The sequence below is a fragment of the Sphingobium ummariense RL-3 genome, assembly GCF_000447205.1.
Taxonomy (GTDB): Bacteria; Pseudomonadota; Alphaproteobacteria; order Sphingomonadales; family Sphingomonadaceae; genus Sphingobium; species Sphingobium ummariense.
Map to the genome: position 1 here is coordinate 1 of NZ_AUWY01000100.1, position 82,427 is coordinate 82,427.

General features: G+C 65.1%; 75 protein-coding genes, 3 tRNA genes and 2 pseudogenes. 42 read left to right on the plus strand and 38 right to left on the minus strand.

Annotated elements, in window-relative coordinates:
- The first annotated feature begins 62 nt into the window (after window positions 1-62).
- A protein-coding gene (locus M529_RS0124805; RefSeq protein WP_408021264.1) for an IS3 family transposase occupies window positions 63-1,114 on the plus strand; the annotation gives its coding sequence in 2 pieces (ribosomal slippage) (window positions 63-315 and window positions 315-1,114; 1,053 coding nt in all).
- A gap of 29 nt (window positions 1,115-1,143) precedes the next feature.
- Here the strand turns inward: M529_RS0124805 and M529_RS38460 are convergent.
- Window positions 1,144-2,315 (minus strand): IS3 family transposase gene (locus M529_RS38460; RefSeq protein WP_152522521.1). Its coding sequence is split into 2 segments (ribosomal slippage): window positions 1,144-2,063 and window positions 2,063-2,315, totalling 1,173 coding nucleotides; the frame shifts between segments, so codons are not numbered across the junction.
- A gap of 96 nt (window positions 2,316-2,411) precedes the next feature.
- Here M529_RS38460 and M529_RS38470 point away from each other — a divergent pair.
- Together M529_RS38470 and M529_RS38475 are read left to right on the plus strand one after the other, a co-directional pair.
- Window positions 2,412-3,206 (plus strand): hypothetical protein, encoded by a 795-nt coding sequence (locus tag M529_RS38470; RefSeq protein ID WP_152522612.1) that lies wholly within the window; start codon window positions 2,412-2,414, stop codon window positions 3,204-3,206.
- Window positions 3,207-3,243: 37 nt separating this feature from the next.
- Window positions 3,244-4,044, plus strand: coding sequence for an AbiJ-NTD4 domain-containing protein (locus M529_RS38475; RefSeq protein ID WP_021318599.1), 801 nt, complete (start codon window positions 3,244-3,246; stop codon window positions 4,042-4,044).
- A gap of 9 nt (window positions 4,045-4,053) precedes the next feature.
- On the opposite strand, the gene M529_RS38480 is transcribed toward M529_RS38475, so the two are convergent.
- Entirely contained in the window at window positions 4,054-6,390 is a 2,337-nt protein-coding gene (locus M529_RS38480; protein WP_021318600.1) for a type I restriction enzyme HsdR N-terminal domain-containing protein, read from the minus strand.
- A 499-nt stretch (window positions 6,391-6,889) separates the two neighbouring features.
- A tRNA-Met gene (locus tag M529_RS38485) sits at window positions 6,890-6,966 on the minus strand.
- Between the two features lie 253 nt (window positions 6,967-7,219).
- Between M529_RS38485 and M529_RS38490 the strand changes: the two genes are divergently transcribed.
- The 5 genes from M529_RS38490 (at window position 7,220) to trxB (ending at window position 12,411) form a co-directional block, all read left to right on the plus strand.
- Window positions 7,220-8,629 carry a circularly permuted type 2 ATP-grasp protein gene (locus M529_RS38490; protein ID WP_021318601.1) on the plus strand — a complete coding sequence of 470 codons (1,410 nt, stop codon included), beginning with the start codon at window positions 7,220-7,222 and terminating at the stop codon, window positions 8,627-8,629.
- Between the two features lie 133 nt (window positions 8,630-8,762).
- The gene (locus tag M529_RS38495) at window positions 8,763-9,695 is read left to right on the plus strand and encodes an alpha-E domain-containing protein (protein ID WP_021318602.1); all 933 of its coding nucleotides are present in this window, start codon (window positions 8,763-8,765) and stop codon (window positions 9,693-9,695) included.
- A gap of 15 nt (window positions 9,696-9,710) precedes the next feature.
- The gene (locus tag M529_RS38500) at window positions 9,711-10,583 is read left to right on the plus strand and encodes a transglutaminase family protein (protein WP_021318603.1); all 873 of its coding nucleotides are present in this window, start codon (window positions 9,711-9,713) and stop codon (window positions 10,581-10,583) included.
- Window positions 10,584-10,609: 26 nt separating this feature from the next.
- Window positions 10,610-11,347: a peptidase gene (locus M529_RS38505; RefSeq protein ID WP_021318604.1), complete on the plus strand. Its 738-nt coding sequence runs from the start codon at window positions 10,610-10,612 to the stop codon at window positions 11,345-11,347.
- Between the two features lie 101 nt (window positions 11,348-11,448).
- Entirely contained in the window at window positions 11,449-12,411 is a 963-nt protein-coding gene (trxB, locus tag M529_RS38510) for a thioredoxin-disulfide reductase (protein ID WP_021318605.1), read from the plus strand.
- 25 nt (window positions 12,412-12,436) lie between these two features.
- Here the strand turns inward: trxB and M529_RS38515 are convergent, their stop codons facing one another.
- Complete coding sequence (locus tag M529_RS38515) at window positions 12,437-12,727, minus strand: acyl carrier protein (protein WP_021318606.1); 291 nt, start codon at window positions 12,725-12,727, stop codon at window positions 12,437-12,439.
- A 27-nt stretch (window positions 12,728-12,754) separates the two neighbouring features.
- Window positions 12,755-13,762 carry a GNAT family N-acetyltransferase gene (locus M529_RS38520; RefSeq protein ID WP_021318607.1) on the minus strand — a complete coding sequence of 336 codons (1,008 nt, stop codon included), beginning with the start codon at window positions 13,760-13,762 and terminating at the stop codon, window positions 12,755-12,757.
- A 49-nt stretch (window positions 13,763-13,811) separates the two neighbouring features.
- Between M529_RS38520 and M529_RS38525 the strand changes: the two genes are divergently transcribed.
- The 14 genes from M529_RS38525 (at window position 13,812) to M529_RS38590 (ending at window position 32,060) form a co-directional block, all read left to right on the plus strand.
- Complete coding sequence (locus M529_RS38525) at window positions 13,812-15,359, plus strand: acyl-CoA ligase (AMP-forming), exosortase A system-associated (RefSeq protein ID WP_021318608.1); 1,548 nt, start codon at window positions 13,812-13,814, stop codon at window positions 15,357-15,359.
- Window positions 15,356-16,588, plus strand: coding sequence for a pyridoxal-dependent decarboxylase, exosortase A system-associated (locus tag M529_RS38530; protein WP_021318609.1), 1,233 nt, complete (start codon window positions 15,356-15,358; stop codon window positions 16,586-16,588). The genes M529_RS38525 and M529_RS38530 overlap by 4 nt, the downstream gene beginning before the upstream one ends.
- A 131-nt stretch (window positions 16,589-16,719) precedes the next feature.
- Window positions 16,720-17,364, plus strand: coding sequence for an XrtA/PEP-CTERM system exopolysaccharide export protein (locus M529_RS38535; protein ID WP_021318610.1), 645 nt, complete (start codon window positions 16,720-16,722; stop codon window positions 17,362-17,364).
- Between the two features lie 2 nt (window positions 17,365-17,366).
- Window positions 17,367-18,887, plus strand: coding sequence for an XrtA system polysaccharide chain length determinant (locus M529_RS38540; RefSeq protein WP_021318611.1), 1,521 nt, complete (start codon window positions 17,367-17,369; stop codon window positions 18,885-18,887).
- A gap of 13 nt (window positions 18,888-18,900) precedes the next feature.
- The gene (locus M529_RS38545) at window positions 18,901-19,815 is read left to right on the plus strand and encodes an AAA family ATPase (protein WP_021318612.1); all 915 of its coding nucleotides are present in this window, start codon (window positions 18,901-18,903) and stop codon (window positions 19,813-19,815) included.
- Window positions 19,812-21,413, plus strand: a complete 1,602-nt coding sequence (locus M529_RS38550; RefSeq protein ID WP_021318613.1) for a hypothetical protein — start codon at window positions 19,812-19,814, stop codon at window positions 21,411-21,413. Before M529_RS38545 ends, M529_RS38550 begins: the two co-directional genes overlap by 4 nt.
- Before the next feature lie 47 nt (window positions 21,414-21,460).
- Window positions 21,461-22,891 (plus strand): XrtA/PEP-CTERM system-associated ATPase, encoded by a 1,431-nt coding sequence (locus M529_RS38555; RefSeq protein WP_021318614.1) that lies wholly within the window; start codon window positions 21,461-21,463, stop codon window positions 22,889-22,891.
- A 21-nt stretch (window positions 22,892-22,912) separates the two neighbouring features.
- The gene (locus M529_RS38560; protein WP_021318615.1) at window positions 22,913-23,758 is read left to right on the plus strand and encodes an XrtA system polysaccharide deacetylase; all 846 of its coding nucleotides are present in this window, start codon (window positions 22,913-22,915) and stop codon (window positions 23,756-23,758) included.
- Window positions 23,755-24,822, plus strand: a complete 1,068-nt coding sequence (locus M529_RS38565; RefSeq protein ID WP_021318616.1) for a FemAB family XrtA/PEP-CTERM system-associated protein — start codon at window positions 23,755-23,757, stop codon at window positions 24,820-24,822. Before M529_RS38560 ends, M529_RS38565 begins: the two co-directional genes overlap by 4 nt.
- Entirely contained in the window at window positions 24,819-26,045 is a 1,227-nt protein-coding gene (locus M529_RS38570) for a TIGR03087 family PEP-CTERM/XrtA system glycosyltransferase (RefSeq protein ID WP_021318617.1), read from the plus strand. The genes M529_RS38565 and M529_RS38570 overlap by 4 nt, the downstream gene beginning before the upstream one ends.
- Entirely contained in the window at window positions 26,042-27,577 is a 1,536-nt protein-coding gene (xrtA, locus tag M529_RS38575) for an exosortase A (protein WP_021318618.1), read from the plus strand. Before M529_RS38570 ends, xrtA begins: the two co-directional genes overlap by 4 nt.
- Before the next feature lie 12 nt (window positions 27,578-27,589).
- Window positions 27,590-29,485 (plus strand): XrtA/PEP-CTERM system amidotransferase, encoded by a 1,896-nt coding sequence (locus tag M529_RS38580; RefSeq protein WP_021318619.1) that lies wholly within the window; start codon window positions 27,590-27,592, stop codon window positions 29,483-29,485.
- A 92-nt stretch (window positions 29,486-29,577) separates the two neighbouring features.
- Entirely contained in the window at window positions 29,578-30,927 is a 1,350-nt protein-coding gene (locus M529_RS38585) for an exopolysaccharide biosynthesis polyprenyl glycosylphosphotransferase (protein ID WP_031295101.1), read from the plus strand.
- A gap of 2 nt (window positions 30,928-30,929) precedes the next feature.
- Entirely contained in the window at window positions 30,930-32,060 is a 1,131-nt protein-coding gene (locus tag M529_RS38590) for a glycosyltransferase family 2 protein (protein ID WP_021318621.1), read from the plus strand.
- Window positions 32,061-32,087: 27 nt separating this feature from the next.
- Here the strand turns inward: M529_RS38590 and M529_RS38595 are convergent, their stop codons facing one another.
- The 7 genes from M529_RS38595 to miaA all read right to left on the minus strand — a co-directional run bounded on the left by M529_RS38595 (window position 32,088) and on the right by miaA (window position 38,403).
- Window positions 32,088-32,699 (minus strand): YceI family protein, encoded by a 612-nt coding sequence (locus M529_RS38595; protein ID WP_021318622.1) that lies wholly within the window; start codon window positions 32,697-32,699, stop codon window positions 32,088-32,090.
- Between the two features lie 9 nt (window positions 32,700-32,708).
- Entirely contained in the window at window positions 32,709-33,326 is a 618-nt protein-coding gene (locus tag M529_RS38600) for a YceI family protein (RefSeq protein ID WP_031295102.1), read from the minus strand.
- A gap of 168 nt (window positions 33,327-33,494) precedes the next feature.
- A complete protein-coding gene (ilvC, locus tag M529_RS38605) occupies window positions 33,495-34,514 on the minus strand; it encodes a ketol-acid reductoisomerase (protein ID WP_021318624.1) in 1,020 nt (339 codons plus the stop codon).
- 221 nt (window positions 34,515-34,735) lie between these two features.
- On the minus strand, window positions 34,736-35,251 hold the full coding sequence (gene ilvN, locus M529_RS38610) for an acetolactate synthase small subunit (protein WP_021318625.1): 516 nt from the start codon (window positions 35,249-35,251) through the stop codon (window positions 34,736-34,738).
- Window positions 35,251-35,598: a hypothetical protein gene (locus M529_RS38615; protein ID WP_021318626.1), complete on the minus strand. Its 348-nt coding sequence runs from the start codon at window positions 35,596-35,598 to the stop codon at window positions 35,251-35,253. Before M529_RS38615 ends, ilvN begins: the two co-directional genes overlap by 1 nt.
- A gap of 10 nt (window positions 35,599-35,608) precedes the next feature.
- Window positions 35,609-37,357 carry an acetolactate synthase 3 large subunit gene (locus M529_RS38620; RefSeq protein ID WP_021318627.1) on the minus strand — a complete coding sequence of 583 codons (1,749 nt, stop codon included), beginning with the start codon at window positions 37,355-37,357 and terminating at the stop codon, window positions 35,609-35,611.
- Window positions 37,358-37,458: 101 nt separating this feature from the next.
- Window positions 37,459-38,403, minus strand: coding sequence for a tRNA (adenosine(37)-N6)-dimethylallyltransferase MiaA (miaA, locus tag M529_RS38625; RefSeq protein WP_021318628.1), 945 nt, complete (start codon window positions 38,401-38,403; stop codon window positions 37,459-37,461).
- Here miaA and serB point away from each other — a divergent pair.
- A complete protein-coding gene (serB, locus tag M529_RS38630; protein ID WP_021318629.1) occupies window positions 38,402-39,280 on the plus strand; it encodes a phosphoserine phosphatase SerB in 879 nt (292 codons plus the stop codon). The genes miaA and serB overlap by 2 nt on opposite strands.
- Window positions 39,281-39,311: 31 nt before the next feature.
- Here serB and M529_RS38635 read toward each other — a convergent pair whose 3' ends face one another.
- The 3 genes from M529_RS38635 to hslV form a co-directional block, all read right to left on the minus strand.
- A complete protein-coding gene (locus M529_RS38635; protein WP_021318630.1) occupies window positions 39,312-41,432 on the minus strand; it encodes a S9 family peptidase in 2,121 nt (706 codons plus the stop codon).
- Between the two features lie 123 nt (window positions 41,433-41,555).
- Window positions 41,556-42,857: an ATP-dependent protease ATPase subunit HslU gene (gene hslU / locus M529_RS38640; RefSeq protein ID WP_021318631.1), complete on the minus strand. Its 1,302-nt coding sequence runs from the start codon at window positions 42,855-42,857 to the stop codon at window positions 41,556-41,558.
- 93 nt (window positions 42,858-42,950) lie between these two features.
- Entirely contained in the window at window positions 42,951-43,517 is a 567-nt protein-coding gene (gene hslV / locus M529_RS38645) for an ATP-dependent protease subunit HslV (RefSeq protein WP_040600931.1), read from the minus strand.
- Between the two features lie 174 nt (window positions 43,518-43,691).
- On the opposite strand from hslV, the gene M529_RS38650 reads away from it, so the two are divergent.
- On the plus strand, window positions 43,692-43,880 hold the full coding sequence (locus M529_RS38650; protein ID WP_021318633.1) for a hypothetical protein: 189 nt from the start codon (window positions 43,692-43,694) through the stop codon (window positions 43,878-43,880).
- Between the two features lie 17 nt (window positions 43,881-43,897).
- Here M529_RS38650 and M529_RS38655 read toward each other — a convergent pair whose 3' ends face one another.
- Entirely contained in the window at window positions 43,898-44,026 is a 129-nt protein-coding gene (locus M529_RS38655) for an entericidin A/B family lipoprotein (protein ID WP_021318634.1), read from the minus strand.
- A gap of 117 nt (window positions 44,027-44,143) precedes the next feature.
- Here M529_RS38655 and M529_RS38660 point away from each other — a divergent pair.
- Window positions 44,144-44,218, plus strand: a tRNA-Val gene (locus M529_RS38660).
- A 119-nt stretch (window positions 44,219-44,337) separates the two neighbouring features.
- On the plus strand, window positions 44,338-46,566 hold the full coding sequence (locus tag M529_RS38665; RefSeq protein ID WP_408021291.1) for a S9 family peptidase: 2,229 nt from the start codon (window positions 44,338-44,340) through the stop codon (window positions 46,564-46,566).
- Window position 46,567: 1 nt separating this feature from the next.
- Here the strand turns inward: M529_RS38665 and M529_RS38670 are convergent, their stop codons facing one another.
- The 3 genes from M529_RS38670 to M529_RS38680 form a co-directional block, all read right to left on the minus strand.
- The gene (locus M529_RS38670) at window positions 46,568-47,686 is read right to left on the minus strand and encodes an aldose epimerase family protein (protein WP_236617694.1); all 1,119 of its coding nucleotides are present in this window, start codon (window positions 47,684-47,686) and stop codon (window positions 46,568-46,570) included.
- A gap of 70 nt (window positions 47,687-47,756) precedes the next feature.
- Complete coding sequence (locus M529_RS38675; RefSeq protein ID WP_051184062.1) at window positions 47,757-50,579, minus strand: TonB-dependent receptor domain-containing protein; 2,823 nt, start codon at window positions 50,577-50,579, stop codon at window positions 47,757-47,759.
- A gap of 242 nt (window positions 50,580-50,821) precedes the next feature.
- Window positions 50,822-51,544, minus strand: a complete 723-nt coding sequence (locus M529_RS38680) for a class I SAM-dependent methyltransferase (protein WP_236617695.1) — start codon at window positions 51,542-51,544, stop codon at window positions 50,822-50,824.
- Between the two features lie 166 nt (window positions 51,545-51,710).
- On the opposite strand from M529_RS38680, the gene M529_RS38685 reads away from it, so the two are divergent.
- From M529_RS38685 to M529_RS38695, 3 genes and pseudogenes are all read left to right on the plus strand, one after another.
- Entirely contained in the window at window positions 51,711-52,736 is a 1,026-nt protein-coding gene (locus M529_RS38685; protein ID WP_021318639.1) for an aspartate-semialdehyde dehydrogenase, read from the plus strand.
- A 9-nt stretch (window positions 52,737-52,745) separates the two neighbouring features.
- Window positions 52,746-53,444 carry a DUF2238 domain-containing protein gene (locus tag M529_RS38690; protein ID WP_021318640.1) on the plus strand — a complete coding sequence of 233 codons (699 nt, stop codon included), beginning with the start codon at window positions 52,746-52,748 and terminating at the stop codon, window positions 53,442-53,444.
- 76 nt (window positions 53,445-53,520) lie between these two features.
- Window positions 53,521-53,715: pseudogene (locus M529_RS38695) on the plus strand (Sir2 family NAD-dependent protein deacetylase); the annotation flags it as partial.
- Window positions 53,716-54,041: 326 nt separating this feature from the next.
- Here M529_RS38695 and M529_RS47810 read toward each other — a convergent pair.
- The 12 genes from M529_RS47810 to M529_RS38760 all read right to left on the minus strand — a co-directional run bounded on the left by M529_RS47810 (window position 54,042) and on the right by M529_RS38760 (window position 63,360).
- Window positions 54,042-55,592, minus strand: a complete 1,551-nt coding sequence (locus tag M529_RS47810; protein WP_152522613.1) for a hypothetical protein — start codon at window positions 55,590-55,592, stop codon at window positions 54,042-54,044.
- Between the two features lie 112 nt (window positions 55,593-55,704).
- Entirely contained in the window at window positions 55,705-56,019 is a 315-nt protein-coding gene (locus tag M529_RS38705; protein ID WP_021318644.1) for a phage tail assembly protein, read from the minus strand.
- On the minus strand, window positions 56,016-56,309 hold the full coding sequence (locus M529_RS38710) for a hypothetical protein (protein ID WP_021318645.1): 294 nt from the start codon (window positions 56,307-56,309) through the stop codon (window positions 56,016-56,018). Before M529_RS38710 ends, M529_RS38705 begins: the two co-directional genes overlap by 4 nt.
- Window positions 56,310-56,344: 35 nt before the next feature.
- Complete coding sequence (locus M529_RS38715) at window positions 56,345-56,926, minus strand: hypothetical protein (protein ID WP_021318646.1); 582 nt, start codon at window positions 56,924-56,926, stop codon at window positions 56,345-56,347.
- 40 nt (window positions 56,927-56,966) lie between these two features.
- The gene (locus tag M529_RS38720) at window positions 56,967-58,043 is read right to left on the minus strand and encodes a phage protease (protein WP_021318647.1); all 1,077 of its coding nucleotides are present in this window, start codon (window positions 58,041-58,043) and stop codon (window positions 56,967-56,969) included.
- Window positions 58,044-58,102: 59 nt separating this feature from the next.
- Entirely contained in the window at window positions 58,103-58,723 is a 621-nt protein-coding gene (locus tag M529_RS38725; RefSeq protein ID WP_152522614.1) for a hypothetical protein, read from the minus strand.
- A 106-nt stretch (window positions 58,724-58,829) separates the two neighbouring features.
- The gene (locus M529_RS49295) at window positions 58,830-59,510 is read right to left on the minus strand and encodes a hypothetical protein (protein ID WP_152522615.1); all 681 of its coding nucleotides are present in this window, start codon (window positions 59,508-59,510) and stop codon (window positions 58,830-58,832) included.
- Window positions 59,511-60,088: 578 nt separating this feature from the next.
- On the minus strand, window positions 60,089-60,325 hold the full coding sequence (locus M529_RS38740; protein WP_021318651.1) for a hypothetical protein: 237 nt from the start codon (window positions 60,323-60,325) through the stop codon (window positions 60,089-60,091).
- 153 nt (window positions 60,326-60,478) lie between these two features.
- Entirely contained in the window at window positions 60,479-61,453 is a 975-nt protein-coding gene (locus M529_RS38745; RefSeq protein ID WP_152522616.1) for a lysozyme family protein, read from the minus strand.
- Between the two features lie 842 nt (window positions 61,454-62,295).
- The gene (locus tag M529_RS38750; RefSeq protein ID WP_021318654.1) at window positions 62,296-62,619 is read right to left on the minus strand and encodes a hypothetical protein; all 324 of its coding nucleotides are present in this window, start codon (window positions 62,617-62,619) and stop codon (window positions 62,296-62,298) included.
- A gap of 1 nt (window position 62,620) precedes the next feature.
- The gene (locus tag M529_RS38755) at window positions 62,621-62,926 is read right to left on the minus strand and encodes a hypothetical protein (protein ID WP_021318655.1); all 306 of its coding nucleotides are present in this window, start codon (window positions 62,924-62,926) and stop codon (window positions 62,621-62,623) included.
- Window positions 62,923-63,360: a hypothetical protein gene (locus M529_RS38760; protein WP_236617696.1), complete on the minus strand. Its 438-nt coding sequence runs from the start codon at window positions 63,358-63,360 to the stop codon at window positions 62,923-62,925. The genes M529_RS38755 and M529_RS38760 overlap by 4 nt, the downstream gene beginning before the upstream one ends.
- A gap of 57 nt (window positions 63,361-63,417) precedes the next feature.
- Between M529_RS38760 and M529_RS50335 the strand changes: the two genes are divergently transcribed.
- A complete protein-coding gene (locus tag M529_RS50335) occupies window positions 63,418-63,633 on the plus strand; it encodes a hypothetical protein (RefSeq protein WP_236617697.1) in 216 nt (71 codons plus the stop codon).
- A gap of 17 nt (window positions 63,634-63,650) precedes the next feature.
- Here M529_RS50335 and M529_RS38765 read toward each other — a convergent pair whose 3' ends face one another.
- On the minus strand, window positions 63,651-63,941 hold the full coding sequence (locus M529_RS38765; RefSeq protein WP_021318657.1) for a helix-turn-helix domain-containing protein: 291 nt from the start codon (window positions 63,939-63,941) through the stop codon (window positions 63,651-63,653).
- A gap of 41 nt (window positions 63,942-63,982) precedes the next feature.
- On the opposite strand from M529_RS38765, the gene M529_RS49300 reads away from it, so the two are divergent.
- From M529_RS49300 to M529_RS38780, 3 genes and pseudogenes are all read left to right on the plus strand, one after another.
- Window positions 63,983-64,522 (plus strand): helix-turn-helix domain-containing protein, encoded by a 540-nt coding sequence (locus tag M529_RS49300; protein ID WP_152522617.1) that lies wholly within the window; start codon window positions 63,983-63,985, stop codon window positions 64,520-64,522.
- A 44-nt stretch (window positions 64,523-64,566) separates the two neighbouring features.
- The gene (locus M529_RS49305) at window positions 64,567-65,019 is read left to right on the plus strand and encodes a hypothetical protein (protein ID WP_152522618.1); all 453 of its coding nucleotides are present in this window, start codon (window positions 64,567-64,569) and stop codon (window positions 65,017-65,019) included.
- Between the two features lie 543 nt (window positions 65,020-65,562).
- Window positions 65,563-66,069, plus strand: a pseudogene (locus M529_RS38780) (Sir2 family NAD-dependent protein deacetylase); the annotation flags it as partial.
- 27 nt (window positions 66,070-66,096) lie between these two features.
- On the opposite strand, the gene M529_RS38785 reads toward M529_RS38780, so the two are convergent.
- The 3 genes from M529_RS38785 to M529_RS38795 form a co-directional block, all read right to left on the minus strand.
- Window positions 66,097-67,122: a FecR family protein gene (locus M529_RS38785; RefSeq protein WP_021318662.1), complete on the minus strand. Its 1,026-nt coding sequence runs from the start codon at window positions 67,120-67,122 to the stop codon at window positions 66,097-66,099.
- On the minus strand, window positions 67,040-67,645 hold the full coding sequence (locus M529_RS38790) for a sigma-70 family RNA polymerase sigma factor (RefSeq protein WP_031295110.1): 606 nt from the start codon (window positions 67,643-67,645) through the stop codon (window positions 67,040-67,042). The genes M529_RS38785 and M529_RS38790 overlap by 83 nt, the downstream gene beginning before the upstream one ends.
- 180 nt (window positions 67,646-67,825) lie before the next feature.
- The gene (locus M529_RS38795) at window positions 67,826-68,017 is read right to left on the minus strand and encodes a hypothetical protein (RefSeq protein WP_021318664.1); all 192 of its coding nucleotides are present in this window, start codon (window positions 68,015-68,017) and stop codon (window positions 67,826-67,828) included.
- A gap of 123 nt (window positions 68,018-68,140) precedes the next feature.
- On the opposite strand from M529_RS38795, the gene M529_RS38800 reads away from it, so the two are divergent.
- The 6 genes from M529_RS38800 (at window position 68,141) to M529_RS38825 (ending at window position 76,147) form a co-directional block, all read left to right on the plus strand.
- Window positions 68,141-68,225, plus strand: a tRNA-Leu gene (locus M529_RS38800).
- Between the two features lie 70 nt (window positions 68,226-68,295).
- Window positions 68,296-69,915, plus strand: a complete 1,620-nt coding sequence (gene tig / locus M529_RS38805) for a trigger factor (protein WP_021318665.1) — start codon at window positions 68,296-68,298, stop codon at window positions 69,913-69,915.
- A 141-nt stretch (window positions 69,916-70,056) separates the two neighbouring features.
- On the plus strand, window positions 70,057-71,034 hold the full coding sequence (locus M529_RS38810; RefSeq protein ID WP_021318666.1) for a glycosyltransferase family 2 protein: 978 nt from the start codon (window positions 70,057-70,059) through the stop codon (window positions 71,032-71,034).
- An 89-nt stretch (window positions 71,035-71,123) separates the two neighbouring features.
- Window positions 71,124-71,759 (plus strand): ATP-dependent Clp endopeptidase proteolytic subunit ClpP, encoded by a 636-nt coding sequence (gene clpP, locus M529_RS38815; protein ID WP_021318667.1) that lies wholly within the window; start codon window positions 71,124-71,126, stop codon window positions 71,757-71,759.
- 133 nt (window positions 71,760-71,892) lie between these two features.
- Entirely contained in the window at window positions 71,893-73,161 is a 1,269-nt protein-coding gene (clpX, locus tag M529_RS38820; protein ID WP_021318668.1) for an ATP-dependent Clp protease ATP-binding subunit ClpX, read from the plus strand.
- Between the two features lie 361 nt (window positions 73,162-73,522).
- Complete coding sequence (locus tag M529_RS38825; protein ID WP_021318669.1) at window positions 73,523-76,147, plus strand: TonB-dependent receptor; 2,625 nt, start codon at window positions 73,523-73,525, stop codon at window positions 76,145-76,147.
- A 114-nt stretch (window positions 76,148-76,261) separates the two neighbouring features.
- Here the strand turns inward: M529_RS38825 and mtgA are convergent, their stop codons facing one another.
- Both mtgA and M529_RS38835 read right to left on the minus strand, forming a co-directional pair.
- Window positions 76,262-76,957, minus strand: coding sequence for a monofunctional biosynthetic peptidoglycan transglycosylase (gene mtgA / locus M529_RS38830; RefSeq protein ID WP_021318670.1), 696 nt, complete (start codon window positions 76,955-76,957; stop codon window positions 76,262-76,264).
- Between the two features lie 45 nt (window positions 76,958-77,002).
- Entirely contained in the window at window positions 77,003-78,292 is a 1,290-nt protein-coding gene (locus tag M529_RS38835; protein ID WP_021318671.1) for an MFS transporter, read from the minus strand.
- Between the two features lie 80 nt (window positions 78,293-78,372).
- Here M529_RS38835 and M529_RS38840 point away from each other — a divergent pair, with 80 nt between their 5' ends.
- Window positions 78,373-78,930: a TetR/AcrR family transcriptional regulator gene (locus tag M529_RS38840; protein WP_021318672.1), complete on the plus strand. Its 558-nt coding sequence runs from the start codon at window positions 78,373-78,375 to the stop codon at window positions 78,928-78,930.
- 1 nt (window position 78,931) lies between these two features.
- On the opposite strand, the gene M529_RS38845 is transcribed toward M529_RS38840, so the two are convergent.
- Complete coding sequence (locus M529_RS38845) at window positions 78,932-79,759, minus strand: helix-turn-helix transcriptional regulator (protein ID WP_021318673.1); 828 nt, start codon at window positions 79,757-79,759, stop codon at window positions 78,932-78,934.
- 96 nt (window positions 79,760-79,855) lie between these two features.
- Between M529_RS38845 and M529_RS38850 the strand changes: the two genes are divergently transcribed.
- Together M529_RS38850 and M529_RS38855 are read left to right on the plus strand one after the other, a co-directional pair.
- Window positions 79,856-80,740 (plus strand): SDR family oxidoreductase, encoded by an 885-nt coding sequence (locus M529_RS38850; protein ID WP_021318674.1) that lies wholly within the window; start codon window positions 79,856-79,858, stop codon window positions 80,738-80,740.
- 169 nt (window positions 80,741-80,909) lie between these two features.
- Window positions 80,910-82,259 (plus strand): IS1380-like element ISSp1 family transposase, encoded by a 1,350-nt coding sequence (locus M529_RS38855; RefSeq protein WP_013039775.1) that lies wholly within the window; start codon window positions 80,910-80,912, stop codon window positions 82,257-82,259.
- The last annotated feature ends 168 nt before the right edge of the window (window positions 82,260-82,427 follow it).

Sequence of the window (82,427 nt, forward strand, 5' to 3'; positions counted from 1 at the left end):
TGACGTGAGCCCCTGAAATGTGACCGATTTTAGGTAGAGTCCGACGAAAGGAGTCGGACGGAATGAAGCGCAGCAGGTTCAGCGAAGAGCAGATCATCGCGATCTTGAAGGAGCAGGAGGCTGGCATGGCGACGGCAGATGTGTGCCGGCGTCACGGGATCAGCTCTGCGACGTTCTACAAATGGAAGTCGAAATATGGCGGGCTAGAGGTGTCGGAGGCCCGGCGCCTGCGGACGCTGGAGGAGGAGAACTCCCGGCTGAAGAAGCTACTGGCCGAGGCGATGCTCGACAATGTCGTATTGAAGGATCTGGCGTCAAAAAAATGGTGACGCCCGGCGCGAAGCGGGAAGCGGTCGCCCATGCTCGTGAACATCACGGGCTGAGCGAGCGTCGGGCGTGCAGTCTGGTTGGCGTGAGCCGCAGGGTGATCCGGTATCAACCGACAAGGGTTGATGATGCGCCCTTGCGGGCGCGGTTGCGTGAGCTGGCGGCGGAACGCCGCCGGTTCGGCTACCGTCGCCTGGGCTATCTTCTGGCGCGAGAGGGTATGACGCCCAACCACAAGAAGCTGCGGCGCATCTACCGCGAGGAGAACCTGCGCGTGCGCCGTCGTGGTGGCCGTAAGCGGGCCTTGGGCACGCGAGCGCCGATGCTGTTGCCGGACGGGCCGAACCAGCGCTGGTCGCTGGACTTCGTCTCCGACACGCTGACGTGCAGCCGTCGCTTTCGCATCCTGTGCGTGGTCGATGATTACACGCGGGAATGCCTCGCGCTGGTGGCCGACACGTCGCTGTCGGGCGTGCGGGTCGCGCGGGAGCTGACGCGGCTGATCGGACTGCGCGGCAAGCCGCATACGGTGGTCAGCGACAACGGCACCGAACTGACCTCGTCGGCCATCCTGCGCTGGTCGCAAGAGCGTCGGGTCGAGTGGCATTACATCGCGCCGGGCAAGCCGATGCAGAACGGCTTCGTCGAGAGCTTCAACGGCCGGCTGCGCGACGAGTGCCTCAATGAGACGCTGTTCACCTCACTGGCGCATGCCCGCTTTGTGCTCGACGCTTGGCAGCACGACTACAACCACGTCAGGCCGCACTCGAAACTGGGCGGGAAGTGACGTGACCCCTTGGTTTCCACCAGCAGCAATTAGAGCCCGGCGGCTTTGTTGCGCATGAGCGCGGGTTGAGCAATGGCCTGCGCAGCGGAGCCCGTAGGGCGTAGCGAAGCAGGCCATTGCTTATGCAGTTCAGCGGCGAAGGCCGCTGGGGTCTCGTATCCAAGGGCTGAGTGCGGGCGCTCCTGGTTGTAGTCCTCCGCCCATGCGGCGATCACCACACGGGCATGGTCTAGGCTGAGGAACAGCGTCTCGTTTAGCAGTTCGTCCCTCATGCGGCCGTTGAAGCTCTCGACGTAGCCATTCTGCATCGGCTTGCCGGGGGCGATGTAATGCCACTCCACGCCGATCTCCGCGCACCAGGCCAGGACCGCGTTCGACGTCAGCTCGGTGCCGTTATCGCTGACGATCATGCCTGGCTTGCCGCGCTCGGCGATAAGATCGGTTAGCTCGCGCACGACCCTGCGCCCCGAGATCGAGGTGTCCGGTACCGCGCGCAGGCACTCGCGGGTCACGTCATCGACGATGTTGAGCACCCGGAACCGGCGTCCCGACGCCATCTGATCGTGCACGAAGTCAAGGCTCCAGCGCTGGTTGGGCAACGCCAGCACGGGCGCTGGCGCCCGCGCGCCGATGGCACGGCGGCGGTTGCGTCTTCGTCGGACCGCCAGGTTCTCCTCGCGGTAGAGCCGCTGGGTCTTCTTGCGGTTGATCACCACGCCCTCCCGCCGCAGCAGGATGTGCAGCCGGCGATAGCCGAAACGGCGGCGCTGCTGCGCCAGCTCGCGCAGCTTCGACCGAAGGTCGGAATCATCATCCCGCTGCGACCGGTAACGCATGCTCTTCCGGTCAGCGCCGATGACACGGCACGCCCGCCGCTCGCTCATCCCCAGGACCGCCTGGAGACGAGCGACCGCCTCTCGCTTGGCAGCGGGCGTCACCAATTTTTTGCGAGAAGGTCCTTCAGGCCAGCATTGTCGAGCATCGCCTCGGCCAGGAGCCGCTTGAGCTTGGCGTTCTCGTCCTCGAGCGCCCGCAGCCGCTTCGCCTCGGAAACCTCCAGGCCGCCATACCTGGCCTTCCAGTTATAGATCGTCGCTTCAGACACACCGTGCCGCCTCGCCAGATCGCCGGTCTTGGCGCCAGCCTCGGCCTCCTTCAGCACCGCAATGATCTGCTCTTCCGTGAACCTTGTACGCTTCATCGTCCGTCCTTCTATCAGGCCGGACTCTAATCACACTTGGAGGAAAATCAGGGGGTCACGTCACTGCGCATCAACGGCGCTGTGTTCTGCGCCTCGATGATCGACCTGGCCGACCACACTGTCGAGGATATCGCCCAGCACCGTGCACGGCGCAGCGCGGGCCTCGCCGCCAACCTCACCGACGGCCATACCCAGGAACTGCGCGATAGCGTCGCCGCGCTGCAGGCGCGCATGGCCGACTTCTCCGACCAGCTCTACGTTCAGGGCGCCGTGACGATCGACCTCCTCTACAATGTCATGCAGGACATGATCGTCTATCACTGCCAGCGCTTCCCTAAGGAGCTCGGCGAATTCCACTGGGTCATCGACGCCAAGAACCCCGGTGCCGTCACGAACTGGGAGGACTGGTGGTCCAAAACGCTAGTGATCTGGCTGCAGGCGATGTCGCTTGTGAAACCCGGCGCGATGTTGCCTGGTGGCGATTACCGCCATTTTCGCCGTTTCATATTTGACGAGCTCCCTGAATATCTACGCGACGTCGCGCCGTACGCCGATCGCAGCGGGGGCGCCGGCATCGACCTGCAGAAAATGTACGGCGAGAGCTTTCGCTTCTCAAGCGAACCGGAGCCCGGCCTCGAGTTGGTCGATATCGTGACAAATGCGCTACGCCGCGGCTTGATTGGCAATCTCGGCGAGCCCGGATGGCTGCCGCTGCGCGGCCTCATGATCCACCGCAGCGACGTCTATGTGAGCCCCGTTGGGCTGCTTCCGCCCGATCGCAAGCTGGCCCGCGCGCTGCTGCCTACAATGAACAAATTCCGCCTGGGCGGTCGGATCATGGCGACGCCTAGCCTTGCCTGGCCCGAGGACGAACCGGCCGCCGCCAAATAGGCCGAGATCTCGCCGGCGAATCTGATAATGCTGCCGCATGAACGGTTCCGGCTCCTCCTTCTCCGATCGCTTCGGCTACCAGGCTCCAGAAGCCGAAATCACGACCCGAGAAGACGCGCCGACTTCGGTCCGCGATGGTATCCTGATGGCGGGATACGGTGCTGACATTGGCCCCGGCGTGATGCGCGACCTTCTGTGCCAGGTCCTGCTGCAGCGGCCCGATCAGAACAACTGGTCGGCGAGCAATGTCGAGCGCGAGGTGTCGGGGCTTATCGACGAAGCGCCATGGTATCGCGTGTACGACTTTGCCGAACGCCTCTACACCGAAATCGGCGCGCGCGACTTCACCGGCAGGCAGCAGGCCCGCTTCGAAGCACAGCTCAACCAGCTTTTCCGCGAGCGGGGTGTAGGCTGGGAGATGAAGCATGGGACCTTGGTCGCGCGCGGGTCGGAGGCCTTCGCGCTCGCCACCGGACATGCAACCGAAGTGATGCGGAAGCACGGCGCGCCGACAGCCGCGAACGAGATCCATGAAGCGTTGCGCGATATCTCACGTCGACCCCATGCCGATATTACCGGCGCGATCCAGCACGCCATGGCGGCGCTGGAATGCGTTGCGCGCGAGGTGGGGGAGACGACGGACACGCTCGGGCCGGCCATCAGGCGGCTGAATTTGCCTGCGCCGCTCGATCAGGCGGTCGAGAAGCTCTGGGGGTTCACGTCGCAGCAGGGGCGCCACATCCTCGAAGGGCGCCAACCGCAATTCGACGAGGCCGAGCTGGTGGTCACCGCCGCCAGCGCGCTCAGCGTCTATCTCCTACGCCGTCGGGCTGGGTGATCCTGCCCTTCAACCGACTTCGACCCCATGCCGGCGGAGCAGTGGGACAATGACCGAGCCGATCTTCTCCTCCGCCCACGCAGGCAACCCCGGAATAGCCGAGGTTTCGAGCGCATTCAGCGCGTGGTGAACGCGGACTGTCAGCGGCAACGAAAAGTCCTCAGCAAGGCGCTCGAAGAATGAATCGAGGTCGCGCCACTCTCTTGCGAAAAGCGCGTACATGGCTGAGGTCAGAGGTTCGGCCATTGCGTGATCCTTTGCTAGAACGCTGCCGTCTCCGTCGAGAGAAAGGGTCAGCCGCGGCTTGAGCATAGAGACATCCTCGCTGCCACGGATTAGCGGGAAGGACGCTCGCCCGACCCAGAGCATGATGTCGATGTCGAAGCGGTGCCTCATGGTCTCGCCGTAAGCGGTGCGCACGCCGGAAAGCTGGGACAGGATCAACCAGGACGTGACATTGCCCAACATAGTGCCGGCATCGTCATCATCGAGTGGTGTGTAGGGGCCGATCTGGTTGCCCTGCGCGTCGATCTGCGCGATCTCGTGATGCTCGTTGAAGCGGAAATTGGCGATCGTGCCGTCAGCCATCTGCAGCCCGATCGTCTTGCCAGCGACGCTCTCACATTCGGGCCGGTCGTTCATCAATGGACCAATGAGGGATTCCGGCAGGCCATGACGCTTCTGACCGAGGTCGACCAGCGCTTGAGCGCCAACGAGGTCGCCGAGGAAGAACCGCTCAGCCTGACCGACGAGCAGCCGCCACGCGTCTTCTGGCTTTTCCGCAATCGCTTTGTCGATGAGCGCGGCAAGCTCGAAGGCAAGCTCACTTATGAAAAGGTCGGGAACCCGAAATCCGATGACATCTTCGCCCGCCGGATGGCGGTAGAAGGTGATCCAGCCCTGCGCCTCGAGGCGGACCGCGGCGCTTTCGCCGCCAGCGCTGAGTGCATCGCGCCTGATGACGAAGGCGTTTGCGCTCGCCAGCGCGAGCGCCGCGTCCGGCACCTCGTCGTCGTTGAGCGCATCGCGCGCGAGAAGGCGATGGTCGCGGGCGACCTCAACATAGTCTTTGAAGCGCGCTCGTGCGGCGTGGACCAGCGCAAGGCCCATCGTTGCCGGGATGAAGCTGACCACGTCTTGCCGCTCGGGGGATGCACCGTTCGCTAGGACCGCGCGAAGCAGCCAAGGGCGGCGGTATTCGGCGGCCAGCTCCGCGCCAGGATAAAAGAGAATCCGCCTCTCCCCGAGCTGATCTGTGAGAGCAATGAACTCTCCATCATCGAGGGGTTCTACCGTCACGACTTCGGCAATCGCCGCCAGCGCCGTGTCGCCACGACCCGTGGTATCGCGCAGAACATCGCCCGCGCGGTCTGTAGCGCCGACGAGACGCAGGCCGGGTCCGAACCCGGATTCTGCCAATTCCTCGAAATCTTGGGCGACAGCAGAGCCGGACCGCAATCCGTCCACGACGAGCACCAGCGCCGGAGATCGGGTGGAGTGCGACATGCGCCGCAGCCACGTGCGGACATCGTCGGCGCTCAGCTTCCACTCGAGCGCTTGCCCGAGGACATTCGCCAGGCGCTGGAACAGCCCCGTACTGGCGGTGGCGCCGTTTACCATGAGCATCGCCCAATCGCGCGATCGGCGGGTCGAAACCGCAAAATCACGCAACACATTGCTCTTCCCGGCGAGTGGAGGGCCCTCGATTATAATGGCCCGCGCGCCGGCTTCCAACCTTGCCGCGACGGCGGCGGTGGTGCGTCGCTGGAAGAGGATACCCCGGGCGAACGGCTTGCGCAGGTCAGAGGGATCTCCGCTTTGCCGCTCGACGAGCTCTTCGGTGCGCAAGCGCACCGCCTCCGCCCAGACATGGGTTTCAGGCCCCATAAGGACTTCGATGGCCCAGCTGTTATTGGCTGCGGCGAGCTTTCCGACATTTGCGAAAATCTTCTCGATGACCTCGGCGTCGGCGTCCTTGGGAAGCTCAGCGCCATCGTCAGTCTGCCGCACCCAAGTGTCTTTGCCGTTGCTCACGATGATCAAGGGCGGACGCGGGAAGAGGGCCGCCGTGTAGCTTTGGCCTTGTTGGAAATCCTGTTCCTTGAGGACCATGTCCTCGCGCTTCAGCTCGAACAGAGCGAGGGGGCGCTCCTGGTGAAAAACCAGGAGGTCCGCGCGCCCCTGTGCTTCCCAGTAGAGCGTCCCGTCGTGGTCGTGCAGATTGTGACCGAACCGCAATGTGAAGTGCTTCTCAACACGGAAACTTTCTGCCGGCAGGTGCGCAAACGCGTCGCGGGTCAGGTTAAGAACATAAGTTTGCAGCTGGGCTTCGGGAACGACGGTCATTCATCCTTCTACAATCTGCGCTGTGCTGGTCGCCTGAAAATGGCGCCAAGCATGAACAATAGGCGAAGGGTCATTTTGGGGTTGAACGAAAATTGTATTTCCGGAGCCGAGAACCCGGTCGGGAACGGCATGATTGAAGTGCACTTCCGTTCGGTTGCTCGAATGCGCACTAAGGCGGGTTCCGGCGTGATCGGACGTTTACGCGCCGAGCGCGGAATGACTTGAATTGGTCGGGAGGTGACGGCATGGAACGACAGCTATCCAAGCGTCCGAACCCCAAACCAGTCAGTCGCCTATCGGCCAAATTTGCACGGCTAAAAGATTATTTCCATTTACCGGAGTTCACGCTTGAGAACTGCCAATTAGAAAGGCCCGGCTGCGTCCCTTGATGTTTCGAATCATGCCATAGCGGCTCAATCTAAACGTGGGAACAAAAGTGGTTTTTTCTTGAGGGGGTCCGGGGTTTATCGTGTAAAAGCAACACGATAAACCCCTTGACTGGTAGCGGAGGAGGGACTTGAACCCCCGACACGCGGATTATGATTCCGCTGCTCTAACCAGCTGAGCTACTCCGCCCCATGGGCAGCCGCGGGCGGCGTCGCGCCGCGGTGAGGGCGCGCTATACGCAGCAGCAGCGGACCGGTCAACGGGGTTCGCGGCGATCGCGAGATTTTCCCGCCGGCCCCGTTCCGGCGCGGGGAAGGAGGCTGTCCCGATGCCGGGCATGAGGCAGCGGGATTGCGCGATTTTTTAGCTTGCAATCGTCCCGCCGGAGCGCACTAATGTTGCGACGCAAAACCGGCCGTCCTGGCCGAGGGAGGATCACCGCTTGCCCTTCCACGAGATGTTCGAGCCCGACGGTTCGGTACGCCCCTGTTACGACGAAGTGCAGAAATGGGTGGAGCGGACCGGCATTGCCGGACTCAACCGTCGGCTGGACGAGGCGGAGGCGATCTTCCGGCGGATCGGTATCACTTTCGCCGTCTATGGCGAGGGGGGCGATCCGGAGCGGCTGATCCCCTTCGACCTGCTGCCGCGCATCTTCACTGCGCAGGAATGGCGCATCCTGGACAAGGGCATCCGCCAGCGCGCCCGTGCGCTCAATGCCTTCCTGCACGACGTCTATCATCGGGGCGAGATCGTGAAGGCGGGCATCATGCCGGCCGACATCATCTATCGCAACAGCGCCTATCTGGCCGAGATGGCCGACTTCACCCCGCCGGGCAAGGTCTACAGCCATATCGTCGGCATCGACATCGTGCGCACCGGCCCGACCCGGTTCGAGGTGCTGGAGGACAATTGCCGCACGCCGTCGGGCGTCTCCTACATGCTCGAGAACCGCGAGATCATGACCCGCATGTTCCCCGAGCTGTTCGGCCAGGGTCTGGTGGCCCCGGTGGATGACTATCCCGCCGAGCTGCTCAAGAGCCTGAAGGAAGTCGCGCCGCCTGCCTGCAAGGGCGAGCCGGTGGTGGTCGTGCTGACGCCTGGGTCTCTGAACAGCGCCTATTATGAGCACAGCTTCCTTGCCGACCTGATGGGCGTGGAACTGGTGGAGCCCGCCGACCTGTTCGTCGATGACGATCGGGTGTGGATGAAGACGACGCTCGGCCCGAAGGCGGTCGACGTCATCTATCGGCGCATCGACGACGAATATATCGACCCGCTGGTGTTCCGCCCCGACAGCCTGCTGGGCGTGCCGGGCATCTTCAACGTCTATCGCAACGGCGGCGTGACGCTGGCGTCGGCGCCCGGTTCCGGCATCGCGGACGACAAGGCGGTCTATATCTACGTGCCGGAGATGATCCGTTTCTACCTGGGCGAGCAGCCGATCCTGGACAATATCCAGACCTGGCAATGCGGCAAGCCCGACGAATGCGCCTATGTGCTGGAGCATCTGCATGAGCTGGTCGCCAAGGAAGTGCACGGGTCGGGCGGCTACGGCATGCTGATCGGCCCCAAGTCCACCCGGGACGAGGTGGAGGCCTATGCCGCGCGCATTCGCGCCAATCCGGGCGAGTTCATCGCCCAGCCGACGCTGGACCTGTCGACGGTGCCCACCCTCGGCCCGGCGAGCGTTGTCGGGCGCCATGCGGACTTCCGCCCCTATTGCCTGGTCGGCCAGCAGATCCGGCTGGTGCCCGGCGGGCTGACCCGCGTGGCGCTGACCGAAGGATCGCTGGTGGTCAATTCCAGCCAGGGCGGCGGGGTCAAGGACACCTGGGTGATGCAGGATTGATGATGAACGGGACTTCCATCTTTCCACCGTTCGTCCTGAGCTTGTCGAAGGACCGTTCTTCTCTTCTGGAAGGGCAGGGGAAGGCTTCGACAGGCTCAGCCCGACCGGACTATCTTTGCCGGGAAATTCCTCCATGCTGAGCCGGACCGCCGAAAACCTGTTCTGGATGGCGCGCTACATGGAACGCGCGGAGGCCACGGCGCGGCTGCTGACCATGGGGCAGCGGATGGCGATCCTGCCCGGCGCGCATCACCGCGACGAATGGCGATCCGTCGTGCGCGCCACCGGCTGCGATCATATGTTCCCCGAAGGCAAGCAGGTGACGGAAAGCGACGTCGTTTCCTACCTGATGCTCGACCTCGACAATGCGAGTTCGATCCGGTCCTGCCTGCTGAAGGCGCGCTCGAACGCCAAGTCGGCGCGCACCATGCTGACGCAGGACATGTGGGAGGCGCTGAACGAAGGCTGGCGCAAGCTGGACAGCTATGACGTGGCCGAGGCTCGGCAGCAGCTGCCGGCGCTGATCGACTGGGTGAAGACCCGCGTCATGACCTTCCGCGGCGCTGCCGATTCCGGACAGCTGCGCAACGAGGGGCATGATTTCCTCCGCACCGGGGCGGCGCTGGAGCGGGCGCAGATGACCTTGCGCCTGCTGGACGTCAAATATTATGTCCTGCTGCCGGAAACCGAGGTGATCGGCGGCAATCGCGACCATTATCAATGGACGTCGGTGCTTTACGCCCTGTCGGGCGCGCGTGCCTATCACCATGTCTATGGCGGCACCTACACGCCCTGGCAGATCACTGACTTCCTGATCCTCAACACGCTGTTCCCGCGCAGCGTCGCCTTCTGCTACCGGCAGCTCGCCTACCGGCTCAACCGGCTGGCCGGGTGGCACGATGCGCGGGGAGCGTGCCACGACACCATCGAGGAGATGGTGCTTGCGCTCGAGGAGCTGGACAGTGGCGAGATTTTCCGGCGCGGCCTGCATGAAACGGTGCAGAACGGCATCAGAATGACCAACCGGCTGGGGGTGGAAATCGCCCAGACCTATCATTTCGGCTGATCGGGGACGGCGGAGATGAAGCTGCTCGTCCGCCACCAGACCGTCTATCGTTACGCGGCCTCGGCCGGGCGGGTCGCGATGCGGCTGAAGCTGATGCCGGTCGATACGCCCCAACAGACGGTGCTGGACTGGCGGGTGAGCGTCAATGACGAGCCGCTCGCCGGCTTCCGCGCCAACAGCTATGGCGAGAAGGAAGCGATCTGGATCCGCCACGACCGGCTCGATCATGCCGTGATCGTCGCGGAGGGGCTGGTGGAGACGCGCGAGACCCATGGCGTCGTCGGCCATGTGCGGTCCAGCGTGCCGCCCCATTTCTTCCTGCGCGACACGCCGCTGACCCGTCCGTCGGAGCCCATCGCCACCATGGCGCGCGCGGTGCCGGATGACGGCGGCCCGCTCGCCCGGCTGCACGGCCTGTCCGCCGCCGTCAGCGACGCCGTGCAGTATCGCGCGGGCGTCACCACATCGGAAACCAGCGCCGCCGCTGCGTTCGCCCTGGGGGCAGGCGTGTGCCAGGACCATGCGCAGATATTCATCGCCGCTGCGCGGACGCTGGGGGTGCCGGCGCGCTACGTGTCCGGCTATCTGCTGGCGGCCGGGGAGGACGCGCTGCATGAAACCCATGGCTGGGCGGAGGCCTGGCTGCCGGACCTCGGCTGGATCGGCTTCGACCCATCCAACCGGGTCTGCGTCACCGAGCGCTATCTGCGCGTGGCGAGCGGCCTCGACGCCGACGAGGCCGCGCCGATCCGTGGCTCCGTCACGGTGGCGGGCGATATCTGGATTGACGCCGACGTTCGTATCGCGCAGGCGGAGGAGGGAGTCGAGGAGCGGCAGCTGCAACGACAGCAACAACAGACAATTCCGCTAGTCGGCTCAAAGGGTTAGAACAGGAATCGGGAGCCGCGAGGCCAATGACCTATTGTGTGGCGGTGCGCGTCGACCAGGGACTGGTGATGCTGTCCGACACCCGCACCAATGCGGGCATGGATAATATCGCGCGCTTCCGTAAGTCCTTTACCTACATCAATCCGGGCGAGCGGGCGATCACGCTGCTGTGTTCGGGCAACCTGTCCATCACCCAGGGGGTGAAGGCGATGCTGAGCCGGGCGATCAAGGATTCGGAACTCGATCCGGAGGTCGAGACCATCCTTAACTGTCCCACCATGCACCGCGTCGCGCAGATTGTCGGCGACGCGATGAAGGTGATGCAGGGCCGCTATCGCAGCACGATCGAGATGCAGGGATCGGGCGCGGACGCCTCCATCCTGATCGCGGGCCAGAGATGCGGTGGCAAGCCGCGCCTCTACCTCGTCTATTCGGCAGGCAACTTCATCGAGGCGACCGCCGATACGCCCTTCTTCCAGATCGGCGAGCATAAATATGGCAAGCCCATACTGGATCGCATCATCAAGCCGGAAACGAGCCTGGAGGACGCCGTGAAGGCGGTGCTGGTGTCGATGGATTCGACGCTTCGTTCCAACCTGTCGGTCGGCATGCCACTGGACCTGACGGTGATCGAGCGCGACGCGTTCGACTTCCGCGTGCGCACGCGGATCGAGGCGGATGACGAGCAGTTCGCGATGATCTCCCACGCCTGGTCTGCCGCGCTGCGCAAGGGGTTCGAGGACCTGCCCAATGTGCTCGACTGACAGCCCCGCTTAGGGGGCGCAAAGCAAATCCTTCGCTTGCGCGAGGGGCGTGCGGCCCTATCTCCATTGCCCACAGACGAATCGAAGCCGGAAAGACGCTGATGACCGCCACCCATTCCACCCGCATGCTGATTCTGGGCTCCGGCCCCGCAGGGCTCTCCGCCGCCATCTATGGCGCGCGCGCCGGGCTGGCGCCGATCGTGGTTCAGGGGATGCAGCCGGGCGGGCAGCTGACCATCACGACCGATGTCGAGAATTATCCGGGTTTCCGCGACGTCATCCAGGGTCCCTGGCTGATGGAGCAGATGCAGGCGCAGGCCGAGCATGTCGGCGCGCAGATGATGTACGACCTTATCGTCGACGTCGACCTGTCCGAACGGCCGTTCCGCCTGAGGGGCGACAGCGGCACGCTCTACATCGCCGACAGCCTGGTGATCTCCACCGGCGCGCAGGCCAAGTGGCTGGGCGTCGAGGGCGAACAGCTCCTCCAGGGCAAGGGCGTTTCCGCCTGTGCGACCTGCGACGGCTTCTTCTACCGCGGCAAGAAGGTGGTGGTGATCGGCGGCGGCAACACCGCGGTCGAGGAGGCGCTGTACCTGACCAACCACAGCCATGACGTGACCCTGATCCACCGCCGCGATTCCCTGCGGGCGGAAAAGATCCTGCAGCAACGGCTGTTCGCCCATCCCAGCATCAAGGTCGTCTGGAACCAGGCGGTTGAGCGCTTCGTGGGTGGCGGCGATCCCGAGGGGCTGGTCGGCGTCGATCTGGTCGATACCGTGACAGGCCACAGGAGCCACATCGCCGCCGACGGCGCCTTCGTGGCGATCGGCCACCATCCCGCGACGGAGCTGTTCGCCGGCAAGCTGCCGATGGACGAAGGCTATCTGGTGGTGGAGCCCGGCAGCTCGCGCACGTCGATCCCCGGCGTGTTCGCGGCGGGCGACGTCACCGACAAGATCTATCGCCAGGCGGTGACGGCGGCGGGCATGGGCTGCATGGCCGCGCTGGACGTCGAGAAATTCCTGGCCGAGGCCGATTTCGAGGCGCTGGCGGCGGAGTAGATCCGCACCACTTTCCGAAGGTCGGTCAGCCCGCGATCTTCGCCTTCGCGAAGGCGGTCAGCGTGCCGAAGGTTTCGAAGGTATCGCCGTCGATGTCCTCGTCCTCGATGAGGATGCCGAAGCGGTCCTCCATCTCCGTCAGCAGCCCGGCGACCGCCATGGAGTCGAGCTCCGGCAGCGCGCCGAACAGCGGCGTGTCGGCGTCGAACGCATCGACGCGATCCTGGGAAAGGGAAAGCACGTCGCGCAGCAGGCCGCGCATCAGGCTTTCGGCGTCAGTGGTCCGGTCGACCGGTCGCGTATTTTCGGCCCGCATGATGCCGGCTACCTAATGTGTCGCGGCCTAGCCTACAAGCGCGGAAATGGCGGTGCGGGCCGCGGGCAGCCACGAGGAGGCGAAGCGCGGATTGAAGCAGTCGACCCGGTAGAGCGTTTCGCGCGTTTCCATCCATTCGGCCTTATAGGCATTGTCGCCGGTGCCGTAGTCGATCGTCTCCACCCGATCGACATCGATCGCATGGGCGAACATGGCATGGCTGAGCAGGGTGCCGGGCGACGCGTCGTCATAGGCGCTGTCGTGGGACAGCTTGTGGATGAGGGCGATGCCGTTTTCGACCGTCCAGAGTTGCGCGGCGACGGCGCGTCCCTCCGCCCGCGCGAAGCCGAGCCGCAGCGTGCCGGCCGCGCTTTCCCGCTCCGCAAGGGCGCGCAGGAAGGACAGGCCCGGCTCGGGCTCCTTCCAGCTGCGGTCGTGGACATCGACATAGTCCTGCCAGAGCGCGTCGCTCAGGCGATCGGTGATGGAGATTGCGAAGGGATTGCCGCGTCCCTTGCGCCGCACCTGGTTACGCAGCCGGCCGGGTCGGGCGCCCCACCAGGCCGCGAAGCCCCTTCCGTCGAGTTGAAGGAGATGGCGCGCGCCCATCGGCCTGCGCACGGCCAGCCATCCCGCCCGGCGAAAGGAAGCGAGCAGCATGTCCGCGTCGCCTTCCATCGGGTAGATATCGATCTGCGCTTCGTCGCGGAGCAGGTGCTGGGCGATCACCTCGATCAGGCGCTGGCGTGTCCGTGGATCGGGATCGCCGGTGAAGACCGGCGCCCAGCGGAAACTGTACCAGTTGGCCAGCGCCGACAGCCGGCGGGGGGCCGGAGCGAGGAAGAAGAGCCAGGCTTCAGGCCCATCCTCCGCCGCGTGGAGCACCCGGAGCGGCCGGTCGCCAAAGCAGTGGGCATGCAGCGATTCGAACCAGTCGAGACGATCAAAAAGGCTGGGGACGCACGTGCGGTCGAGCCGGGCGGCCGCAGCCGCCCGGACTTCCGGCAGGCTTCGATATTCCCTCAGGCGCAGCAAACCATTATCTCCGCAACAGAGTGCAGGCACATAAGAGGTAATTCTGGAGATGGGGTTAAGCGACGCCTTGCCCGCGGACCGGCCGACTGTCGACGGCGTCGCGCTGCGCCCGATCGACCATGTGCTGCTGCGTGGAGACCCCGGTAGCCTGGCGCTGGACGGGCGGTCGGGCCGTTACAGCTATGCCGAGCTGGAAGAGACGCTCGGGCGGCTCGCCGGATGGCTGGCGGGATTCCGGCTGTCGGAGGGCGCGCGAGTCGCGAGCTGGGTGGCCAAGGGGCCCGTCGCCGCGCTGATGCCGCTGGCTGCACCGCGCGCGGGGCTGGTGCATGTGCCGGTCAACCCGCTGCTGAAGCATGCGCAGGTCGCCCATATCCTGGCGGACAGCGGAGCAGAACTGCTGATCGGCACCGCCAGCCGCCTGGCGACGCTGGAGGAGGGCGATGTGCCGCCCGGCTGCCAGATCCATCGCGAGGACGATGCGGCCTGCGGCATGAGCGGCGGTCCCGCCCTGGGGCCATCAGACGCGTCAGCCGACGCGCTGGCGGCGATTCTCTATACCAGCGGTTCCACCGGGCGGCCCAAGGGCGTGATGCTGAGCCACGCGAACCTGTGGCTGGGGGCGGTCGCGGTAGCGGACTATCTGCGCCTGGCGCCGCAGGACCGGACGCTGTGTGTGCTGCCCTTCAGCTTCGACTATGGGCAGAACCAGCTGTTTTCCACCTGGCACGCGGGCGGATGCGTCTATCCGCTCGATTATCTGACTCCGCGCGACGTCATGAAGTCGGTGGATCGCCGGGACATCACCACGCTCGCGGGCGTGCCGCCGCTCTGGGTGCAACTGGTCGAACTGGACTGGCCGGCCGAGATCGCGGCGAAGCTGCGGCGCCTGACCAACAGCGGCGGAGCGCTGACCCGGTCGCTGGTGGCGAAGCTGCGCGCGCTGTTCCCGCAGGCGGACCTTTATCCGATGTATGGCCTGACCGAAGCGTTCCGCTCGACCTATCTGCCGCCCGCGCTGGTGGACAGCCATCCCGACAGCATGGGCAGCGCCATCCCCTTCGCCGAGATCCTGGTCGTCCGGCCCGACGGAAGCGTCACCGACGATGACGAGCCGGGCGAGCTGGTCCATTGCGGGCCGCTGGTGGCGCAGGGCTATTGGCGCGATGCCGCGCGAACGGCGGAGCGGTTCCGTCCCGCGCCGGCAGCGTCGCGCTATGGCGGAACGGCGGTCTGGTCGGGCGACACAGTGCGGCGGGATGCCAACGGGCTGCTCTATTTCGTCGGACGGGACGATGCGATGATCAAGTCCGCCGGCAACCGCATCAGTCCCACGGAGATCGAGGAGGCGGCGGCCGCGGTCGACGGCGTGGCGGAGGCGGTGGCGATCGGTGTGCCCGACGAGCGGCTGGGGCAGGCCGTGCTGCTGCTGTTGCGCGGCGGCGAGCCCGAGGCGAAGGACAGGGTGGAGGCGAGGCTGAAGGCGGAGCTGCCCAATTTCATGCACCCGCGCGAGATACTGATGCTGAACGAATTTCCCCGCAATCCCAACGGCAAGATCGACCGAGTTGCGATCGCGAAGGAGCATGGCGCATGAAGCCCATGGGCCCCATCCCGACCTGGTTCGCCGCCGAGGAGGGCATGCTGCTGATCGGCGGCTGCGGCGCGGCGAGCCTGGTGGACGAAGCGGGAGACACGCCGCTGTTCGTGTACGACATGGGTATCGTAGAGGCGCAGGTGCGGCGGTTCCGCGAAGCGATTCCAGCGGCGGTGGCACTGCATTATGCCATCAAGGCCAATCCCTTTCCGTCGCTGCTGGCGCGGCTGGCGGCGCTTGTCGACGGGTTCGATGTCGCTTCGGGCGGGGAACTGGCGCGCGCCCTGCAGGCGGGCGTCGACCCGGCGCATGTCAGCTTTGCCGGCCCGGGCAAGCGCGACGACGAGCTGGAGGCGGCGATCCATGCCGGCGTCACGCTCAACCTCGAGTCGGAGGGCGAGGCGCGCCGGGCGCTGGCGATTGCCGACAGGCTGGGCCGCACGCCGCGCCTGGCGGTCCGGGTCAATCCCGACTTCGACCTGAAAGGGGCCGGCATGCGGATGGGCGGCGGCGCCAAGCCCTTTGGCGTCGATGCCGAGCGGGCCGCGGCGCTGGCAAAGTCGGTGATCGGCGCGGGGGCGGACTGGCGCGGCTGGCATATCTTTGCGGGCAGCCAGAATCTGGACCCGCTGGCCATCATCGAGACCCAGGCGGCGACCATCGCGCTGGCAGCCCGGCTGTCGGAGGAAGTGGACGCGAGCCCGCCGCTGGTGAACCTGGGCGGCGGTTTTGGCCTGGCCTATTTCCCCGGCGACGAGCGGCTGGACATCCGCCCGATCGGCGTGGCGCTGGACAGCGCGCTCGAAGCTCTGCCGGACGTGCTGCAGGGCAGCGCCTTTGCGCTGGAGCTGGGCCGCTGGCTGGTGGGGGAGGCGGGCGTCTATCTCACCCGGGTAATAGACGTGAAGAAAAGCCAGGGCGAAACCTTCGTCGTGGTGGACGGAGGCCTGCACCACCAGCTGGCCGCCAGCGGCAATTTCGGCACGGTCGTGCGGCGCAACTATCCGATGGCGGTTGCCAACCGCTTCGGCGCGGCGCTGGCCGAGGAAGCCGTAACGGTGGTGGGGTGCCTGTGCACCCCGATCGACCGGCTGGGAGACAGGGTCGCGCTGCCCCCCGTGGCGGAGGGCGACCTGATCGCGATCTTCCTCGCCGGAGCCTATGGCGCGACCGCAAGCCCCGCCGCTTTTCTTGGTCATCCAAGTCCAGCCGAGCTTTTACTTGGCTGATTATTAAGCCTGGTAATTCCTAACCCTATCTTTACCCTTTCCCGGCAAGAAGGGGCCGAAGCCACGCGCTGACGGTTCCGCCTTACCTCTCCGGCGGTCCGTGGGCGCCTGGGCCATGAAGAGGTAAAGACATGCGTTTCCAGCGGATTTCCAAGCTCCTGATCGGCGCATCCCTGCCCGCCCTCGCTCTGTCGGGCTGCGCGAGCACGGGCACAGGCCCGCAGCTGCCGCCCGCTTCCTTCGTCTCGACGCAGGAGGGGCCGGGCGAGGAATATGTGATCGGGCCGCTCGACGACCTCACCATCTTCGTCTGGCGCAATCCCGAACTGGGCGCGAAGGTCCAGGTGCGGCCCGACGGGCGCATCACCACGCCGCTGATCACCGACATGCCGGCCGTGGGCAAGACGCCCAAGATGCTGGCCGACGACATCAAGATCGCGCTTTCCCAATATATCGAAAATCCGCTGGTGTCGGTGATCGTCAACAATTTCAGCGGCACTTTCAGCCAGCAGGTCCGGATCGTCGGTGCCACCGACAAGCCGGCTTCCATCCCCTATCGGGCGAACATGACGCTGCTGGACGCGATGATCTCCGTCGGGGGGCTGTCCGAGTTTGCGGCGGGCAACCGCGCGCGGCTGGTCCGCTTCGACAAGGCGAGCGGCAAACAGAAGGAATATCAGGTGCGCCTGAACGACCTGCTGAAGAAGGGCGACACGCGCGCCAACGTGCAGCTGGCGCCCGGCGACGTCATCATCATCCCCGAAAGCATGTTCTGACCATGGCGGGACTTCTCGACGAGTTGCTGGTCGTCCTGCACGGCATCTGGACGCGGCGCTGGCTGGCACTGGCGGTCGCATGGGGCGTGTGCCTGCTGGGCTGGCTGGGCGTGGCGCTGATCCCCAACGCCTATCAGTCGAAGGCGCGGGTCTATGTGAATACCCAGTCGCTGCTGGAGGACAAGGTGGGCATCACCCAGGTCCAGTCGCAGCAGGACCTCGATCGCCTGCGCAGCACGCTGGCGAGCACGGACAATCTGGAGAAGGTGGTGCGCGACACCGACCTCAGCCAGACGGTATCCGGGCCGCACGACATCGCCGCGAAGATCACGACGCTGCGCGAGAACATCACGGTGATGGCACAGGCCGACCCCAGCATGATCGACATCACCGCCACCTCGGCGGATTCGAGCCTGTCGGACGGCGCCAATGCCCGCATCGCCCGGCAGGTCGTGCAGAAGCTGATCGACATCTTCCAGGAGGAGAATCTGTCCGGCGATCGCAACGAGACCCGACAGAGCATCGCCTTCCTCGACCAGCAGATCGGCGAGCGCGGCAAGCAGCTGGCGGCGGCCGAGCAGCGCCGCGTCGAGTTCGAACAGCGCTATGCCGGCGTGCTGCCGGGCGCGGGTTCGATCGGGCAGCGCATGGACGCGGCCCGACAGGAGATCAACAATATCGATTCGCAGCTGGTCCAGGCGCAAAGCGCGCTGACCGCGATGAACGGGCAGCTCGCCGGCACGCCGCCGACTCTGCCGGGCGTCGGCGGCAATGGCGGGCCGACCGCGCTGGCGCAGGCGCAGGCCGACCTGGCCGCCATGCGCGCACGCGGCTGGACCAGCAGCCATCCCGACGTGATCGCCCAGGTCCGCCAGGTCGAGGCGCTGCGTAAGGCGGGCGGTGGCGGCGGTGGCGGTGCGGGATCGACGCCCAACCCAGCCTATCTGTCGATCCGTTCGATGCAGGCCGAGCGCGCTGCGACGGTGCAGGCGCTCCAGACCCGCAAGGCGCAGTTGCAGGCCGACCTCAGCACGATGACCAGCCGCCAGACGTCCGAGCCCGGCCTCGCCGCCGAGCAGGAGAAGCTGCAGCGCGACTATGATGTGCTGAAGACCCAATATGACAAGCTGCTGGCGGATCGCGAGGAGATCCGGCTGCGGGGCGACGTGAAGACGGAAACCGGGTCCGCCCAGTTCCGCGTTATCCAACCGCCGAGCGCGCCCACCGCGCCCACCGCGCCGAACCGGCCGCTGCTGCTGATCGGCGTGCTGGTGCTGGGCATCGGCGCCGGGATCGGCACCGCCTTCGCCATGGGGCAGCTTAAGGGCACCTTCCCGACCGCAGCGCGGCTGGAGCGAGCCGTGGGCATGCCGGTGATCGGCTCCATCAGCCAGACGGTGAGCGTTGCGCAAATCGCGATCGAAAAGCAGCGGCGCAAATGGTTCGCGGGGGCGAGCGGGGGACTGGCTGCGCTGTGCCTGGTGCTGATCGCCATCGAATTCGTTCAGCGCGGCACCGCCTGAGGAGGAACTGAGGATGAACAAGCACAGTTCCATGTCCGGCCGGGGATCGCTGATCGAGCGGGCGACCCAGGTCTATGATTTTTCCGCCGCGCTGCGCGGCCGTGCGGCCCCGCCCGTATCGGTGCCCGCCGACGCATTACCCATCCCGCAACCGGTGGCCGAGCCTATGGCGCGGGACGTCGATGTCCGCGCTCCGGCCTGGACCGGGCCGGTGCAGCCGATCGACCGGGAAAAGCTGGCCGAGGCCGGCTATCTGCTTCCCGGCGGGACGGTGACGGCGATGAGCGAGGAATTCCGACTGGTGAAGCGCGACCTGCTGTCGCAACTCGCCGGCCATCCGCGCGGCAACCGCATCCTGATATGTTCGGCGCACAGCGGAGAGGGCAAGACCTTCTGCGCGATCAACCTGGCGTTGAGCCTCGCTGCGGAGAAGGATCGCGAGATCCTGCTGGTCGACGCCGATTTCGGCAAGCCGGGCATCCCGCAGGCGCTGGGGCTGACCAGCGGTCCTGGCCTGATGGACGCCCTTGCCGACCCGTCGCTGCCGATCGAGCAATGCGTGCTGCGCACCGACATTCCGTCGCTGTCCATCCTGCCGGCGGGGACGCGGAGCAACAACGACACCGAATATCTGGCCTCTGCGCGCACCGATGCGGTGCTGCGGCGGCTGACCGAGGGGCGGCCCGACCGGGTCATCCTGTTCGATTCGCCGCCGCTGCTGGCGGCTTCGGCTGCCGCCGTTCTGGCCAGCCATGCCGCGATCGCGTTGCTGGTGGTTCGCGCCGATCGCACCGCCGAAAGCGCGCTGCGTGACGCAGCCGGCATGTTGAAGGGGGCGGGCGCCGTGCAGCTACTGCTCAACGGCGTGCGATTCTCCGCCGGAAGCCGCCGCTTCGGCAGCTATTATGCCAAGGGGGACCAGGCGTGACCATCCGTGCTTTCATTTCCTGCACGGCGCTGGCCGCGGGGCTGGCGGGGGCCGCACCGGCCCTTGCCCAGTCGTCCGAAAAGGACCAGCGCCTGGACGTCGTGCCCTATATCGGCGTCGACCAGGTGGTCATGGGGCCATTGAAGGGCGGCGGCGACGTGCTGACCTATACCAACGTCAACGCTGGCCTGACTGCGGAAGTGCACAATCGCCGGGTCGAGGCGGTCGTGGACGCGGAATATAACCATAGCTTCGGCTGGGGGAACCAGGCGCCCGACCAGGACGTGCTGAGCGGTATCGCCAGCGCCCGCGTCAATGTCGCGAAAGGCCTGTCGATCGCTGCGGGCGGCATCGCGACGCGGGTGCGCACCGACGGCCTGTCCGGCGCCGCGACGCTGAACGACAGCTACACCAGCCAGGCCTATGCCGGCTATATAGGCCCCAGCTACACGACCAAGGTCGGGGACCTGGACGTCAACGCCTCCTATCGCCTGGGCTATGCCCGGCTGGAGGACGATATCGACGCTGATGCCCCTGGAGCGCGTAACGCCGGTTCGTTCGCCGACAGCTGGTCGCACCTCGTCACCGGATCGGTCGGCTTCGGGCCGGGCACGGTCCTGCCAGTCGGCTTGGTCGCCAGCGGCGGTTATGCCCGTGAGGATGCCAGCCAGCTCGACCAGCGGTTCGAGGATGCCTGGGGCCGGGTGGACGCCACCCTGCCCGTGTCGCGTAGCGTCGCGCTGGTCGGCGGCATCGGTTACGAAGACATCCAGATCAGCCAGCGATCGCCGGTGCTCGACGCGGAGGGCGTGCCGGTCATCCGCAACGGCCGCTATGTGACCGACAAGAGCTCGCCGCGTGCGCTGGTCTATGAGTTCGACGATATCATCTGGGACGCGGGCGTGCTGTGGCGGCCGAGCCGCCGCACCGCGCTCGAGGCGCGGGTCGGCGAGCGCTATGGGTCGATGACCTATCAGGGCAGCTTCATGTGGCAGGGCCATGACAGCAGCTTCGGCGTAATGGTGTTCGATGGCATAGACAGCTTCGGACGCCTGCTGACATCCGACGTGGCGGCGCTGTCGGGCAGCAGCCTGAACATCGCGCGCAACCCGTTCACCGGCGACATCACCGGCTGTGCCTTCTCCGTCACCGGCGGCGGCCAGTGCTTCAACGACGCGCTGGCGGGCATCACCGATGCCAATTTCCGCTATCGCGGGGTTGCAGCCCAATATTCGGCCCGGCGCGGGCCGTGGGGCTGGGGCGTGGGCGCGGGCTATTCGCAGCGCAAGTTCATCACACCGTCGGGTGAGGCCGTCTATATTCGCGGCTCGCGGGACGAGAACTGGTACGGCAATGCCTCGCTGACCTACGCTTTCAACGACCGCGACAGCCTGGATACCGTCCTCTACTTCAATCATTTCGATGCCAGCGGCGGCCGTCCGGACGTGACCAATTACGGCGCTTTCACCAGCTATTACAAGGGCCTGACCCGTCGCCTGTCAGCGTCGGCGTCGGTCGGTGTGGACGGGGTCAACGCCGACGACCTCGACACCATCATCAGTGCGATGGGCCAGGTCGGCCTGCGTTACAGCTTTTAAGGGAGTCCGGGCTACAGCGAAGGCTCGAGCCGGGTGGAGACGAAGAGATGTATGACCAGTTCTACGGATTTGCGGGCCGCCCGTTCCAGCTGACGCCGGACCCGCACTTCTATTTCGAGAGCGCGACGCATCGCAAGGCGCTGTCCTATCTGGGCTATGGCCTGGCGCAGGGCGAGGGCTTCATCGTCATCACCGGCGACATCGGCGCGGGCAAGACCACGCTGGTCGGGCATCTGATGGCGACGATCGACCCCGCGCGCCTGACCGCCGTCAAGATCGTGTCGACCCAGGTCGAGGGCGACGACATGCTGCGGCTCGCCGCGCAGAGCTTCGGCCTTGCCGTCGACGGCCAGCCCAAGGCGCAGATCCTGCGCCAGATCGAAGGCTATCTCCATGACCAGGCGCGGTCCGGCCGGCGCACGCTGCTGATCGTCGACGAGGCGCAGAACCTGCCCGTCTCCGCGATCGAGGAACTGCGGATGCTGTCCAACTTCCAGCTGGGCGGGCAGTCGCTGCTGCAGATCTTCCTGCTCGGCCAGCCCGAGTTCCGCGACCTGATGAAGTCGCCGCAGCTTGAGCAGCTGCGCCAGCGCGTCATTGCGACCCATCATCTCGATCCGATGATGCCAAGCGAGCTGGAGCCCTATATCGTCCACCGGCTGTCGGTGGTCGGCTGGCAGGGCGATCCGGCCTTCACGCCCGATGCCTATGTCGCGCTCTATGCCGCGACCGGCGGCGTGCCGCGTCGCGTCAACGCTCTGATGAGCCGCGTGCTGTTGCTTGGCGCGATCGAGCAGCTGCATGTGATCGATGCCGATGTCGTGCATGCGGTGGTGACCGACATGGGGCTGGATATCGACGCGATGCCCGAGCCGCAGGCGCCTTCCGCGCTCGACAGCGTCGAGGAACCGGTTACTCCGGCCCCGATGCGTGCTTTCGAGGAGCCTGCCGCGCCGGTATCCGAGCCGACCGTCGAGGAGCCCGTTGCGGCGGAATCGTCGCAGACCTTCGACGAGCCCATCGCCCCCGCTCCGGTGCGATCGTTCGATGCGCCGGCCTCCGTCGCCACCGCGGCCGAGGAAAGAGTGGAGGAGCCGTTGCCGGAATCGGAAACGGAAACGGAAACGGAAACGGAAACGGTCCACGCGGCCGAGGAACCTTATCTTCCCGCGGAAGAAGATATGTACGAGACCCCGTCCGTCGCCGTGCTGGAAGAAATTGCCGAGCTGCGGGCCGAGATTGCGTCCTTGCGCGCGATGCAGGCCAGCCCGGCGCTGGGTTCCACCATCGATCCCGAGGCGCTCAAGGATTGCTTCATGCTGATCGAGGAACGCCTGGGCGGACTCGAAAGTCGCGCCGAGGAGCAGGACCGGGCGCTGCGCCGGGTGCTGAGCCTGTTGGTCGACTGGATCGAACGCGACGACCGCATGGGTGACCGGCCCGAGCTTGCCGCCCTCTCGGGCTTGCCGCGAGGCTAAGCCTCGGCCAGGGATAGCAACATGCGAAACGCCCTGTCGGTCGATGTGGAGGACTGGTTCCAGGTCGGCGCGTTCGAGCGCACGATCCGCCGTGCCGATTGGGACGGGCTGGCCCACCGGGTCGAACGCAACACCGACGCCGTGCTGGCGCTGTTCGCCGAGGCGGGCGTCACCGGCACCTTCTTCACCCTGGGATGGGTCGCAGAGCGCTATCCGGCGCTGATGCGGCGGATCGCCGATGCCGGCCATGAAGTGGCGAGCCATGGCTATGACCATGCGCGCGTCTTCACCTTCACGCCGGAGGAGTTCCGCGCCGACCTGCGCAAGGCGCGCGCCATCCTGGAGGATGCGAGCGGGCAGCAGGTCAACGGTTATCGCGCGCCGAGCTTTTCCATCGACGCGCGCACGCCCTGGGCGCATCCGATCCTGGCGGAGGAGGGCTATGCCTATTCCAGCAGCGTTGCCCCGGTGCGGCACGACCATTATGGCTGGCCCGAATCGCCGCGCTTCGCCTGGAGGCCGATCGCGGGATCACCCCTGGTCGAGCTGCCGGTCACTACTGCAAAGCTGGGCGGGCGGACGCTGGCGGCGGGGGGCGGGGGCTTTTTCCGGCTGCTGCCCTACGCCTTTTCTCGCTGGGCGATCCGGCAGGTGAATGGCGAGGCGCAGCACCCAGCGATCATCTACTTCCACCCCTGGGAGATCGACCCGGACCAGCCGCGCGTGGCCGACGCCCCGCTGCGCTCGCGGGTTCGGCACTATACCAATCTCTCCGTCATGGCGGGAAAGCTGCGGCGGCTGGTCCGGGACTTTGCCTGGACTCGAGTCGACGCGGTTGCGGCGCAGGAACGGGAGCGCGTGGCATGATGGCGGGCAATCGCGCCGATCTGGCGATCACCATGCTGGACCTGCACGACGGGGCACAGGCGGAAGCCGCTGACGCCTTCGTAATGGCGCAGGCGGCGGGCACGCCCTTCCACCGCCCGGCCTGGATGCTGGGGGTGGAACGGGCCACCGGCAACCATGCGCACATGTTGGCGGCCGTCGGCCCTTCCGGGCAGATCAGGGGACTGCTGCCTCTGCACCATGTGAAGAGCATGCTGTTCGGCCAGGCGCTGGTGTCATCGGCCTTCGCGGTCGATGGCGGCATCCTGGCCGACGATCCGGCGACCGTCGCGCCGCTGGCGGCCGCCGGGCAGGCGTTCGCGCGCAATATGGGCGACCTGTCGATCGAGCTGCACGGCGGCCCTTCGCCCGGGGAGGGGTGGCAGGCCTATAGCGAACATCTTGGCTTCGTCCGGCCGCTGGCGGCGGATGACGATGCCGAGTTGCTTGCCGTGCCGCGCAAGCACCGAGCGGAACTGCGCAAGGCGCTCGCCAACCCGTCCTTGAGGGTAGAGACGGGACGCGGCAGCAAGCTGGTGCGCGACCATTATCGCGTCTATGCGACCAGCGTTCGCAATCTGGGCACCCCGGTCTTTCCCGCGCGCCTGTTCCGCGAGATGCTGGACCGCTTCGGCGATCAGGCGGACATCATGGTCGCCTATGACGGCGATCGTCCCGTCTCGGCGGTGCTTACCCTCTATCATGGTGGGACGGCGATGCCCTATTGGGGCGGAGGCATCCATGATGCCCGCCGGCTGCGCTCCAACGAGCTTATGTACTACCGCCTGATGGGCCATGCGCGGGCGAAGGGCATGCATAGCTTCGATTTCGGCCGTTCCAAGCGCGACAGCGGCCAGGCGGCGTGGAAGAAGAGCTTCGGCTTCGAGCCGCGTCCGCTGCTCTATCACACCTGGTCCCCGGACGGGAAAGCGCGCGACATCGACCCGCGCAGCGACAAATATCAGCGCCGCATCGACCTGTGGAAGAAGCTGCCGCTGCCCGTCGCCAACCTGATCGGCCCGTTCATCGCCCGGGGCCTGGGGTGACGGGGGAAGTCCTGTTCCTGTGCCATCGCGTTCCCTTTCCACCGGATCGGGGCGACAAGATCCGGTCGCACCACCTGCTGCGCCGGCTCGCGGAGGTTGCGCCGGTCCATGTCGGATGCTTCGCCGATGACGCGCGCGACATGGATTTCGCCATGGAAATGGAGGGAGTCGCTGCCAGCCAGTGCGTGCTGCGGCGGGATCGCTCCCGGATCGCGGCGGGCGTGCGCGGGCTGGCGAAGGGCCAGCCGCTGCTGGTCACGCTGTTCGATCATCCCGGTCTGCACCAATGGGTCGCCAGAACGCTGGCGCAAAGGCCGATCCGCGCGGTCTTCGCCTATTCGGCGCAGATGGCGCATTTCGTCCCCACGCTGCCGATGGCAACGCATTTCTTTATGGATTTCGTCGATTTCGATTCGGCCAAATATGCCGCCTATGGCGCGGAAGGGTCCGGCCCGATGGCCTGGGTCAACCGGCGCGAGGGCCGCAAGCTGTTCGATTTCGAGCGCGCCGTCGCGGAGCGGGCGACGCTGTGCAGCTTCGTGAGCGAAGCGGAGGCGGCGCTGTTTCGCGCCGCGACCGGACTAGGCCCTGGGCGCGCGATCGCGATCGAGAATGGCGTGGCGACCGACTATTTCGATCCGGTGGCGGATTTTGCACCGGTAGAGCAGGGGGAAGGGCCTTTGCTCGTCTTCACCGGGCAGATGGACTATCGTCCCAATGTCGAGGCCGTGGAAAGCTTTGCGCGCGAGACGCTGCCGGCGATCCGCGCTGCCCGGGCCGATACGCGCTTCGCCATTGTCGGGCGCAATCCCGTAAGGGCGGTGCAGGCGCTCGCCGCGCTGCCGGGCGTGATCGTGACCGGGGGCGTGCCGGACGTGCGCGGCTGGCTGGCGGCGGCGGACGTCGTCGTCGCGCCGCTGCGGATCGCGCGCGGTATCCAGAACAAGGTGCTGGAGGCGATGGCGATGGGCCGTCCCATCGTCGCCTCGCCGCAGGCGGCCGAGGGCATCGACGCGACGGACGACGAGCACCTGTCGATCGCCGCCGATCCGGGGGCAGAGGCGGAGGCGATCCTGGCGCTGCTCGCCGATCCGGATCGCGCCGCCCGCCTGGGTGCCGCTGCGCGGGGGCGGGTCGAGCAGCGCTATCGCTGGGCGGCGACGCTGGACCGACTGCCTGACCTGGTGCTGGGCCGCCGCACCATGCGGGGATGCATGGGATGAGCGAGGGAGCGCTTCCGCTGGCGCAGGCGCCGCGGCTCGACTTCACCGGCTGGCGCGGGCATCTGACGGCGCTGGCCATCATCGCCATGGCCGTGCTGACGCTGTTCTTCGCCGATGTCCGCAGCATGGTGTCGATCTGGTGGAACGCGTCCACCTTCGGCCATTGCCTGTTCATTCCCTTCCTGATCGCCTGGCTGGTGCAGCAGCGCCTGCCGGGCCTGCGCCAGCTGCAGCCGCAGACATGGACGCCGGGGCTGCTGTGGCTGGGTCTCGGCGCGCTTGCCTGGATGCTTGGCGAGGCGGCGGGCGTGGCCGTCGTGCGGCATGGCGCGCTGATCGTGATGCTGCAGGGCGCCGTGATCGCGCTGCTGGGACCGGCGGTTGCGCGTGCGCTGACCTTCCCGCTGTTCTACGCCTTCTTCATGGTGCCCTTCGGCGAGGAACTCGTGCCGCCGCTGCAGCTGGTGACGGCGCGCCTGTCCATGCTGTTCCTCGGCCTGTCGGGCGTGCCCGCGCACATGGAAGGCATCTTCATCACCACGCCGACCGGCTATTTCGAGGTGGCGGAGGCCTGCTCGGGCGCGAAGTTCCTGATCGCGATGACGGCCTATGGCACGCTGGTCTGCAACGTCTGTTTCAAGAGCTGGCCACGCCGGATCCTGTTCATGACCGGCGCGCTGACCCTGTCGGTGCTGGCCAACGGCGTGCGCGCCTTCGCCACCATCCTGGTCGCGCACCTGACCACGGTGGATGCGGCGGTGGGGTTCGACCATGTCGTCTATGGCTGGGTGTTCTTCGCCATCATCATGATCGTGGTGATGGCGACCGCCTGGCCCTTCTTCGACCGCAAGCCCGGCGATCCCTGGTTCGATCCGCGGGCGCTGCAGGGCGCGGTGGCGGCCGGGGGACATGCAGGACGGATGGCGGGTATCGCCCTTGCGCTGATCGTCGCCGCTCCGCTCTGGCTGGCGGCAAGTGCGGCGACGGGGCATCCGCTGCCCGACAGGATCGACCTGCCGCGCGTTCAGGGCTGGTCGCGCACCGCGATGCCCCAATCCTATCCGTGGAAGCCGCGGTTCGACGGGGCGGATCATTTCGTCATGGGGCGCTATGCGGACGCAGCGGGGCATGTCGTCGATGTTGCCATCGCCGCCTATGACCGGCAGGAGGAGAAGCGCGAGATCGTCGGTTACGCGCAAGGGGCCGCCGATCCCGACAGCCAGTGGGTCTGGTCCTCGCCGGCGCCGGCGCCGGCCAATGCCAGGGGCGAACAGATTACCGCCCCCGGACCGGTGGTGCGGCATGTGGTCAGCTATTACCGGATTGGCGCCAACGATCCCACCGGCAGCAAGTCGCGCGTCAAGGTGGAGACGATGCTGGCCCGGCTGCTGGGGCGCGACCAGCGCGCGATCGCGATCCTGGTGTCGGCGGAGGATGGGGACGGCCGCCCGGCCGATCCGGCAATCCGCGCCTTCCTTGGCGACCTCGGCCCAGTGAAGGATTTGGCTGACCGCGGCATCGGCATCCGCTAGAGGGGGGCCGATATGTGCGGCATAGCGGGCATCTTCCACCTCGAAACGGCCAAGCCCGTTGATCCGGCGCGGGTGCGCGGGATGCTGGACGTCATGCCCCATCGCGGGCCGGACGGCAGCGGCATCTGGACCGCGCCGGGCGTGGGTCTGGGCCATCTGCGCCTGTCCATCATCGACCTGGGCGGCGGCGCCCAGCCGATGCTGACCGAGGACGAGAGCCTGGCGGTCGTGTTCAACGGCGAGATCTACAATTTCGCCGAGGTGCGCGCGGAGCTGGAGGCCAAGGGGCATGTGTTCCGCACCCACAGCGACACCGAGGTCATCCTGCACGGCTACCGCCAATGGGGCGAGGAGTGCGTGCACCGCTTCAACGGCATGTTCGCATTCGCCCTGTTCGACGCGCGGGCGCAGGCCCTGTGGATGGTGCGCGACCGGCTGGGCGTGAAGCCGCTTCATTATGCGCTTCTTTCCGACGGCAGCCTGATCTTCGGGTCGGAACTGAAGGCGCTGCTCGCCCACCCACTGCTGCGGCGAGCGCCGGACCTGAGCGCGGTGGAGGACTATATGGCCTATGGCTATGTCCCCGACGACGCCTGCCTGGTGGCCGGCGTGCGCAAGCTGGGGGCGGGCGAGACGCTCCGTCTGGTGCGCGGCCGCCCGCTGCCCACGCCGCAGCGTTACTGGGACGTGAGCTTCGCCGACCGTTCGAAGGCGAAGCCCGAGGCGCTGGAGGAGGAGCTGGTCGCGCTGATGCGGCAGGCGGTGCGTTCCCGCATGGTGGCGGACGTGCCGCTGGGCGCCTTCCTCTCGGGCGGCGTGGACAGCTCCAGCGTTGTTGCGCTGATGGCCGAGGCGTCGAGCAAGGCGGTCAATACCTGCACCATCGGTTTCGACGTCGCCAGCCTGGACGAGACCGCCTATGCCGACCGCGTCGCCCGCCGCTTCGCGACCGACCATCGGACGCGGATCGTGTCGCCCGACGATTATGGATTGATTGACCGCCTCGCTCTCCACTTCGACGAACCTTTCGCCGACGCTTCAGCCCTGCCGACCTTTCGGGTGTGCGAACTGGCGCGCGAGCAGGTGACGGTGGCGCTTTCCGGCGACGGCGCGGACGAGGCCTTTGCAGGCTATCGCCGCCACCGCTTCCAGATGCAGGGCGAGCGCTTCCGGGCGCTCATCCCCGCCTCGGTGCGCCAGCCGCTGTTCGGCACGCTGGGACGCTATTATCCCAAGGCGGACTGGGCGCCGCGCCCGCTGCGCGCCAAATCCACCTTCCTCGAACTGGCGGGGGAGGGCGGGGACGCTTATGCCGCGTCCGTCGGGGTGACGCCGCATGCGCTGCGCCAGCGGCTGTTCAGCCAAGAGATGAAGAGCCGCCTGGGCGCCTATCGCGCTGAGGATCGCTATGTGAAGGCGATGGCGGACGCGCCCGCGCGCGATCCGCTCGACCGCGCCCAATATGCGGACATCCGTATCTGGTTGCCCGGCGATATCCTGACCAAGACCGACCGGATGAGCATGGCCGTCAGCCTGGAGGCGCGCGAGCCGCTGCTGGACCATCGCCTCGTCGAATTCGCCGCCCGCCTGCCGGTGGCGCAGCGCATTCGCGGGAACAGCGGCAAATATCTGCTGAAGAAGGCGATGGAGCCCTATCTGCCGCAGGACATCCTCTATCGCCCGAAGATGGGTTTCGTGACGCCGATCAGCGCCTGGTTCCGCGGTGCCCTTGCCGGCGAGGCGACGGCGATCGCGGGCGGCTCCGCGCTGGCGAAGACAGGTTGGTTCGACACGCGGGCGCTGGCGAAGGCGGCGGCGGACCACAAGGCGGGCGTGGCCGACCATGGCCGGCTGCTCTGGCAGCTGCTGATGCTGGACAAGGCGCTGGGGCGGTTGTTCGGGGCGTGAGGCCCCTTCGCGGGGCGTGTGGAAAATGCTTCCCCTTGCAACCCGCATCCGCCGGTGCCAACGGGGCACATGAGGACAAGCAGGGCGCGCCAGTGACAGTCTCCAAGGAAATCGTGCGGCTGCGGCTCTATCTGCTGTGCCTGGCGGGGGACATGGCGGGGCTCTTCGTCGCCTTCCTGCTCGCCAACCTGTTCGTGTTGGGTGCATTATGGGGCGAGCCGGGCAAGCCGCACGGGCTCGTCATGTTCGCCATGATCGCGCCGCTTTACGCCATCCTCGGCATCCAGGGCGGTGCCTATGGCATCCATGTGCTGGAGAATGTCCGGCGGGGCGTCTTCCGCGCGTTGCTGGCTCTGGCGCAGGCGGCGCTGCTGATGCTGCTGATCGTCTATCTGGGCAAGATCGCCGAGCAGCTGTCGCGACTGACCTTCGTCACCGGACTGGTGCTGGGCGCCGTTGCGGTGGCGCTGGTGCGGATCGCCGTGTCGCGTCTGTCCGAGCGGCTGCTGGGGGAGGTGCCGCACCTCACCGCCGTCATCATGGACGGCGTCGCGATCGACACCGGTCCGCACATGCTGGTCATCCCTGCCGAGGCGGCGAACCTGCGTCCGGAGCGACACGACGCCGAGATGGCGGCGCGGCTGGCGGCTGTGGTCGGTCTAGCGGAGCGCGTGATCGTCGCCTGCCCGCTGGAGCGGATGGACGACTGGTCGATCGCGCTCAAGTCGCTATCGGCACGCGGCGAAATCGTGGTGCCGGAGCTGCTGCGCTTCGCCCCGGCGCGGATCGACGCGTTCGCAGGCCAGCCGACCATCGTTGTCGCCGGCGGCCCTCTCCAGTTCCGCGACCGGATCATCAAGCGGCTGTTCGATTTCGCCGTCGCGGCGGTGGCAACGATCCTGCTGTTCCCCGTGCTGCTGGCGGCCGCGCTGGCGGTGAAGCTGACCAGTCCCGGCCCGATCCTCTTCCGCCAGCCCCGCATCGGCAAGGATGCCCGGCCCTTCAACATCTACAAGTTCCGGTCGATGCGCGCGGAGGCAAGCGACCGAAAGGCCGACAAGCTGACCACCCGCGACGACGACCGGGTGACGCCAATCGGCCGGTTCCTGCGCAAGACCAGCATCGACGAACTGCCGCAGCTCTTCAACGTACTGAAGGGCGACATGAGCATCGTCGGCCCCCGTCCCCACGCCGCCGCGGCCAAGGCAGGTGACAGCCTCTACTGGGAAGTCGACGCCCGCTATTGGGAGCGCCATTGCATCAAGCCAGGCATGACCGGTCTCGCCCAGGTGCGCGGGCATCGTGGGTCGACCGACCATCATCAGGACCTGATCGACAGGCTCCAGTCGGACCTCGAATATGTCAGCGACTGGTCGATCTGGCGCGACCTGCGGATCATCGTCGCGACCCTGGGCGTGCTCGTCCATCACAAGGCCTATTGAGCATGGCGACGAACCTGATCCTGGGCGCGGTACTGCTTGCCTGCCTCGTGGCCGTCGCCTGGCCGTTTCTTTTCTATCCGCTCATCCTGCGCATGCTGCCGACGCGGCCGGAACAGCCGGCGGCGGGGCCAACGCCCAGCGCATCGCTGCTTTTCTGCGCCTATAACGAGGCGGCGGCGATGCCGGAAAAGCTAGCCAACCTGGCGATGCTGAAGGCGCGTTATCCAAGCCTGGAAATCCTGGCTTTTGACGACGGATCGTCGGACGAAACGGCTGCGCTGATCGAGGCGAAGGGCGACCTCGTCACCCTGCTGCGCGGGCCGGGGCGCAGCGGCAAGGCGCATGGGATGAAGCAACTCGCCGCGCGAGCGACCGGCGAGGTGCTGATCTTCACTGATGCCAATGTGCTGCTGGACGAGGATGCCATCGGCAGGCTGCTGGCGCGCTACGCCGATCCGCAGGTCGGGGGCGTGCTGGGATCGCTGCATTATGTGGGCGAGGGGGAGAGTGCCACCGCCTCGGTCGGGTCGCTTTACTGGCGGATCGAGGAGCGGCTGAAGGATGAGGAGTCGCGCACCGGCAACGTGCAGGGGGCGGACGGCTCGATCTTCTCGATCCGGCGCGCGCTCTATCCCGATTTCCCCGACAGCGTGCTCGACGACCTGACCGTGTCGATGGCGGTGGTCTTCGCTGGTCGCCGACTGGTCAAGGCGAAGGATGCGATTGCCCGCGAAAGGCTGGTGACCGCCCGCAAGGACGAATATCGCCGCAAGGTGCGGATCGCCGCCCGATCCTGGCATACGCACCGCTATCTGTCGCCGCAGCTGCGCAAGATGCGCGCGCTCGATCGCTTCAAATATACGTCCCGCAAGATCGTGCGCTGGTTCGGTGGGATTTTCATCCTGGTGGGCGCTGTGGCGGCCGGTACGCTGGCGATGCGGATCTCGCCGATGCTCTACATGGCGGGCGGGCTCGCGGTGGTTGCCGTCGTCTGGCTGGGCCTGCGCAGCCGTGGTGGACCCTTTGCCGCGCTGGTGGACGTGCTGATCGCCTATGCGGCTACGCTTCAGGGCGTGCTGCGGGCCATGACGGGGCGGACTGTAACGACCTGGAATCCTGCCAAGTCGCGCTGACGGTCCGCCCTGTCCGGTCGCGTGGGATCAGTCCTGCGTGAAGGTCGCGTCGATATCGAGATAGACGCGGTTGGAGACGAAGGGCCGGCCGAACCCCATGCCGAACTGACTCCGGCGCACATTCGCCTGACCCGTGAAGTGAAGGCGCGGGCGCCCCGTTGCCGGATCGGGGCTGATGCCGGCCAGGCGCGCGGCAATGGCGATCGGTCGGGTCTGGCCGTGCATCGTGAGTTTGCCGTCAATCCGCAGCGTGTCGCCATTACCGATCGCCGTGTCGCTCGCCACGAACCGCACCTCCGGATAATGATCCATGTCGAAGAAGCTGGAGCCCTTCAGCATGGAATCGGTCGAGGCGTCGCCGGTCGTCAGCTTGCCGATCGGGAAGCGGATGTCGATCGCCGCGTGATCCCCTCGCTGCGGGTCGATCGCGACGGCACCCATCGGCTCGACGAAGTCGCCCCTATAGGCGCCGAACAGCGACTTCGCCTGGAAATGGACCCGGGTCTGCACGGTATCGACCGCATAATGGCCCGGCTGGAAGCGGGCGGCGGAGAGGGGGGCGGCCTGCGCGGCGAACGAGGCAGGCACGGACGCCAGCACTCCCAGGAGTGCCAGCGCCCTTGACCGACGGAACATCATTTCGGTGCCTTACTTTTCGAAGGCGGCGATGATTTTCAGTTCCACGGTGTCCCCGACCATCGGCACGCCATAGCCGAGCCCGAAGTCGCTGCGCTTGATCGTGCTGGTCGCGATGAAGCCGACATTTTCTTTCTTGTTCATCGGCTGCACGCCGGCACCGTAGAATTCCGCGTCCAGCGTCACAGGCTTGGTGATGCCCTTGATCGTCAGGTTGCCGGTGATTTCCGCACCGGTTGCGCCATCGGGCTTCACCCCTGTCGACACGAAGGTCGCCTTGGCGAACTTCGTGACGTCGAAGAAGTCGGGCTTCATCAGATGTTCGTCGAGCTTGGCGACGCCGGTGCGCAGGTTGGCGATCGGCACGTCGATGCTGACCTTCGACGCCGCCGGATTGGCCTTGTCCAGCGTCAGCGAGCCGGTCGCTTCGGCGATGACGCCGAGGTTGTTGCTGAAGCCCATATGGTCATAGGCGAAGACGATCTGGGTGTGGCCGGGATCGACGGCATAGGTGCCGCCCGTGACCTTGGCCATGTCCTTGCTGCCCGGAGGGGAGGGCATCTGGGCCAGGACGACAGTGCCGCCGGCAAGGGCGACGAGGGCGGCGGCGGGGATGAGGAACTTGCGCATGGGATCGTTCTCCGCAAAAAGCATCGGGCGCCACCAGGATAGGCGACGCCCGAAACAAGTTCCAGAGGCGAAACGGGAAACGGACCGTTCCGACTTTGCGCGATGAAGCTCCCTCTCGCGCCCGGGCCGAACAAGCCCCTCCCCGTGAGGGAAGGGGATGTTGGCGGCTTAGTTCTTGTCCTTGTCCACCAGCTTGTTGGCGCCGATCCAGGGCATCATGGCGCGCAGCTTCGCACCGGTCTGCTCGATCGGATGGGCCTCGGCCAGCTTGCGGGCGGCCTTGAGCTCCGGCTGGCCGGCGCGGTTGTCGAGAATGAAGTCCTTGACGAAACGACCCGACTGGATGTCGGCCAGCACGCGCTTCATTTCCTTCTTCGTTTCTTCGGTGATGATGCGCGGACCGGTCTTGATATCGCCATATTCGGCGGTGTTGCTGATTGAATAGCGCATGGTGGCGATACCGCCCTCATACATCAGGTCGACGATCAGCTTCAGCTCGTGCAGGCACTCGAAATAGGCCATTTCAGGGGCATAGCCGGCCTCGACCAGAGTCTCGAAGCCAGCCTGGACCAGCGCGGTGGTGCCGCCGCACAGCACGGCCTGCTCGCCGAACAGGTCGGTTTCGCACTCTTCCTTGAAATTGGTCTCGATTATGCCCGAGCGGCCGCCGCCGACGCCCGAGGCGTAGGACAGGGCGATGTCGTGCGCATTGCCGGTCGCGTCCTGCGCCACCGCGATCAGGCAGGGAACGCCGCCGCCGCGCTGATATTCGGAACGGACGGTGTGACCGGGCCCCTTCGGCGCGATCATGATGACGTCGACGTCGGCCGGCGCCTCGATCAGGCCGAAATGGACGTTGAGGCCGTGGGCGAAGGCGAGTGCGGCGCCGGGGCGCAGATTGCCCTTGATGTCGTTCTCGTAGATCGCGGCCTGATGCTCGTCAGGGGCGAGGATCATCAGCACGTCGGCCCACTTGGCCGCTTCGGCATTGGCGAGCACCTTGAAGCCGGCGCCCTCCGCCTTCTTGGCGCTGGCCGAGCCGGGGCGAAGGGCGATCGCCACTTCGGCGACGCCGCTGTCGCGCAGGTTCTGCGCATGGGCGTGACCCTGGCTGCCATAGCCCAGGATGGCGACCTTCTTGCCCTTGATCAGGCCGATGTCCGCGTCGCGATCGTAATAGACTTTCATGTTCGTCTCTTCCCGTCCAAAATTTGCCTTCCCCGGAAAAGGGGGAGGATATGAAATCCTGGCCTGGCGCCGCCGGGCCCAGATGAAGTTGGAGGGGGTGAAAGCGGTTCGAAGCACCGCGCGCCCGGATCCCGAGCATTACCCCCTCTCCCAGCTGCGACCAGGCAGCAGGCTGCCAGGTCTTGCTTCCCTCCCTCCTGCGGAGCGAGGGAAAGGTCTCGTTATACCGGGCCCTTGCCCCGGATCAGGCCTACGACGCCGGTGCGGCCGACCTCCACCAGTCCGACCTGGCGCATCAGGTTCACGAAATTGTCGATCTTCTCGGTCGTGCCGGTGATCTCGAAGATGAAGCTTTCGATCGTGGTATCGACCACCTTGGCGCGGAACACATCGGCCAGGCGCAGCGCCTCGATCCGGTGCTCGCCCGATCCCGCGACCTTGACCAGCGCCAGTTCACGCTCGACGAAGGGGCCAGCCTCGGCCAGATCCACGACCTTGTGCACCGATACCAGCCGGTCGAGCTGGGCGATGATCTGGTCGATCACCTTGGGCGGACCGCTGGTCACGATGGTGATGCGGCTGACGCCGTGGTCGGGCGTGATGTCCGCCACCGTCAGGCTGTCGATATTATAGCCGCGCGCGGTGAAGAGGCCCGCGATGCGCGCCAGCATCCCCGCCTCGTTCGACACGGTGAGCGACAGGACGTGCCGCTCGCTCAGTTCTTCCTGGATATGCATCACTGGGCCGTTTCGTCCTGATGGTCGTCGTCGTCGTGGCGCTGGGCGATCATGCCCGTGAAGGCATAATGCCATGCGCCGTCCTGGCGGTAGGCAAGGCGTACCGGGAAACCGGTCACCGCGTCGAACATGCGCGACAGATGCTCGCCCACATAGCGCGGGCCGGCGAGCAGGCGGCCTACATGGCGCTCATGATGCTCGAAGCCGTGGTCCAGATGCACTTCCCATTCCTCATTGTCGCGGTCGGCATGGTCGACCGTCCACCCCGTCAGCTCCGCGCTGCCGGCCAATCGCTCGAAATCCCAGGGTTCGGTCACGCGGATGCGGACCTTCAGATGCCCGGTCACGCTCCAGACCTCACACCAGCGCCTTCGCCTCGTCGGACATGACGCCGGCGACCTGGCTCGGATCGAGCAGCATTTCCGTATGCGCCGCGCCCGAAGGGATCATCGGGAAGCAGTTGGAAAGCTTCGCCACGCGGCAATCGACGATCACCGGGCCGGGCGTATCGATCATCTGGCGGATGCCGCTCTCCAGCTCCTGCGGCCCTTCGATGCGGATGCCGGTCCAGCCATAGGCTTCGGCCAGCTTCACGAAATCGGGCAGGCTGTCCGAATAGCTGTTGGAATAGCGGCTTTCATAGGTCAGTTCCTGCCATTGGCGGACCATGCCCATATATTCATTGTTGAGGATGAAGACCTTGACGGGCAGGCGATACTGGCTGGCCGTGCCCATTTCCTGGATATTCATCTGGATCGAGGCATCGCCCGCGACGCAGATGACCAGGCTGTCCGGATTGCCGAGCTGGGCGCCGATCGCTGCCGGGAAGCCGTAGCCCATGGTGCCGAGGCCACCGGAGGTCAGCCACTTGTTCGGCTCGTCGAAGCCGAAATGCTGGGCTGCCCACATCTGGTGCTGACCGACCTCGGTGGTGATGATGACGTCCTTCGCGCTGCGGGTGCCCTTGTAGAGGTCCGCAATGGCCCGCTGGGGCATGATCTCCGTGCCGTTTTCTGCATAGTCCAGGCTGCCGCGCGCGCGCCAGCCGTCGATCCGCGCCCACCATTCGGCAAGGTCAGCGCGCTTGTGGTCGCGCTGCTTCCACAGCGCGAGCATGTCGGCCAGCGCGCTTTCGACGTCAGCGACGATCGGCAGGTCGACATTGATGATCTTGTTGATCGAACTGCGGTCGATGTCGATGTGGATCTTGCGGCTGTTCGGGCTGAAGGCGTCGGGGCGGCCGGTGACGCGGTCGTCGAACCGGGCGCCGATGCAGAGGATCAGGTCCGCCTGGTTCATCGCCCAGTTCGCCTCGAAGGTGCCATGCATGCCCAGCATGCCCAGCCATTGCGGCGAGGAGGCGGGGAAGGCGCCCAGGCCCATCAGCGTGGAAGTGACGGGCGCACCGGTCAGCGCCGCCAGCTCGCGCAGCAGGCGCGAGGCTTCCGGGCCGGAATTGATGACGCCGCCGCCGGTGTAAAAGATCGGGCGCTCCGACGCAGCCAGCATCTCCACCGCCGTGTCGATGGCCGACGCATCCGCCTTGACCTGCGGGCGATAGCTGGGGTGCTGCTTCGGCTCGGGCCTGCGATAGGGCGCGGTCGCGATCTGGACGTTCTTGGGAATGTCGACGACGACGGGGCCGGGTCGGCCGGTCGTGGCGATCTGGAACGCCTCATGGACGACGGCCGCCAGCTTGCCCGGATCCTTCACCAGATAGTTGTGCTTGGAACAGTGGCGGGTGATGCCGACCGTGTCCGCTTCCTGGAAGGCGTCGGTGCCGATCAGGTGCGTGGGAACCTGGCCGGTGATGACGACCATCGGGATCGAATCCATCAGCGCGTCGGTGATGCCGGTGACGGCATTGGTCGCGCCGGGGCCGGAGGTGACGAGCACGACGCCGGGCTTGCCGGTGGAACGGGCATAGCCTTCCGCCATGTGGGTCGCGCCCTGTTCGTGGCGGACCAGCACATGCTTGATCGTGGGATGGTTGTAGAGCGCGTCGTAGATCGGCAGCACCGCGCCGCCCGGATAGCCGAACACGACTTCGACTCCCAGATCGACCAGGCATTCGACCAAAATGTCCGCGCCGCTCTTTTCGGCCACGATGCAATCCTTCCTTTGCGTGCAGGGGGCGTGCTTTGCGCCAGCCGCCCGGCGATGGCAAGGCGCACGCCACTATTCGACATAAAATGACTAGTCAATAGCTACGATTGTAACTTTCTTATCAGATTGGTAGCAATGCTGTCATCAATATTTCTCGCCTCTCTGGGCCATGAGGCGGGGGGCTGGTGCGAAAACCAGGTATATTGGCGTTTGGCATATTGCCGCGTGGCGATCCGGCCTCGTTCCAGCATCATCTCGCGGTCGATTTCACCGGCCAGCCAGGCCGCGATTTCCGGCACGCCGATGGCCCGCATGACGGGAAGGTCGGGCGACAGGCGGCGGTCGAGCAGGGCCTCGACCTCCGCAATCGCACCGCCTTCGACCATCGCCTCGAAGCGCAGGTCGCACCGCCGCACCAGCCAGTCGCGCGCCGGCAGGAGGATGAGGGGGGAAAGGAGGATGCGGTCGCCGATGCCGCCGATCCTCTGCCGCTGCCATTCGGAAAGCGGCCTGCCGGTTGATCGGACCACCTCCAGCGCGCGGGCGACGCGCGTGCTGTCGGCCGGCGCGAGGCGACCCGCAGCCGGCGGATCCTCACGCGACAGGGCGGCATGCGCCTCCGCCACGGGCATGGCGCGCACCGCCGCGCGAATGTCCGGGTCGATGTCCGGCACGGGCGCGATGCCGTCGAGCAGGGTGCGCAGGTAAAGGCCCGTGCCGCCGACCAGCACCGGCAGGCGGCCTTCTCCATGGGCCTGGTCGATCTCCGCCCGGGCTTCGGTGGCCCAGCGGGCGGCGGTGCAGGCCTCCGCGCCGTCGATATGCCCGAACAGCCGGTGCGGCACCCCTGCCATCTCCGCCGCCGTCGGACGGGCGGAGAGGATGGCAAGGTCCGCATAGACCTGGCTCGCGTCGGCATTGATGACGGTGCCGTTCGCCGCCTGCGCCAGCGCGACGGCAAGCGCGCTCTTGCCGCTGGCGGTCGGCCCGGCAATAAGCGCCACGCGCGGGCGGGAATCGCCTGCTTCTTGTTCGGGAGTGTCCATGTTCGTCGCGACCTTAGTGGCAAGCGAAGCCCTGCGGCAGGGGGATATTGCGGAGGCCGCCGACCGGCTGAGAGATGCAGGCTGCGCGCCCGGCGGTACCGCGTGGCTGGACGAAGGCAAGGCGGCGGACATCCTCTTCGACAGCGACCCGGCCACCGCGCGCATCGCTTTGGCGGGTCTAGGGGAGGGTGTGGACGTGATCGTCCAGCCCGTCGCTACCCGCGAGAAGCGGCTGCTGATCGCCGACATGGATTCGACCATGATTACCGTCGAATGCATCGACGAGCTGGCCGATTATGCCGGGATCAAACCGCAGATCGCGGAGATCACCGAGCGGGCCATGCGGGGCGAACTGGACTTCGCAGGCGCGCTGCACGAGCGGGTCGCGCTGCTGAAGGGACTGCCGGACGCCAAGATCGACCTGTGCCGCGAGGAGCGGGTGCGGATCATGCCGGGCGCCAAGGCGCTGGTTCAGACGATGCGCGCGCGCAGCGCGGCGACGCTGCTGGTGTCGGGCGGATTCACCCGCTTTACCGGCCCTGTGGCGGAGGAGATCGGTTTCGAGCGGGCCGTCGCCAATGTGCTGGAGATCGCGGACGGCGCGCTGCTCGGCACCGTTACCGTGCCGATCGTCGATGCAGCCCGCAAGCGGGCCGAGCTGGAGGCCATGATCGCGGGCGGCGTGGACCGGGCGCTGACCCTGGCGGTCGGCGACGGCGCCAACGATATTCCCATGATCGAAGGCGCCGGGCTGGGGGTCGCTTATCACGCCAAGCCGAAGACACGGGCGGCCGCCGATGCGGAAATCATGCATGGCGACCTGTCGGTGCTGCTCTACGCGCAGGGGATTCCTTCCGCGCAATGGGTGATCGACTGAGAGATCGGGCGGCGTCCAGCGCCGCACCAACTTATTTCACGCCCAGTTGGTCGAGCGCGAAGGCCATATATTCCGCCTGGTCGCGATAGCGGCGGAAGCGGCCGGACTTGCCGCCATGGCCGGCCTCCATGTTGATGCGATAGACCAGCGGGTTGCTGTCGGTCTTGGTCGCGCGCAGCTTCGCCACCCATTTGGTCGGTTCATAATATTGCACCTGGCTGTCCCACAGGCCGGTGCCCACGAACAGGCTGGGATAATCCTTCGCCGTGACATTGTCGTAGGGCGAATAGGCCAGCATGATGTCGTACCACTGCTTCTGCTCGGGATTGCCCCATTCGTCATATTCGCCGGTGGTGAGCGGGATCGTGGGGTCGAGCATGGTCGTCACCACGTCGACGAAGGGCACCTGCGCGACGATCACCTTGTAGTCCTGCGGCGCCATGTTCGCGACCGCGCCCATCAGCAGGCCGCCGGCGCTGCCGCCCATGGCGGCGACGCGCCCTTTCCTTGTATAGCCCTGGTCGACCAGGAAGCGGGTGACGTCGATGAAGTCGGTGAAACTGTTCACCTTCTTGGCGAGATGGCCGTCATCATACCATTTGCGGCCCATTTCCTGCCCGCCGCGGATATGGGCGATGGCATAGACCATACCCCGGTCGAGCAGGCTAGGCCAGGCAGGGGCGAAATAGGGATCGGACGAATAGCCGTAGCTGCCATAGGCATATTGGAACAGTGGCGCCGTGCCGTCCTTCCTGAAACCCTTGGCGTAGATCAGCGACACGGGGATCTTCGTGCCGTCGCGCGCGGGCGCCCAGATTCGTTCGGTCACATATTTGTCGGGGTCGTAGCCGGTGACGGGCTGGACCTTCAGCACCTTGCGTTCGCCGGTCGCGGCGTTGACCTCATAGGTCGTTTCGGGGGTCCGCAATGAGTCATAGGTATAGCGGACCCAGGGCGTGCCGCTTTCCTTGTTGACGTCCAGCGTCATCGCATAGGCCGGCTCGTCCGCCTCGACGAAGCTGCTCTTGCCGCCCTTTGCGAGGAGGCGCAGCCGCTTGTTGCCGCCCGAGCGCTCCTCGATCGCGAGGAAACCGTCGAAGGGCTGGAAATTCTCGATGAACACATCCGCGCTGGTGGGCACGATGTCCTTCCATGCCGCCCGCCCCTTGGCGGCGTCGGCGTCCGATACGATCATCAGCCGGTAATTGGGTGCCTGCCAGTTGGTGCGGATCGTCCATTGCCCGCCGACATGGTCGCTGCTGTAGAGGAAGTCGCGCTCGCGGGGGGCAAGAACGGTGAAGCTCGTCGGCTTGGCCGCCGGGGCGCAGCGCTCCTCGTTGCTCACCGTCGACTGAAGGACGATGCAGATATACTGGCCCGAGGTGGTCTTCTTGAGGCTCATATAGAAGGTGTCGTCCTTCTCCTCATAGACCATCCTGTCGGCGGAAAGCGGCGTGCCCAACACATGCGCCTTGACCCGCTTGCCCAGCAGGGTCGTCGGATCCTTCTCGACATAGAAGATCGTCCGGCTGTCGTCGGCCCAGGCGAAGTCCGGCTCCGCATTGGGTATGGCGTCGGCCTTCAGCGCCCCGGTGGCGATGTCCTTGACGCGGATCGTGTACTGCCGCCGGCCGACGGTATCCTCTGCATAGGCGAGCAATGTGTCGTTGGGACTCACATCCTGCGCGCTGACCGCGAAGAAGCCCTTGCCCTCGGCCATTTTCGGTTCGTCGAGCAAGATCTGCTCGGGCGCGTCCATTGTTCCTTTGCGCCGGGCGACGATCGGATAGTCGGCGCCGGTCTCGAACCGGCTGTAATACCAATAACCCTTCTTGCGGTAGGGGACGGAGCTGTCGTCCTGCTTTATCCGCCCGACAATCTCATTGTAGAGCGCGTCCTGCAGCGGCTTGGTGGGCGCCAGCAGCGCGTCGGCATAGGCGTTCTCGGCGTTGAGATAGGCCAGCATCTCCGGATCCTTGCGCGTGTCGTCGCGCAGCCAGTAATAGGGATCCTGCCGCACCGCGCCGAAAGGGGCCTTCACCTCATGCGGCTTCTTCGCGGCGACCGGCGGCTGCGGAAGCTGCTGGGCCTGCGCTGCAATGCTCGCCCCGATGCTGAAGCCAGCGAGCAGCCATGCCGTTGTACGGATCATATTTTCTTGCCCTCCCGGTCGAATCGACATGGACGGCAGCTTGCACGGCTTGCGCCGCGAAGGGGAGAGGGGTTCGCCTGTCTTTCGTCATCCCCGCCCGCGCGGAGATGACGGCAAGGTCAGCTACAGCACGTATTTGCTGAGGTCGGTGTCGCGGGCGATGGCGTTGAGCTGCTTCTCGACATAGGCCTGGTTGATCACCAGCGTCTCGCCCTTGCGATCCTCCGCGTCGAAGCTGACGTCCTCCAGCAGCTTTTCCATCACCGTCTGGAGCCGGCGGGCGCCGATATTCTCGACCTCGCTGTTCACCTCTGCGGCAATGCGGGCGATGGCGCGGATGCCGTCGGGCGTCAGGTCGATGGTCACCTCCTCGGTCGCCAGCAGCGCGCGGTACTGCGCCACAAGGCTCGCCTTGGTGTCGGAGAGGATCGCGACGAAATCGTCTTCGGTCAGCGCCTTCAGCTCCACCCGGATCGGCAGGCGGCCCTGAAGCTCGGGCAGCAGGTCGCTGGGCTTGGCCACATGGAACGCGCCCGAGGCGATGAACAGGATATGGTCGGTCTTGAGCGGGCCATATTTGGTCGCGACCGTCGTCCCCTCGATCAGCGGCAGCAGGTCGCGTTGCACGCCCTCGCGGCTGACCGAGCCACCGCGCACGTCGCTGACGGCGATCTTGTCGACCTCGTCGAGGAAGACGATGCCGTTCTGCTCCGCGCTGGCGAGCGCCACACGGGCGACGTCGTCCTGATCCAGCCGCTTGTCCTGCTCTTCCTCGACCAGCTTGTCCCAGGCGTCGGCTACGCGCATCTTGCGGCGTTTCTTCTGCTGCTGGCCGAAGGCCTTCGACATCATGTCGGACAGGTTGATCATGCCGACCTGGCCGCCCATGCCGGGAATCTCCATCGGCATCGACGGGCTGTCGGCGACTTCCACCTCGACCTCGACCTCGTTCATCTGGTTGCCCTCGATCCGCTGGCGGAAGGACAGGCGAGTGGCTTCGCTCGCTTCCTTGCCGGTCAGGGCGTCGAGCAGGCGGGCCATGGCTGCCTCCGACGCGGCTTCGCGCACGGCTTCGCGGCGGCGGTCGCGTTCCAGGCGCACGGCTTCCTCGACCAGGTCGCGGGCGATCTGCTCGACGTCGCGGCCGACATAGCCGACCTCGGTGAACTTGGTCGCTTCGACCTTGACGAAGGGGGCATCGGCCAGCTTTGCCAGGCGGCGGCTGATCTCCGTCTTGCCGCAGCCCGTGGGGCCGATCATCAGGATGTTCTTCGGCGTGATCTCGTCCCGCAGTTCGGCGGGCACATGCTGGCGGCGCCAGCGGTTACGCAGCGCCACGGCGACGGCGCGCTTGGCGTCCTTCTGTCCGATGATGTGCGCGTCCAGCGCGGTGACGATGGCTTTGGGGGTCAGGGTGTCGTTCATAAAGTTCCGAAAATCCGTTCGCCCTGAGCTTGTCGAAGGGCTATTCTTCTTGAAGAAAGTGCCGGGCTTCGACAGGCTCAGCCCGAACGGGAGTTAAGCCGCAGACTCCAGCGTTTCGATGGTCAGCTGGTCGTTGGTATAGACGCAGATCTCGGCGGCGACGGCCATCGCCTTGCGGGCGAGCGCCTCCGGATCTTCCTCATAATCCACCAGCGCGCGCGCGGCGGCGAGGGCGTAGTTGCCGCCCGAGCCAATCGCGGCGACGCCGTTCAGCGGCTCCAGCACGTCGCCGTTGCCGGTCAGGATCAGCGTCACGTCGCGGTCCGCGACGATCATCATCGCTTCCAGGTTGCGGAGATATTTGTCAGTGCGCCAGTCCTTCGCCAGTTCCACGGCGGAGCGCATCAGCTGGCCGTTATGCCGTTCCAGCTTCGCCTCCAGCCGTTCGAACAGGGTGAAGGCATCGGCGGTCGCCCCGGCGAAACCGCCGATGACGGAGCCGTCGTGCAGGCGGCGTACCTTGCGGGCGTTGGGTTTCATCACCGTCTGGCCCATGGACACCTGGCCGTCGCCCGCGACGACGACCTTCCCGTTCTTCCTGACTGACATGATGGTGGTGCCATGCCAGACCGGCATGGCGCTGCTGCGTGGGTCGTTCATGTCGCGGCATATGGGATCGTCCGGGGCAGCGCGCAAGCATGGGGCCGCGTTGCGCCGGATCGTGTCCTTTGGGCGACTATTCCCCTCCAATCAGTCAGGGAACAAGCATGGATCAATTGACATTGTGCATTGCAGCATCAATCATCGGTGACCATTCGGAAAGGCAGGACTCGCATGTCTCTCAAGGCCAGGGCCCAGGAAAAGGTCGAGCGGGCGGGCATTTCCAACTATTCCTTCGATCGCGAAGACCTGATCATGTGCGGCATCCGCTACGCGATCGAGGCGTGCGATTGCGGCGAACCCGATTGCGACGGCGTGCGGCTGCGCAAGAATATCGGCGGCGTAGCCCGCAGCCTGCAATGATCCGCCGTCGCTGATCTTTAGTGCATCGCATCCTTGCCAGCGCGGCCGACGGATTCGATGTCTCGGCCGACGCCCTGCACCGTATTGCAGGCGGCAAGGGCGGTCAGGAGCGTAGCGGTAATGAGGGTGACGAAGACTTTGCGCATTGACGGGCTCCATATAACGGATTGGCTATAGCGAGCGGACGCGCGATCGGTAAGAGCGATTCAGCAGGCTTGACAGTCCGCCCGGCCGATGCCAATGGCCGCATCCTTCCTTTCAGGGGGCGCGTAGCTCAGCGGTAGAGCACACCCTTCACACGGGTGGGGTCACAGGTTCAATCCCTGTCGCGCCCACCACGGCCTGCCGGGCTGTGGTTGGACAGATTATTTCCCCACATTGATCTTTTCGCATGCGGCGCGCTAAGCGATTGCGCATGATCCGGTGTCCGCCTGCCTGCGGCGCCGACCCCGAAAGGATGTCGATGCCTGTTGCTCTGAAATATGGCGTGGCGCTCTGCGCGTTGTTGGTGCTGCCTGCTCTTCCGGCCCATGCGCAGGAGAGGCTGACGCTGGAGCGGGTGTTCGCCAGTCCCGACCTTGCCGGACCGCAGCCGCGCGCGCTCAAGCTGTCGCCCGACGGCAAGCTGGTGACGCTGCTCAAGCCCCGGCCGGACGAGAAGGAGCGGCTCGACCTCTGGGCGATCGACACCGCGACGGGGCAGGAGCGGATGCTGGTCGACTCGCGCAAGACCGGCAGCGGCGCGGCGCTTTCCGAAGCCGAGAAGATGCAGCGCGAACGCGATCGTAGCGTCGCGGGGAGCACCGGCATCGTCAGCTATGACTGGTCGCCGGATGGGAAGACCATTCTGGTGCCGGTGGACGGCGACCTCTATCTCGCGAGCCTGGACGGGACGGTGAAGCGGCTGACCGACACGCCCGACGGAGAGCTGAACGGCGTGGTCAGTCCGAAGGGCGGCTTCGTCTCCTATGTTCGTGGCGGAAACCTGTTCGTCCAGCCGATCGGCGGCAGTGAGCAGCAGGTGACGCAGGGGGGCGGCGAGACGGTGAGCTGGGGCGTTGCCGAGTTCGTCGCCCAGGAGGAGATGGACCGGCGTACCGGCTATTGGTGGTCGCCCGACGACGCTCGCATCGCTGTCGCCCGCGTGGACGAGAGCCCGGTCGGCATCGTCACCCGCACTGCGATCGGCGGAGAGGGCACCAAGGTCTACCAGCAGCGCTATCCTGCCGCCGGTACGCCCAACGCCATCGTCGACCTCTATGTCATGAAACCGGATGGGTCGGGGCAGGTGAAGGTTGACCTCGGCACCGACAAGGACATTTATCTGGCGCGGGTGGACTGGTCGAAGGACGGGCGGACGCTCTACGTCCAGCGCGAAAGCCGCGACCAGAAGACGCTCGACCTGCTCACGGTCGATCCGGCGACGGGCAAGGCGCAGGTGGTGCTGACGGAGAAGGCGAAGAGCTGGATCAATCTCTCCGACAATTTCCATCCACTCAAGGACGGCAGTTTCCTCTGGTGGTCGGAGCGCAGCGGGCACGGCCATCTCTATCGGGTGAAGGATGGCCGCTGGACGACGCTCACCAGCGGCGACTGGGAAGTGAAAGCGGTCGTTGGCGTCGATGAGGGCAGGGGCCTCGTCTATTTCACGGGCAATAGCGAAACCCCGCTGGAGCAGCAGCTCTATGCCGCACCGTTGGCGAAGGCCGGATCGCTGCGCCAGCTTACGCGCAGCGGCTGGTGGAACGATGCGGTGATGGACGGCGCCGCGTCGCGCGTGGTGGTCACTCGGCAGAATACGGATCAGCCCAAGCAGCTCTATCTTGCCGACCGGGACGGAAAGCAGCTGCAATGGCTGTCGGAGAACGCGATCCGCGGCGACCATCCCTATGCGCCCTATTGGGGAAGCCATGCGAAGACCCGCTTCGGTACGATCAAGGCGGCCGACGGATCGACGCTCTATACCAAGATCATGACCCCGCCGCTGGAAGCCGGGAAGCGCTATCCCGTGTTCATGATCCATTATGGCGGCCCGGGCGCCGGGCGGCAGGTGACGAACACATGGGGTGGCGCGCTGAACCAGTATTTGGTGAGCCGTGGCTGGATCGTCTTTTCGGTCGACAATCGCGGCACGCCTGACCGTGGCAAGGCGTTCGAGGACCAGATCTACCGCGCGATGGGATCGGTGGAGGTCGAAGACCAGTTGAAGGGCGTCGAATGGCTGAAGGCGCAGCCCTTCGTCGATCCAAAGCGGATCGCGACCTATGGCTGGTCCTATGGCGGCTACATGTCGCTGAAACTGCTGGAGAAGGCGCCGGGCGTGTTCTCGGCCGCCGTGGCCGGCGCGCCGGTGACGAAATGGGACCTCTACGACACGCATTATACCGAGCGCTATCTGGGCCAGCCGCAGGACAAGCCGAGCGCCTATCCGTCATCCGGCGCGATCGAGGAGGCGACGGCCATCCGCGACCCGCTGCTGCTGATCCACGGCATGTCGGACGACAATGTCGTGTTCGACAACAGCACGGCGCTGATGGCGACGCTTCAGGGCGCGGCTGTGCCCTTCGACCTGATGGTCTATCCGGGGCAGACTCACCGGGTGGGCGGGCCGAAGATCAGCGTCCATCTGTGGCGGACGATCGAGGCGTTCCTGGCGCAGCACGGGGGCGTGCCCGCCGGGAAATGATCTATCCCCCGCCGGTGCCGAAGGCGAAGATCGTGCGGCTGTGGAAGGTTTTCCCCGGCATCAATGTGGTCCGGGGGAAATGTGGCCAGTTCGGCGCGTCGGGGAAATGCTGGGTTTCCAGCGCCACCCCGGCACGCAGCGGATAGGGCGCGCCGCCCTTCATTGGCCGCTGCGTGTTGATGAAATTGGCGGTGTAGAGCATCAGCCCGGGCTCGCTCGTCAGCACCTGCAGCGTCCGGCCCGTCTTGGGATCGGTCAGCAGGGCCGCAGGCGCGACTTCGCCGGGAATGGTCGAGCGCTTGAGCACATAGTTCACGTTGAAGCCACGGTTCGCGACCATCTGCGGATCGGGCGCATTGAGGTCGCGCCCGATGGGTTTGCCCTGGCTGAAGTCGAACGGCGTCCCACGCACGGCCCGGATCTCTCCCGTCGGCGTGTTGTCCGGCAGCGCGTCGGTGTAGAAATCGGCGTCCAGCTTCAGGATGTGATCCAATATGTCTCCCTTGCCGGCACCGGCGAGGTTGAAATAGCTGTGCTGCGTCAGGTTGATGACCGTGGGCTTCGTCGTCGTCGCCTCATAGTCGATGATCAGCCGGTTATCGTTGGTCCAGCTATAAGTCACGCTGACCTGCATTTTCCCTGGAAAGCCCTGGTCGCCGTCCGGACTGGTGAGGGAGAAGCGGACCCCTTCGCCCTCCTTGGTCCGCACGGCCTTTCCGGTCCACAAGCGCGTGCCGAACCCCTGTGGCCCGCCGTGCATGGACGTGGCGGATCGGCCTTGCGTCACCAGCTTGTATTCGGTCTGGCCTAGCGTGAACTTGCCCCCGGCGATCCGCCCGGCATAGCGCCCGATGGCGAGGCCGAACTGGGGCGAATTGTTGGTGAGATAATCGACCGGGTGGTCATAGCCCAGCGCGACATCCGCCAGCACGCCCTTGCGATCCGGCACCTTGATCTCGGTGATCGCGGCGCCGACCTCCATGACGGTCACGCTCGCCCCTGAAGCATTCGTCATCCTGAAACGGTGCACCGGCCGACCGTCCGGCAGGGTCTCCCAGAGGCCCGAGCTGGTCTTGCAGTCGGCCGGTGTTCCCGCTGCCAGCAGGAGCAAGGCGGTCACGACAGAGGGGGCGAATGCTCCGCCTCGCACCGGGTTGCTGGCGAGCGGGAAAGGTCGGAACATCATTGGCTTACAGCCTGAACCGGACGCCGGCCGTGAAGTAGCGGCCGATCGGGTCGTCGCCGTTCGTCACGGGGACAAAGAAGCCGGGCACGGTGCTGGGCGCGCCGGTGTTCACGAACGGGTAGGGATCGCGGTCGAAGAGATTCTGGATCGTGAGGAAGAACTGGGCCGACCGGTCGCCGGGCGTCTTGAGGCGATAGGCCAGCGTCAGGTCGGTATAGGTCCGGGCGCCGACGCGCGGAGCGTCGAAGATCTGGGTCGGGTCCGAGCTGCGACGGGTGGAGCTATGCCAGCGCTGCTGCACATCGACCGAGATCGCGTCGATGTCATAGTGCACGAAGCCGGTGAAGCGATAGGCCGGCAGGCCGGCCGCGCCGGCGCGGTTGAGCGGGGTCGAGCCCTGGAAGTTCACCGCGATCAGCTCGGGCTGATAGGCGAACAGGCCGCGCAGGTTGAGATTTCCGCCCCATAGCGACGTGTTGTAGTTCATTTCCGCGTCGATGCCGTGGGTATCGAGCGTAGCGACGTTGAGCGCGCGGGAATAGGCGCGGGTCGGGAAGTTCGCCGGCGAACGGTCGCTGAACGGCAGCGGACGCTCGAACAGGTCGCACAGCGGCGAGGCGCCGTTGCTGTCCTCGCACTCGCGCTGCACCGAGCTGTTGCTGGCGGAGACGTTGCCGATCGCATTCTTCATGCTGATCTCATAATAATCGACCGCGACGCTGAAGCCCGGCAGCCAGCTCGGCCGATACACCGCGCCGATGGTCAGCGTCTGGGCGACCTCCGGCTTCAGGTCCGGGTTGCCGGAGCTCTGGACCGGCACCGTCGCGGTGATGCCGGTGTGCAGGTCGTTGAAGCCCGACGGATTGACGTTCACCGGCGCATACAGGTCGTTGAGGTTGGGGGCGCGGATGTCGCGCGACCGGGTGCCGCGCAGGCGGAGGTCGTCGGTCAGGTGCCAGTCGATGCCGACCTTCCAGGTCTTCACGCTGCCGCTGGTGTTGTAATGGGTGTAACGGCCGGCCGCGTTGACATTGAAGGAACGGGCGATCGTGGAATCCTTGAGCAGCGGGATATCGAGTTCGATAGCGGCTTCGCTGACCTTCTGCTGCTTGTCGCGCATGTCGCCGACGACGTTGGACGCATAGAGCGGCGTCGTCGAACGGCAGTTGAAGCGCAGGCCGGTGCAGTCCACGCGCTCCGTCGGCTGCGCGTCGCTGACGAGGTCCATCGTCAGGCGCCGATATTCGCCGCTCAACGCGACCTTGACCGGCCCGGCCCAGGTGTCGAAGACCGATCCGGAGATGCTGCCGGCCAGATCGTCCATCTTGTTATGCAGACGGAAATAGGTGTCGAGCAGGATATAATTCTGCGCCGCCTGGCTGATCGCGCGCTCGCCGAACGGGTTGATGGGGACGCAGCCGGGGTAGAGGCCGGGGTTGGTGAGCGTCACGTTGCAGACGATCTCGCCATTGGGCGCCCGCACGGCGTCCAGGCCCGCGAACAGCTTGGCAAAGCTCATATTGTTGACGGTCGCGACCCGCTGGCGGGCCTCGCTGTGCGAATAGGCGATGTCCCAGTTGAAGTCGCCGAAGCGGCCTTCCAATCCTGCGATCGCAAAATAGCTTTTGATCCATGCGGTCGGCGTCAGGCGGGGCGCTTCCGTCATCTGCTTGGCGTAGGTGAAAGTCGGCTGGTTCGCGGCCAGCATGGCGGCCTGATATTCGGGCGCCAGGAACGCGTTGTTGGCCGAGAATGTCAGGTTGTTGATGACATTCTCTTCCTTGGAGAACTGGTTGAAGGACTTGGTAGCCGTTCCCTGGACGTAGAAGTGGATGGCGTCGGTGACGTCATAGTCGAAACGGGCGAAGGCCTGGCTCGACCGCAGGCTGGCCTGCAGCGTCGAGTTGTAGAAGGTGCCGTCGCCGCCGCTTTCCACGCCGGACGATCCGGTCGGGGTGCCGTGGACGAAGGGACGCAGCGTGTTGTTTGGCCCGCCGAAGACGCGGTCGGCGAACACGCCCGTCTTGATGATGCCGAAGCGGCTGAAGTTGGTGAGGCGGGTGTTGGTGACCACGCGATAGGGATTGGCGGCGGTGCCGGCGCCCTGCGTGGAATAGACCGCGCGCCCGTAGGCGCGGCCCAGCTTGTTGTCGATGCCCTCCGAATCATAATGTTCCAGGCTCATTTCGAAATGGCCGCGGCCGTCGAACAGCGGGATGCCGAAGGCGCCGCCGATCCGCATCGAGGCATTGTCGCTGCGGCTGGACTGACCGCCCTGGATGTTGAACTTGATCCCGTTGAAGGCGCGATCGACGATGAAGTTGACCACCCCGGTGATCGCGTCGGAACCATAGACCGCCGAGGCGCCGCCTGTCACCACGTCGACACGCTGAAGCAGCAGCTGCGGAATGGTGTTGGTGTCGACCAGATTGTCGGTGGTCGTCGGCGGGAAGCGGTGGCCATCGAACAGGATCAGCGACCGGCCCGCGCCGACATTGCGGAGATTGAGATAGTTGCCCGAAAAGTTGCGCTCCGCCGCGCCGAAGGTCGACTGGTTGTTCGATCCGGAGAAGACCGGCAGCTTGTTGAGCGCATCGGGCACGTTGGACGGCGTAACCTGCTGGATCTGCTCGGTGGAAACGACGGTGACAGGGGATGGCGAGTTGTTGCCGTTGGTAATGATGCGCGACCCCGTCACGACGATGTCGGGCGTGCTCACTGGCCGTTCGGAAGCGCTTTCTTCCTGAGGCAGGGAGGTTGCCGCTGCATCGGCCTGCTGGTCGCTCGCCTCTGCGGCAAATGCAGGCAAGGCTGGAAACAAGGCCATGCATGCGACAGACATGCAAAGTGAGCCGCGTAAAGTACGACGTGCCATAACCCCCTCCTTTTAAGAGCCATTATTTGATGGCTTCAGGAGTTACGATGGACGTCCTTCCGTTTTCCGTGAGCCTGCATCGCCTTTTTGCGAAAAAACTTCCGATCAACTATATGATAGCGATAACAAGACTTGATGCCTGTCGCGGTCGAGCGGGGCATTGCGGCGTCGGACGGGATATGGGGACCCTTATGCTAGCGCCAGGCGTGGACGATCGCGCGGCGATAGCGGTCCTTGCGCCGGAACGGCATGGCGAGGCGACGCCACCCCAGATTGTCGAGCGACGCGGGCTTCACGGCGAAGCGGGTGAAGCCGAAGCGCCGGCACATTTCCCGCAGGGCGAGGATGTTGGGGGCCCAGTAGTTGGTGGAATCCCGATCGAGCTCCAGTTCCGTGAAGAGACGCATTGCCGGCTGCTGCTCGTGCCGCAGCGCGGTCACCGTCTCGATCACCAGATGGTCGTGGGACATGGCCGCGGCGGCCTGCAGCGTGCGATAGGGATCGGTCACATGATAAAGCACGCCCAGCAGCAGCACCGTGTCGAAGGTGCCCAGTTCCTCGGGCCGGTGCGCCTCCACGTCGAGATCGAGCGCGCGCACCTTTGACCCGAAGCGCGCATGGGCGTGGTCGAAGCCCCGCTTGTCGCCCCATCCTTCACCCGACCAGCAGAAATGATCGGTCGCCAGCACCTCCGCCGCGCCGCGCCTTTCCGCCTCGAAGGAAAAGAAGCCGTCCCACGCGCCGATGTCGAGCACGCGCCGGCCCTCCATCGGCTGGTCGAAAATCTGGTCCGCTTCCGCCATCAGGCCCTCGAAAGGCTTGATGCCGGTCACCTGCGTTCCGTCGGGAAAGCGGAAGGAATGGAACCAGTGATCGGGCAGGGGTGGGAGTGTCGGTAGAGGACTCAAGATGGTCACGGCTTTCGCAGGAAGGGAGTCGATCGTCGACCGCTGGCAGAACAGGTGAAAGAGGACCCGCTATCCGCTGGCTTTCCAGCATCATAGGCCTTCTTTCTGGACAAACGCCCCAGTATAGCTATGGCGCCTGCTCCGCAATATCTGCAGTCGAGTGGAGTCTCTCATCATGGGTTACAAGGTCGTCGTCGTTGGTGCCACCGGGAATGTGGGCCGCGAAATGCTGACCATTCTCGCCGAGCGCGAGTTCCCGATCGACGAGATCGCCGCCGTCGCCTCTTCCCGATCGACGGGCACGGAGGTCGACTTCGGTGACACCGGCAAGACGCTCAAATGCCGCAACATCGAGCATTTCGATTTCGCCGGCTGGGACATCGCCCTGTTCGCGGCCGGTTCCGGCCCGGCCAAGGACTATGCGCCCAAGGCCGCGGCTGCGGGCTGCGTCGTGATCGACAATTCGTCGCTCTATCGCATGGACCCGGACGTGCCGCTGGTCGTGCCCGAGGTGAACCCGGAGGCGATCGACGGCTATACGAAGAAGAACATTATCGCGAATCCGAACTGCTCGACCGCGCAGATGGTGGTGGCGCTCAAGCCCCTGCACGACGCCGCGACCATCAAGCGCGTTGTCGTCGCCACCTACCAGTCGGTGTCCGGCGCGGGCAAGGTCGGCATGGATGAACTGTTCGAGCAGTCGCGCAACATCTTCGTCGGCGATCCGGCGGAGCCCAAGAAGTTCACGAAGCAGATCGCCTTCAACGTGATCCCGCATATCGACGTCTTCCTGGACGACGGTTCCACCAAGGAAGAGTGGAAGATGGTCGTCGAAACCAAGAAGATCCTCGACCCCAAGATCAAGGTGACGGCGACCTGCGTTCGCGTGCCCGTATTCGTCGGGCATAGCGAGGCGATCAACCTGGAGTTCGAGGACGAGATCAGCGCGGCCAAGGCCCAGTCGATTCTGCGCGAGGCGCCCGGCGTGATGCTCGTCGACAAGCGCGAGGACGGCGGCTACGTCACGCCGATCGAATGCGTGGGCGACTATGCCACCTTTGTCAGCCGCGTGCGCGAGGATTCCACCGTCGACAATGGCCTTTCGCTCTGGTGCGTCAGCGACAATCTGCGCAAGGGCGCGGCACTCAACGCGGTACAGATCGCCGAACTGCTCGGCCGCCGGCACCTCAAGAAGGGCTGAGGCAGTCTGATGATCCCCGGCGCTGTGGTCTGGAACGGTCTTCCAGCCTCGCAGCGCCGGATGATCATGCTTCTGGGCGCGGCGATCGTCGCGGCGAATATCGCTCAGCCCTATCCCGATCTCGCACCGCTCCAGCACGGACCGACCGTGCTCCTCCTCCTCGTCGCGCCATGGCTGCTTCGTCGTTGGCCGCTGTCGACCCGAGCCGTCGTATCCCTCTGGCTGTTCCTGCTGCTTCACACGCTCGCCGCGCGCTATATCTACAGCTATGTGCCCTATGATGAATGGGCGCGGCTGGTGTTCGGGCGCGATGTGTCCGGTATTTTCGGATGGAAGCGGAACGGATTCGACCGGCTGGTTCATTTTGCCTTCGGCGCGCTGCTGACCCTGCCGGTGGCCGAGGCGGCGCGGCGTTTCGGGCGCTTGCGGCGGGGCTGGAGCCTGGCCTTCGCCTTCGCGGCCATAGGGCTGGGCAGCGCGGTTTATGAGATCTTCGAATGGCTGCTGACCATTGTCGCCGCAGGCGAGACGGCCGACTATTATAACGGGCAGCAGGGGGATGTGTGGGATCCGCAGAAGGACATGGCGGCGGCGCAGATCGGCAGCCTGATCGCGCTGGCGGTGGCGGCGACCGGCCAGTGGTCCCAGCGGGCTCGGATGGATATCCTATCAGTAGTGCCGCGCAAGCCGGAGAAAGAAAGGCCGTGACCGGCATGCCAAGAGCGGGTGCAATCTGTTGGAATCAGCCTCCGTGTCAGGCTTTTGATGGGAGTCCACAGCGGTAATGCCTCATGTTCAAAACATCGTAATCCTTACGGGCGCGGGCATTTCCGCGGAAAGCGGGCTCGCGACCTTCCGTGGTCCTGATGGGTTGTGGGAAGGGCACCGTGTCGAGGATGTCTGTACACCGGAGGCGCTGGAGCGCGACGCGGCGCTGGTGCACCGCTTCTATGACGAGCGGCGCGCGAAGCTTGCTGAGTGAAGCGCGACAAAAGCTTTTAGAGCGTGGGACAAGAGTTTTTGTAGCACCGCGCTAGGGGAAGCGCCCCCGCGCCGGAAGCTCCGTTGTGACAGACTTTTCAAAGAGCCGTAAGAGGCCTCTCAGGCGCCTTTTAGCCAGAGGCAGGAGCCGTTGGTCTGGGACGGCGGGAGGCGCGACGATAAAACGCCCCCCGCCGTTTGCGGCGCATGATCAGCTACGCACGCAACATGGGGAGATGCATTCCCATGCCCAAAGCGAAAGCGAGGAGGCCCGTACCGGCCCGTAAGAGGTGGCTAAGGCGCGGATGCTGCACGGCGGGGTCATCATGCGAAAGCCCCCATGGCGCGGCCGGTGTTGACGTCTACGTCCATACCCGTAGCAACCACCTTCTGCGTCTTCACGGAAACGCCCCGATCGGCGCTCACATGAAGCGCGACCTGCGCCTTTTGCGGTTGTGGAGCTACAGCCGCTCCCTTGCGGGATGGTGCCCGAGTTGCGCGCGTGTGGGGCCTCGCCTCCATCGAGTCGAAGAACGGGACGCCGTTCGATGAATTGCGCGCGGGTCGCCGATCCATAGTGTCGAAGAACGGCACACCGTTTGAAGGCTTCGGCTTTGCCTGCCGGGTCGCCCGGTCGCGCGCCTGCTGATACCCATGCAAGGCGTCTAGGCCGTTGCGAAGCGCGCGAAGCTGCGGCGGTAGCAAGGGCGTGATGTCGATCGCTCCGGCCTTTTGCTTGAGATAGACGGCCGCATTGGCGATGTCGCGGATGCCGTTGGCAACAGTGCGGAAATCCCTTCCATATTGCTCCCACGGCTGATCCCCGATCACCTTCACCACGGACGTAAGCGCCTGGCTTGTGCTCTTCGCCCAGCTGTCCGCCGATCCATTGGCCTCGGCGTTTTCGAAAGCGGCGCCGGCCCGATCAAGCTGGCGCTTCACCTCGTCTCCGAAGCCGTTTTTCCACACCTTGACCGCCTGCTGTGACATTCGGTCGGTCAGGTTATTCCACTTGCCCAGCGTGGTCTTGGACAGAAGGTCGCCGCCTCCGCCGAACTTCTCCGCAAGGATTTGAAGCGTGGCGCGCTCGACCTCGTTGCCCGCCTTGTTGACGATCTTTACCATGTCTTTTCCAAGGCGATCGACATAGCGCAGCGTTACCTTGCCGTCCTTCTGGCTTGGCGTGATGCCGAACTCGCGCATGCGCTCATATTGCTCGGTCTTGGCGTCTGCGAGCATGCCGATCGCATCGTCATAGGTCTTGTTGAGGGCGGCAGCGGCATCCCCGAGAGTCGCCAGCGAGCCGTTCATGGGATTGATGCCGGCGTTCCTCGCGTTGATGAACGCCTGCGTCACCTGGGCAAGGTCATAGGGCGTGTTGGCCGCGAACTTGGTGATCCAGTCCAAGTCCTTCTTGGCGGCGGCGGCGTTCCGGCCTTCCAGCCCGAACAGCTGCGTCTCGAAATTCTCTGACTGGATACCGGCGCTCATGATCTTGTACAGGCCACCGACTGCCGCCGCGCCGCCGATGGTGCCGGCAGTCAGCACGCCGCTGCGAAGCGCGCCACCGAGCAGGCCGCCCGCCTTGAACGCCAGCTTGCCCATTGTCGCGTCGGAAATCTCCATCCGACGTTCCAGGGCGAGCAGAGCGGCGCCGGCCCGTCGCGCGCCGGCCGCGACGCGCTGGCCCATGGTTTCGCCCGCTCTTCCCAGCCCGCGCGCCGATCGCTCGGAGCGCTCCATATGGCGTCCCATGGCGCCGATCGCCGCGCCGGTCGATTGGCTCGACCGCCCCGCTGCGGCAACGTCGCTACGGAACTTGTCGAGCGGCCGGCCAGTGCGGTTCACCGCTTCTAGGATGAGGCTAAGTTTCACTCTTTCATTTCCTTGGCGATGCGTTCCGCCTGGTCCAGCCAAAGCTCCAGCATTCTATCGTCCAGGGACAGCGCGTCGCGCAGCGCCATGCCGTGTCCCAGCACGAGGCTGCCTAGGAGATCGCGCCAGTTGCTGTACCAGGCTGCAAGAAATGACCGAATATCTGGTCAATGCGCTCGCAATCGGCCGCGTCGATCTTGAGCAGCACGACGCGCGGCTCGCCGGTCATGTCGGCGAGGATTCGCGCGACCTTCTCGGAATAGACGATCGGCTCGTCAAGGATGAGCCGATCGGCCAGGGTGAGGCGGCGCAGCTGGAGCGTTTCGAGTAGCTTTTCCTCCTCGCCCACCCGGTATTTCACGGGGTAGAGGAGGGTGTAGCGGTTGCTGCCGTCTAGGAACGGCGGCCGGTCTTTCGGGTCGCTCATATTGCGGTTTCCTTTGCTTGGACCGGCTCATTGCCCGGCCCTGCCTCGACCTCGCGAAACGCCGCTGCAAGGCCCCCACGAAGGTCGTAGGTGCGCAGGATGTCCTGCGGCACCTTCTTGCCGTCTCCGTCGCGCATGGAATGGTGGCAGGCCTTCACGAGCGTTTCGTCAGGCGGCGGCGCACCATCGGCAAGCGGGCTGAAATCGACCTTGTCGATGGTCCAGGGCCGGAGAGAACCGTTCACCCGCCGCGTGCTGGAGAGGGGAACGACATAGTGAAGCGTCAGCATGATCGGGGCCTTGTGGTTCGAAGGGGGTATGCGGCTCAGTTGGCGGGCCTGACCGCGCCGATAGCGGCGTTGATCTCGTCTTTGAGACGCGTTGCCTCCGCCTCCAATTTGCGGAGCTTGCTATCGACTTCACGCAACTTCGCCATCCGATCCATTTTTTTCATGCCGTGCTTCGCGGCGGGCCAGATCCGTTCGACCATTGCAGGCAGTTGTGCCCGGATGATGTCACGCATAAAATAGGTCACGGCAGCGACGTCGATCTCCCTTTGATCCTTGCCAAGCGCGGAGAATGGCAAAATAGCGCCCCTATCCGCAGCAGGGGGCATGCCGCCGATCATCAACAGGGACGGTTGGGCGTTCCCTACCTTCTCGGCGGCGCCAGGCTCGCGCATCTCCCTATCGGAGAGGAACCAGGACATCCTTCCTAAAAAGCTCGCCTCGGCGTTAACCAGGCCACGCTCAAATGCCGCCACAATCTCCTCTGTGTGTACTGGCGCCCATTCGATCTTATTGCGCTCGGCCTTTGCCTGTTCGATCTCTCCCGTGACCTGCGCCAGCTGGTTCTTGGTTGCGGCAAGCGCGCTGGCAAAGCCGTCGATCATTTCGCTCAGTGACATGGTACGTCCTTTCAAAGGTGGGGTTGGAGGGCCGGCCGGGTCAGGCCTGCTGATCGTTCTTGGCGGCAAGGAAATCCGCGTGGCTCATGCCGATCTTCGCGCAGACCGCGACCTCATCGGCCGACAGGGCCGTGAATTTGGCCGGGACTGGGACCTTGCGCGGCGACAAGCCGGCCGCGACGCCGGCCGGTACGTAAGGCTTGGCGGCAAGGAAATCGGCATGGCTCATGCCCAGCGCCGCGCACACTTCGATCTCTTCGGCCGACAAAGCCGCGTGCGTTGGCGGCATGGGTGCCCCGAGATGCAGGAGCGAGGCCGCTACCGCCACGGGCACGTCCAGCTTGGCGGCGAGGAAATCGGCATGACTTAGGTTGAGGGCCGCGCAGGCGGCGCGCTCGTCGGCGGACAGGCGCTCCATTCCCGTGCCCCGGTAGAAAGAGGCGGCGATGCCCGCGCGCTCCGCATCCTCCTCCATCTGGCTGATTTTCAGTTGCAGGTAGGCGGCGAAGTCGATCCCTATCCTACGGGCATGGTGCTGCTCTTCTTCCGTCAAGGCTGTCTGAATTTCGCCCGGTGAGCCGCGCGCGGCTGCCTTCAGTTCCTCCAGCGTCAGCGGCTGGAATTCGCCTTCCACCAACCTACCGCCCATACGGATGGCAGCCGCGACGGCCGGCAAGTCGATCGCGCCGATCGTGACAAGGGCGGCGTTCTTTAGTTGCAGGACCTCGCCTGTCTTCCCCGCCAGGAAGAGGGGGCTTAGGTAACGATATTCGCGCGCGGCGATCTTCTGTGCGGCGGCGCTGGTCCATTCCACCTCGGCATAGATGCCGTCCGGTTCGGCGGTGAGGGAGGAGGCCTTTGCCCACCCGGCCGCGATTGCGGCCTGGTCCCGCTGCACGGCATGGCCGTAATCGAAATTGAAGTCTGCCGATCCCAGCCAGGCGCGCGTCGCGTCAACGATGCGCTCGGCATGCTGCTGGTCGCGGACAGTGTAGGGGCCGCGTCCGTCGCGCATTTCGATCCGCCCGACCGGCAGCAGCTTCACCCGGCGCGGGACGCCGCCAACCGGCGCCATGTCGATCGGGCTGGCGGCCACCTCAATGAACAGATCAGACATGGGCATTCCTTCCACGGGGAGGGCTTGGGCAAACGGCGGCGCGGGAGATGGTGAGGGCTTCAACCATACTGGTTCCAGCGCCGGCCCGTATCGAGTGCCGGCAATCTTCCGACAGCCCTCAGGCCCGCCGCTAGGAAACGGGCGTGGCGCTCGGACATCCCGACCAGGGTGGCCACTTTCCTATTCGGGAGTCCTGCCAGCTTCGCCCACCGGATGACATTCTGGTCCGCGCGGTTCTTCGCCGTGCTAAGGCTGGGAACGTCGATGCTGCAGCCGCCAAGTTCCTCCGCGATCAGCTTCGCTTGGGCCACGCCAACGACTTGGGCGAGTTCGCAGTCGGGCGTTATGTTGCGCGGGATGCGGACATAGATTACCGTCCCACCAAAGGCAGACTGGATTTTGTCCGCGACCTCTCGTCCGCATCTGCGCCGCGCGGTGGAAAGAATACATTGCCGGTCTGCATCATCCCAGACTTCATCACCGTCTTCGATGAACTCATTATCTATCATCGCCGTCCCTTTCCTGACGACGAATAGATAACCGGAGAAACCTCCTACTACAGGAGGAGATATCTCCTCCCGATGCTCTATTAGCGGGCGCTTTCGCTTCATCGAACGCCAAGTCGCGCCGATTTTCACCGCGCCATTGACCGGAACGGCAGTGGTGAGGGGATTAAGCATGGGCCGCCCCCTTTGAGGACGGCGGCAGCAGCCCGCGTGGGCCGTGCTTGACGCGCCGGGCAACGGCTGAAATCGCTTTGGATGCAGCGGAGCGCTCTGCAAGGGATCAAGCATGACCGCGTGCCCTGGTCGTGGGCGCCGCGTAGAGCCCTGCCGTTTCGGGAAGCGCGGCCGGCGACAGATACCCGGCCCGGCGCAGCCTGCCGACGATATAAAGTACCTGTTGCCGCTCGCCGCCGATCAGCCCGGCCACGGTATCGGTGCCAAGGCCAGCCAGCTTCGCCCAAGCGATCACTGGCCAACGTTGCTGCACATCGGAGCGCCCGCCGCACGTTATGTTTACGCGGCTTGCGGCCTCGGGGCAGGACGCGAAGCTTTCATAGCCCATAAGCCGCCATAAGGGCGACTGTTCCCGCTGGGGCAGTCTGCCGGCCGCGCGCGCGAGGGCGAGGATTTTGTAAACATAGGTCTCTGTGCAGTCGGCATGCCGGGCGGTTTCGCTGCGCGACAGCCCAATTCGCGCTGCCCAAAGGATAATCGCTTCTCGCGATTTCGTGGTAGGCCGGGGGACATAGTGGCTTGTCCGATGAAGTTCCGCGCAGACTTTCAGGGCCGCTTGCAGTCCGATTGCCCTTACGAGAGGGTGGGCGGCACGAATTGCGTTGGCCGCTGGAATATAGATGCGCTGCCCTCCAAGTTGCTCTTTGAGGCTTTTCAGTGCATCATAACCAGCAACACGCGCAACGGTGTCAACGAGGCTGATACTGTCACTGTCGTCGCTCGGCATGAGGGCTCCCCGCTTGGAAGCCTTGTTTAGATCAACTGTATGATGCGCCCTTACATCAACGCATTGAGGCGATCCGGGGGAATGTCGCCACGCCGCGACAAGTGCCTGGTGGGCAATGTCGCGATGGCCTGACCGTCCGTAGCGCGGCGGGACGCGCGCCGGCTCGCCATTGAGAGGGGAGGCCGGGGCCTGAATATGCCCTAGGAGCGATTTAAAAGGGCCTAAGAGGGCAAGCGGGGGAAATTTCCGAAGGAATGGGCCTTGAGCGCCCCGCGCCCTTCTAGCGGGCAATTTTCCGGCCTTATGCGTGTAATGGGCATGCCGGCCGGAATAAGGTGGGGTCCGAAGGGTGCCGGCAAGCCGGATCGGTTTGAGCACCCGAGTTCGGAATGCTCCACAATCGGACCCCTCGCGGCGGCATAGCGCGCATCGCTTCGCGATGCAATCAACGAGGGGTTGTCCGCCTTCCGGGGGCGCCTGTGGTAGGCGTTGAAGCTGGCCTAGGCCGGTTGGATCGAGCGCCGCGAGTGGCGGCGCGCCACGGTCCTCCGGAGGCCTGAAAGGCACCCGGAGGAGCCTTACGCGGCCCGCCTGCCCCGCTGATCGTCGGCGCCGGCAGCAGTGCATAGCTGGGCAATCCGCCCGAAGGCCCGCTCGGCCTTTTCAAGCCGTGCCTTTGCCGATCGGGCAATCGCCTCTACAATGTCGATGCGCTCGCCAGCCATGTTCTCGATTGCGTCCAGCAGGCGCGCCAGATCAGCCTGTATCTCCATCACGTCGGCGACGTCGTCTATGAGCGAAGGGCCGTTGATCATTCTTCCGTTTCCTTCTTGATGGACCGTGCCCGCAAGCGCGCGATGGTCGCGGCGAACGCCGCCATGCGGGGGTCAAGCTCTTCCGATTGCGCGTTGCGCCTTGCGCAGGCCGGCGCAGCGATATGGCGGAGGGAACCCGCCTCCATGGCCGGCCTACGCATCGCCGCCGCTCCACCCGCCCAGCCCCTTCAACCGATCGACCGTCGCGGCCAAGCCGCCCGGCGCCGGTTGTGCGAGTGTGGCGGCGCCGGTCGATCGGTATTGAGCCTTGGCCGCCTCCTGGTAGGCGATTTTCAGCACGGGCATCCCCGAGGCTGCATTGGCAAGCACGACGTCCAGCGCCGCCCTCGTCTTCTCGCCCAGGATGCCATCAACTTTCAGCGGCGGAAGCGCGATCAGGAACTTGGCCAAGCAGCCGTTGAGCGCCCGTTGCAGCAGCTTCTTCGCCGTGACCGGGTCGCCGTTGACGCCTAGATCGAACAGCATTTCACCGATCGGGCGCGGGAAGCTCTCCGCGTCGAGGCGCTGCCAGATGCGGGCCAACTCCACCGTGGCGGCAAATCCGCGCCGTGCGGGCCGCGCTATGTTGGCGGCAAGGCTTCCAGGCGCCGGTCGCGAGGCAGCCTCCAGTCGGCTCGGTCGCGCAACGGCGGCCTCCAGCCGTCCCGGCAATGCGAGCGCGCCCGGCCGATCCCACCGGACGCGATCGGCGGCCTCGCTCCACCGGCTGGCCTGCGCGCGCTCGAACGAGGCCCGAAGGCTCCCCCAAGCGCCCGTCACGCGGTCGCGATTCGCGATCACATGGGCGGCGCGCTCGTCTGCACTGTCGGGAATCGCACCGCGATATTTCCGGGTTGCCCAGGGTGGGCAGCGCGGCGCGTCCACATAGTCATGGACGGCGTGCATGCCCTTGGGCGTGTAGGCCTCCACAAGCTCGCTCGTGCGCCCGCGCTCCACCGCAGCCGCCCATTCATGATAGGGGATTTTCAGGACTAGCCGGGCCTTCAAATCCTGCGCGCGGCGGGCGCGGCGGATAGCGTCGGCGGTCTGCGCCTGAATGTCGCCGATGCGCTCGGCAAGCGCCCGGTTGGAAAACGAGTTGTGATTGGTCGGGATAGGTGCGTGCATGCCCATGGGGAATCCCTCTGCCTCAGGTGAGTGACGAAAATCGGTGGATGACGCCGCTGGACTGGGGGCGCCGGGAACGAAGCCGTGCGCCGCGCGGGTCGCTTGGCGTGAAAGCCTGATACGCGGTGCAAAACTGCACCCGCGTAGGGTCGCCGGCCGATACGAGTGCAAACTTTGCACGCGTATGCCCGCACGCCCGAGCCATAGTGCGGACACCTTGTCCGCAGTATCCGGCGGGATGGATGCCAGTGCAAAGTTTGCACTGGCACGGCGGCTCGGAAAGGGCCGGTGCAGCGGCAGACGTTGCCGCTGCACCGGGGCGGAGGGATAGTGGTGCCAAGTTGGCACGGCTATCGGCGCGGCCGCATGCCAGTGCCAACTTGGCACTGGCATGGCGAAGCGTGGCGCTCGCCTCCTGTACGGCGGACATGATGTCCGCCGTATTGCGATCTCCCCATGCGACTGCCGGGATGGCAGACGCATGCCCTGCCGCTACCGGCCGCGCCGATGCGAGGGTAAAAATTACCCGCGTATCAGCCAACGGCGGCGCCAGCCCGTCCGACGTGAAGTCGTGAAGTGGGGTAAAGATTACCCGACTATCGGCTGACGACCGCGCCGCCTGGGCGGCATACGGCGGCAAAGATTTCCGCCGTATCGGCCCGCCCGATAGTCGGCTCAATTTGGGCGGACTATGCCGGGGCGTTGCGGGTTCGCAGGGCGTTGCCGCGCGGCTATACTGCGGCAAAGATTTCCGCAGTATCGGCCCGGACCATACGCGGCTCAAAATGAGCCGCGTATGGTCCAGGGCAGCGGTCGGAGCGGATTGGAAGCGGGCCGCCATGTCAGTTCACCGCTCCGGCGCCGGCCACCAGATCGGCGACGCTGTGAATGTTCCCCGCTTGGATCAAGTCCGCGACCTTGCCGATAAGATCGCGGTCGAGCGCGGCGACGATGGACCGGACGGCAAGGCCATGCTCGCGCGCCCAATCCTGTTCCGTTGCCTCCTCCAGAAACCGGCGCAGACGCAGCTCCGCCACGGCGCTGGACGCCGCGACCTCGCGCAGCGCCATGCCCAGCGCCAGCCCGGCAATGTCCATCAACTCGTCTTCCGACGTGTAGGAGCCAGCGGACTGGAGCAGCGCGGCGGGGTTTTGCGGGGGCGCCATGTCAGTTCGCCCCATTGGGGCCGTAGACGGCGGCCCGTTGATCATCGTCGCCGAACAACACCTCGTAGAAAGCAATCCGATGCTCGATATCATCGTCGAGCATGCCGGCGATGACGCGCGCCCCAAGCGGGTGAGCATCTCCCACAGCAAGGTCTAGCGCGTCGTTCAGAAGGTCGGCGATAGAACGCGCGACAGTGATGTTCATCGCGGCAATTTCTTGCAAAGCCAACGACAGTTTCATGCCGGCTATGTCGGCATAGGCTTGGTCCCTCAGCGAAGGGGCAGGATCATTGTCGGACGCGCTCACTTGTCGTCCACTCGCTGGAGGCGGGGCCGTGTGATGACGCCCGCCAACGGGTCCAGCGCCTCTTTCCAGAACCGGCCAAGGCTGGACCGCGAAGGCGCGCGGGATATCCCGAATTGCTCTTGCAGCTTTGCGACCGCGTCGCTGATCGTCATGCGGCGATGCAGAGCGACAACTGCCGCCATGACCGGCTCGTCGTGGTGCCACTTCGAATAGCGCTGGCGCCGGACGTTGCCTTGCGCGTCGGTGTAGCGGAAGACAGTGGGCGAGCGCGGTAGCGCCTGCGGCATGGCGGGGTTGGTCCACGCCTTGTGAGCATCCAAGATCGCCGACATATACTCGACCTTCTGCCGCAGGTCGGCCAACTCTTCGCGGGTCGGATCATAGACCGGCTCAGCTAGCCGGCCATGCCGCCACGCATAGAACACATCAGCCATCTGCTCCTGCACGGCATCAGCGTTGGGTGCCTCGCTCCACATGCAAAGCCGGTAGGCTTGTCGCTCGTTGAGGAAATATTGGGTCGTGGGGCGACCGCGCTGCCCATTTTGCACGCGCTGCGTGCAAATTGGTCCATGCTTGGAAAGGCGCGCCTCGTGCTTCTTGATCGTGTCGCGAATATTGCGCGGCTGAGCCATGCCCAGCACTTCACCAAGCCGCACATCCAGCACTCGCGGCTGTCCATCCATTTCGCGCAGATCGGTAGCGCATAAAACCAATGCACCCATGTCTAGATCACCCCCGCATTTTGACGGTGCGTTGCCTTGGGCTTTCGGCTAACAGCGTGGGTGACGAGTTTTTTGTAATAGTGGGTGGACACGCGATGCAGAGGGATATTCAGTTCATCCGCGATTGCCTGCGCCGTAACCAGCCACGGCGTATCGAAGTTGATGACGCGAGAGACCGAACCGACTTGCAGGCCTTTTTCCAGTTCGAACCGCTTCATTGTGCGGTAGCGCATGCGAATGCGCGCCTTAATTTCTTCCGGGTGAACGGGGCCGTCCATAGGCTGATGGATCATCACGCTTTCTCCATAACAAGTCGATAACATCGCGATTTGTTATGGAATTGTCAAACGACAATGATCGGTTAGCGGCAATTGACGCCGAAATCCTGAGTATGCGCGAAAGCGTGGGAGCGAAAAGCGAGAGCCAACTCGCTGAAATGATTGGAGTTAGCCAAGCCTCGATTAGCCAGTGGCGGAGGCGTGGTAAAATTCCCGAGAAGGCCCGGCGTCGTGTCGAGAGCTACCGGACGCTGGGCCGCGATCGGCTTGCGGCAAAGGATCGGGCCGAAGCACTCGGACCGCAGCGCATGTTTGAAGGGCGCTGCCTCGCCCTGTTCTTGGCTCCGTCGCGCGATGCGATCGAAACCAGGCGCATCGCTCTGCCGCACTACGAAGCGCAATGGCGCGAATATGCAACGATCTTTGAGCGCATATGCCTCGCCTGCGCGGAGGAAGTCGCGGAAAGGCAAGAGAAAATAGGCGGCACCGTTGGCGAGGCGATGGCTGATTTGACAAGGGACGATCCAGCCGACCTACTTGCCCGCGTGATGGACCGGGCGCGCGCTCCTTTGAAAGAAAAGCTTTATCAGGGATGACGTAATACGGGATACTATCCCTGTTCCATTAGGGGGTTAGGTAGATGAAGCTGTCCAATAGACAATTTTATGTCGTTGCTTCGGTCCTGATATTCCTAATAGTTCTTGCGATATCTGGGCAAGGCGGCGGCGGTCAGCCGGGCGTTGCTATGGAAAATGGAGCAGCTGCGGCGGAGGCGAAAGAACTGGCGGCAGGCGAAAAACGGGACGAGGCGCGCGGCTTCCATTGCCTAAGCGATTGGGACGGCTCAAACGGCTCTCTTGTCGAGCAGGTTAAAGAAAATCTGCGGAACCCCAAATCCTTCGAACATGATGAGACCCGCATATGGCCTGCGCGGCGAACCGGCTACCACCCCGCCCGCATGAAATATCGTGCAGAGAACGGCTTCGGCGGCATGAACGTTGAACAAGTTATGGCCGCGATAGACCATAAGACTTGCGCGGCCACCATCATAACTAATCCCGACCAAATGAACGATTTACTGCCCAGCATTTAAGCGACCGCGTTGGCCTGGTCCCAGGCGCGTTCAGATTGTGGCCCCCCTTGTCGCTCGGAAAATCGGCCCACTTCCCGCCCGCGCGATTCCGCGTTCCTGAGTAGGCGCTAAGCCTAGTGTCGCGGATTTCCGCCGATTTTCGAAACTGGGACCCTCGCCCGGAACTGGGACCCCAACCGGCCCACTTTCCTTTTGCGATTCGTCGCCGCGAGAGGGCACGCCGCCCCCGATTTTTCCGCTCTTGAAAGGCCCGAAACGCCCAATTAGAAGGCTTTTAGAAGGTTAGGCCCCGCAAGGCTCTTAAACCCCCTTAGTGGGCCGCGACTCCAATCGGTCTGGTCCCACCTATGTCAAAACGGCCTGTCACTCTAGACATAGGCAGGCCGCAGGGCACGTAACGGCGGTTTCGGGGCCGGATAGTAAAAGCCCCCTGTTTTCCGTGGCATCCGTCCCGCGTTATCTCGCATAATGCCGGGTTATCCCGCCCCACCGGCCAACCCAAGGGCCGTAAAACCCTTCTAAATCCTCGTGTCCCCTTTCACTGAGGTGCGACCCAATCCGGCGCATGAGGCACTGGCGGCGCTTGATCGGGCATGGGGCGGCGGGTTGCTCATCGTGACCCAGAATGTCGACGACCTGCATGAGCGCGCCGGCGCCCGGCGGCTGATCCACATGCATGGCGAGCTGCGTTCCGCGCTCTGTGCCGCCTGCGGGCGTGCGGAGCCATGGAGCGATCCGCTGCCGCCGGGAACGCCATGCGGCGGTTGCGGCGAGCCAAGGCTGCGACCCGATATCGTGTTCTTCGGCGAGATGCCCTATCAGATGGAGGCGATCGACGCGTCGCTGCGGCAGGCGGATCTGTTCGTGTCGATCGGGACATCGGGCGCGGTCTATCCGGCTGCCGGCTTCGTCCAGACGGCGCGGCATTATGGCGCGCGCACCGTCGAGCTCAACCTGGAGCCATCGGCAGGCAGCTTCTATTTCGAGGAAAGCCGGATCGGGCCGGCCAGCATGTTAGTGCCCGATCTGGTGCGGGAGTTGCTGGGCTAGGGCCTCCTGTCCGGTGTTCGCACCTGCTCAGGATCTCGCCGTGTCGTCCTGCAGCTTGGGTTCGTCGCGATAGAGCAGCATCACCGATCCGTCCTCGCCATCGACCGCGCGGATCGGCAGGCTGAGTTGAAGGGCCGAGAGGAATTCCTTGCTGTCGGTGATGCGGAATCGGCCGCCGATGCGCAGGCCCGACACGCGGGTGTCGCCGATCAGGATCGGTGTCCTGCGGTAGCGGTTGAATTCGGCCGTGGCCTGCTCGATCGTTTCGCCGTCCAGCTCGACCATCTGCTCGCGCCAGGCGGTGCGTTGGCCGATCAGGCGCTGGCTGAGCTGGGTCAGCGCGATGGTGCGCGGCTGGATGACCGCGCCGTTCCCCGCGCTCACCCTCTCCTGGCGACGATCGCCGCAATGGACGGTGACGGTGCCTTGGGTGACGGTCAGCTCGACCAAGGCCGGGCGCATCCGCACGTTGAAGGCGGTTCCCACCGCGCGGATGAGGGCAGAGCGGGCCTCCACGTCGAAGGGCCGGTTCTTGTCATGGGCGATGTCGAAGGACGCCTCGCCCTTCACCACGCGCACCCGCCGGCCGTTGTCGGTGAAGCGGACCTCCACCTCGCTGTCGCTGTTGAGGTGCAGGGTGGAGCCGTCGCTGAGCGCGACATCGCGGATCTCGCCCACGGCGGTCTGATAACGGTCGATGCCGCTGAAGGTCCGCACGGTAACGATGGCGGCGACGATGAAGAGGAGCACGGCCACGCCGGCGGCGATCATGATGTTGCGGGAAAGGCGGCGCTGCTGCTCTTCGCTGACGATCGCTTCGAGCGGGGGAAGGTTGACCTCGGCGGCAGCGCTCTTCAGCCGCTCGGCGGCTTCCCATGCGGCCTCGGCGCGGGCGAAGGCCACGGCATGGCGCGGATCAGCCTCGATCCACCGGCACGCTTCTGTTTCGGCTTCGGGGGTAGGGTCGCTGTTAAGCCTGGCCAGCAGGCGCGCGGCTTCCGCTTCGATCGCGTCCCGGCCCTCGCAGCCCGAATTTGGTCCCGACGCCTGCACGCTCGAAGTCCGTTTCCTCACGTTCCGCCCAGGCCCGCATAACTATTGCGATTGCTTTGGCTAGATGTTTTTCAACCGTAGAAACGGACAGCGACATTTCCTCCGCTATTTCCAGCATCGATTTTTCGTGGATGCGGCGAAGGATGAATACGCGGCGACATTGGGTCGGCAGCGAATCGACGATGCTCTGAACCTGGCGCAACGCTTCGCGGGCGTGGAGCTGGGCTTCCATGTTGTTTTCGCCCTGCAGCAGTTCCAGGTCGGCGATCGTCTCGAAGCTCACCACTTTGTTGCGGCGCGCGGTATCGATCACCAGGTTGCGGGCGATGGTGAAGAGATAGGCCCTGCCGGTGGTGACATTTTCCCAGTTTTCGGTGGCATAGGCGCGGGCGAGCACCTCGGCCACCATGTCCTCCAACTCATGGGTGGACGGCAGGATGCGGCGCAGGCGCCCCCGCAGGGCTGCCTCCTGCGGCAATATTACGGTCTTGAACCATTCCAGCTTGGCGCGAACCCTCTGCACGTCGACCCCCATCTCTTGTCAGCCGTGCCTCCCCCGATTTCTTTTATCTGTCATAGTTCAATCATGGATTCGCGGGGCTGTCCAGCGCGGGAGGCGGCATTATCGGAGCGATCGTCCAAAAAGTTCCCGCCGCAGGTTAATTAATTGTGGATATGTGGCCTGCCGCGCACAGTTGTTGCATCAGTCGGGCGGCAACTCCACCGGCGCGCTGTCCGGCTGGTCGAAGTCGGGCCCGACAGGGGCGATTTCGGGCGGCTCTCCGGCAGGGCTTTCTTCCGGAGTCGCAGGAACGGGCGTTTCGGGAGGCGATTGCGGTTCGATGGTGTCGGGGGCGGGAATGCTGTCGGGGCCGGTATCGGGGCGGGTGGCCATGGGTTTCTCCTCTGCGGGTTGGTGCCAGGGCTTACGCATGGGGAGAGGGCGCAGTTCCCGGCCTTCCACTATCCCTTGCCTCTTATCGCGCTTTTCTCTATGCCGCGCCGACCGGCGACCGATGCGGGCGTGGCGAAACTGGTAGACGCGCCAGATTTAGGTTCTGGTATCGCAAGATGTGGGGGTTCGAGTCCCTTCGCCCGCACCAGTTGCGCCAGATCCACGGCATCATGCGGCGCCATCCGGATTTCAGCTGAAGAAAGCGTTTGAGAGAAGAGATGCAGACTGTCGAGACGTTGAATGAGGGCCTGAAGCGCGCCTATACCGTGACCATCACGTCGAAGGACATCGACGCGCGCGTGGAAAAGGAAGTGATGGCCATTGCGCCGCAGGTGCGCATGCCCGGCTTCCGTCCCGGCAAGGTGCCTGCGAACCTCGTCAAGAAGATGCATGGCGAGGCGCTGCAGCGTGACGCGCTCAACAACTCGATCCAGGAAAGCGTGCAGAAGCTGATCGCCGACCAGAAGCTGCGTCCCGCGATGCAGCCGTCGGTCGAGCTGGACGAGGGCTTCGAGTTCGGCAAGGACGCCGAGCTCAAGGTCGAGCTGGAAGTGCTGCCCGAGATCGCCGCCCCCAGCATCGAGGGTCTGAAGCTGGAGCGCCTGACCGTCGAGGTCGCCGACGCGCAGATCGAGGAGGCCGCAGGCCGCATCGCGACCCAGCAGGGTGCTCTGGAGGAGCATGGCGAGGGCCACAAGGCGCAGGACGGCGATACGCTGGTCATCGACTTTGTCGGCAAGGTCGATGGCGAGGCATTCGAGGGCGGTTCGGCGCAGGACATCCGGCTGAAGCTGGGTTCGGGCCAGTTCATCCCGGGCTTCGAGGAGCAGCTGACGGGCGTGGCCAAGGGCGAGGAAAAGACCATCGAGGTCACTTTCCCCGAGGATTATGGCGCTGAGCATCTGGCCGGCAAGGCCGCGACCTTCGACGTGACCGTCAAGTCGGTGCTCGACGGCGACAAGCCCAAGCTGGACGACGAGTTCGCCAAGTCGCTCGGCCTGGAAGGGCTGGACCAGCTCAAGGACCTGCTCAAGGGCCAGATCGAGCAGGAGCATAACGGTCTCACCCGCACCTATATGAAGCGCAAGCTGCTGGACCAGCTGGCCGCTTCGCACGATTTCGACGTCCCGCCGAGCATGGTGGAGGCGGAATTCCAGCAGATCTGGGCGCAGCTCCAGCACGAAGCCAGCCACGAGGAAGATCCCGAGGCGGCGCTGAAGGAGATGGAAGCCGAGAAGGAAGACTATCGCGCCATCGCCGTGCGTCGCGTCCGTCTGGGCCTGCTGCTCTCGGAGATCGGCCAGGCCAACGGCGTCACCGTTTCCGATCAGGAAATGAATCGCCTGATCATGCAGGCTGCGCAGCAATATGGTCCGCAGGACCGCGAGCGCTTCGTGCAATATGTGCGGCAGGACCCGATGGCGGCCGCCCAGCTGCGCGCGCCGCTCTATGAGGACAAGGTCGTCGACTTCCTGTTCGACAAGGCCGAAGTGACCGACCGCGCGGTGAGCCGCGAGGAACTGGAAGCGGCGATCGAGGCGGACGACAGCGACCTGAAGCCGCACGTTCACGGCCCCGACTGCGGCCACGATCATCACGATCACGACCATGCCGAAAAGCCCAAGGCGAAGAAGGCTGCCCCCAAGAAGGCCGCTGCCCCTGCCGAGGAAGCGCCCGTAGCCGAGCCGAAGGCGGAGGAAGCCGCCGAGGCCGCCCCCGCCAAGCCGAAGAAGGCCGCCCCCAAGAAGGCCGCCGCCGCCGAGGGCGAGGCCGTCGCGGAGAAGAAGCCGGCCGCCAAGAAGGCGCCGGCCAAGAAGGCCGAAGCCAAGGCAGAATAATCAGGCCTCGTGCCGACAGGAAAACGCCCGCCTTCCCCGGAAGTGCGGGCGCTTTTCATTTCCGGGCCGCCATGGCAGACGGAATCTTAATCATGATGGTCCATGCCGGCATGGCGGAAGGGCTGAGGGGTAGTGGATCGGATGAAGGAATTTCCGGCGGTCGGAAGCGGGGAGGGCCTGGCGTCGCCCCGCATCGCGGTGATCCTGCCCTGCTATAACGAGGCAGGGGCGATCGTTCAGACGGTGGAGGATTTCCGCCGCGCGCTGCCCGACGCAGACATCTATGTCTTCGACAACAACAGCTCCGACGGCAGCGGCGCTTTGGCGGCGGCCGCCGGCGCGATCGTCCGGCGGGTCTATCAACAGGGCAAGGGCCATGTCGTGCGGCGCATGTTCGCCGACGTCGACGCCGACATCTATGTAATGGCGGACGGCGACGCGACCTATGAGGCCGCTGCGGCTCCGCGCATGGTGGCGGCGATGCTGGAGGACAATCTGGACATGGTCGTCGGCGCGCGCCGCAGTGAGGTGGAGGAAGCCTATCGCCGCGGCCATCGCTTCGGCAACTGGGCACTCACCGGCCTGCTGAAGCGGCTGTTCGGCCGCAGCTTCACCGACATATTGTCGGGCTATCGCATCTTTTCCCGTCGTTTCGTCAAGAGCTTCCCGGTCCTGTCCGCGGGCTTCGAGATCGAGACCGAGATCAGCGTCCATGCGCTGGAACTGGCCATGCCCGTGGCGGAGGTCGTCACCGCCTATGGCGCCCGTCCGGAAGGATCGGTCAGCAAGCTCAGCACCTATCGCGATGGCTGGCGCATCCTGCGCACGATCATCACGCTTTACCGCATCGAGCGGCCGGTGCTGTTCTTCGGCATCATCGCGGCCGTGCTGGCGATCGCGGCCCTGATCCTGGCGGCGCCGCTGATCGTCACCTATGCGCAGACGGGCTTGGTCCCGCGCTTCCCGACGGCGATCCTGGTCACCGGGCTGATGATCCTGGCCACCTTGTCCGCGATGTGCGGCCTGATTCTCGACACGGTGGTGCGCGGCCGGCGCGAGGTGCGCCGGCTTGCCTATCTCGCCTTCCGGGCACCCGGCGACCACGCACGCCGCGACTGAAGCCCGAGCGGCGCCCAAGCCCCCTTGAACCGTCCGCCTTTTGTGCCGATGTAGGGCCTGGGCAAAAGCAACCACCCTGAAAGAGCACAATGACCGATATCATGTCCGATCCCATGGCCGCGTTGGTCCCCATCGTCATCGAACAGTCGAATCGCGGCGAGCGCAGCTTCGACATCTTTTCGCGCCTGCTGCGGGAGCGGATCATTTTCGTCACCGGTCAGGTCGAGGACCATATGGCCTCGCTGATCGTCGCCCAGCTCCTGTTCCTCGAATCGGAAAATCCGAAGAAGGATATCTGGATGTACATCAACTCGCCCGGCGGCGTGGTGACGTCCGGCATGGCGATCCACGATACGATGAAATATATCCGGCCGCAGGTCGGCACCGTGTGCATCGGCCAGGCCGCGTCGATGGGCAGCTTCCTGCTCGCGGCGGGCGAGCCGGGCAAGCGAATCGCGCTCAGCAACGCGCGGATCATGATCCACCAGCCGTCTGGCGGCGCGCAGGGCATGGCTTCGGACATCGAGATCCAGGCAAAGGAAATCCTGCGCATCCGGCAGCGGCTGAACGGCCTCTACGCGACCTATACCGGCAAGCCGCTGGAGGAGATCGAGCGGGCGATGGACCGCGACACCTTCCTTGAGGCGGAGGAGGCGAAGGCCTTCGGCCTGGTCGACGAAGTGTTCGACCGGCGGCCCGCGCTCGCGGAGACAACCGAGGGCTAAAGGCTATCTTTACCGCGGCGCGCCACTTCTCCCCTTGTGAAACCGGCGCGCCACGGGTTAGGATGACCATTGGTCCAGAATGTCCCTCGCCCAAACCGGCATATTGCCGGCGGCAGGGCAGAAAGAATGGCGAATGACTAAGCTGACAGGCTCCGATTCCAAAAGCACGCTTTACTGCTCCTTCTGCGGCAAGTCGCAGCATGAGGTGCGTAAGCTGATCGCGGGGCCGACCGTGTTCATCTGCGACGAGTGCGTGGAACTGTGCAACGACATCATCCGCGAGGAGACCAAGGGCGGTCTCGTCGGGAAGAAGGATGGCGGCGTGCCGACCCCGCAGGAAATCTGCGATGTGCTCGACGACTATGTGATCGGCCAGAACCGCGCGAAGCGCGTGCTCTCCGTCGCGGTACACAACCATTACAAGCGCCTCAACCACGGCACCAAGCCGGGCGAGGTCGAGCTGGCCAAGTCCAACATCCTGCTCGTCGGCCCGACCGGTTGCGGCAAGACGCTGCTGGCGCAAACGCTCGCCAAGACGTTCGACGTGCCCTTCACCATGGCCGACGCGACGACGCTGACCGAGGCCGGCTATGTCGGCGAGGATGTGGAGAACATCATCCTCAAGCTGCTCCAGGCCTCCGACTATAATGTCGAGAAGGCGCAGCGCGGCATCGTCTATATCGACGAGATCGACAAGATCAGCCGCAAGGCGGAGAACCCCTCCATCACCCGCGATGTGTCGGGTGAGGGCGTGCAGCAGGCGCTGCTGAAGCTCATGGAAGGCACCACGGCGAGCGTTCCGCCGCAGGGCGGCCGCAAGCATCCGCAGCAGGAGTTCCTGCAGGTGGACACGACGAACATCCTGTTCATCTGCGGCGGCGCTTTCGCGGGCCTCGAAAAGATCATCGGCGACCGCCTGGAAGCCAAGTCGATCGGCTTCGGTGCCCATGTCGCCGCTCCCGAAGAGCGCAAGACCGGCGAGTTGCTGCGCCAGAGCGAGCCCGAGGATCTGCTGAAATTCGGCCTGATCCCCGAGTTCGTCGGCCGCCTGCCGGTGATCGCGACCCTGGAGGATCTGGACGTGGCCGCGCTGGTCAAGATCCTGGTCGAGCCCAAGAACGCGCTGGTCAAGCAATATGGCAAGCTGTTCGACATGGAGAATGTCGAGCTCAGCTTCACCGATGACGCGTTGACCGCGATCGCGAAGAAGGCCATCGAGCGCAAGACCGGCGCTCGCGGGCTGCGTTCGATCCTGGAGGCGATCCTGCTCGACACCATGTTCGACCTGCCCTCGATGCAGGGCGTGGGCGAAGTCGTGGTCGACAAGGATGTGGTTGCCGGCACCAAGGAGCCGATTCGGGTCTTCATCGAAAAGGACAAGCGGGCCGAAGACGCCGCCTGACCCAAGCGATCCATTTTAACGAAAAGGAAAAGGCTGGCGCATTGTCGCCGGCCTTTTTCGTTCAGGTTCCGTGCATCGCACAAATTTTCCCGTTGCGTTGCAAAATTGCACCAGTGTGCGATTTCAGGATAAAATCTCCGATTTTTCAAGCAAAACCAATATGTTGATTCGGAGGTCAAGCCCTGCCGCGGTGGGGCGCACACCGGCTGACGCCCTTTATGACAGTCTGGATTCCGCATTGTAACAAAAATGCAATCGACGCATCACAGGGGCGTCGCCAGAGGCCGCCACAGGCGGCGCCGGCTCCAAGAGCACGATATAGCGGCGCGAAGCGCCACTCTTGAAAAGGGACAAGGGTCTTATGAAGCAGTTTCTGATGGGCAGCGCAGCGATCATCGCCATCGCTATGCCCGGCATGGCGTTCGCGCAGTCGACCGGCTCGCAGGATTTCGAAGACGCGATCGTCGTCACGGGCGCGAAGGTGAACCGGGGTATCGAAGGCATCGTCCTGCCCGACACCACCAAGGCCAAGGGCGTCCTGACCCAGGACATCATCTCCAAGCAGGGTTCGGGCAACACCATCCTGAACGCGATCAACCTGATCCCGGGCGTCAGCTTCCAGAACAACGACCCTTATGGTTCGGCCGGTGGCCAGCTCAACATCCGCGGCTTTGGCCCGGATCGCGTCTCGCTGACCTTTGACGGCATGCCGCTGAACGATACCGGCAACTATGCCATCTATTCCAACCAGCAGCTCGATCCCGAGCTGATCGAGGAGATCAACGTCAATCTGGGTTCGACCGATGTCGACAGCCCCACGGCGGCAGCCTCGGGCGGCACGGTCAACTATCGTTCGATCGTTCCCACGGACGATTTCCACGTGACGCTGGTGGGCGCGGCTGGCGCCTACGACATGTTCCGCCTGTTCGGCCTGATCCAGACCGGCGAGTTCACGCCCTTCGGCACCAAGGCATGGTTCTCGGCCTCGACTACGCGCAACGACAACGTGTTCAACAATTTCGGCGTGATCGACAAGCAGCAGTACAACGCCAAGGTCTATCAGCCGATCGGCAGCAACGGCGACTTCGTGTCGGTGGCGGGTCACTTCAACTCGAACCGCAACAACTTCTTCGGATCGCTGCCGCTCCGCGTCGACACCGACCAAGGCCGCAAGGCTGGCCCGAATTCGGGTGACCGTTACCCGATCACCAAGGCCGAGCGCTTCTACACGCTGGCCCCTTGCACCGTTCCCACGGGCGTCGCTGGCCGTGCGGATGCAGCGGGAAGCTGCGGCACCGTGTTCGATTATCGTTTCAACCCGTCCGACACCGGCAACATTCGCGTCAACTCGCGCTTCACGCTGTCGGACAAGCTGGTCCTGACCGTCGATCCGAGCTACCAGTATGTGAAGGCCAATGGTGGTGGCACCGTCGTCGGCAATGAAGCGCGGCGCGACATCAATCCGGCCGGCTCGCCCGGCGCGGCCAACTGCGCCACCGCCGCGAACAGCGCGACTGTGCAGTGCCAAGCCGGCTTCTTCGGCGGCCAGGCCTATTTCGGCCGCGACCTGAACGGTGACGGGGACATCCTGGACCAGGTCAACGTGCTATCGCCCAGCCAGACGCAGACGCATCGCTTCGCAGTGCTGAGCTCGCTGCTGTACGATATCAACGACGACAACCGTGTCCGCCTATCCTACACCTTCGACCATGGCCGTCACCGCCAGACGGGCGAAGTTGGCCTGCTCGGCCGCACCGGCGAGGCACTCGATCCGTTCCCGGTCGATAATCCGCAGAAGGACGTCAACGGTGCGATCCTGCAGAAGCGTGACCGTCTGTCCTACGCCATCCTGCATCAGGTGTCGGCGGAATATCTAGGCAAGTTCTTCGATCAGGCGCTGACCGTCCAGGCTGGCATCCGCGCACCCTTCTTCAAGCGCAAGCTCAACAATAACTGCTTCACCAGCAGCGCGAGCGGCTTCGTCGAGTGTTTTGGCACCGACGGCACGATTCCGGGTAACGTCCAGACGCTCAATCCGGGTTGGGCGGCGCCGCAGAAGCGCACCTTCAATTACAACAAGGTGCTGCCGAGCTTCGGCGTGAACTACAAACTGACCCCGCAGGCCAGCATCTTCGCCAACTATTCGAAGGGGTTGTCGGTGCCCGGCACCGACTCGCTTTACAACTCCTTCTTCTTCCCGGTGGGCACCGACGGTTCCGACCCGAGCCCCGAGACGACCGACAGCTTCGACCTGGGTGTTCGCTACACCACCGGTCGCCTCCAGGCGCAGGCTTCGGCTTGGTATACGAAGTACAAGAATCGCCTGGCTTCGTCCTACGATCCGGAGCTGAACGCCTCCGTGTACCGCAACCTCGGCGAGGTCGAGAAATACGGTGTGGACGGCAGCATCTCCTGGGCGCCGATCGAATATTTCAACATCTACGCCTTCGGTTCGTACCTGAAGTCGAAGATCAAGGACGACATCCAGATCGGCGTCTGCCCGACCAACGTCTCGCTGGTCGCGGGTTGCACCACCGCCGGTACTCCGGTGTTCGCTCCGACCGCCGGCAAGCGTGAGAGCGGCGCCCCGGTCTACAGCTTCGGTGGCCGCGCCGAGGTGAACTTCGAAGGCGTGACCGTGGGTGTCCAGGCCAAGCGTACCGGCCGCCGCTACGTCTACGACACCAACCTGCCGACTTACCGCAACACCGCCGCTGCGCTCACCCCGGTGCAGATATATGGTGCCGCCGCTCCTGGTTACACGCTGGTGGATCTCGACGCCCGCGTCTCGCTGGAACACTTCGGCGCCCCGAACACCTGGTTCCAGCTGAACGTCAGCAACCTGTTCGACAAATTCTATGTCGGCGGTTTCGGCGGTGGCCTGAACCAGTCCTACACGGTGGCGACCGGCGTCTATGGCAGCCCGGGCTTCGTGCAGATCGGTTCGCCCCGCGCGGTGTCGGGCTCGCTGCACGTCAGCTTCTGATCGACCGATCAGGTCCGAACAGAAAGGGCGGGGAGCAATCCCCGCCCTGTTTCTTGGTATGATCCCTGGGGCATACCTGTCACCGACCCCCTCCCGGCTTTTATCGGGAGCTGTTCACTTCAGGCACCGATCCAGCCCATCCCGCTGCACCACGCCGATGCGGGCGGCGATGCTGTTGCCGTAGCGGCGGGTGAAACCGCCCGGGGCGATGGCGGCGCGCTTCTTGGGCAGCGGCAGGACGGCGGCGATGCGTGCCGCCTCGCTGCGGGTCAGCTTGCCCGCGCCGTGCCGGAAATAGCGGATCGCGCCGGCCTGTACGCCATAGGTGCCGATGCCGGTCTCCGCGACGTTCAGATAGACTTCCATGATCCGTCGCTTGCCCCAGATCGCCTCGATCAGCAGGGTGAACCACGCCTCGAAGCCCTTGCGGACGAAGCCGCCGCCCTGGATGAGGAAGACGTTCTTGGCGGTCTGCTGGCTGATCGTGGAGCCGCCTTGGACGCGCCCGCCACTGGCGTTGTGGCGCATCGCCCGGGCGATGGCGACCGCGTCGAAGCCGTGATGCTCGCAAAAGCGGCTGTCTTCCGCGGCGATTGCAGCGCGCGCCATGTCCGGGTCGATCGCATCCAGGCTGCGCCAGTCCTTCGTGATGCCGTTGGGATCCATCAGCATCGTCAGCGTGACCGGCGGCGGCACGAAGCGATAGAGTGTCACGATCACCAGCGAGAGCAGGACGAAACCCACGACGATGCGCAGGGGGATGGTGATCCATCGCGAGCGACGACGCGCGGGGGCGGGTTTTTCGGTCATGCCACCGTCGTAACGCGGCGGTGGGGCTGGGTTCAAGCGCCGGATTCAAGCGGTCGCGAGCGTTCCCGTTCTCCCACGGTTGATCAGCAGTACCATCGCCGCGCCGACCAGGCACAGCAGCCCCGCGCCGACGAAGGCGGGCATGTAGCTCTGCCACAATGTCCGGGAGAAACCGCCGCCCAGCGCCGCGCTGGCTGCGCCGAGCTGATGCCCCGCAAAGATCCAGCCGAAGACGATGTTCGCCTTCTCCGGGCCAAAGCGCTGCGCCGTCAGCTTGACCGTGGGCGGCACGGTGGCGACCCAGTCCAGCCCGTAGAAGACCGCAAAGATCGACAGGCTGTAGAGCGAGAAGTCGCTGAACGGCAGGTAGAGCAGCGACAGACCGCGCAGCCCGTAATACCAGAACAGCAGCCAGCGATTGTCGAACCGGTCGCTCAGCCAGCCAGACGCGAGCGTGCCGCCGAAATCGAACAATCCCATCATTGCCAGCATCGACGCCGCACCGACCGCAGCCAGCCCGTAATCGCTGCACATGGCGATGAAATGGGTCTGGACAAGGCCATTGGTGCTGGCGCCGCAGATGTAGAAGGAAAAGAACAGGATCCAGAAGGTCGGCATCCCGGCCGCTTCGCGCAGCACCTTGAGCGGGCTCAGCAGCAGTGCGCCGAGACCGGCCGGCTGGACGGGCGCGGGCTGGATCGCATTGTCGCCATAGGGCGGAAGCCCGAGATCCGAGGGCCGGTCGCGCATCAGCAGGAGAACGATCACGGCGGCCAGCAGGATCGCGCCGCAGACAAGGAGCAGCGCCGCGCGCCAACCATGGCTGGCGGTGAGGCTGGCGAGCAGCGGCAGGAAGGCCAATTGCCCGGTCGCCGTACTCGCTGAAAGCAGCCCCATGACGAGCCCGCGCCGCTGCGCGAACCAGCGCGTCGCGATCGTCGCGCCCAGCACCATGGCCGTCAGGCCCGTGCCCATGCCGATCACCACGCCCCACAGCAGGACGAGCTGCCACAGCCGGCTCATGCCCAGCGACAGCAGCAGGCCGCCAACGACGATTCCGAGAGAAATCAGCATCATGCGCCGTACGCCGAAGCGGTTCATGAAGGCGGCGGCGAAAGGGCCCATGCCACCGAACAGCAGGAAGCGGATGGCCAGCGCGCCCGAAATATCGGCGGCGCTCCACCCGAACTCCTTCTGAAGTGGCACGATGAAGACGCCGGGCGCACCCACCGCGCCCGCGACGACCAGCATGGTGAGGAAGGTCGCACCGGCCACCGCCCAGCCATAATGGACGCCTCGGTCGGACAGGCGAGCGGCAAGCACGGTGGACAGCATGAAACCCCCTTGATCCTCAGATTGCGGTTAGATGATATACGTCATATATAAATGCAAGGGCCAATCGGGACGCAGCGGATATGAAGGTCAGTCGGGAACAGGCGGGGCGCAATCGGGACAAGGTGGTGGATACGGCCGCCCGGCTGTTCCGCGAGCATGGCCTGGATGGCGTGTCGATCGGGGAGGTGATGCGCGAAAGCGGCCTCACCCATGGCGGCTTCTACAAGCAGTTCGGTTCGAAGGACGCGCTTGCCGCCGAGGCGACCGACCGCGCGCTCGATCGGAGCGCGGGTCGCTGGCGCGAGATCGTCGCGGGGGCAGCGGAGGGCGAGGGGCTCGCCGCCATCGCGCGGGACTATCTCTCCATTCGGAACCGAGACGCGCCGGAGACGGGCTGTATGCTGGTAGCGCTCGGGCCTGACAGTGCGCGCAAGGGCGGCGAGGTGGCGGCCGCCTTTCGCGGCGGATTCGAGGGGTTGGCCGGGATATTGGAGCAGGCCGGCGCGGATCGAGCGGAGGCGCTGGCACGGCTCGCCCAGATGGTGGGTGCCATGATTCTGGCCCGCGGCGTCGATGATATCGCCTTGTCGGAAGAGATATTGCAGGCGGCGGGCGGGGCGCTGAGGGCGGACCTATAGGCTAGCTCTCCGCCAGCATCCTCCTGATCGCATCCGCTTCGTCTTGCGTCGCGGGCGTGTAGACGACAAGCGTCAGGTCCGGCCTCCCATCTACCACGAAGGACGAATATTCGAAGCTGATCGATCCCAGCACCGGATGCCGCAGGCGCTTCAGGCCTTCGCCATAGCTGCTCACGGCATTGTCCTGCCACAATGCCGCGAATTCCGGGCTGCTCTGGCAGAGTTCCTCCACCAGAGCGGCGGCTTCGGATGCAGCGCCCGCACGGGCCACATCCGCGCGGAAGGAGGCGACGACGAAGCGCGCCACGGCGTCCCAGTCATGTTGCGCCGCCCGAACACGCGGGTCGCCGAAAATCAGCCGCAGGATGTTGCGCCGGTCAGGCGGCAGGGCGCTGTAGTCGGTCAGGATCGCGGCGGCGGCGCGGTTCCACGCGACCACGTCCCATGTCGCGGTCTTCACCAGCGCCGGACTCGCCTCCAGCGTGTCCAGCAGGCGTTGCAGCCGCGGCGTCGGCCCGTCCCCTGGCCGATAGCGCACCTCCGGCGGGCGTCCGAGGCCGATCAGAAACAGATGTTCGCGCTCGACCTCGGTCAGCATCAGCGCGCGGGCGATCCGGTCGAGCACGTCGGCGGAAGGTGCGCCGCCGCGTCCCTGCTCCAGCCATGTATACCATGTAGGGCTGATATGGGCACGCTGGGCGATCTCCTCCCGTCTCAGCCCCGGCGTGCGGCGGCGTGCGGAGGGCAGGCCCAGCGCTGCCGGATCGAGCCGACTGCGGCGATCGCGGAGATAGGTGCCAAGCGGGCTCTCGGGACGAGCGGACGCCATGAGGGTGGTATCCTTTATAACAGTATAAGGTCACTACTTTAACAGGATAATGTCTCGCGCAATATCGGCTCCAGATCAAGTACGGAGGTTTGGATCATGCAGATATTCGTGACGGGTGCGACCGGCTTCGTCGGGTCGGCGGTGGTGGAGGAACTGGTCGGCGCAGGCCATGGCGTGACGGGTCTTGCCCGGTCGGACGCTTCGGCGCAGGCCCTGGCGGCGATGGGGGCCGCGGTGCGCCGGGGCACGCTCGACGACCTCGATGCGCTGCGGGATGGCGCTGCGGCGGCCGACGCCGTCATCCATCTCGCCTTCAACCATGATTTCTCGCGCTTCGCCGACAATGTGGCGCAAGATCGTCGCGCGATCGAAGTACTCGGCAGCGCCCTGCAAGGGTCGGCCCGGCCGCTGCTCGCCACGTCGGGACTCGCATTGGCACGTCAAGGGGATGTCGCGACCGAGGCGGACCGGACTTCCCCGGACTTCCCGCGCCAGTCGGAGACTGCAGCCTTCGACCTCGCGGCGCGGGGCGTGCGCGCGTCCGTTGTCCGGCTCGCTCCTTCGACCCATGGGAAGGGCGATCATGGCTTCGTGCCCCATCTGATCGGCCTCGCCCGCGAGAAGGGAATCGCTGCTCATGTCGGCGACGGGTTCAACCGCTGGCCGGGTGTGCACCGGCGCGACGCCGCGCGGCTTTTCCGCCTCGCAATCGAACGCGGCGCCCAGGGTGAGGCTTGGCATGCGGTGGACGATGAGGGCGTGCCGTTCAAGGCGATCGCAGAGATCATCGGCCGGCGGCTGGGGGTGCCCACCGTCTCGCTCGCGCCGGAGGAGGCGGAAGCGCATTTCGGCTGGTTCACCTTCTTCGCCGGAATGGACATTCCGGCTTCGAGTGCGCAGACGCGGGCGGTACTGGGATGGACGCCGGAGCATCCGGGCCTGCTGGAGGATCTGGATCAGGATCATTATTTCGCCGGGTGAGGGCGACATCATGCGTCGGCGTCCGCTGCTGGGCGCTTTAGCCCGCCTTATTCACCAAAAGTGTCCTGAAGGGTTGGCGGGAGTGGCGTAAGCCTCTGATCTGAATTAGGAACTGGGTGTCTAAGCCGAACCTGCCGCAGGGCAGAAAATGCCACGGGCCACACCCGCCATGAACGATGATATCGCAAGCTCATTTGGATTCCCAGCAGTCGGCCGCAAGAAAATCACAGCTGCGTTCGACGGTGGCCGGCTTACCTCGGATGGCGGTGTTCTACTGCTTGCACAGGCCGAGCGCGCGATGGGGATTTGCCAGCGCCTGGCGGCTTGTATTGCCGATCCGCGCGATCCAGCGCGGGTGATCCATCGCCTGGATGACATTCTGCGTGCCCGTGTGTTCGCGATTGCGTGCGGCTATGAGGATGCCGATGATCTCGATGCTCTGCGCGACGATCCAGGCTTCCGCCTGGCGCTCGGCAAGCTGCCGGAATCGGGCGCGGGGCTGGCCAGCCAACCGACGATGAGCCGGTGGGAAAATGCACCGACTACGCGCGAACTGGCCAGCATGATGGCCGCGATGATCGACATCTACTGCGCCAGCTATCCCGCCCCTCCGACAGCGGTCACGCTGGATATCGACGACACGTGCGACGTCGTGCATGGCTATCAACAGCTCTCGTTCTGGAACGGGCATCATGGGGAGCGCTGCTTCCTACCGATCCATATCTACGACACCGCGACCGGCAGGCCGGTGGCCATGCTGCTGCGCACAGGCAAGACGCCTTCTGGAAAGGAGGCGGCGGGGCACATCCGACGCCTGGTGCGTCACCTGCGCCGTAATTGGCCCGATACCCACATCACTATCCGCGGCGACGGGCACTATGGTCGACCCGAGGTCATGGCCTACTGCGATGCGGCCCGCGTCGATTACGTGTTCGGCCTGCCCACCAATTCAGCGCTGCGCGCCGATCCCGCCATTGTTGCGGTCGCCGATGCCTGCGCGGTCAAGCGCGCCCAGCGTCAGTGTCCCGTCCTGCGCAACTATGCCGAGACCCGCTATGGGGCAAAGACCTGGAAGTGCCAGCGTCGCGTCGTTGCACGGATCGAGGCCAGCACGCTGGGCATGGACATCCGCTATGTCGTCACCTCGTTGGCAACAGGATCGGCCGAGCACATCTACGACACGCTCTACTGCGCGCGTGGTCAGGCCGAGAACCTGATCAAGCGCCACAAGTCCCAGCTCGCCAGCGACCGAACCTCGTGCCGCTCGGCCAATGCCAATCAGATGCGCCTGATACTGCACACTGCCGCATACTGGCTGCTATGGCGCATCCAGCAGGCGATGCCCAGGACCGCTGCTCTGGCAAGCGCGGAGTTTACCACCTTGCGCCTGCGGCTGCTCAAGGTCGCTGCGCGCGTCGTAGAAAGTGCTAGCCGCATCCGCATTGCCTTCGCTTCCGCCTGTCCGGATGCCGACCTGTTCCGCGCCCTCGTTCTCCGGCTGAAGCCTGCGCCGACGTAGCCCATGCGGCAGCGCCGCAGAACTCCGAGCCCAGCCCTTCAACCCGAAAAGCCCATCAATCCGAATGCGGTGAAACAAACGCCAGCGATGCCGGTCGTCCGCGCAATACAGCCAGCCGCAGCAAATGCCCAGAGCGGGCCCGAAACCGAGCGTCGTGAATAAGAGAGG

Coding starts and splice junctions, on each gene's coding strand:
- M529_RS38470 (WP_152522612.1), top strand. CDS start 2,412: ATGATCGACCTGGCCGACCACACTGTCGAGGATATCGCCCAGCACCGT.
- M529_RS38475 (WP_021318599.1), top strand. CDS start 3,244: ATGAACGGTTCCGGCTCCTCCTTCTCCGATCGCTTCGGCTACCAGGCT.
- M529_RS38480 (WP_021318600.1), bottom strand. CDS start 6,390: ATGACCGTCGTTCCCGAAGCCCAGCTGCAAACTTATGTTCTTAACCTG.
- M529_RS38495 (WP_021318602.1), top strand. CDS start 8,763: ATGCTGAGCCGGACCGCCGAAAACCTGTTCTGGATGGCGCGCTACATG.
- M529_RS38500 (WP_021318603.1), top strand. CDS start 9,711: ATGAAGCTGCTCGTCCGCCACCAGACCGTCTATCGTTACGCGGCCTCG.
- M529_RS38505 (WP_021318604.1), top strand. CDS start 10,610: ATGACCTATTGTGTGGCGGTGCGCGTCGACCAGGGACTGGTGATGCTG.
- trxB (WP_021318605.1), top strand. CDS start 11,449: ATGACCGCCACCCATTCCACCCGCATGCTGATTCTGGGCTCCGGCCCC.
- M529_RS38515 (WP_021318606.1), bottom strand. CDS start 12,727: ATGCGGGCCGAAAATACGCGACCGGTCGACCGGACCACTGACGCCGAA.
- M529_RS38525 (WP_021318608.1), top strand. CDS start 13,812: ATGGGGTTAAGCGACGCCTTGCCCGCGGACCGGCCGACTGTCGACGGC.
- M529_RS38530 (WP_021318609.1), top strand. CDS start 15,356: ATGAAGCCCATGGGCCCCATCCCGACCTGGTTCGCCGCCGAGGAGGGC.
- M529_RS38535 (WP_021318610.1), top strand. CDS start 16,720: ATGCGTTTCCAGCGGATTTCCAAGCTCCTGATCGGCGCATCCCTGCCC.
- M529_RS38540 (WP_021318611.1), top strand. CDS start 17,367: ATGGCGGGACTTCTCGACGAGTTGCTGGTCGTCCTGCACGGCATCTGG.
- M529_RS38545 (WP_021318612.1), top strand. CDS start 18,901: ATGAACAAGCACAGTTCCATGTCCGGCCGGGGATCGCTGATCGAGCGG.
- M529_RS38555 (WP_021318614.1), top strand. CDS start 21,461: ATGTATGACCAGTTCTACGGATTTGCGGGCCGCCCGTTCCAGCTGACG.
- M529_RS38560 (WP_021318615.1), top strand. CDS start 22,913: ATGCGAAACGCCCTGTCGGTCGATGTGGAGGACTGGTTCCAGGTCGGC.
- M529_RS38565 (WP_021318616.1), top strand. CDS start 23,755: ATGATGGCGGGCAATCGCGCCGATCTGGCGATCACCATGCTGGACCTG.
- xrtA (WP_021318618.1), top strand. CDS start 26,042: ATGAGCGAGGGAGCGCTTCCGCTGGCGCAGGCGCCGCGGCTCGACTTC.
- M529_RS38580 (WP_021318619.1), top strand. CDS start 27,590: ATGTGCGGCATAGCGGGCATCTTCCACCTCGAAACGGCCAAGCCCGTT.
- M529_RS38590 (WP_021318621.1), top strand. CDS start 30,930: ATGGCGACGAACCTGATCCTGGGCGCGGTACTGCTTGCCTGCCTCGTG.
- M529_RS38595 (WP_021318622.1), bottom strand. CDS start 32,699: ATGATGTTCCGTCGGTCAAGGGCGCTGGCACTCCTGGGAGTGCTGGCG.
- M529_RS38600 (WP_031295102.1), bottom strand. CDS start 33,326: ATGCGCAAGTTCCTCATCCCCGCCGCCGCCCTCGTCGCCCTTGCCGGC.
- ilvC (WP_021318624.1), bottom strand. CDS start 34,514: ATGAAAGTCTATTACGATCGCGACGCGGACATCGGCCTGATCAAGGGC.
- ilvN (WP_021318625.1), bottom strand. CDS start 35,251: ATGCATATCCAGGAAGAACTGAGCGAGCGGCACGTCCTGTCGCTCACC.
- serB (WP_021318629.1), top strand. CDS start 38,402: ATGTTCGTCGCGACCTTAGTGGCAAGCGAAGCCCTGCGGCAGGGGGAT.
- miaA (WP_021318628.1), bottom strand. CDS start 38,403: ATGGACACTCCCGAACAAGAAGCAGGCGATTCCCGCCCGCGCGTGGCG.
- M529_RS38635 (WP_021318630.1), bottom strand. CDS start 41,432: ATGATCCGTACAACGGCATGGCTGCTCGCTGGCTTCAGCATCGGGGCG.
- hslU (WP_021318631.1), bottom strand. CDS start 42,857: ATGAACGACACCCTGACCCCCAAAGCCATCGTCACCGCGCTGGACGCG.
- hslV (WP_040600931.1), bottom strand. CDS start 43,517: ATGAACGACCCACGCAGCAGCGCCATGCCGGTCTGGCATGGCACCACC.
- M529_RS38650 (WP_021318633.1), top strand. CDS start 43,692: ATGTCTCTCAAGGCCAGGGCCCAGGAAAAGGTCGAGCGGGCGGGCATT.
- M529_RS38655 (WP_021318634.1), bottom strand. CDS start 44,026: ATGCGCAAAGTCTTCGTCACCCTCATTACCGCTACGCTCCTGACCGCC.
- M529_RS38665 (WP_408021291.1), top strand. CDS start 44,338: ATGTCGATGCCTGTTGCTCTGAAATATGGCGTGGCGCTCTGCGCGTTG.
- M529_RS38675 (WP_051184062.1), bottom strand. CDS start 50,579: ATGGCCTTGTTTCCAGCCTTGCCTGCATTTGCCGCAGAGGCGAGCGAC.
- M529_RS38685 (WP_021318639.1), top strand. CDS start 51,711: ATGGGTTACAAGGTCGTCGTCGTTGGTGCCACCGGGAATGTGGGCCGC.
- M529_RS38690 (WP_021318640.1), top strand. CDS start 52,746: ATGATCCCCGGCGCTGTGGTCTGGAACGGTCTTCCAGCCTCGCAGCGC.
- M529_RS38705 (WP_021318644.1), bottom strand. CDS start 56,019: ATGAGCGACCCGAAAGACCGGCCGCCGTTCCTAGACGGCAGCAACCGC.
- M529_RS38710 (WP_021318645.1), bottom strand. CDS start 56,309: ATGCTGACGCTTCACTATGTCGTTCCCCTCTCCAGCACGCGGCGGGTG.
- M529_RS38715 (WP_021318646.1), bottom strand. CDS start 56,926: ATGTCACTGAGCGAAATGATCGACGGCTTTGCCAGCGCGCTTGCCGCA.
- M529_RS38720 (WP_021318647.1), bottom strand. CDS start 58,043: ATGTCTGATCTGTTCATTGAGGTGGCCGCCAGCCCGATCGACATGGCG.
- M529_RS38725 (WP_152522614.1), bottom strand. CDS start 58,723: ATGCTTAATCCCCTCACCACTGCCGTTCCGGTCAATGGCGCGGTGAAA.
- M529_RS49295 (WP_152522615.1), bottom strand. CDS start 59,510: ATGCCGAGCGACGACAGTGACAGTATCAGCCTCGTTGACACCGTTGCG.
- M529_RS38740 (WP_021318651.1), bottom strand. CDS start 60,325: ATGATCAACGGCCCTTCGCTCATAGACGACGTCGCCGACGTGATGGAG.
- M529_RS38745 (WP_152522616.1), bottom strand. CDS start 61,453: ATGCACGCACCTATCCCGACCAATCACAACTCGTTTTCCAACCGGGCG.
- M529_RS38750 (WP_021318654.1), bottom strand. CDS start 62,619: ATGGCGCCCCCGCAAAACCCCGCCGCGCTGCTCCAGTCCGCTGGCTCC.
- M529_RS38760 (WP_236617696.1), bottom strand. CDS start 63,360: ATGGCTGATGTGTTCTATGCGTGGCGGCATGGCCGGCTAGCTGAGCCG.
- M529_RS38765 (WP_021318657.1), bottom strand. CDS start 63,941: ATGATCCATCAGCCTATGGACGGCCCCGTTCACCCGGAAGAAATTAAG.
- M529_RS49300 (WP_152522617.1), top strand. CDS start 63,983: ATGGAATTGTCAAACGACAATGATCGGTTAGCGGCAATTGACGCCGAA.
- M529_RS49305 (WP_152522618.1), top strand. CDS start 64,567: ATGAAGCTGTCCAATAGACAATTTTATGTCGTTGCTTCGGTCCTGATA.
- M529_RS38795 (WP_021318664.1), bottom strand. CDS start 68,017: ATGGCCACCCGCCCCGATACCGGCCCCGACAGCATTCCCGCCCCCGAC.
- tig (WP_021318665.1), top strand. CDS start 68,296: ATGCAGACTGTCGAGACGTTGAATGAGGGCCTGAAGCGCGCCTATACC.
- M529_RS38810 (WP_021318666.1), top strand. CDS start 70,057: ATGAAGGAATTTCCGGCGGTCGGAAGCGGGGAGGGCCTGGCGTCGCCC.
- clpP (WP_021318667.1), top strand. CDS start 71,124: ATGACCGATATCATGTCCGATCCCATGGCCGCGTTGGTCCCCATCGTC.
- clpX (WP_021318668.1), top strand. CDS start 71,893: ATGACTAAGCTGACAGGCTCCGATTCCAAAAGCACGCTTTACTGCTCC.
- M529_RS38825 (WP_021318669.1), top strand. CDS start 73,523: ATGAAGCAGTTTCTGATGGGCAGCGCAGCGATCATCGCCATCGCTATG.
- mtgA (WP_021318670.1), bottom strand. CDS start 76,957: ATGACCGAAAAACCCGCCCCCGCGCGTCGTCGCTCGCGATGGATCACC.
- M529_RS38835 (WP_021318671.1), bottom strand. CDS start 78,292: ATGCTGTCCACCGTGCTTGCCGCTCGCCTGTCCGACCGAGGCGTCCAT.
- M529_RS38840 (WP_021318672.1), top strand. CDS start 78,373: ATGAAGGTCAGTCGGGAACAGGCGGGGCGCAATCGGGACAAGGTGGTG.
- M529_RS38845 (WP_021318673.1), bottom strand. CDS start 79,759: ATGGCGTCCGCTCGTCCCGAGAGCCCGCTTGGCACCTATCTCCGCGAT.
- M529_RS38850 (WP_021318674.1), top strand. CDS start 79,856: ATGCAGATATTCGTGACGGGTGCGACCGGCTTCGTCGGGTCGGCGGTG.
- M529_RS38855 (WP_013039775.1), top strand. CDS start 80,910: ATGAACGATGATATCGCAAGCTCATTTGGATTCCCAGCAGTCGGCCGC.